Here is a 115,343-nt window from a genome sequence, read left to right as displayed (position 1 = left end):
GTACGCAACCCATTTCCATTAATTTGATATGAAGATCGTCTTTTTCAAAAGAAGTGATCACTGCACTTTTACCTATAGCCAGGGCTGATAACTTTATGGGAAGCTTACTCATTTCACTATCATCATTTATTCATGAATACGCAAAGGTACCTTGTGAAACGTTACCCGCAAAAAACAGGATCCGGCGAATCAGAAATTTCACCATATTTTTACATCTGCTTTTTTGAGAATTTACAACAGGAAATTATGGCTATACATTTTGACGCGCATGAAGTAAGCGTTGCTATCAAACAAAAAACAAAACTGAAAACTTTTCTCAAAAGTATTTTTGAAAGAGAGGGGCAAAAGTTGAAGGAGCTGCAGTATGTTTTTTGCAGTGATGCCTACCTGTTAGAAATGAACCAGCAATTTTTGCAGCATGATACCTATACCGATATTATCACTTTTGAGATGAGTGAAGTACCTGGTGAAACAGTGGGGGAGATCTACATTAGCATTGACCGGGTGCGGGATAATGCGGCAAAGTTTAAAGTAAGTGAAGAGCAGGAATTACACCGGGTAATTTTTCATGGTGCCTTACATTTATGTGGGTATAAGGATAAGACGAAAAAAGATGCGGCACTGATGAGAGAAAAGGAGGATGAATGTTTGCAACTGTATTTTGTAGGATGAGTGATTTTGAAATGGGGAGTTTAGGTAATAGAAGATAGCTGATTTTTGTTTGTTGCTGCAGGGTAGTTACTACAACCTGAAAATGTAAACCCCAAAAGTGAATGTTGTTAATCTCATTGTTTTGTTCCATAGAACCTGGAGTGTAAGATCTGGTTTTTGTTTTTTTGATTGATGTGTTTTCTTCATGAGTTTAATGCGTCGAACTCTCGCACAAGTTTGGAATAGAAACATTTGATTGCATAGGTACAGGGAACTTTATATCGTATCATTGCTCTTTCCAGATTTACTTATGGTGAAAGGTATTTTCTAAAGAGACTACCCTAAAATAGAACAGGTAGGTGAGACTTAGGTTGGTTCATTGCTAAATAATGAAGCCAGGCAGCCTACCGAAACCTGGATGAAGGAGCAATAAGTTCCATAATAAATTGGATAGAAAGTATGATTTTTTTATATGGTGTAGTGAGTGAGATCTGAAGTTTATCTCAGCTGACATGAATTACCCTTTCTATATTTTTCACTACTCTCTCAGATACCCATTACCTGTAATCTTTACTATTTATCTTTTGACCTGATCTTAAGGAGAGGAGGGAAGTACTTTTAAAATCTTACTCTTACGGTACCATAAGTGGAGATGTCTTTTAGGCAAAGGGTTGCATTAACATGGAACAATCTACTTCGTGAAATAGGAATGTTCCACGTGGAACACTTCATACGTTATTAGTTTTTCATTGACCTCAATATAAGAAGAAGGATATTTCATTGACCGTAGAGGTCAGTTGAGGAGTACATTGGTATCTGAAAGATTAGCAAGATCTATGAAATCTTAGACCACCTTGAAAGTATGAGTTTGGATTAATTTAAAGAAGAGTCTACTGAAAGGGGCCCCTTTTAGCATGTGACGAATAGGGTAAAGAGGAAGGATCTGGGCGGAAATTCTCTTCTAAAAAGCGCAGTTTAGGTGGATATTTGTGTACAGGATAATAAGGAATTACCCCTGATGCTGGGATAAAGAAGGAAGATTGTATACTATTTGAAGTATAAAAAGTAGTAAGGAGTCTAGAGATTTCTCCTTTTTGGATACTCTGTTTTTAATGGGAGGGGTAGATTTGAGACCCTGCTTATAGTTAAGTATGTTCATCCATTTACAGCCTCTGGCACTTTTTCCTTTTAATAAGGCTTATATAAATTCAATAACCCTTCATTATAATGCCCGGTAATGAAGCTGTTTTAATATCAAACCCAGATCACAACTCTTTAGATTAAGGTAATCACATAGGCTAGACCCAGGAGTATATGGCCCAACTGAAGGCAATACCTCTTGTTATAGAAAGCATATTGGACCAGTAGGCCTTTACTTATAAGCCTGCTTCAAAGGTCCTTCACTAAGAGGGGGACTCAGGTGCAGAATAGTCTTTTCCTCCTTGTACACACCTAAACTGTTGTTGATTATTCGTGTTAAAAGGATACTGTCGCTGGCATATTCATGGTTGAAATAGAGGCTACAGGTTCCATACTATGGGAGAGCATCCTTGCCAATACTGGAATGTTCATGGTGACTCATGACCCTTGAAAGGGAAGGTTAATCATAAATGAGGCAAGGCATATAGGCAAAGGGCCGATCTTTTACCCACATCTTTAATAGTCCCTACATCAATACCTGGTGGATTTGGATGGGTCAAGGTACCCTTATGAATACTATTCCCCCTGTAGTTGTTCCATTTAATACACCCTGCCCCCCAGATAACTAGAGATTCTTTTACCCTTTATGGATTCCTGTATAGTGTTTTGCTTCTTCATTGACCGGAAGGTATCGACCATTTATTGCAGCTCTAACCCTGGGAATGTTTAGTTAGGAGGGAGATTATTGGTATCCTGGAGAGCGTACTCTATGACTCTTACCCTGTCTTATGGGAATAAACTAATTCAATGCAGAGGGAAAATTCTTATAAGAAAAGTACAGGTAGGGTCAGAAGGGCAAGCATCTGATATGCCCTGAAGCCTTACTCTATTACTTCTTTTGCCCTAGATTTTATAACAATGGCTAGCAACAGATGGGACTGCAATATGTTATTATAGTCTTCAGCCAGTTAGATACTGCCTGGATAGAACCTTCCTCTGTGTACAAGGACTGAGAATCTTTGTATCACCTTCCTGTTCTGCATGGTTCATCACCGGGTATAGAGGATAATTGCTGTGATATTTGTAGGAATAGAGGAACCTTGTGTTACCCTCCTTGTTCCTTAATGGTTCCATCATCGGGTATTGGGGGACAATTACTGAGAGTATTTGCAGGAATAGATTGCCTTGAAACCTCCATTCTACCTCTGCAAACAGCAACATCTACGTGGGAGGGGGGGCTAATTCGGTGATAAACAGAAGACAGAGAGGGTAGAAAATGGCGTGAAAAGGAGGGGGTGTCCAGTCTGTACAGGAGATACCTATTAGAAGTTAAAGCAACCATGAACTGTGATTCCAATGGTAATATCAGGAACTCACATAATCATATATCAGAGCACAACATGTCAGATAGGTATAGGCGCCTTGTCATTAAGTTATTACTCTCCCCTTTGGATACTCTTCCCAACTACTTATTTACCCTTACAAGTAAACTCTCGCCGCCAATCAGTGTCTGAACTTATCACGGTTCAGATCCATTTGGCCGCTCACATTGTATAACGGAACAATAGGTATTAGTGCAAGTACCGCTTGGCTATTCAGCATTGTATAGTGGCACAATGAGGTATTAATGCAAGTACCGTTAATATAAGTAGTGTCTACAGTGGCGGAACCAATGATCACTGATATAGACACAGTGTTGTCGGCTACCAGTAACCCTTATGAAAACCATCCCTCATGTTCCACGTGGAACACCAAACAAAAACCTCACTTATCCCTGCTTATATGTAATTTTGCATCTTCTACAATATAAAACGAAGTATGTTTCCTTCTTATGATGTTATAGTGGTGGGCGCCGGACATGCCGGTTGTGAAGCTGCAGCTGCTGCAGCTAACATGGGATCCAGGGTATTACTGGTAACTATGAACATGCAAACTATTGCCCAAATGTGCTGCAACCCTGCCATGGGTGGTATAGCTAAAGGGCAAATAGTACGTGAAATAGATGCGCTGGGTGGATACTCCGGTATTGTTACAGATCAATCTATGATCCAGTTCCGGATGCTGAACCGTTCCAAGGGACCTGCCATGTGGAGCCCCCGTACCCAAAACGACCGGATGTTATTTGCCACTAAGTGGAGGGAAGCATTGGAGCAAACCCCGAACGTAGATTTTTACCAGGACATGGTAAAGGGTTTATTGGTAAAAGATGGTAAATGTTATGGTGTCATCACCGGGTTGGGACATGAAATAAAAGCCAAATCAGTAGTACTTACCAATGGTACTTTCCTGAATGGAGTAATGCATATTGGAGATAAACAGTTCGGTGGGGGACGGGTAGCAGAAAAAGCTGCCACCGGAATTACCGAACAACTGGTATCCCTGGGTTTTGAAAGCGACCGTTTGAAAACAGGTACCCCTCCCCGGATTGATGGCCGCAGCCTTGACTACTCCAAAATGGAAGAGCAAAAAGGTGATGAAGAGATCACCGGTTTCTCATACCTGGACGTAGAAAAAATAAAACCCGAACAGCAACGCAGTTGTTGGATCACCTATACAAGTGCTGAAGTACATGAAGCATTGAAGACCGGGTTCGATCGTTCACCCATGTTCCAGGGAAGGATCCAGGGTGTAGGCCCAAGGTATTGCCCAAGTATTGAAGACAAGATCAACCGTTTTGCAGAAAGAGAAAGACATCAGCTGTTCGTAGAACCGGAAGGTTGGAACACTGTAGAAATATATGTGAATGGTTTTTCTACCTCCCTGCCGGAAGATGTACAATATAAAGCCTTGCAAATGGTACCCGGTTTTGAGAACTGCAGAATGTTCCGCCCGGGGTATGCCATCGAGTACGATTATTTTCCACCTACCCAATTACAGTTTTCCCTGGAAACAAAACAAGTACAAAACCTTTTCTTTGCCGGACAAATTAATGGTACCACCGGGTATGAGGAAGCAGCTTGTCAGGGTTTAATAGCTGGTATGAATGCTCACCTGAAAGCAAGTGGTCAGCCGCCGTTTGTATTAAAAAGGAGTGAAGCATACATTGGGGTATTGATAGATGATCTTATAAACAAGGGTACCGAAGAACCTTACCGCATGTTTACCTCCCGGGCAGAGTTCAGAACATTACTCCGCCAGGATAATGCAGACCTCCGGTTAACAGAAAAAAGTTATCGCTTAGGTTTGGCTTCCCAGGAAAGAATGGAAAAAGTACAGCAGAAACAGGAAGGTGTTGCTAAAGTAAAATCCATTTTGAAAGAGCTGCCCTTGGATCCGGAGGATATTAATCATCACCTGGAAGAAAAAAATTCTGCACTGCTCACCCAACGGCAACGTGCCTGGCAAATTTTACTACGTCCGGAAATGGATATTTTGTCAATGAAAAACGGGGTACAGAAAATTGCAAATGCGCTGGAAAATTTTTCAACAGACATTTTGGAGCAGGCAGAGATACAGATCAAGTATGAAGTATATATTGAAAAGGAAAATGAGCTGGTGAAAAAAATGAGCCAATTGGAAGACCTGGTGATCCCGGAAGCTTTTGATTATGCCAAGCTGGTTTCACTCAGTTCAGAAGCCCGTCAGAAATTTAATAAAATTCGTCCGCGTACTTTAGGACAAGCCAGCCGGATCAGCGGCGTGAATCCAAGTGATGTACAAATTTTAATGGTGTACATGGGGCGGTAAAATAAATATGCTTAAAATATTGAAAGGGAAATGTTCCACGTGGATATTTCCCTTTTTTTTATCAGAAAAATCCCCATTTCTGATAACCAATTGATTATCAAATAATTAAGTAGTGAAACTATGACTTCATTATCTCCCCAAATTTTAACGATCGCTCTCTAACGCTGGTATTAGTATCAAAACAGGGGTATAAAGAAATTAGCGCCTTTAAAATGAATATTTTGAGAAACACACATTTTTTCATTAAAAATTGTGGATAAAAGCAACGCTTTGTACTTAACCGACGTAAATATTAAGGTGATTATTGTAAAACGAATATCTTTATACTCTCTGAAAAAAAGTTGTGTACTTTAAGGGGTAACTAAGAAAAAAGGTAACAGATATTTCGTGCACGAACTGAACGACATTATTGAAGGTTGTCGGAACTTAAACCGTAACAGCCAGGAATTATTGTATCGGCAATTCTATGGATATGCCATGAGTATTGCTTTGCGGTATGCACAGAATAAGGAAGAAGCAATTGAAATTTTAAATGATGGGTTTCTGAAAATATTTCAACACATCTCTGAATTTGATACGACACGTCCCTTCAAAAGCTGGCTGGCCAAAATAGTGGTAAATACAGCCATTGATCATCTGCGCAGTAAAAAACGAATTTCTTTCACAGAAGATATAACACAGGTGTATGACCTGGGTATGGATGATAAAGCAATGGACAAGCTCTCGTATGATGAGTTGTTGTTGCTGGTTCAGTCTTTACCACCTGCTTACCGCACTGTATTTAACCTGTATGTAATGGAGGGATACCAGCATCAGGAAATAGCAGAACAATTAGGCATTTCAGAGGGGACCTCCAAGTCTAATCTTTTTAAGGCAAAAAAAATATTGAAAGAAAAAATAGAGAAGGCTACATCCTATAACACCGTAAGATAAAATATAAAAACCCACGAGGGTTACGTAAAATGAGTGACGCGTTTGATAATAAGTTTCGTGAGAGGTTGAGCGAAGAAAATTTTCCATTTGATCCGGATGCCTGGAAAAAAATGGAAAAGAAACTGGATGCTCTCGACAACGACACCAACAGAAAACCTTTCTGGTGGTGGCTGGCGCCGCTTGTATTAATATTGTTAGGTACAGGCGCTTTCATTTGGTGGCGCAGCAGCACTACCACAACAACCAGCCCGGTTGTTGAAACAACAAAAACTACTGAGCGGGGATCTACTGTTTCACCTGCAGATTCCACCTTGACTTCCAACGGAAAAGTTGTTGCACCAAATGATAATAACAGTGCAGTTGTACCGCCTGTTGCAAAAACACCTTCAGCACCAGCTGATGCCACAACGTTAACACCTGCACGAAATAATAATTCAACAACAGCAGGCGCCTCCGCAAACAAGCCAGGGCAAAATAAGGATAATACTACAGGTAAAGGTTTTGCGGCTGACCGGCTGGCAAATAAACCGGTAACAAAAAATACCTCAGTGGTAGCTGATCCGTCAGAACAACCATTGTCAAAGTCAAATGATGTAACGGGAACGGATGTATCAAATGCTTCAAATCCGGTTAATAAAAATACTTCCGGCTTAGCAGAAGAAAATGAAGTGCTGCGTTTACTCAATACCCATTACTTTACTAATCCGGCAGTTTCTGATAAACTAAACCGCAGTGGTTATTTACCTATAAAAGAGATTGCGGAAAAAACAGAGGAAAAGAAAAATACCGTTCCTAAACGTAAAGGATTTTCTGTTGGGTTAATGCTGGGACCTGTGTTTAACGTAGCCCCTTCACTGGAATATGGAAAGTTTGGTTTGGATGGCGGAATACTGGTTAACTATCATATAAACAATCGTTGGTCATTCAGCTCCGGCGCAATATATAGCGACAAACCTTATGGCGGTACCCGGAAAGATTATGGTGTAGTAAAAACATGGTCCTACCCAATGAATACAGTAAAGCGTATAGATGCAAACTGTAAAGTGCTGGATGTGCCCATCAATATTAACTACACTTTTATGGACAGGCCTAAGTATAACTTAACAGCTACTGTTGGTTTGTCCAGCTATTTAATGCTTAAAGAAAATTATACTTATAAAAGGGATTATATGCCCGACTGGAATAAATCCCTGAGCAATGAAAATCAGCATTACCTGTCGGTGCTTAACTTAGCTTTCACTTACCAGTTGCCATTGAATAGCCATATGTCATTAGGTATACAGCCCTTTGCAAAAGTACCCCTGGGTGATATTGGATATGGGCAGGTAAAATTATATTCCACCGGGGTAGCCGTACAGCTGAATTTTAATCAATTCAGGCGCAGGCAATAGGCCGGTAGTTTCTTTTTGCTTATATTAGGTATAAGAAACGTTATGACCTATGCATGGTTTACTTCTTACTGCTGGCGCAATGATTTTCCCCTTGCTGCTAAATGCACAAACACCAGCTGACTACGACCAATATCTGCTGATTGGCACCTATACCAAAAAGCAAAGTGAAGGTATTTATGTATACTCCTTTAACTCACAAACAGGAGCGGTAAAACCGGTAAGTATTGCCACTGGTGTGGACAACCCCTCTTTCCTGGCTATTGCACCGGATAAAAAACATGTATACTCCGTAAACGAAGTTGGTGCGGAAAGAACAGGTAGTGTAAGCGCTTTTGCATTTGATAATGCCACCGGCCAGCTGCAGTTCCTGAATAAACAGCCTTCCGGTGGTGAAGGTCCCTGTTATATTAATACAGACAGCGCCGGCACGCATGTGCTGGTAGGTAATTATGCTGGTGGCAGCTTATCCGTACTACCCGTACAGGCAGACGGAAAGGTGGGCGCCCCATTGCAAACCGTGCAACACACCGGATCCAGCGTGGATAAGAACCGGCAGGAAAAACCGCATGTGCATTGCGTAGAGTTTTCGCGGGACAATCAATACCTGTATGTGCCAGACCTGGGGATTGATAAAATAGGTATTTACAAGTATGATCCTGATTCACCTTTACTGCTGCAGGAGGCCAACCCATCTTATGCACCGTTGCCACCAGGGTCCGGTCCGCGGCATATTACTTTTCATGCCAATGGCAAATGGGCTTACCTTATTCATGAGCTGGATGGAAAAGTAACAGTATTTAAATATGATGCAGGCAAGCTTACACCCATACAAACAATTTCTACTTTGCCGGCTGCCTATAAAGGAAAAATTTCGGGTGCAGATATTCACATTTCACCGGATGGAAAATTTTTGTACGCCTCTAACCGCTATGATCTGAATAACATTGTGTATTATTCCATTGATCAACGCAGTGGTAAGCTGGTGTGGAAAGGGCAACAGTCTGCCGGTGGCAAAGCGCCCCGCAATTTTATGATAGATCCTTCCGGCAACTTCCTGCTGGTGGCTAACCAGGATAGTGATAACATTGTTTTGTTTAAACGTAATCCCACTACCGGTGCTATAAAACCAACCGGTGAACAAATAAAAATATCTATGCCTGTATGTTTAAAAATGATAGCCGTGGAAAAGCAGTAATATTTATGGCATAGCATTTTCGGTACTTAGTAAAACTAAAAAGGTACTGCTATGAAAAATAATCAAAACAAACCTGAAAAGAAGGACCTGCCGCAACCGCCCAGCATGAAAGAGCAGGAGGAGAAAAGAGATCAGACATTTCCCGGTTACCCCACTTACCCCGCCAATGAGGATATTATGAACCAGGGTGAACAGGAAGACCTGGATGTGGAAAACGTTACCCGCAATGTTCAGCTGAATAATGAATTAGCAAAAAGCAAAGAGGATTTACCGGAAGAAGAAAGAAAGCTGGATATACCAGGCGCAGAGCTGGATAATGAGGGAGAAGATATTGGTGAGGAGGATGAAGAAAATAACTTTTATAGTTTAGGCGGCGACCGGCATGAGGATCTGGAAGATGATCAGTTAGTAGAGCGGGATGATGAAGAATAAACTATAACAGCGGTGTTAACAACCGGCATAGCGCATCTACAAACTTTTCGCCCATAGAGCGGTTCTTCCAGCTGCGGCGTGTAATAAGCACAGCGTTATCCAGGTCATCTTCAAAAGCAGCGTTTAATTCTTTTACAACAGCGCGGTCATACATTATAGCCGCAATTTCAAAGTTCAGGTAAAAGCTGCGGTTGTCCAGGTTTACGGTACCTACTATTGCCAGGTTATCATCAACGATCATGGATTTGGCGTGGATAAATCCTTTCTGATAAAAGTATACTTTCACTCCTGCATCCAGCATGGGTTTAATGAAGGATTGCGCGGCATGCTGCACAAAAAATGAATCGCCCTGCTGGGGTAACAATAACTCTACATCCTTACCGGCTTGTGCTGCCATTTGCAGGGCTGTTAATAATTGTTCATTCGGAATAAAGTATGGATTGCTGATACGTATGCGGCGGCGGGCTACATTAATGGCCATGATGATGGTTTGCATAGCCATGGGCCAGGGTGAATCCGGACCGCTGGCTACAATATCCGTAAAACATTCGCCGGTAAAAGTGGCCCGCTGGTAATAAGGTGATGCAAACGGAAAATCTTTTTTACTGCAATAGCGATAGCTCATCATGAACTGCAGCTGCAGCTGGTTTACCACATCACCTTCCAGCTGCAAGTGGGTATCCCGCCAAAACACTTCATTGTTGCCATTATTAAGGTAACGTTCATCCATATTTATACCACCGGTAAAACCGATTTTCCCATCTACCACAATGATCTTACGGTGATCACGGTAATTAGCATTGAGGTAAAAGTCCAACAGCACCGGTGAAAAGGCATATACCTCTGCACCATGCTCTTTCAGACGGCTGGTTATCCCACCCATGTTATCACATCCCAGGTCGTCATAAATAAAACGTACTTCCACCCCCGCCTGCAGGCGTTCTATTAAAATATCTATTACAGCATTTCCCACACTATCCACTGCAAAAATGTAATACTCCATATGAATATGGTGCTGCGCCCCGCGCAATGCTTCCATTACGGCAGGAAACTTTTGCTCCCCGTTCAGTAATATTTTTACGCGGTTATTGCGGGTAAGCAGGGAGTGCATAGTATTCAGCAGCATAGCTGCTATTTCCTGTTTGCTGGCTACCAGGTGGCGTAGCTCCAGCTGCATTTGTTCTATCTCAGGGCGTTTATTTTCCCAGTACCGCAGCATAAGGGATTCATCCCTGGAACCTTTGAAGGTAAAGCGTTTGCGCTTACGTAGATCGCGCCCCAGGTAATAGTATACCACCAAACCAACCAGGGGTAAAAATACCAGCAGCAGTATGTAGGCCATGGCCTTAATGGGGTTGCGGTTCTCCAGCAAAATAGTGCCTACCACCCCTACAAATGTGAGGAGCACCAATAGATAGCTGAATATTTTAACAGCCAGGTGCCAGTTGGTTTCTGATAATAAATGGAGGATGGTAAACACAATAGGAAGCGATTATTGTTGATAAAGATAAAAGTTTATGCATTACCCACGCGGATAACGGAATAGTTATCAACAAAAAGTTTTCCAATAAATTGGTTTACTGTTTGGCTACAGCCGGCAAGGGAGTAACGGTTGGTTTTATAAACAGGGCCCAATGTATAAAAGCGCCTACCAAAAGGTTAATTACAGCGAAAACCGTCATCCAGGTATTTTCTGTAGAGAAGCCGCCAATAAATAACCAGCAGAAAAAGTAGAGATGGAACCATACCGGCACCAGCCAGGTTACAGCAGGAAGCGTAGTATGATCAAGGGTTTTATTTTTTCGCTTAACATAGCCCCATACAGACATAATGCTGAACAGTACCAGCAAAGCCACCAGCCTGTGTGCGCTGGTAATGCCAAAAGTTAATCTTAAAAAATCTGCAATGGTAAAAAGGGATAACCACAGCGCCGCCTGCGAGATGAGGATGGACAGGATTGGGGTAAAAATGCGCCATATTTTAGCCGGCACCGCCTTTACCTTTTCCAGCAAACGTGCAAAAGAAGAATAAAAGAACACTACACACAGCCAGCCGTAAAAATTGCCATAAGGCACGCCAAACCACTGACTGGTAAGCACATTATACTCCGGCCCGCGGGATTCCCAATCCCAATGCCACATATGCAGACGGTAGGCTACCACATCCATGCTCAGGTCTATATTCACGGCCAGCAGGGCATCCAGCGCGGCTGCAGTCCATAGGCTCATACCCAATGCATCTGTTACCAGACGTGAGGTGTAAATAATAATAGCCCAGCCGGTACCAATACACACCGGGATGTTGTTGGGCGCTATACCCAGCATTACCCAGAACTGCCCATACTTATAACCCGCGTTGGTGGCTACATTCACATACTCCAGCAATAAGCCGAAGCCCAGGCCGCCCAGCAGGTACATAATATTGCCAATGCCTTTTTTATATGCGTGTATGCAACAAAGTATGAATAACAGGAACATACAACACTCTGTAAGCGGGTAACAAATACCAATAGGATACTCGTATGGCATAGCGGGGTAAGGCCTCATGTTGCAGGTTTTAGTAGCAATATGAAATTACATATTTTCCCGGTCAATGTATGAAGTGCGCCTGGTATCCCTTACAGCAACATATACAATAAGCGAAATAAAAATGCAGCCGGTAATATACCAGTAATACAACGACTCGTGCCCAATGTTTTTAAAGTATAATGCAATGTATTCTGCTGTTCCTCCAAAAAGTGCTACAGTTAAGGCATAGGGCAGGCCTACACCCAATGCCCTTACCTCTGCGGGGAAAAGTTCTGCTTTTACCACCGCATTAATAGCGGTATACCCGCTTACAATAATAAGTGCTGCCAGTATCAGGAAAAATGCAGCAACAGCAGATGTAGTATGGCTAAGCGTAGTTAAAATAGGTACGGTGAATAAAGTACCTAACACGCCAAACCCTATCAGTAAAGGCTTGCGGCCGTATTTATCAGAGATCCACCCGAACAGCGGTTGTATACCTGCATAAATGAGCATGAGTATAAAAACAATAAGGGTAGATTGCTCCTTGGATAAGTGCACCGTATTTACCAGGAACTTTTGCATGTAGGTGGTATAGGTATAAAAAGCCAGCGTACCGCCTAACGTTAACCCCACAACGGTGAGCACTGCCCGTGGATGTTTTTTAAGCAGCACAGCAACAGAACCACGTTCTGTTTTTTTATCATCCAGCTTTACGGATTCTTCCATGTTACGGCGCATATATAATACAACCAATGCCAGCAAAGCCCCTATGAAAAAGGGAATGCGCCATCCCCAACTATGCAGCTGCTCCGGCGTGAGGAAAACTTTTTGCAACAGCAGCTGAATGCCTAATGAAACCAGCTGCCCGCCAATGAGCGTTACATATTGAAAGCTGGAAAAGAAACCGCGTTTTTCCTTGGTAGCAATCTCGCTCAGGTAAGTGGCGGAAGTACCGTACTCCCCGCCTACGCTCAGGCCCTGCAGCAAACGGGCCAGCAGTAAAAATACCGGTGATAGCAGCCCAATGCTGCGGTAGGAGGGTATGAACGTGATCATCAACGATCCCAGCGACATTAACAGCACAGATAAGGTCATGGCCGCTTTACGGCCGGTGCGGTCTGCAATGCGGCCAAACAGCCATCCCCCAATAGGCCGCATCAGAAAGCCCACGGCAAAAATAGCCGCGGTGTTCAGCAGCTGTACGGTAGGGTTACCTTCCGGGAAAAAGGCCGGCGCAAAATACAGGGCAAAGGTGGAATAGGCGTACCAGTCGTACCACTCCACCAGGTTGCCGGCAGAACCGGTGATAATTGCTTTCAGACGCCAGGCGGTGTTGCGGGTAGGGTGTTGATCAATCATGGAATGTATTTGAACGCGGTCAAAAATAACAGCTTTTTATATAAGTTAAAGCTGTTCTTGTATCTTCGTAAACAACCACTCATAACTGAATAACATGCAAGATCCTATAACAAATGCTAAAAGAGCTGCCGGCGAGAAAGCGGCAGAGTTTATCCGTCCGGGTATGATAGTAGGACTGGGCACCGGATCTACCGCTTACTGGGCTATTCAGAAAATAGGCGCCCTGGTAAAAGATGGGCTGGATATACTGGCCATTGCTACCTCGGAAGCCTCTGCAGCATTGGCCCGCGAGCTAAAGATCCCGCTTACCACCTTTGCAGAAACTCAGCGTATAGATATTGATATTGACGGGGCTGACGAAGTAAGCGAAAACCTGGATGTGATCAAAGGTGGGGGTGGTGCGTTGCTGCGGGAAAAAATAGTGGCTTACCATAGTAAGCAGCTGATCATTATTGCGGATGAACATAAATATGTGCCCACATTGGGCCGCTTTCCATTAGCGGTAGAGGTGATCCCATTTGGCTGGGAAGCCACGGGCAGCAAGCTGCAAAGCCTGGGTTGCAGGCCATTGCTGCGTGCAAAAGGAGAGGAGATCTTTATTACAGACAACGGTAACTATATTATTGATTGCTCTTTTGGAAATATTAAAGAGCCGCAGCTGATCAATGATGCGCTGCATAATATTCCGGGTGTGGTGGAAACAGGTTTGTTTGTGCAAATGGCGCATAAGGTGGTATTGGGATATGAGGATGGGAGAACGGAGGTGCGGGAGCGGTAGGAAACAACGAGAAAGCATTTGAACTTTAAATGCCCTGATAATTAACCAGTTATTAGGGTTTTTAAGTTCATAGCCATCATATCTGTGCTATCTAACACTTAGTATCGGATATTCTAACGTGATCCTTAACATGGCATTCGCAAATTAAAAGACAAAATTCATTAATGGAAGAAAGAAAAGAGTGAGTATGTGAAAGTATCTCTATGGGGACTACAAAATGCGAATGGTGGATTTATTAGCGATTATTTAAGGTTTGAGTATAAAGTATGGAGATGTTATGATCTAAGAAGCGCTATGGAGTATGCAGTTAACAACAATACAAAGTAAGATCTTTGAGATCAGAGATTAAAAGGTAATGTTGGATGTTGATCTGGCAGAGATGTATGAAGTACCGACCAAAGCATTGAAACAGGCGGTAAAAAGGAATATTGACAGGTCCCCTGGAGATTTTATGTTTGAACTCAATGCGGATGAATTTGATAGTTTGAGGTCACAATTTGTGACCTCAAAAAGAGGAGGGACCCGTTATATGCCTTACGCTTTTACAGAGCAGGGCGTTGCAATGTTATCCACAGTACTTCCCAGCCCCAAAGCAATATCTGTAAATATCGCAATCATAAGAACGTTTGTACTACTAAGACAACATGCTTATAACTATAAAGAATTGGCCCGAAAGATTGAAGAGATAGAAACGAAATATGGTAAACACTTTGAGGATATTTATGAGGCATTAAATCTTTTGCTGGAAGAGCGTAAATCATATGGCCGGGAATGTGGAATATAGATGCTTATTATTCCATGGCAAATGATGGCATGATGCCAGGGTGATTTGGAATAGGAAAGAGATGTAGTAGTATTGTAGTAGTGGCATAAAAAAAGCGATCACAACTTTCGTTATAATCGCTTGATTTTTAGAGTGGTGTGGGGCGGGATCGAACCGCCGACACAAGGATTTTCAGTCCTTTGCTCTACCGACTGAGCTACCGCACCGCCTAATCCTTCTTGCGAAGGGAGTGCAAAGATAATAGTTTTCGATTTTAATTTCCAAATATTATTGGATCAAATTGTTACAGAAGCCGTTATTTCCTGATAAATACCATCCCATAACTGCCGGCGCTTTTCCAAAGCTGTTTTCACAGCCCCGGCTGCTTCTAGCCATTTCAGGGAATTGGTACCACATAGCTCCTCCACCATTTGCATGCCTAGCTGGCTGTGATGATCGCCATCTACTTCAATATGCCGTTCCAGGTAATATTTGAGAATACTGATCTGCCCGGGGAATTGTTTGTCCAGGTCCTGGATCATATTTAAAAACATATCGGGGATCAGGTCTTCACGGCCAAAAGTGAATACCGCGGCTTGTATATGTACCGGCGCCTGCTCAATCAGGTCAAAGGTGTATTGCATAAAAGAGCGGGCAGCTTCAGGTATAGAAGTATTTTGCAGTACTGCTTTTATGTTAACGCCGGCCTGTAATTGCTGCAGGCAAACCAATATAGGCTGCGTATCAGCGCCTGCCTGCTGCATGGCTTGAAGGTATAGCTCAAAATGGCTGGTACGGGCGCCATTCGGCGCCAGATCACTTTCCTCCCCGGTTACAATTTCGTTAATAAGAAAACGGGTGGCTGCATTGCCGGCAGGCATCCAGGGAATGGTGGTGCAGGTGAGCCGGTTTTGTAAAGATTTTAATAATGACATGAAATCCCAAACTGCAAATACATGGTATTGCATGAATAGCCGTATATCATCAATGTGTTGGATGCGGCGGTATAGGGGATGTTGGATAATGGTTTCTCTTAAGGGTGCTATCGCATCCTTGATCAGTGTATTCATTCCTGCTTTTAATTTCCGTATTCCACCAGGAACTTAATGCGCATGAGCTTTAATTGTTCAATGGTGTAGTCGCTTTCGATCAACTCCTCACGGGCCAACGCAAGGCTGGATGTTTCGCAGCCTTTAAAGTACTCTATGATCTCATCCTGGGCATAATCATCCAGCTCTTCGTCAATGCAGTAATCCAGGTTTAGTTTTGTACCGCTGGCTACAATGGTTTCCATTTCATCCAGCAGCTGGGCTATGCTTAACTCTTTATTTTTGGCAATGGTTTCAAGCGGCATTTTTTTGTCAATGTTCTGGATAATGAACACTTTTAAACCGCTTTTATTCACCACGCTTTTCATCACAAAATCGTCCGGTTTTACAATGTCATTCTCCTGCACATATTTGCCGATGATGTCAACAAACTGTTTACCATACCGGATGGCTTTACCCTTGCTAACACCCTGTATCTTTTCCAGCTCCTGTACGGTAGTAGGGTACTGGGTGGCCATATCTTCCAGGGAGGTTTCCAGGAATATTACAAAGGGAGGCAGATTCTTTTCCTTAGACACTTTTTTACGCAGGTCCTTCAGCATTTCAAACAGCACCGGATCTGCGGAGGCCTGGGCTTCTGCGGTCATTTCATCATCATCGCCGCCTCCTTCATCATCAAACTGGTGGTTAAGGGATACCATAATGGAGTAAGGCTTTTTCAGGAACTTGTTGCCTTTGTCCATTACCTTCAGTACGCCGTATTCCTCAATATCTTTTTCTATCAGCCCTTCCAGCATCATTTGCCGGATGAGGGAATTCCAGAAGTGGGAATCAAACTCTTTGCCTTCGCCAAATATCTCCAGCTGATCATGGCGGTAGGTGGTGATCTGCGGATTGCTTTTACCGGTAATAATATTTACTACGTACTCTGTACCAAAACGCCCATCCAGCGCCTTAATGGCTTTAAGCACTATCACCACGCGGTTCTTTACTTCTATTTTTTCCTTCGGGTTACGGCAGTTATCGCAGTTGCCGCAATTGTCTTTTTCAAGATGTTCTCCGAAGTAGTGCAAAATTACTTTACGGCGGCATACAGCGCTCTCTGCATATGCTACCGTTTCGTTAATTAACTGGGCGCCCATTTCGCGTTCGCTCAGCGGCTTGTCGCGCATAAGGTGCTCCAGCTTCTGCACATCTTTATGGCTGTAAAAGCAAAGGCAGATGCCTTCCAGTCCATCGCGGCCGGCACGGCCGGTTTCCTGGTAATAGTTCTCCAGGCTTTTGGGAATGTTGTAGTGGATCACAAAACGCACATCCGGCTTATCGATCCCCATTCCAAATGCAATGGTAGCTACGATCACCTCCACCTCTTCCAGCAGGAACATATCCTGGCGCTGGGCGCGGGTATTGGAATCCAGCCCGGCGTGGTAGGCTACGGCTTTTATATTATTAGCCATCAGCATATCGGCCAGCTCCTCCGTTGTTTTACGGTTCAGGGTATAAATAATACCGCTTTTGCCTTTATGTGAGTGGATGAACTTTACTATTTCGCGGATGGTCTGGTCTTTCTTGCGTTTGGGCCTTATTTCATAATACAGGTTAGGTCTGTTAAAGGATGAAATATAGATCTCCGGCTCGCGTAATACCAGGTTCTTTACAATATCGCTTTGCACCTTAGGGGTAGCAGTAGCGGTAAGGGCAATAATAGGCAGGTTCGGGTTGATCTGGTCTATCATCTCCTTCAGGCGGCGGTATTCCGGCCGGAAGTCATGGCCCCATTCAGAGATACAATGCGCCTCATCCACGCCAAAGAACGAGATCTCCAGGTCCCTGAAGAAATCCAGGTTTTCCTGTTTGGTAAGTGTTTCCGGCGCTACGTACAGCAATTTGGTTTTGCCGCTCAGCAGGTCGGTACGTACTTTTTTTATTTGTGCTTTAGATAAAGTAGAATTGAGGAAGTGTGCAACATTATCCTTGCTGCTGTAGGAACGAACCAGGTCTACCTGGTTTTTCATCAGCGCAATAAGAGGAGAAACAATGAGCGCGCATCCGGGACTGATCAGGGCGGGTAACTGGTAGCAAAGGGATTTCCCTCCTCCGGTTGGCATAATTACAAAAGTATCTTTCCCGGAAAGTATGCTCTTTATAATAATCTCCTGGTTCCCTTTAAAGGAATCGAACCCAAAGTGTTCGTGTAATGCATCTAACAAACTTACCTTTACAACAGCCATTGCATTCAAGATTTAACGATATACATTCAAAACTCTAAAGAACTAACGAATTACGTTTATTGGTTATATGATTTTTAGGGGACACGAAGTTACTTAAAAAACCCCTGAATTACAACAGAATTTATATAAACTGAGGTAAATTTGTGCCGCCAAGATGAAAAAAACAACAGCTATTAACATCCGTGAAACCGCATTGCGGACCCTTCAGTTAGAGGCCGCGGCAATAAGAGATCTGCAGCAATTTGTGGACGGGGACTTTGAAAGGGCTGTGGAGATAATTGCACAGTGTGCGGGACGATTGGTTGTAACCGGTATTGGCAAGAGCGCCATTATTGGGCAAAAGATTGTAGCCACGCTAAATTCCACCGGTACGCCTGCTTTATTTATGCATGCTGCAGACGCCATTCATGGCGACCTGGGTATGATACAGGAGCACGATGTGGTGATGTGCATTTCCAAAAGCGGTTCCTCCCCTGAGATAAAGGTATTACTGCCACTGGTAAAGAGTTTTGGCAATACCCTTATTGCCATGGTAGGCAATACCAGCTCTTACCTGGCGCAGGAAGCGGACCTGGTGCTTAACACCACGGTTACCCAGGAGGCCTGCCCTAATAACCTGGCGCCTACCACCAGCACCACCGCTCAAATGGTAATGGGCGATGCGCTGGCCGTATGCCTGATAGAATGGCACGGTTTTACTGCTGCAGATTTTGCTAAATTCCACCCCGGCGGCACTTTGGGCAAAAAATTGTACCTGAAAGTAGGGGACCTGAGCCGGCACCATCAAACACCCCGCGTGCACCTGGACAGCCCCCTGCAGGAAGTGATCCTGGAAATATCTTCCAAAATGCTGGGCGTAACCGCTGTATTGGATCCGGAAGAGCAATTGTGCGGCATTATTACCGACGGTGATCTGCGCCGGATGCTGGAGAAAAATATTAATACTGCAACGGTAATTGCCAGGGATATTATGTCGGCCCATCCCAAGCACATACAAAAGGATGAGCTGGCGATCAATGCCCTGGAAAAAATGCGCCAGCACGATATTACCCAGTTACTGGTTATGGAAGATAAGCGGTATATTGGCATCATTCATTTACATGACCTTATCAGGGAAGGGATTATTTGACAAGCGATGACGACACAAATGAACAGGCATTTTTATGTGGCCATTATGGCCGGAGGAATAGGTAGCCGTTTCTGGCCTTACAGCCGTACAGATTACCCCAAACAATTCCTGGATATACTGAATACCGGGAAAACCCTCCTCCAGTGGACCTATGAGCGCTTTGCAGCGTTTGTGCCAAAAGAGAACATATATGTGGTTACCCACCAGCATTATGAGAGTAAGGTAAAGGAGCAGCTTGGAGAGCTGCCGGTTGCCAACGTGGTGTGTGAACCTTCCCGCAAAAATACCGCACCTTGTGTAGCGTATATTTCCTACAAAATACACCAGCAGGACCCGCAGGCCTGTGTGGTTTGCGCACCTGCTGACCACCTGATATTAGATGGCCCGGCCTTTACCGCAGCCTGCCTGAACGCCCTTACATTTGTACAAAAGAACACCGCATTATTAACGTTGGGTATTAAACCTACCCGCCCGGATACCGGCTACGGTTACATTCAATATGAAACCCAGCAGGTGGCTGATAATGTGTACGAGGTAAAAACATTCACTGAAAAGCCTAACCTGGAGCTGGCCAAAACCTTTTTGCAAAGCGGCGATTTTCTCTGGAACGCCGGCATTTTTGTGTGGAATGTAAAAACTATTATTGCCGCGTTTAAAAAATACCTGCCTGAAATAGACGAGCTGTTTGTGCAGGGCCGCGATGCATTGAATACGCCTAAAGAGCGGGAGCTGGTGGACAGTATTTACCCCCAATGCACCAACATTTCCATTGACTATGGCATTATGGAAAAGGCGGATAATGTGTATGTGATCCCCGCCAACTTCGGCTGGAGCGACCTGGGTACCTGGGCATCAGCCTACGAGAACCTTGAAAAGGATTACCTGGGCAATGCCGTGCAGGGCAAGAATGTGGTGGTAATAGATGCCACCAAATGTATGGTAAAAGCCGCACCCGAAAAACTGGTAGTGCTGCAGGGTTTAGATGAATTTATAGTGATAGATACCAATGATGTGCTGCTTATCTGCAAAAAAGAAAATGAACAGCAGATCAAAGAATACGTGGCAGAGGTTAAACGGAATAAGGGAGATAAGTTTTTGTAGGAACGCGAAGCGTTCATAGCCTGCCCGCCCGGGGTAGGCCGTTTTTTAACAACAGTAATGGTTTAAATCACTTTGCACGGCTGTTAATTTGTAAAGTATGATCTCTAAGCTCCCTAACGTAGGCACCACTATATTCACCGTCATGTCTGCCCTGGCCGCAGAACACAAGGCCATTAATCTTTCACAGGGGTTTCCGGATTTTGATTGCGATGATACCTTAAAAGAGGTAGTGAATGCTGCCATGCAGCAGGGCCATAACCAGTATGCGCCCATGCCGGGTATTATGCCGCTGCGGGAAGCCATTGCAAAAAAGATATACAATTCCTACGCGCAAACCATTAACCCGGATACAGAGATCACTATTACACCCGGCGGCACCTATGCTATATTTACGGCCATTGCCACCTGCATACAACCCGGCGATGAAGTGATTATTTTTGAACCGGCTTACGATAGCTATATACCCAACGTACTGGTGAATGGCGGCGTACCGGTACTAATACCGCTTACCTTTCCGGAATACCGTATAAACTGGGAGCTGGTACGCAGCAAAATAACATCCCGCACCCGCATGATCATGCTGAACACCCCGCACAACCCTACCGGCAGCATACTAACGGAGGCGGATATACGGGAGCTGGAACAGCTGGTAGCAGCGCATAACCTGCTGGTGTTAAGTGATGAAGTATATGAGCACCTTATTTATGACGGCGGGCAGCATCACAGCATATTAAAATACCCCAACCTGTTTAAGAACAGCTTTGTTACTTTTTCTTTTGGCAAGGTATTTCATGTAACCGGCTGGAAAATGGGCTACTGCATAGCCCCGGCCCACCTGATGAAGGAGTACCGTAAGGTGCACCAGTACCTTTGCTTTTCTGTAAATACCCCCATGCAATACGGGCTGGCCAAATTCCTGGAAACCCCGGAGCACTACTTAGACCTGCCGGCCTTTTACCAGGAAAAAAGGGATTACTTTCTGCAGCTGATGGCGGATACTAAATTTACGCCGCTGCCCTGTTACGGCAGCTATTTTCAGCTGATGCGTTATGACAGGATCTCCGATGAAGGGGATAAAGATCTCACCATTCGTATCACCAAAGAATTTGGCGTAGCCAGCATACCCGTATCTGCCTTTTACCAGGATGGGCAGGATGATCACGTGATCCGGTTCTGTTTTGCCAAAAGGAAAACCACCCTGGAACAAGCGGCGGAAAGACTGAGAAAGGTTTAATCCATACTTAAAAAAAAGGCCATCTCTTAAAAAAGAGACGGCTGTCCTTTGTATTACGAGCAGTACGAAATGCTTATGAGTTAAATCCCGGTTAGCTTACCGCTACCAGCTCCTGTTCGTACAAACTGTTTGCACCCACTACCTGGGTATGATCCAGGAAGGTTACAATACCGGTTTCAACATCGTATAATGCGCCTATTATTCCTACCTCACCATTCAGGATCATTTCCCGCAGTATCATACTTTGCTCCAGCACAGCCTGTACAGAGCGTTCTGTATGCAATCTGGTAACAGCATCCACAAAAGCATGATTATGCGAGTTCCTGTTTTCGCGGATGGTTTTTTCCGCGTACACGGCAGGAGTGATCTTGTTAAGCAGCCCTGTAAGGTTGCCCATTTCTATTTTGTCGCAGGCGCCTTTTATAGCCCCGCATTTGGTATGGCCCAGCACTACAATAAACTTGGATCCTGCTACTTTACAGGCATATTCCAAACTACCCAGCACATTATCAGAAATAACTGCACCGGCTAAACGAATACTGAAAATATCGCCCAGTCCCTGGTCAAAGATCAGCTCTGCAGAGGTGCGTGAATCCATACAGCTTACAATAGCAGCCATGGGCCATTGGCCATCAGAGGTTTCATTTACCTGCTGTAAATGGTTACGGTCTATCTGCAGGTTATCTACAAAACGGCCATTGCCTTGTTTAAGCAATTGTAAAGTTTGTTCCGGTGTTAAGTTTGCCTGGGACATTTTATCTAAAGTTTTCATTTTAATTTTTTTAATGGTTTGTGAATAAAAGAATTGAAAAACGGAAGGCATGCTTCCCCGTTAATTCAGCTCCAGCTCTTTTAACAGCTGCTCATGATTACCGGAGGATATTACCTGTACATGCCCGGCCCGCGCGGCCGCATGATGGCCATCCAGCTCCTCGCTGGGCGTGTTGGAGATATTATATACCTCTTTAAAGCCGGTGAGCACCACACTTATATTTTTTTGTACGGCTTTTACATCCCTGAATTCACGGATGGTTTCCAGCACATCATGATCTATATACACCGTGTTGCTGGCGTCTATTACCACAGAACTGTTTTCCGGTAAATGATCCAGCGTAAGCAATATGCTGGCTTTATTTAGGAAGGATACTTCCTGCGCCAGCTCCAGGCGAATGGTATCGCCGGTATGGTATTGCTCTTTACGGAAATAATAAGGGCTTTTCATGTTGCCTCTTAAAATGGCAATCACGCTCACGGCCATACCCAGGGCTATGCCTATCAGCAGATCGGTGAACACAATGGCTACCAGTGTTACCACAAACGGTACCCATTGGTACTTGCCTTTGCTGAACATTTCCTTGAAAATGGAGATCTTACACAGCTTGTAACCGGTAACCAGCAGCACGGCTGCCAGGGTGGCCAGCGGTATTTTATTCAGCACCATGGGTATTAAAGCGGCACAGGTAAGCAGCAGCAGGCCGTGGGTAATGGCAGACATTCTGGTACGGGCGCCGGCATTAATGTTGGCGGAGGAACGCACAATTACGGAGGTAATAGGCAAGCCGCCAATTAAACCGCTTACCATATTACCAATGCCCTGTGCACGCAGCTCACGGTTAGGATTGGTATGGCGTTTCAGTGGATCCAGCTTATCGGTGGCTTCCACGTTCAGCAAGGTTTCTACAGAAGCTACTATGGCAATGGTAATACCCACAATCCACACTTCTTTATTGGCAATAGCGCCAAAATTGGGCAGGGTGAACTGGCCTACAAACTGCTGGAAGCTATCGGCTACCGGCAAATTTACCAGGTGGCTGGGCGTAAGGGCCAGGCTGCTGCCAGTGCTAAGGAAAAGCATATTCAGCAGCACACCGGTTATTACTGCTACCAGGGCAGATGGTATTACATTCAGCTTGGGTATTTTGCTCCAGTACAGGATGATCAATATAGACACGATGGTGATAAGGGTAGCGCCCAGGTGAATATGATTTATACCGGACAGCAGCGCGGTAAAGCTGTTATCCCCATCAACCTGTATAAAGGTGAAGTCGCCTTCAGAATCTTTATCATACCCAAAGGCATGCGGTATTTGTTTTAAGATAATGATAAGACCAATGGCGGTAAGCATACCCTTAATAACATTGGAGGGAAAGTAATTGGCCACGGTGCCGGCTTTTATTAAGCCCAGCCCTAACTGCAGGGCGCCGCCAATGAATACGGATAATAAGAATACATCAAAAGCTCCCAGCTTGGTAATAGCCGTTAATACCACGGCAGTAAGGCCGGCAGCCGGGCCGCTCACACTTAGCTGTGAACCGCTCAGGGAACCAACAATCAGGCCGCCAATAATACCGGATATTAAGCCGGAAAACAAAGGCGCACCTGAAGCCAGGGCTATACCCAGGCAAAGCGGCACAGCTATCAGAAATACTACCAGGCCTGATGAAAGGTCGCTTTTTACATTCGAGAAAAAAGAAGGTTGCTTGCTCATAATCGCAAAGGGGATTTAACTGTTAAGCTTTTATTCACACGACTGAGCTGCGACGGCGTTATGTGCGATCTAACACAGGTATATACCATGTTAAATCGTACCAGCGCAGTGGAACAGCATGTGAAAATGTAAATACAAGAGGACACGCATTACAGGATAGTAAGGCGTAAAAAAAACCATAGGTATGCTTAACAATTGGGTGGGGGAGCGTGAATTTCGCGGGCAGGACCAGAAGGAATATCTTCAAAGAGTTGGTACTGCACTATATTAAGGTATAACTCAGGAGCAAATTTCAGGGAATCATCAAAATGGTCGTAGTACTTAACCTCTTTGGCCAGCTTCACAATATCTGTGCAACCATCTACGGGGTGTTCCTCAACAATCTGGTTATTAAACAGCAGCTTGCCCATCTCCTTGATCGGGAGCAGTTGGGTACCCATAAGTACCAGGAGGCATATGCTGATAAATTTCTTCATGTTTTATAGATACACTTGGAACAAAAGTAATTAACCAAGTTTATACTTTGAAAATACGACAATTAAAAAAATGTTAAAAGCCCCTGGTCCCTTTTTCATCCCAATATATAACCATTCATCACATAAAATCCGCTACTGTTTTGAGTATAAATTTGAGCTGATGAGCCATAGTGGCTGATCTAACTGTTTTGATAGGTAATTGTCTAAACCAATTATTTTGCTTTCTATGGTATTGTGTATTGCATAGTAGTAAATATTCCCTATCTTTGAATTGTAAAGTTAAAAAGCTCACTTGCCATGAATATAGATAACACACAGTCGCAGATGCGGAAGGGAGTGCTGGAGTTCTGCATTCTTTCCGTTATCAAGCAAGGAGAAGCTTATCCTTCAGACATTATTGAAAAAATGAAAGAGGCGAAGCTAGACATCCTGGAGGGCACCCTGTATCCCTTACTGACCCGTTTGAAAAATGCAGAACTACTAACCTACCGTTGGGTAGAAAGCAGCTCAGGGCCCCCACGAAAATATTTTTCCATGACCGAAAAGGGAGAGGCCTTTTACCGGGAGCTGGAAACAACGTGGAATGAACTGGCCAATGCGGTCCATCAGCTCACGCAAAGCAATACCATCCTTTAAACATTATATCACCTAAAATCTGTTAAACAGTTCCCGCTGTTGAAAATCAAAACTGTAAAGATGAAAAAGATTATTAACATAAACCTCGCCAGCCGATTAATACCCATAGAGGATAGCGCCTATGAGATATTGAGGCGGTACCTGGATAGCCTGAAGCGCTATTTTGCCAGGGAGGAAGGGGCCGACGAGATTGTCAGCGACATTGAAAGCCGGATAGCGGAATTATTCCAGGATAAACTGAAAAAAGGCGCTCATTGCATCACCGATGAGGACGTGGAAGCCATCAAAACCTCCATGGGTACGCCGGAGCAGTTTGAGGAAGATGCTGCCAAAGAAAGCGCCCAAACCGGCGCTGCGGAACAGGCCATCCCCAACATCCGCCCGCGTAAACGCCTGTACCGCGACCCGGATAATAAAGTACTGGGTGGCGTATGTAGCGGCCTGGGGGCTTACCTGAATGTAGACCCCGTGATATTCCGCATCATATTTGCCCTGCTGGCGATTGGCGGTTTTGGCAGCGGTATACTGGTATACTTTATATTATGGATAGCCACCCCCGAAGCCAATACAGCGACTGAAAAGCTGGAAATGCGCGGTGAGCGGGTGGATGTGAACAACATCCGCGCTACAGTGCAGGATGAGATCAACGCCATGAAAAGCCAGTTCAAAAATGTTGGCGACGACATCAAAAATTTTTCGCAGGGCCGCGGAAGGCAGGTTGGTAACGATATTGAGCGGATCTTCCGCAGTTTCTTTACCGGTCTGGGGAAAGTGCTGTTGTTTGTAACCAAAGGGTTCTTTTACTTCCTGGCAGTGGTAATACTGTTTAGCCTTATAATAGCCGGTATTGCTATCGCTGCTTCCTCCGCGGCCCTCTTCCCACTTAAAAGCCTGTTACTTTCATCCGGCTTCCAGAATATGCTGTTCTGGCCGGCGGTGATCCTGCTGATAGGCATTCCCGTAGTAGGTCTTATTATATTCCTGACCCGTAAGCTTACCGGCGTAAAACAGACGAACCGGTACGTGGGTTATACCTTAAGCTTCCTGTGGGTGTTAGGCCTGCTGTGCGGCACCTGGCTGATAGTATCTATTGTAAAGGATTTCCGTACCAGCTTCCGGGAAAAGGAAACTTACCCCCTGGTACAGCCCAGCAAGGGAAAGCTGATCATTAAAAAGACAGATGACCTGGTGGAGATGGATGATGTGGACTTTTTTGAAGGCGGCCTGCGGGTAACCGATGATACCGCCATCATTGACAACATACGTGTAAAGATCGAAAAGAGTGTTACAGACAGCTTCCAGGTGGAAGTGCTCCGCAGCTCCCGCGGCAGAACCGTTTCCCAGGCCAAAGCCCTGGCCCGCGAAATACAGTTCCAGATGAACCAGCAGGATTCTATCCTGTACCTGCCTGCAGGCATCAGCATACCACGTAACTCCCACTTCCGGGAACAGCGTATTACCGTAGTGGTAAAAGTACCTATAGGTAAGGATATTGAAGTGGAGAAGGATGCCTACCATCACTACCACTTCATACACGGGTGGAATGATAATGACTGGTGGGATGACTGGGATGACTGGGACCGCGACCATGATGGCCCCGTGGAGCTGAAAATGACTATAGACGGCCTGGATAACATTCATATTGAGAAGAAACCCCGCCACCATGAAAAAAGGGATGGAGATGATTCCCTGCAGGATAACTACCGTTACCAGTCGCCGGAAGAAAAGCAGGATAAGCAGGAGAAGGATCAGAAAGAAGAAAAAACAAAGGAAAAGCCGGTTACCCCTACCGCTGCCAGCATAAATGCAGGCTTGGAGGTACCGGCGGTGGAAAGCGCTTCCCTGGTCATTTACAGCGTTTATAACATGCTGAAATAAGTTTTTCATTCATCACAATAAGTTCAATAGTTAACGAGAAGAAATGAAAACCACGGTATCCACCGTGGTTTCTTTCGTTCATATCTGTCTTTTTCATTTGCCTCAAGGAACCGGCATTGGTAGTGGATGCCCGGGAGGATATTACCCCCGGTTTCTTCTTTTTTTCCGGATTCGATCATTACCCTCGCTTTTAAATATTTAGCTTTGCATATTTGAAACTTTCGATGACAAGGATAAGGAATGCAGGCAACGAAAAACGCAGCAATCAATATTGCGCTGGTAGGAAATCCGAATAGCGGGAAAAGCTCACTCTTTAATGCATTAACGGGTTTAAATCAGAAGGTCAGTAATTTTCCAGGGGTTACGGTTGATAAGAAAACCGGCAGCAGCAGCATATCCAATGCCTTGCATGCCAACATCATTGACCTACCCGGTACCTACAGCCTGTATCCTAAAAGCGCCGATGAATTTGTGACCTATGATGTGCTGGTGAACCCTGCGGGGAAAGACCGGCCTGATATGATCCTTATTATTGCCGACGCCTCTAACCTGAAACGCAACCTGCTCTTTTGCTCCCAGATCATAGACCTGAAGATCCCTGTTATTATAGCCCTTACCATGATGGATATTGCCCGCAAAAAAGGCGTGGAAATAGATCTGAACGGGCTGGAACGTGAGCTGGGCGTGCCCGTGCTGGCCATTAACCCCCGCAAGAACAAAGGTATTCCTGAACTGAAGAAGAATATAGACCTGCTGGCCAGGGAGCACTTCCCCGTGCCGGTGCGCGATTTTGTGGACAGCCATATTATGGCGCCTGAAGTGGTGGACGAGGTGAAAAAATACGTACAGGTGCGCAGCGATTATGCCGCCCTGCATATAGCAGTGAACAGCGATGAGCTGCATTTCCTGAATGGCGGGCAAAAGCTGGCCATTAAAAATGCCCTGCAAACCCACAAGTTTAATAAAACCAAGGTACAGGCAGAGGAAATTATGCAGCGCTATGGCCGCATAAAACATATTATGAAAGCCTCCGTAGTGGAGGCCGATCCGTTGCAGAAACAGCTGCAAACCGAAAAGCTGGATGATATACTGCTGCACCGTTTCTGGGGGTATGTGATATTATTGGTAGTGCTGTTCTTCCTGTTCCAGAGCATATTCTGGCTGGCCTCTTACCCTATGGACGGTATAGAGGCCGCCTTTGGCTGGTTAGGCGGCAGCCTTTCCGGCATACTGCCGGACAACCAGTTCAGCGACCTGCTGATCAATGGTGTGGTAGCGGGTATTAGCGGCATAGCCGTTTTCATACCACAGATCATGATCCTGTTTGGGTTAATAACCCTGCTGGAAGATACGGGCTACATGGCCCGCATCAGCTTTTTAACCGACCGCCTGATGCGGCAGGTGGGGCTGAACGGTAAATCTGTAATGCCCCTGATCAGCGGTGTAGCCTGCGCGGTACCGGCTATTATGGCTACCCGTAGTATTGAGAACCGGAAAGAGCGTTTGATAACCATTATGGTAACCCCTTTAATGAGCTGCTCCGCACGCCTGCCCATTTATACAGTTATAATTGCGCTGGTGGTACCGGACCGTAAGGTGCTGGGCATTTTAAGCCTGCAGGGGTTAGTAATGATGGGGCTTTACCTGCTGGGCTTTTTTATGGCCCTGGTAATAGCTGCTATCATGAAATGGTTTGTGGCCATTAAGGAAAAGAGCTATTTTATTATGGAGCTGCCTGTGTACCGGGCGCCCCGCTGGAAGAACGTAGGTACCACCATGCTGGAAAAGGCCCGTATATTTATTACAGATGCAGGTAAAGTGATTATGGTGATATCTGTGATACTCTGGTTCCTGGCCTCTTATGGCCCTGGCAGCAAAATGCAGCCGGTACATGCCAAGTACGAGAAATTAATGGCCGCTAACCCCAATGATAAAGATGCGCTGGATAAAGCCTACCAATCAGAAAAGCTGGCCAATTCCTATGCCGGCATATTGGGCCATGCCATAGAACCCGCTATACGCCCCCTGGGTTTTGACTGGAAAATAGGCATTGCGCTTATTACCTCTTTTGCCGCCCGCGAAGTATTTGTAGGCACCATGGCTACCCTGTACAGCGTAGGTGAAAGCCCGGAAGATAATGATGCCACCCTCCGCGAAAAAATGCATGCCGCCGTACGGGCCGATGGCAGCCCGGTATACACCATGGCTACCGGTTTTTCCCTGATGCTGTTCTATGCCTTTGCCATGCAGTGTATGAGCACCCTGGCCATTGTAAAAAGGGAAACCAAGTCCTGGAAAATGCCGGCCATACAGCTGGTGTATATGACGGCGCTGGCGTACATCTGCAGTTTTATAGCTTACCAGATACTGAAGTAGGATTTAGGCTGAACGCAGCGTGCCTGTTGATGCATTAGCGTTAAGCATTCTGCATTCCGCGTTTAGCGTAATTAAGTATCTTGCACGTATGAAAAAGTTCCTGCTTGTTACCATTGCACTGTTGCCCGTATTAGGGGCGCTGGCACAACGGCCGGCTATTGATTCCCTCCAATTAATGAAAGACATACGCACCCTGAGCGCCGATAAGTTTGAGGGCCGTAAAACCGGCACCAAAGGGAACCGGCTGGCGCAGTTTTACATTATGGACCGCTTTAAACAGGCCGACCTGCAACCTTTTCATGGTACATACGAATACCCGTTTTACTTTACGCAGGGGGATAAGAAGATCATGGGTACTAACCTGTACGGCTATATTCCCGGTAAAACGGATAACGTGATCATTATAACAGCGCATTATGATCACCTGGGCATCAGCCACCAGGCTAACAGCGCAGACAGCATTTTTAACGGGGCCGATGATAATGCCTCCGGCAGCGCCGCACTACTATCGCTCATTAAATATTACCAGCAGCATCCGCCCCTGCATACCCTGGTATTTGCCGCGCTGGATGGGGAAGAGGAAGGCTTGCAAGGCGCCAAAGCCTTTGTGCAGCAGCTGCCGGTGCCTGCTGCCAGCGTGCATATGAACCTGAATATGGATATGGTAAGCCGGAATGAAAAACAGGAGCTGTACGCCTGCGGTACCTACCAGAATCCCGACCTGAAGAAGTTTGTAACCCGGGCAGCCGACAGCAGCGCCATTAAGCTGCTAACCGGCCATGACCGGCCGGAAGATGGCGCCCAGGACTGGACCAAACAAAGCGACCATTACGAGTTCCATAAAAAAGGTATTCCCTTCCTGTACTTCGGGGTAGAGGATCATGCGGACTACCACCGTGTGGGAGATGAGTTTGAGCATATTGATCCATCGTTCTATTACCGTGCAGTGCAAACCATAAGGATGGTGCTAAGCGCAGCGGATACTGAGCTAACGGGGAATAAAGCGCGGTCTAAAGTGATCTATTAAAAAAGATGTAGGGTTTTATGTAGGGGGGAGGGATGTCACTAGGGTTGCGCAGCAATTACGGAGCCTTTTTAGGAGGGAAGCATACCAATAGCACAGCAATCAAACCACAATAAAAATACAAGTGGCCAACCGATCCGGTTGGCCACTTGTGTATAGATAAGGTTTTCAAAATCTATTTGAACTTACGCCGGGTTTCAATCATACCCTTAAACTTATGCTCAGGCATGTGGATGTTTTCCCGGAACGTGCGCAGGCTTTCTGTAGACGGTTTGATGCGCCCCAGGGCACTTTCCGGCACACCCAGGGTAATAAGCGCCTTGCGCAGCAGCAGCTCGCTGGTGCTACCCCAGTCAATGGAGAAATCCTCATAGGTAGCAGTGCCACCATCCGGGAAAAATCCGTCGAAATAATCCCCCTGGTTCTGGGAGTTCTTTGACCAGATGGATACAGCATACATATCCTTGCCGCCAATGGTGATGCCTACAAAACCAACCGGTTTGCCGTAAGTAGTATCGCCCACCAGCTTCACATTCATATATGGTTTCAGCACATTCATGGTAAGCTCACTGGCCGATGCCGTGGAACCGGTACCAATAAACACCACATTAGGAACATTTACGCTTTTCTTTTTGGAGAAGAAGAAGGAGGGGTTGCTTACCCAATCGTCAAACACATCGCCCCAGGAATAATTGGCGCCAGGCACCTTTTTAGTTTTCAGGTAATTGCTGTATTGGTGGTTAGTAAGGTTAGTATTGTAGTACTCCTTGTACATCAGCGAGGTATTGCCGGTACCAACGGAAGTGGGCGCTATGAGGTTGGCCAGGTATTCTGCCGTTTCAACAGACCCGCCGCCATTGTAGCGGAGATCTATTACCAGGTCGGTTACATTGTTGGTAACAAAGTTATCGAACGCAGCATCCAGCTGGGTTTGGGTTTTATCCAGGGAAATGAACTGGTTAAATACCAGGTAACCTACACGTTTGCCGCCTACATTCAGCACGCTGCTATACAGCACCGGGTTAATATTGTAGTTAGCCACATTAAGGGTAACGGTAACAGAGGTAGCATCAGGCTTTTTAAGGGTAAGTGTTACACTGTTACTGTAGTAGATGGCGTTGCTGATCCGTGTGATGTTGGCATTGGTGGATTCCATATCGGTATTGCCATTAACCGCAGTTATTTGCCAGGTACGGCGGATGCCCGCCTGGTAGGCAGGAGAACCCTGGTACACATAAAGCACCCGAAGATCGCTCTCATCATTATAGCCTAAATCCAAACCAAAATCCCCGGCAATGCCTTCATTGATCTCACCGGCCACCGTTCCATTATCCAGAAAACCATACTTATCCATGTTTTTGCCGGCTGCATTCTTTTTATAGGAAATAAGGGCAGCGAACAAGTCATCCAGGCTGGAGTAACTATTGGGCTTAAAGGTGGCAGAATCCGGGATCACATCATTCCACAGGTATTCATCTTTGAAAATGAAGTACATAGAATCTTTCACTGTAGCAATATTACCACCGGTGCCGGTAGTATCTGTAATGGGCGTAACAGGAGTTCCGTGATCTTTTTTGCAGGCATTCAATAAGAATAGTAAAGCAACACAGCTCCCTACTAGGGCTCCCCAACGGTTAGATGACATAAGTTTATGGGTTTATTATTTACTTAAAGCTAATTAAATAAACGTTTCCTGCCTTTAAATGTTATCCGGTAAAGGGAATGCATCGGCCAGCAAGCTAAAATTATCTATAAAGCAATACGCCGGGCGCATTTTGGCAGACCAGACCGCAGTCATTTATCGGTATCAAACGCTTCCAGCTCACGCGCTACCCTGCCAGCCCATTCCCGCTGGGCTGTTGTGTTTATGCTATGGCGGGTTTCTTCATCATATTCATCCTGTACGCGGTTCATTTCCCGGAAAGATTCCAGGTATTCATACTGGATCATGCTGTCGTAATCATCCCTGGTAAGCTCCATGTGCAGGATCTTTTGTTTAAACCGCTGCACCACCAGCCAGGTAATATCAAAATGCAGCTGCTCATGGGCCAGGGAGTAGCTGTCCATAACACCGGCGCGTGCCCAGGATGCGCTGCGGATAAAGAACACCTGCAGGTTAAGGGTAATGCGCAGAGTATCTTTCTGCAAACGGCTGCTGCCTTCGTAAGAGAAGCTGGTAAAAGCTATAGCGCCACTATTGCCGGAAAGAGAAGGGATGCCCCGGAAATCGGACCAGCGCAGCGGGCGGGTAGGGTAAAAGAGGGTATCGCTATCGGGATCGTCCGCGCGGTTATCCATGGTGAACACCACTTTTATAACAGGTGTATCCTGCACGGCGGGCGGGCCTGCAGTGCTACCGGCAATGGGTATCAAAGCGTTTAATATGCTCCAGAAGGGCAGTAACATTTCGGTTAGCAGCTCATAAAACGGCCTGCTGTAATTTAAAGGATTTTCCGGCGGAATGTATAAAAATCGTAATTTACAATTGACCAAAACAATCGTCCCATGTACGGCGGAGGATACATCTTTGATGAGCCCAACAAAAAACAGTTGCGCGAGGAGCAGCAGCACGATGACCCTGAAAAGCTGGCCATTTTTGAGGCTCGTATTTCCAAAGGAGAAAAGATAGAACCGGGCGACTGGATGCCGGCAGAATACCGGCGGCAGCTAACCCGCCTGATAGAACAGCATGCCCATTCTGAAATAATAGGCGCTTTGCCGGAAGGAACCTGGATAACCCGTGCGCCGGGCTTTAAGCGCAAGCTGGCGCTGATAGCTAAAGTACAGGATGAAATAGGCCATGGGCAGCTGCTGTATAATGCGGCAGAAACCCTGGGCAAAAGCCGGGAGGCTATGATCAATGACCTGCTGAGCGGTAAATCCAAATATTCCAATGTATTTAATTACCCGGCCAAAACCTGGGCGGATGTGACCGTGATAGGTTTCCTGATAGATGCGGCAGCCATTGTGAACCAGGTGGCTAACGCCAAAGGCTCCTACGGCCCCTACTGCCGTGCGCTGGAGCGTATTTGTTATGAGGAAAGCTTTCACCTGAAACAGGGGCATGATGCACTGATATCGCTGGCTACGGGCACGCCTATGCAAAAAGCTATGCTGCAGGATGCGCTGAACCGCTGGTGGCAGCCTATTATGCATTTCTTTGGCCCCCCGGATAAAGTATCACAGCATTCTGAAAAGCTGATGCAGTGGCGGGTGAAAATGGCCAGTAATGATGAAATGCGGAACCAGTTCCTGGATACTTATGTACCTAAGCTATGGGAGCTGGGGCTTACCCTGCCGGATCCCCTGCTGCATAAAAATATCGAGACCGGCCGCTGGGAGTATACTGACCCTGACTGGGACCTGTTCTTTAAAGTGATCAACGGCGGCGGCCCATGTAACCAGGAGCGGCTGCAGGTACGCAGATGGGCGGAGGAAGAAGGGCGCTGGGTACGTAAGGCATTAATGAACCCGAAAGAAAGAAGGGCCCTGCCGGTAGCATAGCGGGGGTGGCTGTTCCACGTACTACTTTCAGCAACAAAAAATGAAAATGCATGTCCAACCAATCATATGATCCACGTGTGAACCGCTTAAAGCTGGGGAATGCGGATGATCCCATTAAGGTCGAAGAGGGGGAGAACTGGAATGTGTACGAAGTATTTCACCAGGAAAAAAGAGGCGCCCATCATGAGCACGTAGGCTGTGTACATGCCCCGGACCCGCAGCTGGCGCTGGTATTTGCAAAGGAACAATTTGGCCGCCGAAAAAAATGCGTGAACCTGTGGGTGGTGCGCAGCGCGGATATACTGGCCTTTGACCTGGAGGACGAGGATATGTTTGCCAACAACCTGGAAAAAACGTATAGGGATGCCAGTGGTTTCAAAGTAATGGATAAGATCAACAAATTTAAAGGGGAGGCCGTAAAGCCGCCCAAAGCATAATATTATGAATGCAGCCTTGCAAAAAGCTATTACCACACTTATTACCAGTATGGCGGATGATGCGCTGATCTTAGGCCACCGCAACTCTGAATGGACAGGGCTGGGACCAATTATGGAAGAAGACATTGCCTTTTCCTCCATGGCGCAGGATAAAATAGGCCATGCCTGGGCTTTATACCGCATACTGCAGGAACACCTGGGTGGGGAAGACCCTGACCAGTTTGCCTTTATACGCGCTGCAAAGGATTTTACCTGCTGCCACCTGGCAGAGCTGCCTATTAGCAGCTACGATTTTAGCCTGATGCGGCATTTCCTGTTTGACCATGCGGAGGCAGTGCGCTATGAAAGCCTGCAGCAATGCAGCTTTGAACCATTGCAGCAGCTGAGCAAAAAAGTAAAAGGGGAATTAAAATATCATACCCTGCATGCAGATGCCTGGGTATTACAGCTGTGCAGGGGAGGAGAAGAAAGCCAGCAGCGTATGCAGGCTGCTTTGGACCGCTGTTTTCCGCTGGCTGCCGGCATTTTTGAACCCGGCCCGCAGGATGCCTTATTGGCAGATGCCGGTATTTATCCCGGTGAGCAGACGCTGTATGATAAATGGCTGAACACTATTTATCCCCTGCTGGTAAATGCTTCCCTGAACTTGCCGGACCCCGCTGCCATACCACCACAATATGGCGGGCGCTATGGAAACCATACCCCACATTTGCAGGCGCTGTTACAGGAAATGGGAGAAGTATTCAGGCTGGACCCAACGGCCGGCTGGTAAAATCAAAACATATGACAACCGCAACCACCACCATCGCTGATATATACACTGCCCTGGAACAGGTAATGGACCCGGAGATACCGGTATTGAACGTACTGGAGCTGGGCATGATCACCGGGGTAACGCTGTATGAGGGTACAGCCCATATAAAAATGATCCCTACGTTTGCGGCCTGCCCTGCGGTAAGCTACATTCAGCAAAATATACGGGCCACTGTAAATAAATTAACCGGCCTGCCCGTGCAGGTAACGGTAGATAAGGAAGTGCACTGGCAAAGCAACCGCCTTACCGACACTGCTAAAGAAAAGCTGCAGCATTTTGGAATAGCCGCCCCGCAGGTGCATGAGGGTGAGCTGCGTGCGGAAATTATGCTGAATACACCCTGCCCCCATTGCCATAGTGAAAACACGTACCTGCGCTCCCCCTTTGGCTCCACGCTTTGCCGCGCCATTCATTACTGTAAAGATTGCGGGATGGTGTTTGAGCAGTTTAAACCCGTGGAGTAAATGCAGCACATGTGGGTGGGAATTTATATATTACAGCCCAAATAAAAGCTGCGCATGAAGATTGGCTTGTATTTCGGGTCCTTTAATCCTATACATACCGGGCACCTTATTATTGCTAACTATATAGCCTATAACACAGATCTGGATAAAGTTTGGCTGGTAGTATCCCCGCAGAACCCGTTAAAACCTTCCTCTTCCTTATTGAATGAGCATCACCGCTTTCACCTGGCAGAGCTGGCGGTACAGGGCGAGCCCCGCTTGCGCGCCAGCAACATAGAGTTTTCCTTACCACGCCCTTCCTATACCATTGATACGCTTACCTACCTGGCAGAAAAATTCCCTACGCAGGAATTTACCGTGATCATGGGCAGCGATAGTTTTCAGAACATTCGCCGCTGGAAGAATTATGAGCAGCTGATAAAGCATTACCCCATTTACGTTTATAAACGCCCGGGACATGAAGTAACTGAAACCTTTGGCGCTAATGTGCAGGTGCTGGAAGCGCCTATGCTGGACATATCATCTACCCACATCCGGCAATGGATACAGCAGGGAAAATCCATCCGTTACCTGGTGCCGGATAATGTGGTAGCGTACATAGCGGAGAATAATTATTACAAATAGCAGCCGGCTAAGGCTTTACCTTGGCAGCACCTGTTTTTATCACCTTTACCTCGCGCTTTTTTACCAGGTACTCATTAGAATAGATCTTCAGCAATAGTATAAACATAGAGATCAGCAGCGGCCCAAAGATCAGCCCAATGAATCCGAACAGGTTTACGCCAACGATCACCCCAAAAACCGTTATCAGCGGGTGCACATCTCCTATTCTTTTAGCCAGCATCATACGGAATATATTATCTGAGGCACCCACTACTACAAACCCGTAGATGAGTATTGCAATGCCCTGCCAGGTATGCCCTGCTGCAATCAGGTATATGCCCATGGGCACATATACGGCGGCGGCTCCTATAATGGGCAACATGGCGCAAAAGCAGGTTACTGCAAACCAGAAAACGGGCTGCGGCACGCCAAAAATAAAGTAGCCCAGCAGCGCTACCACCCCTTGTATAACAGCTATTAAGGGAATGCCAACTGCATTTGCAAAGATCATGGTGTGCAGCTCTTTCCCCAGGCGTATCACATTTTCATCTTTCAGGGGAATATATTCATACAGCCCTTCCTCCATTTCCCTGGAGTATACCAGCATAAAATACAATACAAAGTACAGGATGGCAATGGCGGTTACGGTGTTAAAGGTAGCGCCTAATAACATGGGGAGCAGGCCGGTTACCGCTTCCTGCACCTTTTGCAGGCGCTCCGGTGTTAGCAGGCTAAAGCCCATGCTTTGCTGCAGCCGGCCATCTATCACCTTAATACCCTGTATAAGCTCAGATGAATGGTTGATGGCATAGCTTATTTTATCGGTAAGCATATTGATCATCAAACCAATGGGCAGCAGTATAATAATAAATGAAAGGAACATGAGCGTGGTGGCGGCCAGGCTTTTACGCCACTTGCGCGTTTCTACCAAATGCCGCATCCAGCGGCGGCATAGTATATACATGGATAAGGCGCCCAGCAAACCGGGGAATAACCCATACAGTTCGGAAAACAGGAGCACGCCCCATAAAATAATGATCAGCAGGAAAAAGATCTGTTTGAGGCGGTCATTGTCAATATAGCTCATAGTAAAAGATACAATAGTTGAATGAATGGACAAGAGATGCCATTCAAAGATTGAACCATTTAACCCGTGTTTTGTTCATACTTTGTATGTGCAATTATATAAATACAAAAACCATTAACATTTAAATGATACTTAACGCCCGGTTTGTGGCAGTGCTAAAATGTTGGAATAATGTTTGTATCCCGTTCTTTACCCAAGTTTAAAACTCAATGTTTCATCAAAAAAATAATCACTATGAGTAACAGTTCAAAAGCCGTTGTATCTTTCATTGTTGGCGCCGCTGTAGGCGTAGCTGTTGGTTACTTCCTGAACTCTGATAAAAAAGATGAGTTGGTGGATAAGCTGAAATATCAGACAGATAAGCTGAAAGACCGCTTTAAGAAAAAAAGGGAGCAATTTGAGGATGCCATAGAAAATGAGCTGGCATAATCCCCTAAACTAATTTGCATGGAAGATAACTTTAGCAATTATTTTAACCAAACAGGCAAGGTTGCCAAAGACTATTTGGAAACCCGTTTGGACCTCATTAAGCTCCAGGCAGCAGGAAAGCTATCGAAAGCATTAGGGTTATTTTTTTCCCTGACTATGGCTTTCCTGCTGTTCTTTTTTGTGGTGGTGTTCCTGGGAATGGTAGTAGGTTTCTGGATTGGCGAGCTAGCCGGTAGTTATACGATCGGTTTTTCCTGTGCGGCGGGTTTATTTGTAGTGCTGCTGATTATATTACTGGTTTTCCGTAAAGCCCTGATACAGCGCCCCCTGTCTAATATGCTGATTGCCGAACTGGTAAATGAGATGGTGGATGATGACCGGCAATCTGAAAAAGAACCTGCTGAATTTGAATCTGAGGAAGAGGAACCTGTAGCGTAAATCCACACCAGCCAAAAAAGGAATCCCCGTTAAAATCAATAAACGCGTTTACACATGCCTAAGGCAAAAATCGCAAAAATCACGAACGCAGATCACCTGGAGAGAGAGATTTCCCGTCTTAAAAAACGTACCCGCAAACTGGAGCTGGATCTGGGTGAACGGGCTGATTTTTTTAAGGAGAACTACAAAACAATGGCCATTAACTCCGTAATACCGGGAGTGGGCAAACATACAGGCTTTATAAGTATGGCTGCGCGGTTAGCCGGTATAGCTATGGGTAGCGGCAAGTTCAAGAACTTTGCTACCAGTGCCATTATGACGGCTGTAGAATTTATTGGCGTGCGCTTAGGTATAAACCTGTTCAGCAAGTACCAGCAAAACAGGAGAAAGAAAAGATCCAGGAAAAAAGCCACTGCCCGCGAGCGGGAAACGGAGCATGATGATGAATAAGCTCCGGCGTGCGCTTAGCCCCAAACCTTAGTGCCTTCACTGCAGTTAGCACAAATATCAATATTCTTACGACCTTCCATGATCTGGGTACGGAACCGCACATATTGTTCATTGAACCACAGCTCCCGGAAGGACTGCTGTTTCAGATCGCCCAGCTTGTGCTGCGCATCTTTATCAAAACAGCAGGGAGCTACCAGCCCGTCCCAGGTAATAACGGGGGAGTGCCATAAGCGCCAGCACTGGTTACCCAGCTTGTTCTTGATGGCATAGGTACCATCTTCCTTACGGCGGTAGCGGCTGTATTTATCAATAGTAGGTATCAGGCGGTTACCTTCTTCATAATCATATACCTGGGCCGTTTTAAAACGCACCTCATCAACCCCTATCTCCTTTGCCAGCTGTTTAATATCCTCTATCTGGTGCTCATTGGGTTTTACTACCAGGAACTGGAAGAATACGAAGGGCTTTTTGGAATTAAGCTCTTTTTTCCATTTTACAATGTTCCTGGCGCCCTGGATCACTTTATCAAGCTGGCCGCCTACCCGGTATTGCGTGTATACGTCCTGGGTAGTACCGTCTATAGAAATAATAAGCCTGTCCAACCCGCTTTCCACTGTTTTTTTGGCATTGGCCTCTGTAAGGTAATGCGCATTGGTAGAAGTGGCGGTGTATAAACCTTTATCGCCTGCATACTTTACCATATCCAGGAAACCGGGATTCAGGTAAGGCTCTCCCTGGAAATAAAAGATGAGGTATAAGAGGTCTTTGGAAATTTCGTCGATAGTTTTCCTGAAAAAGTCCTGCTGCAGCATGCCGGTAGGCCGGGTAAAGGCCCGCAGGCCGCTGGGGCATTCCGGGCAGCGCAGGTTACAGGAAGGGGTAGGCTCAAAAGAGATGGATACGGGGTATCCCCACTGTACGGGCTTGCCGGTCCACTTACTCACGAAGAAGCTGCTCAGCACCTTACCTGCGTTCCATGCCCGGCGAAGGGTGAACTTGGAAACCAGGTTTAAGGAATCATTCAGATTAAATTCAGGCATAGATCCGGGTACTTTGTATGTAAAAATAACACAACTATACATGTAACAGTAATAAAATATTGCGCTATACTTGTAGCTGCATAATAAGTTCTCAGGGGGCTTGTTGCTAACCACTTATTATTTGTAAAAAGGCTACATGCGGATCAACAAAGCGGGACGTTTATTAATAGTTTGCGTAATAACAGCAGCCATTGCCGTGGCAGCATGGTGGTGGTGGCAGCGGCAGGAAGCGCTGAACTTTGTACGTTACGAGGAGTTTGGGATAGATATGCCGGTGAATTATGCCATACATGGCATAGATGTTTCCAAATTCCAGAAAGAGATCAACTGGGATGCCGTGCAGCAGATGCAGGTTGATAAAATACGTATATCCTTTGCGTTTATCAAAGCAACAGAAGGTATTACCCGCCAGGATGCTGCATTTAAGCGCAACTGGCAAAAGGCCGGGGAGGCCGGCCTGGTAAGGGGCGCCTACCATTTTTTTTATTCTACCCGCGATCCGCTGAAACAGGCGGTGAACTTTAAGAACGTGGTGCAGCTTACTTCCGGCGACCTGCCGCCGGTACTGGATATTGAAACGCATAATAACCAGCCGCCGGCCGTGATACGCAGCACCGCTAAAATATGGCTGGAGGAGCTGGAAAAGGCATATGGCATAAAGCCCATAATTTATACGAACCTGAAATTCTACAATACCTACCTGGGCGATGAATTTAATGATTACCCGCTGTGGATAGCGCACTACTACCAGAAAGAACGGCCCCGGGTAGACCGGGAATGGGTGTTCTGGCAGCACAGCGATATTGGCAGGGTAAATGGAATAAAAACAATTGTAGACTTTAATGTATTCCGGGGCGATAGTGCGGCGTTAATGAAAATGTGCCTGCCCTGATAAGTGGTTCAATAGCTCACCTAAATACCTGCACCAATGGAACCCACCGGACCAGAAGAACAGAGAGATCCCTTTAAGTCGGAGATAGTGCTGTATTTTATAAAGATCACACGCACCTTGTTCCTGGGTTTTTTCTGGATGATGATAAATGTTTTCCTGGGGCTGTTCCTGGGTTTTGCCGTACCGGAGGAATCCACACCGGGCCGCATGATATTTTTTTATGCCTTTGCCGTGATCACACTAGGCGCTTATTTGTATATGGTGTGGAAGTGGTGGCGGAAAAAAATAAACGTTTAGCCCGCAGCTATTTCCTGTTCCCCAGCTCCATAGTCCAGTAAATATCAAACTTACCTACGGCCAGCTCCTTAAAGTTTGCGTCCATCATATTATGGCAATGTTTAGGACTGTTAAGCCAGCCCAGTACCACAGCCTGTTCATCCATCCGGCCTTTGGCAATATTTTCACCATAGTATAACCAGGGATAGCCGGCTGCATCCAGGCGCTGGCCGGGATTGGTGCCATTCGGCGAGTTATGGTCAAAGTAATTTTGTGTGTACATATCCTTGCTATGCAGCCAGGCCGCTTTTTCCAGTGTTATGTTCCAGGTAAGGGCGGGCACGGGCGGCATTTTATCGGTACCGCAATTACAGCCACGGCTGCGCAGGCCATTTACCAGGCGTAGTAAAGCGGTTCTGTTCACCACATTTTCCGGGAAGCTGTCGGTTACCGGTGCAGAGCTATCCGGTGTAATGGAAGTAACGGGCGGGTTCACATTATTTTCTTTTCCGCAATCAATAAATAATAGCGCAACAAATACGGGGGCTATAAATCGTAAAAAGCCGGTCATTATTACCAGTTAAAAAAGTTAGGAATAATCAGTTACCGGTTTGAGATAGAATTGGGTTAAAATTAAATACCGGTTTTGTTCAGAGGAAAGGGTTAAAACAGACTCTTGGGTATCAAAGATAAGTGGCTGATTTGAAACTAAAATGGACGAAAACAGATTTATTTGCACGGCATATATAAAAAACAAAACCAGTTGTTCCCTTGGGACCGGGAGCAACTGGCTGTCAAAGGGTTAACTCAGATGCTAAAATTATTTAATTGCTTTATTAAGATCACGGTGTTTTTTAATCCTGTCGTGCGACAGTTTTAATTCGCCATACTGGCGGGTGATCACATCCAGCACATGCTGCGGTATCTCAATTTCATTGGTCAGCGCCATGTTATACACCCGCAACGTAACATCCTCCCCATATTCACAGGAGGCCAGGATACTGGTATCACTATTTGCAGTGAAGTCGGCCTTCAGATCCATCCAGGTGCGGTATAGATCGCCACCCAGGCTGGTGTCCGCTTCTTCTTCACCGCCCATGCCCTTCAGCAGCCGGTTCAGCTCAAAAGCGTATTCCCGGCTTTGGTCGGCCATGGATTGAAAAATGTGCTGTAATCCCGGTTCATCTGTTTGCCCTGCCGCTGTAGCATAACCTGCCGATCGGTCGTTGTTCACCCGTACAAGGTCGTTCAGCGTACTAACAAGATCTGTGTACATTATCATAACTCACATTTTAAAAGGTGCATAAATGTTGTCACGATCTACAATAGCTCATGCTGCAAATATGCTACCTGAAAACTTTTGATGATGCGCACCATATCGTCATGCGAGGTGCCGGTTTTTTTCTGCAGGCGTACAATCAGTTCCTGTTCTTTGCCATACTCATAAGTGAGGTCTTCTTCTGAAAGGTGGGAGTAACGTTTTTGCAATCTCTTCTTCAGCTCCCACCAGTTGTGCAACTGGATCTTCATAAACAACAGCTTTAAATTTTTAAAAAATAAATAGGGGAATGAGAAAAAAGACTTTTCAATTTCTGTGCCTGCTCATTAAGAGCTGGTTATCAAGGGCAAAAGTGGCTACTGCAATCGAGTGACAGCATACGGCCAACGATTTTGAACCCACTACTTGGGGAACGCTGCCGCACAGGTTGTGGAATCCATTCATCATATTAAGGGTTATAAGTGCCTGTGGCTGCGGGGTTACATGAATGGAATAAACTTTGTTACTTACTCCTTTACCTGACATAAAACAGTAGAGCCTATGTCGCAACAGAAAAACACATCGGACAAAAAGAATACGGATACGAAAGTAGACCATTCTAAAAAGCCGGCAGAGATATTAAAAACCAGCAAGGCTGATACGCGCACTAATCCGCTGCGGGCAGAATTGTCGGAAAAACCTACTAAAGAGAATAAGGCGGTGAGAGATAGTGAGGAGAGAAGAAAAGATAACACTTGACTCACCATATCGATCAATAAAATTGGAAACTCCCGTCAACATTTTTAACTATTTAGGGAACAGTGTTTAGTCATAGTTCTTCTTTAATGTTGTGGTGTATAGCAGGCCGTCCCATTCCTGGGATGGTTTTCTTTTTTAGGGAAGTTCTTAACTACTATGATCTGCAATGATCTTCCAGGCGCCATTCATTTTCCGGATCAGCAGAGTAAAATGCCCCTGTAGGTTACTTACACTGCGTTGCAGGTGCCACTGACCTACCAGGAAGTAAAGCTCCGGCGTTAATTGTTTAAATTCCAGTAAATTAAAGTGCAGCTGGCCCATTGCGGCCGTATCGGGGTACGATTTTTTATAACGGTCCAGGGTAGCCTGCCAGCCTTTGGTAATGCCATTTTTGCCAATGAACAGCAAAGAATCTGACTGCCAGTAGGTTTGCATAAAAACCGGGATGTTGCCCTTGTTCCAGGCATCGGTTTGCTGCTGCATCAGCTGCCGGATAGCGGCTTCCGGTGTTTGAGCGTTAATAGGAGAGCAAGGCAGCAGGGCCCACACCGTCAAAAGGGTAGCATACAGGAGGAAACGCATGTTGAATTTTTAATAAAAGATAAACAGTTTTTAGCTAGGAGGCAAGTATGATTATGCTACCTTTGCAAGCACGATCAACAAAAATAGCTTTATCAACACGTTAAAATCAATAGCTTATGCCAGGATTTGAATTATTTGGCGCCGAGGAGAGGAAAGAGGTAAACGATGTTTTGGAAACCGGCATTTTTATGCGTTACGGGTTTGATGGTCCCCGTAAAGGCATCTGGAAAGCGAAAGAACTGGAACAGGCAATCAGCAGCAAGCTGAATGTACCTTATACGCAGCTTACCTCCAGCGGTACCACTGCCCTTACTACTGCGCTGGCAGCATTGGGAGTAGGCGCCGGTGATGAGGTGATTATGCCTACTTTCACCTTTGTAGCCAGCTTTGAAAGTATCTTTTCTGTAGGGGCTACCCCGGTGCTGGTGGATGTGGATGATACCCTTACCCTGGATCCCCGTGCAGTAGAAGCCGCCATTACACCGCGCACCAAAGTAATTATGCCCGTGCACATGTGCGGCGCCATGGCCGACCTGGATGCGCTCAAAGCCATTTGCGAAAAGAATAACCTGATACTGCTGGAAGATGCCGCCCAAAGCTTTGGCGCCAGCTATAAAGGCAAAGCCCTGGGATCTATAGGGCATGCCGGCATTTTTTCTTTCGACTTTGTAAAAACCGTTACCTGTGCCGAAGGCGGCGCCGTGGTAACCAATGATAAAGATCTGTACCTGAAATGCGATGCCTACTCCGACCATGGGCATGACCACCTGGGTGCGGACCGCGGAGCAGACCTGCATCCGTATATGGGGCAGAACTTCCGTATCTCCGAGCTGCATGCAGCCGTAGGGCTGGCGCAGGTGCGCAAGCTGGATAAATTCCTGGCCATACAACGCAGCACCAAGAAAATATTTAAAGACGCTTTGGCAAGCATACCGGAGGTAAGCTTCCGCCGCCTGCCGGATGAAGCGGGTGACAGCGCTACTTTCCTGGGCTTTTTCCTGCCGGAAGAAAACCAGGCCCGCGCTGCTGCCGCTGCCATGAAAGCCGCTGGCCTGGCTGCTTTTTACTGGTTTGATAATAACTGGCACTACATCCGCAACTGGGAACATTTTAAGCAAAGCGCTACCTTAAATCACTTTGCACCGGGCCTGCAACAGGCGCTGGAATTATATAAGATCAAACAGTTCCCGGTATCTGACGCTATTATCAGCCGCTGCATCTGCACCCCCATTAACCTGGGCTGGAGCGAAAGCGAAATAAAAGAAAGAGCAGATAAGCTGGTGAAAGCTGTAAGGAGCGCATTATAATTCAACTATGAAAAGTATTGCTTTAATACCTGCGCGTTACGGGGCCACCCGTTTTCCCGGTAAGCTAATGGCAAAGCTGGGAGAGAAGTCTGTAATACTGCGCACCTATGAATCTACCGTGAATACCGGTGTGTTTGACGAGGTAATGGTGGTAACGGACAGCGATGTGATATACCGGGAAATTACCGGCAATGGCGGCAAAGCTGTAATGAGTAAAAAAGAGCATGAATGCGGTACAGACCGTATAGCCGAAGCCGTAACCGGCATGGACGTGGATATTGTAGTGAATGTACAGGGCGATGAACCCTTTACCCAAAAGGCGCCGCTGGAAAAACTATTAAAGGTTTTTGAAGGTGAAGCCGGCAAACAGGTACAGGTAGCATCCCTGATGCAGGAGCTGAAAGACTGGAGCTCCATTGAAGATCCTAACTATGTGAAAGTGGCGGTGGACAAGCAATTCAATGCACTGTTCTTTTCCCGCTCTGTAATACCCTACCCGCGCGATAAACAGGTGAAAAGCATTTATTACGAGCATATTGGCATTTACGCTTTCCGTAAACAAACCCTGCTGGAATTTACCCAGCTGCCGGTAAGCCCGCTGGAAGCAGCAGAAAAAATAGAATGCCTGCGCTACCTGGAAAACGGTATTCCCATGAAAATGGTGGTAACGGAGTATATGGGTGTGGAAATAGATACACCGGAGGACCTGGAGAAAGCGGCGAAGCTGTTGTAATTAATAATGAAGAATGAATAATTAATAGTGATTGGTGGAGTTGGGGTTTGTACGTAATAATAAGTAAGGTATGAAATTCAGAAATTTTAAGCTGGTAGGTTATGTAATATTCGGCCGGGGTGCGTTTAACCAGTTAGATGAAATACTGGCGCCGCAGCGCAAGGGTGATGCTCCTATGATCTTTTTCGTGGATCAGTTCTTTAAGGATAAACCGGCGTTTACCGGCCGTATACCTTTGCAGGGCAAGGATAAGATAGTATTCATAGATGTAACGCATGAGCCTAAGACGAAGTATGTGGACCAGCTGCGCGATGAGCTGAAAGCAGCATTCGGGCAGGTATCCGGTATTATTGGTATTGGCGGCGGCTCCACCATGGACATGGCCAAAGCAGTAAGCCTGATGATGACCAACCCCGGCTCCTCTGCCGACTACCAGGGTTGGGACCTGGTAAAACAGCCCGGTGTGTACAAAGCCGGCATACCCACGCTTTCCGGCACCGGTGCAGAAGTAAGCCGTACTACGGTGCTCACCGGCCCTACCCGCAAGCTGGGCATGAACTCTGACTATACGCCATTTGACCAGATTGTACTGGACCCCGAGCTAATAAAAGATGCACCCATTAACCAGCGGTTCTATACTGCTATGGATTGTTATATACATTGCGTAGAATCACTGGAAGGTACTTACCTGAACGCCTTTAGCCGCTCCTATGGCGAAAAGGCGCTGGAGCTGTGCCGGGAAATATTCCTGAAAAAACCACACTGGGATGATGATGCAGATGAAAAGCTGATGATGGCCTCTTATGCCGGCGGTATGAGCATTGCCTACTCACAGGTAGGTGTGGCGCATGCGGTAAGCTACGGCCTTAGCTACGTGCTGGGTACCCACCATGGTGTTGGTAACTGTATTGTGTTTGATAAGCTGGAAGAGTTTTACCCGCAGGGGGTAAAAGAGTTTAAGGAGATGGTGCAGCGCCATAACGTAACTATTCCTCAAAACATTACCAAAGGCATGAGCGCTGCTGATGTGGATAAGATGATAGATGTATCCTTAGGCCTGGCGCCTTTGTGGGAAAATGCGCTGGGTAAGGATTGGCAGCAGCAGATGACGAGGGAAAGGCTAAGGGCTTTGTATGCGCGATTGTAAGAGCATAAAGCGCAAAGCATAAAGCAGAAAGCAAAGTGGAGGATTGTTGTACGCGATAAGATAAACATAACATAAGCAAAACGCCTGACGAACATTCGTCAGGCGTTTTACTTTATAGCAGATAATGTAGTTTGCTTTATGCTTTCCGCTCTCAAAGCCATCTCCTGAAAGGTGCTTTCATATGCACCAGTCTCCACATAACTTTCAGGCGGCGGTTGTCGTAGATCAGCATCATGTACACAAGCGCTACCAGGCAGCCCACGCCCATTATACCAAAGGCCAGGGGAAAATAGGACGCGTTGTTATGATAGATATAGGCAGATAAATAAGCGCCCAAACCAATACCGGCTTCCATGGCAATGTACATGGTAGCCAGCGCGCGGCCTCGGTAGGCGGGATCGCCCAGGTCAACCGTCCAGGCAGTAACGGCGGGAGAGTTTAACCCTACGGAAACACCGTATATGATTGCCGCCACCATCATCAAATACGGCGTGGTGGCCATGGACAGCATAAACAGCGCTATGGCCATGGTAGCCGTAGATATTTTAAGCACGGGTAAGCGGCCGTATTTATCCGATACCTTACCGGCCAGCAAACGGATACCGATAGATGCGCCGGTAAAAAAGGTAAAGAACAAGCCTTTGTTATGAATACCCAGGTATTGACTAAAATCAGGAATAATTGTGAGTAAAGCACCGTAACTTAGGAAACAGAAAAAGGTAACGATCACCGGCGCCAGCACCAGCGGCTCAAATATTTCGTTACGGGATATTTTCAGCAGTGAAGGGCTGAAACGTTGCCGGCTGGCTTTAGGCAGGGTTTCTTTAAGACCGCCGATCAGTATTACGACAGACAGTAACGCAAATACGGCAGACACCTGGAACATTACATAAATATTCCAGCGGGCAGCAATAAAACCGCCAATGGCAGGGCCTAAAGCCAGGCCAATGGTGCTAAACAGCCCTACCATACCCATTGCCTCTGCACGCCGGTTATTAGGCACCAGGTCGGAGATGTAAGCGGAGGTACCGGTAGGTTTAAAACCCGTGGAGAAACCATGAAAGAAACGTAACAGCAGGAACGCACCTACAGAACTTATCAGCGGATATAACAGGCTGCAAATTACACATACAACAGAGCCGAAGATCATTACAGGAACGCGGCCTATCTTATCTGTCAATTTGCCGCTAAAAGGACGGGAAAGACCTGCCATTAAGGTAAATAATGCCAGGATATAACCTTTGTAATCCGCGCCGCCCATACTGGTAAGATAGGCCGGCAGCTCAGGGATCAACATATTGTAACTAGCGGAGAATACTGCATTACTGAGGCAAAGTAGAACGAAATGCAAAGTGTACATTCTCCCCGACGACTGTTCCATACCACAAAATTAGGAAGTATGGCACAAAAATAGCGAAGTAACCGACACCACTGCCTACTATTTTAGTAGGATTTTTCAGGGCACGTCTTGTTTAACCACCTAAAATATTAACTATGACAACAATGACCGCAAAAGCAACAACAGAAAAACACAAAGAGATGAAAGCAAACATCGGCATTTCAGAAAAGAACTTACAGGCAATAGCCCTGGAGTTAAATAAATGCCTGGCAGACCTGATGGTGTTATACACCAAAACCCGCAACTACCATTGGAACATTGAAGGTTCCAACTTTATGGAGATGCATAAGTTTTACGAGAACCAGTATGAAGAGCTGGCAGAGGCGATCGATGAAATGGCAGAACGCATACGCGCCCTGGGCCATTACGCAGAAGGCCGCCTGAGCGACTTCCTGAAGCTTACCAGCCTGGTAGAACAGGAGTACACCAATGATCAGCAGGTACAGCTGGGCAACCTGCTGGACGATCATGAAACCATTATCCGTAACCTGCGCCGTTTAATAGACGAGCTGGACGAAAAATACAAAGACAAAGGCACCAGCGATTTCCTGACCGGCCTGCTGACCAGTCATGAAAAAACCGCATGGATGATCCGCTCTTACCTGAAATAATGCACTACTATAAAATAACGGCAGGCCGCAGATCTTTTGTAATATTACGCAACTAAACCCCCAGGCTTATGGATAGTAATACAGAGCTGCGGCTTGCCGTATTAATAGACGCTGACAACATTCCCCATTCCAACATAAAAGCCATGCTGGAGGAAATAGCCAAATACGGCAATCCTACCTTCAAAAGAATTTATGGCGACTGGACCAAACCTCACCTTACGGGCTGGAAAACCGTACTGCTGGAAAATGCCATTAACCCTGTACAGCAATACAGCTATACGGTAGGGAAAAATGCAACGGATTCCGCCATGATCATTGATGCCATGGACATCCTGTACACCGGGCGTGTGGATGGGTTTTGCCTGGTAAGCAGCGACAGCGACTTTACGCGGCTGGCCACCCGCCTGCGGGAAGCCGGTATGCGCGTATTTGGCCTGGGCGAAATGAAAACCCCAACGGCCTTCCGGGCCGCCTGTGATAAATTCATTTACCTGGAAATATTACGGCAAAACCAGGAGGCCGAGGCAGAAACCGAAACCGAAACGGAGACCGCGGCAGCCAAAAGCAATACGCGCAAAACAAAACCAAAGGCAAAAGCCATTAACAAGGCTGGCCGGGAAGTGATCAAGCTGCTTTCATCCAGCATTAATGATATTGCGGATGAAGATGGCTGGGCTTACCTGGGAGAGCTGGGCAACCTGCTGTTGAAAAAACAGCCGGACTTTGATGCCCGTAACTATGGCTTTAACAAGCTGGTGCAGCTTATTAAAAGCATTGACCGGTTTGAGATAGACATCCGCGACAGCGGTAAGAAAATGGGTAAGCTGGTATACGTAAAAGTGAAATAATATGGCAAAGATCATTGCCATACAGGGCGATATTACCAAAGTGGAAGCCGATGCCATTGTGAATGCTGCCAATACCTCCCTGATGGGCGGCGGCGGGGTGGATGGGGCCATACACCGGGCCGGAGGCCCGGCCATACTGGAGGATTGCCGTAAGATAGTAGCCCGGCAGGGAGGCTGCCCCACCGGCGAAGCCGTGATCACCACTGCCGGCCGCTTACCGGCCAGGTACGTGATACATACCGTAGGCCCGGTATGGAATGGCGGTCATAAAAAGGAGGCAGAAAAGCTGGCCAGCTGTTACCGCAGCTCCCTGCAGCTGGCCGTGGACAATAGCGTAAAGACCATTGCTTTCCCAAACATCAGCACCGGCATTTATCATTTTCCCAAAGCACAGGCGGCAAAGATTGCGGTGAAAACCATCCGGGACTTTTTAGCACAGGAGGATAACATTGAGCAGGTGATACTGGTTTGTTTTGACGGGGAGAACTTGCAGTACGCTCAGGCAGCGCTGCAGGAGGAGTAATAAAAAAAGCCCCGGGAATACCGGGGCCGTATATAAAAAGATTAATATTATCTAAGTAAGCAATTAGCGCTTTACATACTTTATAGTAGCATACAGCACCATCAGGGCAAACACGCCAATAACAACGTAGATCATAGTACCACCCACTTTATCAAAGGTTCTATAAAACTCAGAGGTTTGTACTGTTAAGAATGTCTGTAACATGATTAAAGTATTTAAATGTGCCTGCAAGTTAGGGCATTCCCTTTAAAAATCCCATAGCAGCCGCTGTTTAATATGCGGCCAGCTGTTGAATACATTGATCCAGCCGGGATTTTGCCAGAAAATTTTTTTCCAGCTCCAGGGCAAAAGGTACGGGGGTATCCAGGCTGGCGCAGCGCATAATAGGCGCATCCAGCTGCTGAAAGCAGTGTTCCGCTATCCAGGCGCTGATCTCTCCCCCCAGGCCGCCGGTAAGCGTATCCTCATGCAGTATTAATACTTTACCGGTTTGGGTTACTGCCTGGCTGATGGCGTCGTAGTCCAGCGGCAGCAATGTGCGCAGGTCCAGGATGTGGAGGGACAGCTCCGGATGTTGCCGTGCATAGTCCAGCGCCCAGTGCACGCCGCTGCCGTAGGTGATAATGCTTATGTCTGTGCCTTCCTGCACCAGGTGGGCCTTACCGATTTCTATGGGAAACCAGCCTTCCGGCACCGGGCCGCTAATGCTGCGGTACAGGGCTTTGTGCTCAAAATATAAGACCGGGTTAGGATCTGCCAGGGCCGCCAGCAGCAAGCCATAGGCATCTGCCGGGGAAGAGGGGTATACCACTTTTAACCCGGGTGTATGGGTAAACCAGGCTTCATTACTCTGGGAATGGAAGGGCCCTGCGCCCACACCGCCGCCGGCCGGCAGGCGGATAACCACATCGGCATGCTGCCCCCAGCGGTAATGGATCTTAGCCAGGTTATTTACGATCTGGTTAAAACCGCAGCTCACAAAATCAGCGAACTGCATTTCTATCATGCTTTTATAGCCCATAATGGAAAGGCCCAGGCCAGCGCCAATGATGGCGCTTTCACACAGGGGGGTATTGCGCACGCGCGTTTTGCCAAACTGCGCCAGCAGGCCATCTGTGATCTTGAAAGCGCCGCCATATTCGGCAATATCCTGCCCCATGAGCACCAGGTTGGGAAACTGCTCCATGGCGGTTTTTAACCCAGCGGCAATAGCGTCTATGAAGCGCAGCTCGCGGGTGGCGGCGGCGTATGTGTGGTGAATAGCCGGAGCCGGAGCGTAAATGTCTGCCAGCTCCTGTGCTGTATCAGCTATAAGGACGGTATCTGTTAAGGCGTCGTGTACCGCGGCATCAATATATTGTTTCTGTTGCTGGTGAATAGCGCTGATCTTCTCATCATCCAGCAGGCCTATGAAACGAAGAAAGGCTTCATAGTGATGGATAGGATCTTTCTGCGCCCATTCTTCCAGCAGGGCAGGGGGTACATATTTGGTACCACTGGCTTCCTCATGACCGCGCATGCGGAAGGTAAGCGCCTCTATGAGCACCGGTTTTTGCTCCCGCAGGGCATAGGCTTTGGCTTCTGTTACCGTGTTATACACTTCCAGCAGGTTATTACCATCCATACGCACGCTGTGCATGCCGTAACCAATGGCCTTGTCTGTTAGCTGCTGGCAGCGGTATTGCTCTGCAACGGGGGTGCTTAAACCGTAGCCGTTGTTTTCTATGAGGAAGATGACCGGCAGGTCCCACACGGCAGCTACATTCAGCGCTTCATGAAACTCACCTTCGCTGGTGCCGCCTTCGCCGGTGAATACCAGGGTAACTTTTTGCTGCCCGGCCAGGGTATGGGCCAGGGCTATACCATCTGCAACAGAAAGCTGTGGGCCCAGGTGGGAGATCATACTGCAGATATGGTGCTCACGGCTGCCAAAATGAAAGCTGCGTTCCCGTCCCTGGCTGTAGCCCTGCCGGCTGCCCTGCCATTGCAGGAAGAGTTTGTGCAGCGGCATATTGCGGGTAGTAAAGACGCCCAGGTTGCGGTGCAGGGGCAGGATCCACTCATCCGCTGCCAGGGCCAGGGTAGCGCCTACGGCATTGGCTTCCTGGCCTATACCGGAGAACCATTTACTGATCTTGCCCTGCCGCAGCAGGAGCAGCATTTTCTCCTCTACCAATCTGGGGTATAGTATAGCGTGGTAAAAATCCAGCAACTGCTCATCGCTGATCAATGTCCTGTTAAAGTACATGCCGGGCTGGTTTAATTACGAATTATCAATTACTAATTACGAATGTGATTGAAGCGGTTGTCAATTGCGGGTGTGTTAATGTACGTGTTTATTAGTACTAACAATTACAAACTGAGTGTCAGTAATGGTTGCCGTATTGACGATTATACTTCTTAATTCGTATTGCCAATTTACAAATTGTGATCGAAGCGAATGTTAATTGCGGGTTTAATGATTACAGGTATCTAAATCGATTGACGATCATAAATTATGAACTGTGGTCGAAGTAATGCCCGGTACGGTTTGCCTTACAAACTACCATCTTTTTAATTCTTATTATCAATTACCAATCACGGATTGCTTATCCAATCGCGCTTCCTAATTCGTAATTAAAATCAATCCCGGTCATTATCCCCGCTTGCCAGGCTGTGCATAATGCTGTTGACCACGGTCATAACAATACTGAACAGCAAAGCCCACCAGAAACCTTCTACCCGGAAACCGGATACCAGGCGTGCGGCCAGTAAAATAATAACAGCATTAATAACCAGCAGGAACAGGCCCAGGGTAACTACCGTGGCCGGCAGGGTAAGGATCACCAGCACGGGGCGTACCAGCAGGTTCAGGATAGCCAGCACAAAGGCCAGTATGAGCGCCGTTAAGAAATTATCTATCTTAACCCCGGGCAGCAGGTAAGCGGTGACCATGGCGGCTAGTGCACTTACCAGCAGGCGGATCAAAAAGTTCATAAACAGATATTTATACAGAAAGTTAAGAAAATAGCGTTATAAAACATGACGTAAACGTAACAGCCGGAAAGGCGAACTTCCAGGCAAACATATTATTTTTGTATTTAATAAACCATATGTGTATGCGAAAACCATTTACCTGGTTACTGGCAATGGCCGGTACAATCACAATTGCTTTTGCGGCCTGTAGTAAAGATGATGATAAAGAGGGGCCGGATAACTCCGTAATTGCGGGTACCTGGCGATTTGAGGTAGGCATTGATTCCCTGTTTAACAAGCAAAACCAGCTGATATCTGTAGACACCCTGGATGTGGAAAATCCAGCTAACACTTATATTACTTTTCAGCAGGAGGGGAAATTCTCTTCCAACCTGAATGATACTACGGTTACCGGCACCTATATGCTGGTGAATGCCCAAACGCTGGAGCTGAGCAACAATGGCAGCGTGCCGCAGCAGGTGAATATTGTGACCTTAAACAGTACGCAGCTGGTACTTTCCTCTACGGATACGGATTTTGGGAATGGTAACTACAGTAAGGAATACTTCTATTTAAAAAAGTAAACTGCCAAGTTTTCTATAGTAAAAATGAAAAAAGGATGGAGCGCAAGCCCATCCTTTTCTATTTTAGATTTACGATTTCAGATTTGCCCGGAGCGGAGTGTTCCTCCAAATCTAAGATCAGAGAAAGTTATCGCTATCGCGGTAGGCTTTTATTACAGCCAGCTCTCCTTCCTTACCCTGCCCGGAATTACCGTGCTCCATACCCAGCACGCCTTTGTAGCCCTTTTCGTGCAGGTGTTTAAAAATGTTCTTATAGTTGATCTCACCGGTGCCGGGCTCTTTACGGCCGGGGTTATCGCCGATCTGTATGTAGGCAATTTCGTCCCAGCACATATCCATCATGGGTATCAGGTGGCCGGTATTGCGCTGCATATGGTAAATATCATAGAGTATTTTGCAGGAGGGGCTGTTCACCGCCCGGCAGATCTCGTAGGTTTGATCGGCGGTGCGCAGGAACAGCTCCGGCGTATCGCTCAGCGGTTCCAGCACCATTACCAGGCCCTGTGGCTCCAGTATTTCTGCACCGCGGCGCAGGGCATCTATCACGTGGCCGGTTTGCACGCCAATAGGCAGCTTGCGTTCAAAAAAGCCGGGTACTACGGTAGCCCATTTGGCATTACAGCGTTTGGCCGTATCCAGGGAGGCTTTGCAGGTTTTTAAAAAGGTATCCACAAATTCCTGCTTGCCGGTGGTGAGGGATATTTTCCAGTTATCGCCACTGTCAATTACAAATACGCCCATCTGCATACCCAGCTTAGCCAGCAGGTTGCCGATCTTTTCCTGCATGGCAGGCTCTCTTTTCAACATGCCATTATCTTCAATGGAACGGAAACCCTGGTCATGCATGAACCGGATCTGGTCCAGGAAATCGTCGCCGGCGCTGTTCTTGAACATACCATCATGCGGCGCATAGTTCATGTTAAAAGTTTTTTCTGCTGCCGGCGCTGTTATGCCATTAGCGGTTTTACCGGCTGCCTGTGCGCCGCCAAAAGCCAGGGCCGATATACCGGCCAGGGTACCTTGTTGCAGGAAGGTTCTTCTTTCCATAACGTTTAGGAGGGTTAAGGGTGATGCTTTTATGAGGTATTAAATTTAATAGGTTTTAGATGGAAATACTAACCTGCTGAAAAATTAGTATTGGATTCCACTAACGGATTTAATAAATTCACCCAACCACGCTAAAATTCCATGGAAAAAAAATTGACCGCACTGGCTCTGATAGCATTGTTAGCACAACCTGTACTGGCGCAAACGCCCGGCGATGCTAATTTTAAAACGTACGAAGAAAAGCTTCCCGGCACTGATGTTTCCTTTAAAATGGTACCCATACCCGGTGGCACCGTTACACTGGGCAGCCCGGCTGCAGAAAAAGGCCGTGCAGCAGATGAGGGCCCGCAAAAGAAAGTAACCATTGCCCCGTTCTGGATGGGCGCGCATGAGGTTACCTTTGATGAATATGATGTATATGCCGATGCGGAGAAAGATAAAACGCCCATACCTGATGGAATGACACGTCCCAGCCCGCCCTACATTGATCTTACCCTGGGCATGGGCAAAGGCGGCGGTTTTCCGGCCAACAGTATGAGCCAGTATGGCGCCTTGATGTACTGCCGCTGGCTGTATATAAAAACCGGGGTATTTTACCGCCTGCCTACAGAAGCAGAATGGGAATATGCCTGCCGCGCCGGCGCAGCCACAGCCTATCCCTTTGGGGATGATGCCGGAGAGCTGAAAAGATTTGCCTGGTATGCAGATAACAGCGAAGGAAAATATCATAAAGTAGGAGAGCTGCAGCCTAATGGTTTTGGCCTGTATGATATGCTGGGCAATGTGGCTGAATGGACACTGGACCAATATGATCCGCAGTACCTGGAACATGCCGCCGCTACAGACCCCTGGACCAAGCCCACTGCCAAAACACCGCGCACTATTAAAGGCGGCAACTACCAGGATGATGCAGCGCATGTACGCAGCGCAGCACGCCTGAAGTCCGACCCGGACTGGAACCGCCGTGACCCGCAGATCCCTAAAAGCAAATGGTGGAATGCAGATGCGCCGTTTATTGGTTTTCGTATAGTGCGCCCCGTTAAGCAGCCTACCAAAGAAGAAGCAGCGCAATTTTTTGCAGAGGTATTAGATAAATATATTGGAGCGAGATAAGTAAATGAAGCACCTCTGACTTCCTATTTCTTACTCCCAACTAAAAAACCGTCAAAGATTTATGGAAAACGAAAAAAAACAAACATTCCACGCACAGAACCGCCGGGATTTTATGAAACAATCCACCCTATTGGCTGGCGGCCTGCTGGCTATGCCCATGCTCTCTCACGCCAATTATTTTTCCGGCGCTAAAGACACCATCAAAATAGTGCTGATAGGCTGTGGTGGCCGTGGTACCGGTGCCGCCACCCAGGCGCTGAGCACCAAAGAAAATGTAGAGCTGATAGCCATGGCGGATGCTTTCCCCGACCGCCTGAACGACAGCTACAATAATATTAAGGAAGCCCTGGAAGAAAAAGGGAAGGGTGACCGCCTGAAAGTGCCGGACGCAAATAAATTCACCGGGTTTGATGCCTACAAAAAAGCCATTCCCCTGGCCGATGTAGTGATACTGGCTACGCCGCCGGGTTTCCGCCCCATACATTTTGAAGAAGCGGTGAACCAGGGCAAACATATTTTTATGGAAAAACCGGTAGCTACCGACCCTGCTGGCATACAGCGGGTGCTGGCAGCTGCGGAAAAGGCAAAAGCAAAAAAGCTGAACGTAGTAGTAGGCCTGCAACGCCGGTACCAGAACTCTTACCGGGAGCTGTACAAACGCGTGCAGGACGGCATGATAGGCGATATTCTTTCCATGCAGGTATGGTGGAACCAGGGTGCTTTATGGATACGCCCCCGCAAACCGGAATACACGGAAATGGAGTACCAGATGCGCAACTGGTATTACTTTAACTGGCTGTGCGGCGATCATATTGTGGAGCAGCATATTCACAACATTGACGTAGGCAACTGGTTTAAAGGCGCTACCCCCGCCACAGCGGTGGGTATGGGCGGCCGGGCCGTACGTACGGGTAAGGATACCGGTGAGATCTATGACCACCATTATGTGGAATACCGCTATGATGATGGTATTGTAATGAACAGCCAGTGCCGACACTGGAAAGACAGTGCCAGCCGGGTAGATGAAGAGATCATTGGCACCAAGGGCCGTATTATTTGCGATAAAGGCCTGATACAGGATTACAAAGGCAAAACATTGTACCAGTTTGATAAAAAACAGGAAAACAACCCCTATCAAACAGAGCACGATGAGCTGTTTGCAGCCGTAGCCAAAGGAGAGTATAAATTCTGGGATGCAGAACGCGGTGCGCAAACCACCTTAACTGCCATTATAGGCCGCCTGGCCACTTACTCCGGGCAAATTATTCCCTGGGATAAAGCGCTGCATTCTAATTTAAACCTGCAGCCGGAAACCTATGCGTTTGATGCCAAGCCGCCGGTAATGCCGGATGCTGAAGGATTTTACGCGTATGCCAAACCGGGGCAAACGAAGTATTTTAGTTAAAGAGGTTCATAGTCCATGGCTGATGGTCCATTGCTTTCATTGCTGTTAAAGGAAAACGGGTGAAGGCGGTGGACCATTGGTTTTTGGGGAAGTACAGACGATGGGCTACCGTCCGCCATCTTTTTTTTGCGCTAACCCTCACGAACTATTATTTTACCGTTATGAAGATCAAGCATCCGCTAAAATGTACCGCTCTCCTGTGCCTTACCCTCTTTTGCGCACAACCCCTGTGGGCGCAGCACAGCAACCTCCGTAAAGGGGCGCAGGAATTACTAAGCAGCCAGCCGCTGAACCAGGCACATGTAGGTATTTGCATTTACGACCCTGCCAAACAGGAGTACTGGTACCGGTACCAGGATAATAAATATTTTACCCCTGCCTCCAACACCAAAATATTCACCTTATTTACCGGCCTGCAAATGCTGGGCGATAGCCTGCCTGCGCTAAAGTACCTGGAAACAGACAGTGTGCTGTATGTAAAAGGTATGGGCGATCCCTCTTTTTTGCACCCGGACTATATTTCACAACCGGCTATGGACCTGCTTACCCGCACGGATAAACGCATTGTGCTGGTACCAGGCGTGATTGTCAATAAACGTTTTGGGCCGGGCTGGAGCTGGAGCGACTATGCGGATTATTACCAGCCGGAGCTGAATGAGTGGCCCGTGTATGGCAACGTGGCCCGTATTAAACACCACCGGGATACCATTAGCATTACGCCACCAGCCTTTTCCTATGGCGGGCATTTTTCCTGGCGGGTAAATGATACGCTCAGCGAAGCCCTAACGGAGAGGGACGAACGCAGCAACACCTTTTCCCTGCAATATGCAAAACGGGATACGGCCCTGCTGCTGGCAGAAGTGCCCTATATTACCGGCACGCTGCAGGACCTGGCCCAGCGCCTGCAGGATACCCTGCACAAGCCCGTAACCGTGGCGGAACAAATGCCTGCAGTAAATGCCAAAGCATTTACTACGCTGTACAGCCGCCCCGTAGATTCCCTTTTTACGCCCATGATGCACCGCAGCGATAACTTTTTTGCAGAACAAACGCTGATGATGAGCAGCGCCAGAAAATGGGATACCATCAGCACCCCAAAAGTAATTGACTATGTAAAGCAGCAATACCTGCAAAACCTGCCGGATAAGCCGGAATGGGTAGATGGTTCCGGGCTTTCCCGCTACAACCTGTTTAGCCCGCGGGATTTTGTGAGCGTATTGACCATTATGCACAAACAATACCCGGAAGAAAGGCTGTGGGCCATTTTCCCAACCGGGGGCAAAGGCACGCTGCGTAATTATTATAAAGAGCAGTTTGTGCATGCCAAAACCGGTACCCTTAGCGGGTGTGTAGCTTTAAGCGGATACCTGGTAACAAAGAAAGGGAAAACACTGGTATTCAGCGTGCTGGTAAATAACCATAACGGCACCAGCACGGCTGTGCGGCGTGCAGTTGAGCGCTTTTTAACGGAAGTAAGGAATAATAATTAACGGTTAATGTTGTATTTAAGCAGGCGGGTAGTATCATCCTGCTGGTCTATTTCTATGAGGCCAATACCCTCCGCATAATAGTTGGTAGCTACCGTACCTAATGGAATGGTAGTGCCCAGGAACTTAACAGAAGCGCTGAGCGTTACGGTGATCACGTTTGTAAAATCCAGGCCGGCAACGGTTTTTTGCACACCTTTTTGAGTAACGGTGTAGGTAAGCATCACCTTTTGTTCATCTGTTCCTTTTTTAACGGTAGCCGTATCATTCCAGCTGGCGCCGGCATTCACATTATCTTTCAGGTAAAGCGTTACCACGCTGTCTGCGCTATAGCCTTCAAAGGAAATACCCTTTACCATCTGGTAGTAATTACCATTCCCATCGCAGCGGTCGTAGGTGGTGGCGGTATCGGAGCTGAGCTTTCTGAAAGTTAGCCCGTTAATGGTGCTATCCCCGGTAACGGTTACGGTAAAGAAGTTGCTATCCAGCACGTTGCGGCTATTCGTATTAACAAAATCGTAAGTGGAGCCTGCGGTGTAAGGCGCATAACTACAGGTGCTTGCTACGGGCGGGGGAGCTGCGCTCTCGCGGCTCACTTCCTTTTTACAGGCCCATAAAAGTAAAGCGCCTGACACGGCTAATAACCAAAAGTATTTTTGCGCCATAGAATGCTAGGATATGGATTGATAGTATAAAAATAGCTAACCTACGGTACTTAAACGAAAACTCTGGTACTATTATTTTAATATGACAGGCGAAGGCGGGGTAAAGGTTGGGCATAAATAAAAGAAAATGTGCGGATTATACAGGGAAAGCCCTTGTACATCCGCACATTTATATAAATGTAAACTCCGGACTTAAACGCCCAGGCTCCAGTTGCCGCGGTAAGTACGCTTCACAAACTGGTTGGCATCGTCAAAGTTGGTGACCTTCATGTTCTGACCGTCCCACAGCAGCTTAATGTAGCGGCCCGGGAAGGTGGTTTTGCCTTCAATTTCCTTCTTCAGGTCATAGCTGCGGATGGCCAGGTTGCTCATCAGCACGGTTTCTGTTAAGGGACCTGCTATGGAGAAGGGGGAGCTGAGGGCTTTTGCCTTAGGGCTGTTATAACCGGCAATAGCCGCATTTACCCACTGCTGGTAGTGACCTTCCGGTACGCGGGCAATGGTTTGCGGAATATTTACCTGGGTATTTTTGGAGGTGGGCAGCAGGCTTGGGAACATGCCATAGGTGCCGCACATCATTTTACCCTTGGTGCCTATGAACAGGGCGCCGTTACCACCGTCGCCCATTCTTTCGTTAGGGCCCAGCTCTTCCGGACGTTCCGGCTGTATGCCGCCGTCCATCCAGTGCATAGTAACTTCTTTACCGTTCTTACCGGCAAACTTGAGCGTTACGTGGGAAGAGGGCGGGCAGCTTTCCGGGAAATAGCCGCGTTTGAACTCATCTACATACACGCTGCCTACGCTACACTCTACTGCGGTAGGGTAGCCCAGGTCCAGCACGCGGAAAGGCGGTTCAATAATATGGCAACCCATATCGCCGATAGCGCCGGTACCATAATCCCACCAGCCGCGCCAGTTAAAGGGCACCAGCTTATCTATATAATCTTTAGCGGGGGCGGTACCTAACCACAGGTCCCAATCCAGCTCCTTAGGCACTTCTGCTTTGGCAGCAGGCCAGGGAATACCCTGGGGCCATACGGGGCGGTCTGTCCAGCAATATACGGTATGCACATCGCCTACCAGGCCGGCCTGGTGCCATTCCATCAGCTGGCGTACACCATCGCCGGAGGAACCCTGGTTACCCATTTGCGTTACCACTTTATAGCGGTTGGCTGCCTGGGTAAGCATACGGGCTTCATAAATATCATGCGTAAGCGGTTTTTGCACATATACGTGCTTGCCCAGCTGCATGGCGGCCATAGCGGCTACGGCATGCGTGTGATCCGGGGTGGATACGGATACGGCATCAATATTCTTGTGCTCTTTTTCCAGCATTTTCCGGAAATCCTTATAGAATTTGGCTTTCGGGAAACGTTTAACGGAATTGGCAGCACGGCGCTCATCCACATCGCAAAGGAAGGCAATGTCAGCAGGGCCTTTGGAGAATTCATTGATATCGCTTTCTCCTTTACCACCTACACCTATACCGGCTATACGCAGGCGATCACTGGGGGCGGTATATCCTTTACCGCCGAGTACATGACGTGGAACGATCATAAAACCGGCGGCGGTAAGCGCCCCGTTCTTCAGAAAAGATCTGCGGGAAACACTGTCTCCCTGGTTATTTTTTTCCTGGACCATGAGTAAGAAAAGTTTTAAAACAAGATAAAAGAAATATAGTCAAATGTCAATGACGTGCATGGCGTGTGAGGAGGCTCACTTGTATTGGATAATATTAATCTTCCCAGGTCATAAGTTTGCCCCGGTCTTCAATTTTCAGATAAACGGGTAACATTTTTTCTTCGTATGCCAGCCCGTATTGTTTCAATACATCTTCCGGCACGCCATCCCATTCATTGGGGCGGTTGCCTACATACCCCAGGTCTTTAACACCCAGCTCACTGGTATAAAAACCGGTGGCGGTAAGGTTGCGCATCAGGGTAAAGAACGCTACGCCCTGGCTAAATTCCGGCGTGGCTTTTTCGGGATAGGCAATATGATCCAGCAAAGCGGTTTGCTGTTCTTTACTGCAATCCACAAAGGATTTGTTATAGTGTTTCAGACAATATACATCCAGCCAGCGCAGGCCGCCGCGTAAGGGCAGCTGGTGGCGGGGCTGATCTTTTACCGTAAATTCTATGAAGGCGGGTACGCCGGCATCAGCAGCGCTGCCGGAATGTTCATCCGCCGGGATAATGAGGGCCGTGAGCACGGTAATGGTTTTCATTTCCGCATCGGTGAAATATTTGTCTGCCTTCAGTTTTTTATCGCGTTCTTTTTCTTCCGGCGTGCGGCCATACACGTCCGCATCCTCGCCGCCCGGCTTCTTATTATCTTCCTTTACCTTTTTATCATCACAGCCGGTAAGAATGGCGCCTACAGATAAGGACCCAACGGCTAATGCTTTCAGGGACTCTCTTCTATCCATACGTTTGAATTTTATTTGTGAAACGTGCAACGCTTTGTGATCAACGTTGGTACTTCACCGTTAAATGTTTTGTTTCTTTAATTCAGATACAATGTATTCAGAGGCACGCAGTGACAGGGCCAGGATGGTCCAGGTAGGATTTTTATCTGCCTGTGACACAAAAGGTCCGCCATCTACCACAAACAGGTTCTTTACCTCGTGCGCCTGGTTGAACTTGTTCACCACAGAGCGTTTAGGATCATCGCCCATGCGGGTGGTACCTACTTCGTGAATAATACGGCCTGGTGTTTCCAGCCCGTACATAGTATCTGCACCGGCTTTCTGGCCCAGGGCTATACCTCCCATTTCATGGATCAGCTGTTCAAAAGTATCCTGCATGTGTTTGGCCTGGTTGATCTCATGCTCGCTCCAGGTGTAATTGAAGCGCAGCACAGGAATACCAAATTTATCCACTACGCTGGGATCTATTTCACAGTAGTTATCTTCACGGGCAATACATTCGCCACGGCCGGCAAAACCAATGGTAGCACCAAAGAAGCGGCGGTAGTCATTTTTAAGCCCGGCGCCGTAACCACCGGCATCCTTCATTTTACCATCAGCGCCGCCGTACTTGCCATTGAGGCGTTCCATACCAAAACCAAAACCATACATAGGCATGTGCATACCACCGCCTAATTCCACATGGTAACCGCGGGCAAAATCCAGCTTTTTATTATCGAGCCACCAGGGTATATACACGTGCATGCCGCCTACGCCATCTTCATTATAGCGTTTGCGGTCCATCAGCTTGGGTATAAAACCGCCGCGGGAGGCGCCGGTGCTGTCATGTAAATATTTACCTACCACGCCGCTGCCATTGGCCAGGCCATTGGAGAAACGGGCAGATTTAGAGTTGAGCAGCAAACGGGCTGATTCGCAGGCGCTGGCTGCCAGCACTACTACGCGGGCCTTTACTTCATATTCCTGCAGATCCGATTTATCAACATAAGAAACGCCGGTAGCTTTACCGCTATCGTCTGTAAGCACTTCACGCACCATGGCGCCGGTGTACAGGTCTACATGCCCGGATTTCATGGCTGGTTTTACCAGACAGGATGAGGAAGAAAAATCCCCATACACGGTACAACCGCGGTTACACTGGCTGCAGAAAAAACAAGGGGCGCGATCCTTATTTACAGAGCGTGTTAATATGGATAAGCGTGCAGGTATTACGGGAATGTTTAAACGATCGCCGGCCTGTTTGATCATGAGCTCATGCAGGCGTGGTTTTGGCGGAGGCAGAAAGTAGCCATCCGGCTCATTAAGAATGCCCTCTTTAGAGCCAAACACACCGATCATTTTATCTACCCTGTCATAAAAGGGTTTTACATCATCGTAAGAGATGGGCCAGTCGTCGCCGTGGCCATCCACACTTTTGTGTTTGAAATCGCGCGGGCCAAAGCGCAGTGAAATGCGGCCCCAGTGATTGGTACGTCCGCCCACCATACGGGAGCGGAACCAGTCAAATGAAGTACCGTCTTTAGTAGTATACGGCTCACCATCTATTTCCCATCCGCCATAGGCTGCATCAAAATCGCCGAAGGGACGGGTAGTAGAGGCGCCCCTGCGGGGGGACTGCCAGGGCCATTTGAGCTGAGTGGCCTGCTCCGGGTCTGCCGGATCATATTTAGGCCCGGCTTCCAGCAGCGCTACCTTGAGGCCAGCCTCTGATAGTACTTTAGCGGCCATGCCGCCCCCGGCTCCGGAACCTACGATACATACGTCATAGACCTTTCCTTTTTGCTTGATCTCCAATGCCATATACGTGGTGTGATTTAACTTTTAAAGGCTTTAAATCTATAAATTAAAGCTAGGAAATGAAAGGTGTTTTTTATTTTGAGAACCATTTACGGTATGAATAGCGGATTAAAATACATGATCGGTGTGGATATTGGCACCAGTAGCACCAAAGTAATAGCTTTGCTGCCAGATGGCCGTGTGCAGGCCCTTTACCAGCAAGCATATACAACACAACAACCGGAACCAGGGCATAGTGAGCAACACCCGGATGATATTTTACGGGCGGTAACCCAGGGTATACGCCAGGTAACACAGCAAATGAAACAACCGCCATCAGGAATTTGTTTCAGCAGCGCTATGCACAGCATAATGGCGCTGGATGCGGATGGCAGCTCTTTAACGCCTTTGATCATATGGGCCGATAACAGAAGTCAATCGGTTGCAGATGTGCTGGCGCCTACTACACAAGGTAAAGCATTATATCATCAAACCGGCGTACCGGTGCATCCCATGACGCCCCTGTGCAAAATAACCTGGCTGCGCCAGCATGCACCAGACTTATTTGCACAAACAAAGTGGTGGGTAGGTATTAAGGAGTATGTACTATACCATTTGTTTGGTGTGTATGTAGTGGATCATTCCATTGCATCTGCTACGGGGCTGTTTGATATACATGCCCTGCAATGGAGTCCGCAGGCCTTAGAGATAGCGGGTATTACAGCGGCGCAGCTACCGCAGCCCGTGCCTGCCCATTATATATTACGCGGCTTAAAACAAGAATTGGGTATACCGGCTGATACACCTTTTGTTATTGGCGCCAGCGATGGCTGCCTGGCACAGCTGGGCAGCGGGGCCTTAGCGCCGGGCCACGCTACGCTTACCATAGCTACCAGCGGTGCGTTCCGCATTGCTACAGCAAAACCGGTAAGGGATGAGCAGCAGCGGATCTTTAATTATGTGCTGGATGCAGATCATTATATCACCGGCGGACCATTGAATAATGGCGGTAATGTATTGCAATGGTTTACCCGCGATTTTTTGCAGCAGCCGCAGGCTGACCTGGATACTTATATAACGCAGGCATTGCAGCTGGAACCTGGCGTGGGCGGATTAATTTGTTTGCCTTATTTGTTAGGCGAACGTGCGCCGGTGTGGGACGGGCATGCACGCGGCGCTTTTATTGGCGTGCAGCCGCAGCATACGGCCATGCATTTTATGCGTGCGGCCATGGAAGGTGTTGCATTTGGGTTGTTAAGTATTTTCAACGCGCTGCAGGAAGCTGCGGGACCTATACAGCAGATAGCAGTGAGCGGCGGGTTTACAGCTTCACCGGGATGGATACAATTGATAGCAGATATTTTTCAGCAGCCTATGCACCTGGGGCAGCAGAATGATGCATCGGCTATTGGTGCAGGTATGATGGGGTATGAGGCTTTAGATATACCCTTTAAAGGATTGCCGGAAACAGAAGCACAGGTGTTTATGCCGCGGACGGAAGGTGCTGATATTTATAAAAAACATTACCAGCTATATGGGCTGGTGTATGAGCGGTTAAAAGATATAATGCACCAGCTGTAGTTCAATGTGTGCCAACCCTTTAAGGTCTGGCACACATAGTTAATTCCCTCTCTCAAACATTCTCACCAGGTCGGCCAGCTTAAATGATACATAAGTGTATTTACCACCCGGTGATATATTGGGCATGCTGCATGCAAACAGTTCATCAATAATATTCTGCATTTCGCGGGCGCCCAGGCTTTTGCCGGCGGGTATAGCGCTGTTGCGGGCCATGGAGCGCACCAGCTGCTCTCGTTTGTTCACCTTCAGCTCAGCGCTGAAATGTTTGAACTGTTCCAGCAGCCCTTCAATGCTGGCCTGCTCATTACCGCTTTGTATATCTGCCGGTGTGCCACGTACCACAAAGGTATGGTTGCCAAAAGGTTCCATATCATACCCCAATACCTGCAGGTCAGGCAGCATTTCTGCGATCAGCGCAGCATCGGCCGGTAGCAGCTGCAGTGTTTGCGGGAAAAGGCTTTGCTGGGTGGGCATTGGTTTATCCTGCAGGGCGCGCAGGTAGCGTTCATATAAGATACGCTCATGTGCGGCATGCTGGTCTATAAGAATAAACCCGGATTTTATTTGTGAAAGAATGTATTGCTGGTGCACCTGTACCGGTACTTTCTGATCAATAGTAGTATCCTGCCAGCGGTCATCTATCATGGTGGCCGTGGAGGGGCGGTTCACAAAAGCAGGCGTGTCCGGTATGGGCGCCAGGCCGGTATTTTGGGCCGGCATATCTGTTTTGCCTATCTCGTACAGGTCTTTCCAGTGTTTAAGATTACTGTTGCTGCTTTTATCAATTACATGGGCCTGGTGGGCCTGGGTAAAAGTTTTGTACAGGGAGCTGCCGGTGGAACGTTCCTGCTGCTGTTCTGTGAATGGTTTGTTCACCGCATCCAGCTGCTGAATACCCGGGTCCAGGTCAAAATCCAGGGTGGGGGTAACGTTAAACTGGGCCAGCGCATGTTTTACGGCAGATTGTACAAAGGCGTACAGGATCTTTTCGTCGTCGAACTTTATTTCCTGTTTGGTTGGGTGCACGTTAATATCCACATGAGCCGGGTCCAGGTCTATGTACAGCACATACAGCGGAAAGCTGTCGGCCGGCAGCATTTCAGAGAATGCATTCATAATGGCATGGTGCAGGTAGGGGCTTTTAATAAAGCGGTTGTTTACGAAAAAGAACTGATCGCCCCGGGTTTTTTTAGCCGTTTCCGGCTTACCTACAAAACCGTGTATGTTCACATAATCCGTAGTTTCTTTTACTGTTACCAGCTTTGCGTTATAATGCTGCCCTAAAATGGCAATAATGCGTTGTTTAAGCGAGCCTTTTTCCAGGTAAAATACCTGCTGGTTATTGCTGGTAAAGGTGAACTGCAGCTGTGGGTAGGCCATGGCCACGCGGATGAACTCATCTACTATGTGGCGCATTTCTGCGGCATTGCTTTTCAGGAAGTTGCGGCGGGCGGGCACGTTAAAGAACAGGTTCTTCATGCAAATGGAAGTACCTGCGGCTGTTTGGCAGGGCTCCTGTTTGCGCACCACGCTGTTATCTATTTCTATACAGGTGCCAATGGGCGAATCGGGCTGGCGGGTTTTCATCTCCACCTGCGCTACGGCGGCAATGGAAGCGAGGGCTTCGCCCCGGAAACCCATGGTGCGGATCTCGAACAGATCGTTAATAGTTTTTATTTTGGAGGTGGCATGACGCTCAAAACACATGCGGGCATCTGTTTCGCTCATGCCTTTACCATTGTCAATTACCTGCACCAGCTCTTTACCTGCATCACGCACAATGAGCTGTATTTCAGTTGCACCGGCATCCACCGCATTTTCCAGCAGCTCCTTTACGGCAGAGGCAGGGCGTTGTATCACTTCCCCGGCGGCTATCTGATTGGCTATATTGTCTGGTAGTAAGTTAATGATATCGGCCACGCGTAAATCCCTTTTGCCGTAAAGTTAGGAATTATAATGCCAAGCCCCAGCGGGCATTTTATAACAGGATTATAACATAAAATGTGTGTAACTTCAGTGTCCAAAAAAATATATCTAAACCAACATAATAATGAGCGTACGAAGTTTGATGATATTGGGTTTAGCCATTCTGTTCAGCCATTGTTCCTACTCACAGCAACCCGAAAAAAAATCAGCTATGGAAGATAAAAAGAATGAAGTGTACTCCCGTACAGATTCGTCGAAGGTGAACATCAGCAACGACGAGTGGAAAAAGATGCTACCCTCTGAGGTATATAATATTGCGCGTGAAAAAGGCACGGAATGGGCTTTTTCCGGTAAGTACTGGAACAGCAAGGAAAAGGGCACCTATTACTGCGCGGCCTGCGGTAATCCGCTGTTTGTATCAGACGCCAAGTTTGAAAGCAGCTGCGGATGGCCCAGCTTTTTTCAGCCGCTTACAAAAACCAGTGTGATCTATGCGCCGGACAATACCCACGGCATGCAGCGCACAGAGGTAATGTGCGGCCGCTGTAAAGCCCACCTGGGGCATGTGTTTGATGATGGCCCGCCGCCTACCGGCCTGCGGTACTGCATAAACTCCGTGATACTGGATTTTGACAAAGCGCAGGAAGCGGATAAAAATTATAAGGACAAAAAAGAATAACCGGCAGCGCTGAGGCATCAGCACCGGAATAAATAAATGGGAAGCTGGTCTTAAAAGGCCGGCTTTCTTTTTTTACAACGATCATTAATAACCATTGGTTTAGCAGCTGAGCTACCGGTGCATACCGCTCTGCCGCTGCCAGTTGCATTACTGCTGTGCATAAGCTAAACCTCCGTAAGCGGCTTTACTGCCATCGCCATGTTATTTACCCTCATTTTTGCTACCTGCCCCAACGGAAATACTATTTTTGCTGCATAGCAGCCGCCCATGTTTAAATTTTTACAACAGCCGTACCCGTTAGCCACTGCCGGGAGCAAAATAATTACCCCACTGGTTTATGGGGTATTTATAGCTCTGTTCCTGTACATTTTCCGCCCATTTGGGCTGGGGGAGCTGGAGCAGGGCCGTATGTTGCGGGCAGCCGGCGGTTTTGGGCTGGTAACCTTTGGGGTTATATTCCTGGAAATATGGATCAGCCCATTGCTGATGCCGGCTTATTTCCGGGAAGCTTCCTGGACGGTAGGGCGGGAAATATTTGTAATAATTACGGATGTTTTCCTGATCGGCCTGGGCAACCTGGTATTTTCCGCCTGGTACCTGCATACTTCTTTTACCGTATCCTCCGTGATCTGGTTCCAGGTAGTGACCCTGGTAGTAGGCGTGCTGCCCGTGTCCCTGTGGACCATGTACACCCAGCTAAAGCTGCAAAAGAAATATGCCGCAGAAGCCAGCACCCTGGACGCGCAGGTGCAAGAAAGAAAACATCCTGAAACACCCGCGCCCGCGCCGGGCACGCCTATGGAAGCTACCGTGCAGCTAATGGCAGAACAGGGTGGCGATGGTTTGCAGCTGAACCCTGAGCAGTTATTATACATAGCTGCTGCGGATAATTATATAAAAGTGTACCATCTTGAAAAAGGTATTGTAAAACAAACCATGCTGCGCAGCTCTCTGAAAAGGGCTGCCACCGGGTTGGAGGGGTATCCGCAATTCTTCCGCTGCCACCGCACCTTTCTGGTAAACCTGGATCATGTAACAGAAGTAAGTGGCAATGCCCAGGGGTATAAATTGCAGCTGGCCCATACGGGCGATTGGGTACCGGTATCCCGCAGCCTGCACCAGGAAATACGGGAGCGGTTGTAAGCCCCTGCGCGCTTTCCCATCTGCCCATTTACCCTTCCCATTCACCCCACCCGCTCCCATTGGCCCCATTTACCTTCCCATTGACCCCTTGCATTTTATGGCCGTAAGGCTTTGTTACAACTTTGCATCAAAGCATACGATCATGGAAAAAATCTTCACTGTTACACTGGTATTACACATTATTGGCGGCACCCTTTCCCTTATTACCGGCCTGGCAGCCATACTGGCAGCCAAGGGAAAAAGCAGGCACCGGGCAGGCGGCAAAGCCTTTTTTGCAGCCATGACATTGGTATTTATTACGGCCCTGGTTATGTCGCTCATGAAAGGGCTTACCTTTTTGCTGATGGTAGCCTTTTTCAGCTATCACCTGCTGCTGCGCGGTTACCGGGCCCTGTATCTGAAGGAGTTATATAAAGGGCGGCGCATGGCCTGGCCGGATTATTTGATTAACGGGGTAGGTGTAATTTTTAATACCGGCCTGCTTACCTGGGGCGCCAGCCATTTAGTTACCCACAGTACTTACATCCACACGGTAGCTGTATTTTTTGGCCTGCTGGGTATCTGGATAGCCGGGGGTGATATAAAGCATTTTATTATTCCGCCTAAAGACAAACAGCAATGGCTGTACACGCATATTGGCGGTATGTGCGGGGCCTATGTGGCAGCGGTAACAGCCTTTATGGTGGTGAATGTACATTTTTTGCCGGGCCTTATGGTGTGGACAGTGCCCGTGATCATAGGCGTTACGCTGATCACGCTTACTATAAACAAGTACAAACGTAAATTCAATAAGCAAATTGCTGCAACGGAAACACCTGTGCCGGCGGCAGTAAGGTAGCAAGGGAAAAAGTGTATCTTACCGGCATCACCAAACCCTTGCCGTAATGAAAGTTATTAAAGTACTGTTAGGGATCGCCGGTGTGGCGCTGCTGGCGGCCGTCATCATTTTATTTGCAGCGCCTACCCACCTGCATATGGAACGTACCATTACCATTCATGCCCCGCAAGCCACTGTATGGCAGCACATTGTGCTGTTCAAAAACTTTAACCAATGGAATGCCTGGGGTAAGCTGGATAGCGCTGCGCAGTATACTATTACCGGGCAGGATGGTACTGTGGGTGCGGTGGATAGCTGGCAGGGTGAAAAAGTAGGTGAAGGAAAGCTGGAACACCTGCAGCTGGAACCCTATAAAAAGGTGCGGCAAAAACTGAGCTTTGCCGGCCCTTCCAAATCTACTGCAGATGTGTTCTTTCACCTGAAGGAAGATAAAGGCCAGACCGTTGTTATCTGGGGGGTGGACAGTGAATTTCCCCGTCCGCTGAATGTAATCAGTTTGTTACTAAGAGGTTCCCTGGAAAGGGATTACGATGCCGGGCTGGCCGCCCTTAAAAAACAGGCGGAGGCAGATACAATGCAGTATTGACAATTAGCGGATGCTTTTAATACTGCAAATTATGCGCATACCATTTTAACCGCAGCTCTGCTGCCTTGGCAGAGAAGCTTACATTCACCAGCAGGTAACCTGCATTCTCAAAACTTTCCTGCGCATTTTTTACATCCACAATAGTAGCCTGTTTCAGCTGAAAACGCTGCAGCACCAGGGCCAGTAATTTGCCGGACAGGTCGTAATTATCCTTGGCTGTTTCCAGCTGCTGCAGGTTATTATTATATGCCTGCCAGTTCTTAATGGTATTGGAAGTATAGTTAAGCGTAAGCGTATCTTTTTGCAGGCGGGCATTTTTTATGTTAATGTCTGCCACCTGCTGCTGCTTTTTGTAAATGCTGCCATTAAAAATAGGAATGCTTACCCCAACACCTGCAAAGGGGCCATAGCTCTGGTTCAGCAGGGAAAAGCCTGCGGCATTTTTGGTATGGCTGAAGTTATAACCTGCATTTGCGCTGAGGGAGGGGTAACGTTGCGCAGCTGTTTCCTTTTCCAGGTATTCATTAATAGCCACCTGCTCATCGGCCGCCGTAATATCCGGGTTAGATGAAATGGCATTGAGCACTGTACCCAGCTCCATATTTTTATCCACCAGGATAGTATCCTGTATGGTAACGGTGGAATCAGGTTTTAAAGTGAGTAAGGTTAGCAGGTCTGTTTTAGCCTGGTCTATTACCAGCTGCTGCGCCTGTAAGTTTTGTATTTGTGTGTTCAGGTCTACCTGGGCCTGGAAAAGATCTGCATTATTTGCTACGCCTGCGCTTTGCTGCGCCTTTACAATATCCAGCTTCTGCCGGCTTACGGTAATGGAGGTGGCCAGCGTGCCGGCATAACTTTGCTGACGGATAATATCATAATACCGCAACATTACATTATAGGCTACCATCAACCCGCGGGAGCTAAGTACCTGCTGGTTCTGCGCTTCTATGGTACCTAACCTTTTACGCGCGTTCTGTACCCGGCTACCATTGTACAATAACATGGAGGCGTTTAATGAGGCCGACAGGCTGTTGGAAGAGGCATTGCTGCTGCTTTTATTATTAGCCGGGTTGGCATACTCCTGTTTAATGCTGGTGCTTTGCTCCTGGTCCGATCCGCTGGCGGTTACCAGCGGCAGGCCGCCGGCTATACCATAGCTGTTATAAATGTCTGCGGCGGCTACATTGTTCTTTGCTATCTGTATGCCTAAGCTGTTCTGCAGCGCTATAGCCACAGCATCGTGCAGGGTGAGGGTTTGCGCCTGTAATAAACCCGGGAGCAATACCATACAGCCGTATAAAAAAAACTGCTTCATGCTTAATACATTAATCATTGATAACTGTTACATGCGCTTTGTGCTTGCCGGATACAAAGGTGTATACGGCTGGTATCACAAACAGCGTAAGTATCAGTGAAAATAAAATACCGCCCACCACTACTATACCCAGCGGAATGCGGCTGGTAGAGGCGGCGCCCAGGCTCATGGCAATGGGCAGCGCACCTAAGGAGGTAGCAAGGCTGGTCATTAAAATGGGACGTAAACGCTGGGAGGCTGCTTCTATTACCGCATCCATCTTAGACATGCCCAGCTCCCGTTTCTGGTTGGTGAACTCTACGATCAATATACCATTCTTGGTTACCAGCCCTATGAGCATGATCATCCCTATTTCAGAAAATATATTGAGGGTTTGATGGAACACCCACAGGCTCAGTAATGCACCGGCTAAGGCCAGCGGCACGGTAAGCATAATGGTGAGCGGATCTATAAAACTTTCAAACTGCGCGGACAGCACCAGGTATATGAGCACCAGCGCCAGTGAAAAAGCAAATACGATGTTGGAAGAGCTTTCCGCATAGTCGCGGGAGGAGCCTGCCAGCGAGGTATGGAAGCTGGGATCCAGCAGCTTATTGGCAATGCCCTGCATGGCCTTGATACCATCTCCAATAGTACGGCCCGGGGCCAGGGATGCGGAAATAGTAGCATCCTTATAGCGGTTAAAGTGATACAGGGTAGAGGGGCTGGTGTTGGGCACTACATGCACTACCGATTCCAGCGGAATATTATCGCCATACTTATTACGCACATAAATATTGCTGATATCCAGCGGCGTATTACGCTGGCCCCTTTCCATTTGCGCTATTACATAATACTGGTAGCCGTTCATAATGAAGTAGGCCATACGGCCGCCACTAAAGGCGGCCTGCATGGCAGATACCACATCATTGGTGGAAAGGCCCAGGTCTTTTATTTTCATACGGTCAAAGCTGATCTCCACACCCGGTTTATTAAACTTCAGGTCCACATCCACATTGGAGAATGTTTTATCCTTACGGGCCGCTTCCAAAAATTCCGGGATCACTGTTTTCAGCTTGTTCAGGTCCTGGTTCTGCAGCACAAACTGTATGGGCAGGCTGGTTTTGGAGCCGGAGCCTACGGCAATGGTTTGTTCCTGGATGGCAAAAATGCGGGCATCATTAAAGCGGCGGAGCTTTTGCTGAAGGTCCATAGTAATATCGTTCTGGCTGCGGCTTCTTTCATGCGGGGGTACCAGGCCAATACGGGGCTGGGAGGTGTTCATAACCGTGCCGTTGCCACCCGGTGTGCGGGCAAAAACAAAATCACGTTCCGGAATAGAGTCCAGCAGGTAGTTAGCAATCTTATCCGTTACATCCTGTGTATAGTTAAAGCTGGCGCCCTCCGGCAGGGTTACGCTAAAACGGATGCTGCTACGGTCTTCCAGCGGCGCTATCTCACTTTGTATGCTGCGTAATATTAACCAGATAATAATGCCGCATACCCCGATCATAACCCAGGCAAGCCAGCGTACCTGCATAAAACCTTTTAACAGTTTGTGATAACCGTTTTCCATGCCCTGGAAAAAGGGTTCTGTTTTATCGTATAACCAGCCATGGCCGGCTTTTTTACGCGTGAGGTACACATTCAGCACCGGCGTAATGGTAAGGGATACAAAGGCGGAGATCAGCACGGCTGCTGCCAGCACCACGCCAAACTCGCGGAACAGGCGGCCTACAAACCCCTGCAGGAAAAGCACGGGCATAAATACAACTGCCAGTGTAATGGAGGTGGAGATAACGGCAAAGAATATTTCCTTACTGCCTTCCAGCGCGGCTTTGCGGATGCTGAGACCCTGCTCCATTTTGCGGAAAATGTTTTCCGTTACCACAATACCGTCATCCACCACCAAACCCGTGGCCAGCACAATACCCAGCAGGGTAAGTATGTTGATGGTGAACCCGGCTACATACACCACAAAAAAGGTAGCTATCAGCGAGATGGGAATATCTATTAAGGGGCGCAGTGCGATGAGCCAGTTACGGAAAAAGAAAAAGATCACCAGCACCACCAGCGCAAAAGCAATGATGAGGGTTTCCTGCACCTCTGCCAGCGACTGGCGGATGATGCGGGTATTATCTACCAGCACACTAAATTCAATATCCGCCTTGTTGGCTTTTTTAATGGCTGCCAGGCGTTTATCAAATTCATCGGCAATGGCAATATTGTTGGCGCCAGGTTGAGGAATAATGGCCAGGCCAATTGCATTTACGCCGTTGTATTTCCAGCTTTGCTCCTCCACCTGCGGGCCCAGCTCCACACGGGCTATATCGCTGAGGCGTACTATGCCGGTGCTGTCTTCCTTTAAAATAAGATCACGGAAATCTTTTTCAGTAGTAAGGCGGCCCAGGGTATTAATGGTAAGCTCTGTATTGTTGCCATACACTTTACCGGCGGGCAGCTGCACATTCTCATTATTCAGCGAAGTACTTATATCATTATAGGCAATGCCGTAGGCGTTCATTTTATCACGGTCCAGCCAAATACGCATGGCGTAGTTTTTGGAACCGAACACGTTTACGGCGCTTACCTGGTCAATGGTTTGGAGCTGTTGCTGCAGCACATTCTCCGTATAGTCGCTCAGCTCCATAAGGCTTTTGGTGCGGCTTTGCACGGCCAGTATCAGTATTGGATCACTGTTGGCATCGGCCTTGGTTACTACGGGCGGGGCATCAATATCCAGGGGCAGGCTGCGGGTGGCCTGGCTTACTTTGTCGCGCACATCACTGGCCGCAGCTTCCAGGTCGATCCCTAAATTAAACTCCACGGTAATGGAGCTGCTGCCTAATGAGCTGGTAGAGCTGATAGTGCGGATACCGGGAATACCGTTGATCTGTTTTTCCAGCGGTTCGGAGATCTGGCTTTCTATTACATCCGGGTTAGCGCCGGTATAGGCGGTGGTAACGGTGATCACCGGCGGATCAATGGCCGGGTAATCACGTACGGCCAGGAAGGTATACCCGATCACGCCGAATAAAATGATCAACAGGTTCATCACTGTTGCCAGCACGGGCCGCTTCAGTGACAGTTCAGAAATGTTCATGTGTACTGTCTTATCTTATGTTTCCGTTCAAATCTTTTACTGCTGCGCAACTGCCGGTGCGGTTGTTTTTACGCCCCGTACTTTCAATGGCGCATCCGGCCGTGCAAACAGCACCCCGGTTACTACTACGGTATCGCCAGGGTTAATGCCGCTGGTGATCTCTATATTACTGGCTTCACGTAAGCCGGTTACAACATCTGCAAAAGAGGCTTTGCCATTTTTTACCAGGATAACCTGGTTATTTTTATCGTTGGGGATGATGGCGTTGGTGGGTACCAGGATGGCTTTTTTATCGGCCGCTGCATTCAGGTACACTTTTACAAAAGCGCCGGGATGGCCTTTACCTTCCTCCAGCACAGCGCGCACCCGTATGTTACGGCTGGTAGGCGTTATCTGCGGCTCATAGGCAATCACTACTGCTTTGCGCTGCGCATTGGTGCTGGCATCTACCGTTACGTCTACTACTGCGCCTTTTTTAATCACTGCGCCGTATTGTTCCGGTAAAGTGAAATCCACTTTTATTTTATCCAGCTGCTGAATGGTGGCAATTACATTGGTGGGCGCTACATATGCGCCAATGCTTACCTGGCGCAAACCTACAATGCCGGTAAAGGGGGCGCGGATCACGGTTTTATCTATCAGCGCCTGGGTGTAGGCAATATCTGCCTTTGTACTGTTCACATTGTTAAGGGCCAGGTCATAGTCGGCCTGGTTAATACCGTTAATGTCCAGCAGCTTGAGGTCGCGCTCTTCAGTTTTCTGATACAGGTCCAGCAGCACTTTTGATTTCTGCAGCTGCGCCTGCAGGTCTGCATCGTTAATGCGGGCAATGAGGGTGCCTTGCTGTACCATTGCGCCTTCCGGCACATCCAGGTAGGTAATGCGCCCGCTTATTTCCGGGTGCAGCTCTGCATATTCATTGGCTACCACCGTACCATTGGCTTCAATAGTGTTGTTAATGGTGCTGGTGCCGGCTATCATTACATCTACAATAGTAGCCTGGTTGTTGCCCTTTTCACGGGCACTGGGTGTAGCTGCTTTTCCTTTACACCCGGCTATGAGCACAGTGATGCCCAATATTCCGGTAATCAATTTTGCCATTTGACAAAACTAGAGATAAGGTAAGGGTGGTTTGGGGGGTGTCGGTCAACGGGCGTTTACTATCGGCGGCTGCGGCGGATTGCGGGTTGAATAGGGTTAACAGTAATTAACAGTCAGGCGGAACCTGACTGTTAATTATGAATTACGAATTGTCAATTACGAATTACGAATGGGGAACTCCGTAGTGATAGGTTTCCAATAAAAAACCGCCCATAATGTAGAAACATTACGGGCGTTTGCTTTTATCTATTCGTATTCATAAAACTTCTTAAATCATTTTCTTTAACTGTACTTACACTTCACTATTGCACTACCCAATTCGTAATTAACCCTAGTAGCCATCATTCTGCTTCAGGGTAGCCGTTCCACTTATGGAGCTATTCACAATCTCCTGCAGCGGAATAGGATAATAAATATTAGTAGCCTTGAACGTAGCATTATTCAGATAAGTGCGTTTGCCTTTTTCCTGGGTTATATAAGTGTTCAGCACATCCGGTGCAATGCCCCAGCGTACCAGGTCAAAAAAGCGTTGGCCTCCCACAGCAAACTCCATGCGTTCCTCAAAACGAACGGCTTTACGGGCCAGCACCTTATCCGTCCACGTAGTATTGTACAGGCCTACTTTGTAGTTGGCAGCATTAGTGCCATCCGGCAGTTTCACAAAACCTACAGGGTTGGCGGCGCGGGTGCGTATCATGTTCACCAGCTCACGGGCACGTTCCAGGGAGCCTATTTCAATTTCACATTCCGCTAACCACAGCAGCACATGTGAGTAACGCAGTATGCGGTAGTTATTGGCATTCTGCCGCGGGTTATTGGCAAAGGTGGCGCTGCCAATATCCACTTTATAGAACATATTCTTTTTAGGTGAGTACGGACCTGCATACGCCTGGTCACGCACCCAGGCTTTGCCGGGATGCAGGCCATGATCCAGATAGGGAATGCCGCGGCGGCCTACGGTCCAGTCCAGGCGGGAATCCAGGGTGCCTGCATAGGGAGTGAAGGGGTCTTTGGATTCTATGCCCTGATCATTGGTTACATCATCTGCATTAAAATTATCCAGCAGGGGCAGGCCATTGGCATCTGTTTTAAATGCATTTACCAGGTTTTGCGAAGGCTGAAAAAAGCCGCAGCAGGTAGTAGGCCCGCCATAGGGATAGTTCAGCGTAGCGCCCTGGTTACCATTTTCGCCGCCGGGTGCACCATCATTTACAGAGTGCTCTACTTCAAAAACAGATTCAGCGTTGTTGTTGGCCTGGGCACGGAAGTTATCGGCATAACGGTCTACCAGCACATAACCGCCCTGGCTTACAATAAGATCCAGCAGGGTTTTAGCATCCGCATACTTTTGCTGGAACAGTTTGGCTTTGGCCAGCATGGCGGCAGCGGCCCATTTGGAGGCGCGGCCGGGCTGGGTTTGGCGGTGGGGCAGGTTTTCGTAGGCAAACTGGAAGTCGGCCTCAATGTTGGGCCATATGTCTTTATCATTGGGCACTTTGGTGCTGTTGGCATCTTCCGGGTTGTATATGTTCTCATCAATATAAGGCACATGGTTCCACATCTTTTTTGCCTCAAAATGATAGTGGCCGCGCAGGAAACGGGCTTCTGCCGTAATGCGGGTGCGCTCTGCATCATCAATTTCCGTGGCAGGTGTTTTGGCCAGGGCCTGTATCACGTCGTTACTGCGGGCAATACCATCGTATACGGCGCGCCACTTACCGCGGAAGTAATCATTATCTGCCAGGATCTGGTAAGTCTCGATCAGGCTAATGGCCGGCTGGTCACCGGAAGTAGTGCCTTTATACGCATCGTCAGCGGCTACGCTGCCGTATACCCAGTTATCGCCGGAGCTTTGGTAGGTGGTGTTGCCTGCGCCTACGCCGTCCAGCAATGAGTAAGCGCCTATCAATACTGCGTTCACACCGCTATTGGTATACAATTGTTCCGGCAGCAGCACGCCTTTGGGTTTCAGGTCCAGGAAACTGTTGCTGCAAGCCGTGCATAACAGCACTAAAATGGCGGTATATATGGTTTTACGTGTGATCATGGTAATCATTTTATGGTTGTTAGAAGCTTATGTTTGCGCCCACGAGATACACTTTTGCCATGGGGTAAGAGCCTTCGTCCACACCCATATGGCGGTCATTATTAGGATCGTAGTTACGCAGGTTAATTTCCGGATCAAGCCCGGTGTAGGGGGTAATGGTCCAAAGGTTCTGCCCTTGTATATAAATGCGGAATGTGCTGATGCCAAAGCGTTTTAACAGGCTTTCCGGCAGGTTGTAGGAAAGCTGTATGTTCTTAAAGCGCAGGTAAGAACCATTTTCTACGTAGTAGGTGGATGGGTTGCTGCTGATCACATCATTGGAGCGGAGCTGCGGCAGCTTGGCATCTGTTTTTCCCGGGCGCCAGGAGTCTTCCAGCATTTCCCGGCTGCGGTTACCGCCAAAGGTGGGAAAGTCTGTCCAGTAGCGCACATAGTTAAAGATCTGGTTACCCTGCACGCCTTGCGCAAACACGGTAAGGCCAAAGTTCTTATAGTTTACCTGTGCATTAAAGCCGTAGGTAAAGTCCGGGTGCGGGTTACCGATAACGGTACGGTCGTTGGCATCTATCTTATTATCACCATTTACATCATGGAAGTGGAACTGGCCGGCTTTGTTATTAGCGCCGCCGCCAAATTGAGGGGGTGCTTTCAGCGCCTCATCATCCGACTGGAAAATACCATCGATCACATAACCAAAGAAAGAGGAAATGGGCTGCCCGGCCTGGGTTACCGTCATGGCCGGCAGGCGGGTAGTAAAGCCAAAGTAACGGGTATTGGCATTACCGTCTGTTTTCTGCACTTCATTTTTATAGGTGCTGAAGTTAATGCCCAGGTCATAGGTAAGATCGCCTTTCATAACATCATTACTGAAGTTGATGCCCAGCTCAATACCGCGGTTCATCATGGTAGCAATGTTGCGGAAAGGGTTGGTGGCCTGGCCCTGGGTATACTGGATCTCTACCGGGAACAGCATGTCGCTGGTTTTACGCTGGTACACATCTATACCTACACTCAGCTTGCCTTTAAACATGGTGGCATCCAAACCAATATTGGTGCTGGTAGTGGTTTCCCACTTGGCATCCGGGTTACCGAACTGGCTCAGCTCATAACCCTGCAGAGAAGAGGACCGGGAGCCGTTCAGGTCATAAAAGGAGTTGGTAGGGTTGGTACCAAACGTGGTAAAACGGTTGTAGTTACCAATTTCCTGGTTACCGGTCTGGCCCCAGCCTACGCGCAGCTTCAGGTCGTTAATAGCGCTGATGCTTTTCATAAAAGGCTCTTCAGATACACGCCAGCCGGCACTTACCGCGGGGAAGTAGGCTACGTTATGCTGCTGGGAAAAGCGGGAGGAGCGGTCCCTTCTCAGGGTAAAGTCCACCAGGTATTTATCATTATACCCATAGTTGATCTTACCAAATTCTGATGCCAGGCGCCAGTCTGAGTACACACCGGTGTTGTTGGCAGTGCTGCCGTTGCCGGCATCTATATAACGGTTGTCCAGGTCATCTAAAAAGAAGCGGGAGCGGCCGGTGGTCAGCGGGTCGTTCATGCTGCTGATGGCCTCTGTACCTAACAGGAAGTTAAAGTGGTGCATGGAGCTGAGGTCCAGCCGGTAGGTGAGCGTGTTGTACCAGGTCCAGGTATTGCCATAGGCAGTGGAAATAGCCAGGCTGTTCACGCTGGCAGATTCACTGGATTCTATATCACGGAGGGTGTAGTTCCTGTAATTATTCCAGTTATAATCTATCCCAATGCTGGTGCGGGCGGTGAGGTTCTTTAAGATATCCACCTCTGCCCAGCCATTACCAAACAGGCGCAGCTCTTTGCTGATGTTGTCTTTATTGCGGTACAGCGCAGCTACAGGATTTTTGGCGTTATCCAGGTCGCCGCCTTTGGTACCGGCAAAGTTGCCCATAATATCATACACCGGTATAATGGGCTGCATGCGGTAGGCAAAGGAAACCGGGTTGCCCTCATTCTGGTTACCTGCGGGCTGGCCTATACGCTCGCCGTAGGCTACCTGGAAATTCTCACCTACGCGGATGGCTTTACTCACGTTAAATTCCGTATTGGCACGTACGGAGTAACGTTTGTAACCGGTGTGGATCATAATGCCCTGCTGGTTAAAGTAGTTTACAGACATGGCATAACGCCCGGTTTCGCTGCCGCCGGATACTTTCAGCTGGTGGTTCTGGATAGGTGCAGGATCAAAGATCTCATCCATCCAGTTGGTGCCTTGTTTATTGGCTTTGGTAATAAGCCATTTGGTTTTGCGGAAATCCGGGCTTTCAATATTGGAAGTGTAGTTAGCGGGGTCCACCCGCGGATCGCCTTCCATAGCGCCTTCCGGGAAAATGTAATCCGGTATTACGGGTTTGGGCCCGTTACCGAACTGCGCATGTTTGGGGTTGCCGTTGGATACGTTGCCTGCATTAATGCGCGATTCCCATAACAGGTCGGCATACTCCTGGGTGTTCAGCAGGTCCAGGAACTTACCGGGACGCTGGGTGCCATAATAAAAGTCGTAGCTCAGCTTAGGCTTGCCGGGCTTGCCTTTGAGGGTGGTAATGATCACCACCCCGTTCCCTGCGCGGGAGCCGTAAATGGAGGAGGCAGAGGCATCTTTCAGCACCTGGGTAGATTCAATATCGCCCAGGTTCAGCGTGTTCAGGTTGCCTTTGGTGGGCACCCCGTCAATTACATACAGGGGCGAGTTGTCGTTAATGGTACCAAACCCGCGTATGCGCACCATTACATTACCACCGGGGCTGTTATCCGTGCCAATGGTAACGCCTGCTACGCGGCCCTGCAGGGCCTGGCCTACGTTGGCGGCAGGGGTGGACAGCAGCTTCTTCACATCTACTGTGGCTACGGCGCCGGTAATATCTTTCTTGGACTGGCTGCCGTAACCGGTTACCACCACCTCATTCAGGTTACCGATGTTTTCTGCGAGGGTCACATTCAGGTCGGTACTGCCGCCTACGGTTACTTCTTTTGTGTTATAACCAATAAAAGAAAATAACAGCACCTCTCCGGACTTAGCCTCAATAGCAAAGGTGCCGGAAGGGCTGGTGGCGGTACCCCGGTTGGTACCTTTTACTACTACCGTAACTCCGGGTAGTGCGGTTTTACTTTTTTCATCGGCCACTTTACCGGTGATCTTTTGCTGGGCAGCAGCAGGTGCTGCGCCCAGTAACAGGAACAGCCACAGAAGGCTGCTGCAACGGGTGAGACGTAGTTTAACGTTAACGGGAACATTCATACGATGCTGATTTTAGGTTGTGGAATGGAAATTATAGGCATCTATGTCAGGCTCCCGGCAGGCAATGCGGCGGCTTATGGCATAGTAAAGGCAATACCTCTCCCGGCCCCAAAGCGTACGTGGAAGACATCCATATTTGTTTTTGTTACTGCTACAGTTAACTAGTGGAATTAACGGAACTATCTACATTGGCTGACGTACTACAGAATACCATCACAAGGCATCATAGTTAACTTGTTTTATAACGTGAAATATGCCCGGTTTTACCCGGATAAAAATTAAGTTACAACCTTTTCCAAACGATTGCAATAGCACTACTTAAAAAAGACAAAAGAAATTCCTGGCTCCCGGGAGGGAACTAATTTTTGCAGGTTAATAAATCAGCGGGGGAAACGTGCTCGGAGGTATAAGGCTACATAGTGCTCATGCTGCTGGCTGCTCAGTTAAAATAGGTCTGCAGCTCATTTACATAGGTAGTAGGCTCAAATTCAATGATCTCATACAGAGCCAGCTGAAACTTATCAAAAGGATCTTCTGCAATGATCTGCTCCACTTCCTTGCGGCTGGAGGCTTTACACAGGATCAGCCCGCCGGACCTGGGCTTTCTGCGGCCGGAAAGGATAAACTTTCCGCTTTGGTAATACTTATCCAGAAAGGCTTTGTGGGCGTCCAGATAGTGCTCTATGGCCGTTAGCGGCCGGATGTATTGTAATAAAATCAAGTACATGTTGGCGCTGGTTCTAATGAATAGGAATAGTTACAACAAAAAGTAGTGAAAAACCGTGCCATAAAGGTATGAAACAATTGGAGGATTTACTTTATATAAAAAGTGCGGAAGGGTTGATTTTTGTGTAATTTCACAGGTATTATTATTTTTTAAATCTTTGAACACTTCTTATGCACTTATCGCTAAGTAACATGTACCGGGTTTTGTTAACCGCTATCACCACAGCGGTCTTGCTGAGCGCTTGCTCCAAGATACCCGAAGAAAGCAAGCATATCCCCAAAAATGCAGGGGTTGTAATTGGGATCAACAGTAAACAAATTGTACAAAAACTGGTAACCAACGGGATTACCGTAGACAAACTTTTTGCGGCGCTGCAGAATAAAGACACTTCCAGCGAAGCGGCCAAAGCCGTACGGGATGTGGAAAATTCCGGGGTAGATCTGAACAGCAACTTTTTTGCCTCTATGGTTTTTGGCAATGACAAGAACTCCTACCTGTCACTGACAGGCAGCTTAAAAGACGCCGCCAAGTTTGAGGATTTCCTGAAAAAGAACGCTCCCAACTTTGCCTCCAAAACAAAAGGCGACTTTACCTATGCCTGGCTGCAGGATGATAATTCCCTGGTAGGCTGGAACAAAAGCGTGGTGATCTATGTGCGCCCCTTTGACCTGAATGATATTAAGAAACATGGCGGAGTACCGGGTATGCCCGGCGCCGGCGAGCCGGACAGCTCTGAGGAAGACGAATCAGCTGTTATAGATTCTGCCGCTGCGCTGCCCACCGTGCTTACCACACCGGATGATGCGGAAAGCACCTGGCTGCCTGTGCTGGATAACCTGTTTCACCTGAAAGATGCAGAAACCGCCGGTTCCCTGGAACCTTTCAAAAACCTGCTGAAAGAAAGCGGCGACATGAGCTTTTTTGTGCACCCGGAAGTGATCTCCACCAGCCAGATGACCATGCTGCCTGCTAACTTCAAAAAACTGCTGGAAGGTTGTTATTATGCAGCTACCGTAAGCTTTGATGAAGGTAAGGTGGTAATGAACGGCCACTCTTATGTGGGCAAGGAAATGGCTGATATTTATAAGAAATACGGCAACAATACACTGGATCTGGAGATGCTGGAAAAATATCCTTCTGATAATATTACCGGCTTTTTCGCCTATGGCTTTGACATGCGCATTATAGGCGACATTGTAAAAAGCACCGGTACGGATGGTATTGTGAATATGATGATGGGACAGAGCGGGCTTACACTGGATGATGTGCTGAACGCATTTAAGGGACAGCTGGTATTTGTTTCTTCTGACTTTTCCATGAAGAAAAAACCGCTGCCTTATTTCCCGGAAGACAGCACTGTGAGCGCTGACAGCAAATGGGTATTTGCCATGAAAGTGGGCGATAAAGCCGCTTTTGAAAAGCTGATGAACTCACCCATGGTTAAAAACTTTTTCGTTAAACAAGGCGATCATTATGTAATGGCGCAGCAGCTACCTAATATGCCGGCTGTTGATATTACAGATAAGCTGGTAACAGCAGCCTCTGACAGCGTATTGCTGGAGGCTTACCTGGCCGGTAAGGGTAAAGCCAAGCTGGATAATGACATTGTAAACAAAATAAAAGGCAACCCAATGGGCGCCTATGTAAATTTTGAAAAGCTGGCGCAGAATATACCGGATAGTGAAATTCCGGCAGAAGGCCGTACGGTAGCCCTGCAGGCAAAAGACCTGTTAAAGGACCTGCGCGCAGTAAGCCAGCCGTTTAACGGTAAGGTGCAGGAATCACAGGTGGTGGTTACTTTTAAAAATGAGAAAGAGAACAGCCTGGTACAGCTGGTGAACCTGGGTACCGCTGCTGCCAAGTATTACAAAGAGCAGCAGGCGAAAGAGAAAGCTGAAGCAGTGGAAGTAGATACTGCTGCCGCTCCTGGTAATTGATTGTAACAGATTGTTATAAAGAAAAGGCCTGCCCATAAGGGTAGGCTTTTTCATTTTCACCAAACAGATCTGCAGGCAGCACGCCGGAGACGGGGTACTGCAAAAAAATGGCCGCCCGTTAAGGCGGCCGTGCATCTGAGTCAATAAGGCATCTGAAGCCTGCTATTGAGTATGTTAGTAACTTATGATTTTACATTACCCATTACGTACAGCTGGTCTAAATGCGGGGCAGGGCTGCCACCGGTATTTTCCAGTGTAATGGCAAAGGCCTGTGCTTTCAGCACTGGTTTCAGCTGGCAAAGATCTGTACAATCACCTAACATACCCGCATCAACGGGTTTGCCATCTACCAGGGCCCATAGCTGGTATTGCTTACCGGCAGGGGCTTTGGGCAGCTTGTTAGCCAGCACATATACATCTTTGGTATTGGTATCCCAGAACAGGGTTACCAGGTTGCCTTCTTTACCCGGTGTACCAGGCATGGATACTTTTAACATACCAGGGGCTGCCATCAGCTGCATACGGTCCTGCATTTGCCGTAGTTTGGTTTGGTACAGGCCATTATCTGCCACCACGGTATTGCGTTCATTCATGAGCGCTATATAATCTTTATTAGCCTGGTGGTATTTCTGGTAAAGATATACGTTGATGGTAGCGCTGGCCACCAGCAATATGATGGAAGCGGCTGCAAAATACCGCACCCGGTTCATACGCTTTAACAGCGATGTTTGACTGGTGGCAGTGGTACCGGCAGCTGGCGCAAATTCATTTTGTAAGGTATGCTGTAATTGTTCCTTCACATTATCTGATACAGGTACAGCGCCGGCATTGGCTGTTTCAGCCAGCCATGCTTCGCATGCAGCTATAGCGGCTTCCACCTCAGGATACTCAAAGCGCAGCCTTTGCAGCTCTGCTACATCCTGTGCGTCCGCTACGCCTAATACGTAACTTTCAATCACACCGCTTTGTATGTATGCCTGTATATCCACTTTATAATTTAACCTGTTGCCTTAATAGTAATAAAGCTGCTCTAAGCCTTGTTTTTACGGTACCTAACGGGATGTTCAGCATTTGTGCTATTTCATCCTGCTTATACCCCTGGAAATAAGATAGTTCTACTAACACCTTATGTTCTTCTTTTAAGCTGTGCACCATTTTACGCAACCCTATATCATCAATGGGATTGGGCTGAGTGGAGCCCGCCAGCGGTATAAGGTCGTCGGTTAATGAATTATTCTTCTGACTGTTCCGCCAGTCCTTACCGCGTACCGTATCTATGGAAGTGGTACGGGCAATATTAAACATCCAGGTGAACAGCCGTCCCCTAACAGGATCATACTGCTCTATTTGCCGCCAGATCTTCACAAAAACCTCCTGTAACACATCCACAGATACATCCGGATCCGGCACAATTTGCTGGATCACGCCATGTAAGGCGGACGAGTAGTGATCGTACAGATAGCTGAATGCAGCTTGCTCCCGCAATTTCAGCGATCTAACCAATTCTTGCTCCGTGTATGTTGGTACGGCTTTCAAAAGCAGACAAATAAATTCAGATGCGCCTTTATATACGGATTATTGTTAAATTAAGTTTGCTGCTATAAAAATAGTTTGTACATTCTGCATTTATAGATTTTTTATGCAGATCCAACTGAGCCACCTGGTACCATTGCCCCTGCGCGACAAGCTATTGCAGCGGGCATCTGATATCTGGAACAAGGACGTGACCTTTAGCCCGGGCAGTTTTGTAAAGATAAAAGCGCCTTCCGGCACCGGTAAAACTACCCTGGTGCACTACCTGTACCATATAAGATATGATTATGCCGGTAAGGTAATGGTGAACGGGAAACCCTGGCAGGATTATAATAAGTCCGCGCTGGCCGCCATACGCCAGCAGCAGGTGAGCATTATTTTCCAGGACCTGCGCCTGTTTGATCAGCTGACCGCCTGGGAAAATATAGAGCTGAAAAGAGTGATGGGCCCTGCGCCGGCCTGCACAGCAGAGCAGGTGCAGGAAATGGCCGCCCGCCTGCAGGTAACACATGTGCTGCAGCAAAGCGCCCGCACCCTCTCTTACGGGGAGCGGCAGCGTATAGCCATTATACGTGCGTTAGTGCAGCCTTTTAAATGGCTGTTAATGGATGAGCCCTTCAGCCACCTGGATGAGGAGAATACCCGCCGCGCCGCTGCGCTGATAGCGGAAACCTGTAAAACGCAGCAGGCCGGTTTTGTGCTTACTGACCTGGATGATGATGTGCATTTTAATTACGATGTGCAATACCAATTATAAACAGCTCTTAGCCATTGGCTTTTAGCGTTTAGCTAAAGGTTAATAGCTAAAGCTAAAAGCTACTCAAACATGCACCCGTTCTTTCAACTCCTAAAAAAGATCATACAAACCGGTATTGGCAAAAGCCGCCTGCTAATGGCTACCGCAGGCCTGGGCATTGCCATGGTATTGCTGCTGATAGCTATACAGGCCCATACCAACTTTTACCAGCTGTTATACGGGCGGCAGAACCAGAATGAGAGTGCGGATTTCCTGGTAGTGAATAAAAAGATCACTAATGCTATGATGGGGCAGTCAGATAAAAGCATGTTCACCGCAGAAGAGCTGCAAACCATCAAACAGCAAAGTTTTGTAGAAGCAGCGGGATACATAACCTCCAGCCAGTTTAAGGTAACGGCGGCTGCCCCCGGCGAGCTGCAATTCTATACCGATATGTTCTTTGAATCCGTACCGGATTCTTTTATTGATGTAAAGAATGAGGAATGGAAATGGCAGGAGGGGGATGGTGTTATACCCATTATATTACCCAATGATTTTTTAAACCTGTATAATTTTGGATTTGCCCTCAGCCAGGATCTGCCGCAGGTTTCACAGGAAACAGTAAAGAACCTGCCGGTAAAGATCACGGTATCCAGGGGACTGCTCTCTTCCCAGTTCACCGGGCATATCGTAGGGTTTTCAGACCGCATCTCTTCGTTTTTAGTGCCGGCCGCTTTTATGGATTGGGCCAATAACCGCTATGGCAATGGTAAAGCGGCAGCGCCATCCCGCATAGTTATTAAAACCAGCGACCCTGCCAATCCCACACTGGTAAAGTTTCTGGACGATCATGGTTATACCACCAACCAGGATAAGATCAAGTACAGCAAAACAAAACTGATTGTACAAACTATTGTATCTGTGATCGGTTTCTTTGGTATAGTGCTGTTGCTGTTTGCCCTGCTGGTGTTCAGCATGTTCATACAGCTGATCATTGCATCCTGTAAAAAAGAGATCCAGTTACTGGTAATGCTGGGTACTGCGCCGGCACAGCTGCGGCGTTACTTGCTGCGGCAGTTTGTGCCGCTGTATGTAGTAACCGGCATAGTGGCTGTATTGCTGGTAGCGGTGCTGCAATGGGTGGCTGCCCGTGCGCTGGCAGCGCATGAAATGGTGGTAAGCCCCTGGCCGGGTATAGGCATGTGGATAGCCGCCGCAGTGGTATTGCTGCTGGTGTATTTTGTTAACAACCGTACTATCAGGAAATACCTGGATTGATTTTAGATTTACGATTTTGGGGAAGTAGTATAGTGAAAATCGTAAATCTAAAATCCAGGATGGTAAATCCCAGGTTCAACCAAATCTAAAATCATAAATCTACAATCCCATGAGATCCCATGTACTGACAGCCCTCTTATTGTTATGCATGAGCGCTGCTTATGCCCAAAGCACTATTTTACATTGCGGTACCCTTATTGACGGTATTGCCAATAGCTCCCGTAAAAATGTATCGGTAATTATTACCGGCAACCAGATCTCCGCTATAAAAGAAGGATTTGTAGAAGGCGCCCCGCAGGACAAGATCATAGACCTCAGCAAACAAACCGTTACCCCGGGCTGGATGGATATGCATGTTCACCTGGACGGGGAGCTTACAAAGGAATCATTCATGGAAGAATTTACCATGAACCCGGCGGATTATGCCTTTCAGAGTGTTGCCTTCTCAGAACGTACGCTGATGGCTGGTTTTACCACCGTGCGTGACCTGGGTGGCGGCTATGGCGTGAATATTTCCCTGCGTAATGCCATTAACAAAGGCCTGGTAAAAGGCCCGCGTGTGTTTACGGCCGGCAAGGCCATTTCCACTACCGGCGGCCATGCAGACCCTACCAATGGTTACCGCCGCGACCTGATGGGCGATCCTGGTCCGGATGTAGGAGTAGTGAACGGCCCGGATGAATGCCGTAAAGCAATACGTCAGGCGTATAAGAACGGATCGGACCTGATAAAGATCATGGCCACCGGCGGCGTGCTGGACTTAGCTAAGGATGGCAGCGGCGCCCAGTTTACGGAAGAAGAGCTTAAAGCCATTGTGGAAACCGCCAAAGACTACGGTATGCGCGTAGCTGCCCATGCACATGGCGCTGAAGGTATTAAACGCGCTATACGCGCCGGCGTTACCTCAATAGAGCATGGCACTTTTATGGACGATGAAGGCATGGGGCTGGCCAAAAAATACGGCACCTGGTATGTGCCTACTATTATAGCCGGCCGTTCTGTAGCAGATTCCGCTAAAATTCCTGGTTTTTATCCGGCCGTTATAACTCCCAAAGCCTTATCCATTGGGCCTAAATTGCAGGCCACCTTTGCAAAGGCTTATAAAACCGGGGTTAAAATAGCTTTTGGTACAGATGCCGGCGTGTATGCGCACGGGAAAAACTGGCTGGAATTTACTTATATGGTAGAAAGCGGCATGCCTGCCATGGAAGCCATTAAAGCCGCTACCATACAGGCGGCTGACCTGCTGGGCATGAAAGATAAGCTGGGCAGCATTACTGTTGGCAAGCTGGCGGATATTGTTGCGGTGGACGGGGATCCCCTGCAGGACATACAAACCATGGGCAAAGTAAGTTTTGTAATGAAAGATGGGTTGGTTTTTAAAAACACAACGGCTAACTTGCCAACCGTTAAAAACGACTGATATGTTAAAAGCAACTGATAAAAAGTTTGTACACGTAGTGAACTTTTACCTGAAACCAGGCCTTTCTGCCGCGGATGTTAAAAAGTTTGAAGATGGGGTGAGCGAGCTGGGAAAAATAGAAGCCGTACAGGTATTTAACCTGGGCAAACCCGCCAGCACAGACCGCCCGGTAATAGACCGCAGCTACAGCTATTGCGAGCTAACGGTGTTTAACAGCCAGGCCGATCATGATATTTACCAGGAACATCCCATTCACGTGAAGTTTGTAGAAGAATGCAAACACCTGTGGGAGAAGGTGGTGATCTTTGATTCTGAGACGATAGATTATTAGGGAGAATGTAAAATTTTAAATGATAAATGTAAAAGTGGAATGCAGCGATCTGTAGCATTCCACTTTTACATTTAAGATTTTACATTTCATCACCAATTCCGCTGCACTGCAGACGGATGCGGCACTACAAAGGTTTTACGCACCCTTTCCGACCGCAGTAAATAAGGGATCCAGATGGCGGCTCCTATAATGCCCCTGGTTATACTGCTGATCTGGTCCTTGCTCCATGCATAATTGTTATTTAAAGCGCTTACCGCTACATAATCCAGCACCTGTACACTTAATACGGCCGCAAAAAAAACAATACAGGCTGCAGGGAAAGTATCCCGCTTTCTGAAAAACAGCAGCACTAACAATATAGCATATACGCACAGGAATACATTACAGGCCAGCTCCGCTATAAACACCAGCAGCCTTACCTGCGCATCCTGCGCATGCACTACCGCCTCCCAGGTGGCATTGCTGAAAAAGCCGCTCCGTACTATATCCACTAATATGCCCAGCGGGGAAAATGTAATGCTAAAACCCAGCAGTAACAGCCAGCCGCCAATAGCCCAGGACTCCGGGTTGTACTGCAGCGGGAATACAGAGCGATGATAAAAACGTATGGCCATGTAGCTGAAGATGCCTGCAAACAGCAGGCATAAAACCAGCATTACCCAGCTAATACCTTTATGCCCGTCAGGGGAGGTGCTGCTGCCGGCAGTGGGATCCCAGTACAGGTAAAAGCCGCCTATTTCAGCCAGCTGGTTACGGTCGTCCACGTAATTGGTCAGGTAGTCAACCGGCACATGATCCTGGTAGGAGTTATACTGGTAATGCAGCGTAACGGTGCGGCCATTCACGGCAGAGGTGAAATCAATACGGTAGTATTTATTCTTTACGTGCATGCTGGCATTATCCATGGCCCAGTCATTAGGCATTTGCAGCGTAATGGTATAGTCCAGCGAGTAAGGATATTTCAGCGCCAGTGGCTGTGTATGATTATCGTCCGGTACCCGGGGCAGCATATCTGTTAATATGCGGGCCTGCACATGGAACTGCTGGTGGTTAGCCGCTGTGGTATCGGCTTTCCAGGGATTGTGAATGGTATAATACTCGCCTACTTCAAAGCGGTCTTCGGGTTCTGCATCTTCAATCTGCAGGCCGCTGTCTGCCCGCACATCACCATACAATCCTTTATAATAATCCAGGAAGGCGCGCTCCTGGTCTTTCATACTGTTCTCTGCAAAATTCTCCCGCTGATCATCTGCAAACTGCAGGCTGTAGTTGGAAAGCACCTGCAGGTGGGCGGGCTTTTTATTGCTTTCCGGCAGCACAAAGGTTTCTGAAATGCGTACTGTACCATTATAGCGCTGGTCTATACTGCTTAATGCATTGGTGCCCTTTTTTATGATCAGCGCTAGTTGATAGTCGGGCACCGTAAGGTTATCAATGGTGCCGCGCTGGTAATTAATGGTAGGATCTATCCAGTAATGATTGCCGCTTAAGTTGGCAGATACAATTACGTGATTGAACAGTACCGGCGAGGGCAGCGATTCCCGCAGCGAGGCTTTTGCAAATGTATTTACATAAGCCATGCTGGCATCAATACCATTGGCCTGTAACAGGGTGCAAAGCAGCAGGGATTTATCTTTACAATCGCCAAAGCGCTGGTTTAATATTTTCCCGGGCTGGCTGGGGCGGTGGGAGTATTCGCCCATTTCAATGCCCATATAACGGATATCGTCCTGCACAAAACGGATGGCCTTTTGCATGTACAGCGCCTTGTTATCGCCGGTTTCTTTTTGCCAGGCTGCTATTTTCTGCTGTAAAGCGGGGCTTAGGTCATGCGTGGCATTTACCTGCAGGGCCCAGTTCACAATGGGTTCCCAGCCGCTGTATTCACTGGCCTCTACATAAGCATAATTATCGTACCAGGAGGGCGTTCTGTAATCCACCCTTTCCGGTTCTGCAATATGTTTGGGTTGCCACTCATACAGGTTCATGCCCTGCCAGGTTCTCTTTACCGGCATAGGTGCATCGTTAAATGACCTGAACTGTATGTTACGGGCGGTGGAGGCTATCAGGCATTTGTAATAATTTAAAATAGGCTCAGAGGCTGCAAAGTAAAAGGTGCGGAAGTATTTGTCCTCAAAAATGGGATTGCGGCCGGTAATGGTATAGGCATATTCTATCTGGTCGCCTTTGCGCACATCTTCAATAATACAATAGGCGGTGTACACGCCGCTGTATATAAAACGCGAAAGCTCTTTTTCCTGCTGCAGAATGCGGAACTGGCCTGCACTCAGCTTGTTCAGTATTTTACCATCGCGGCGTATAATAAGCTGGTGAAATTGCAGCTGCTCATAAGCGGGATCATAGTCTACAGATACCTCTGCGCCATTTTGTACCCCGGCTTCTGAAACTATCTGGCGTATGATGTGCTGGTAAACGCTTTTCTTTTCTGCATGGTGCTGCTCTTCCAGCAGCAGCAGGCAGTACCCGCTGCTGATATCGTGCAGGTTGGGCTTTTTATTAAGGTCCGGCGTATAGGGGGCCAGCCATTTAGGGCCGGGTGTAATGGTAAAATTGTTACGCTGTGCATGCAGCAGTAAGGGCAGGCACAGTAACATCAACAGCCACGGGATTGTATAAGGATAGGAGGATCGGTACATGAATGAATTTTAAATAAACAAGCAAATCTCAGCGGTCATTATTCTCTATCGTTAAACTATATACAGCAAAAGATCCCAGCCAGTGCTCGCCTGCATAGTCGCCGCTGGCCACATGGGGCAGCGCGGCTTCCAGGTGGTGGTGCGCCAGCTGTTTAATAACATCCTGGTTCTGATCCACATGTCGGGCAATACCATACAGGCACCAGGCGCGGCTCAGGTTCAGGCCATCCAGGTGCACCAGCTTACCATCTGTACGGTCTTTTACCTGTGCGGTGCTTAATATGGTAATGGGCGTGGCGAACAGGCCCGGTAAAAATTCCTTTACCCAGGTTTTATATTGATCTGCCGGCATAATGCGCCACATCAGGTCTGCCTCTTCCAGGCAGGGCGACAGGAAATCGTACCCGCCGGGCTCCCAGCTAATGGGGCAGCCTTTGTCCTGTGCATAAAAACGCATGGCTGCTTTGCGGATGGCCGTTTGCAGGGCCGTATCCTGTGCGGTTACCGCGTAATCCCAGGCCAGGCGCAGGCCAAAGGCCAGGTTGGTATGCTCGCCCACCCGTATGGGATACACCAGCTTATCCAGGAAAGCAATGTAGGCGCTGGAAAACTGCTGTGCCAGCGGTTGTACGTTATGGCTCAGGGTTTGGCCCAAAGGATCTTTCCAGGTAAGCAGCTCCCGCTGTAACTGCAGCAGCCAGCTCCAGCCATAGATACGTTCAAAACCTTTATTTTCTTTATTGAAATAAATACGTTGTTCAACATGAATATTGCTGGCTGTAAGGTTCTCTGCCAGCTTGGTGCGGATGGTGGTGGCTTCCGGCAGGCCGGGAAATGATTTTAACAACCGTACCAGCATCCAGTGCCCGTGCACGCTGCTATGCCAGTCGTAACAGCCGTAAAAGGCAGGGTGGTATACTTTAGGATCTGTAACCAGCGAGCTATCGGAAAAGGTAACGCCTGTTTTATAGGGAAACTCTTTTTGCATGCAGCGCAGCGGTAACCCGGCCAGGTGGGAAGCGCCGGCGGGCGTAAGCTGTAAATGGCCGGCAGCGTTTTGGTTGTACAATGTTTCTTGTGCGTAACCGGTTAACATGCTGATGTTACACAGCGTTGCCAATAAGATTTTTTTCACAGGTCAGATTATTTGTTTAACAACAATCGTACGTAAAAAGAGGGTTTAGCCAGCTTTTTACGGAGGTCCACTTCATAGAACATACAGGATATTAACTCTTTCAGCTGTTTGTTGCGCGTCCCCATTTTCATTAATAAGTTAAAGAGCCTTGGATATTTTACCAGCTTTTGCAGGCGGTGGCTTAGCTGCAGCTCCGGCCCCAGTACCTGGTACACCCGCTCATCATAAGCGGCCAGCCGGCTTTCCGAAAAATCACCTGCTGCCAGCGCGGCGGCAGCCTGCTGTGCGGCTATACGGCCGGCATACAGGGCATTGCCAATACCTTCCCCGGTGAACGGATCTACCAGGTAAGCAGCATCGCCTACCAACATATAACGGTTCCCGGACAATTTTCTTTTCTTACTGCCCAGCGGAAGTCCATAACCTTCTATGGGACTGTCTATTTCAGCCTCCCGGAAACGCTCTTTGAACACAGGATCCTGTTCCAGGGTATCTGTTAATAATTTTTTGAGGTTTATTTTTTTACTGCGCACGGCTTCGCTGATCATATCCATACCTACATTGGCATCCCCGTTAGGCAGGGGGAAGATCCATAAATAACCCGGCAGCAGGGGTTTTAAAAAGTGCAGCTCAATAAAGCTATCGGCATGCATGCCTTTTACATTCTTATAATAGGCCCGTACGCCGGCAGCATAATAGGCGGGCTCCATACGGATGTTAGCTACATCTTTTGTGAACGAGGAATGGGCGCCGTTGGCAATAATGAGCAGGGGGGCTTTTACGGAAAAGTTGCCGGTAGTATCGGTTACCAGGTAACCATCATCCTGCAGCACATATTTATCAATGGTTACGCCTTCAAAAAGCCGGATCTCCGGGCGGCGTTTTACCTCATCCACCATAAAATTATCAAAGTGAATGCGTTTGCATACAAAACCCGCTGGTTCATCTGTTTGCAGGTTGTAATTGGGTTTATAGGCTACCTCCATGCTGGTGCGTCCGGGGGATACGAATGTAACGCCCCAGCTATCCTGTTTGGGGGCAAATTCCTGCAGGCGCCGGGCAATAGCAGGGTCAATCTGTTCCAGCGCTGTTAGTACCTTACCGCTTAAACCATCGCCGCATACCTTGTCGCGGGGAAATACAGCCTTATCCACCACCACACATTCAATACCCAATTGCGCCAGCTGCAGGGCGGCTGTAGCGCCACCCGGCCCCGCACCGATGATACAAACTTTGGTTTCGATCATTTTTCCTCTTATAAATTTGGCCTGAAAGATAAGGAATTGGGGCATAAACCTTGTAACACGCCATATGCTATCTTTGTAACCTTAAATAGTAGTTTATGTTTGGAGATCTCTTTGGCAAGCTGCAGGAAGCCCAGCAAAAAATGGAAGAAGGCAAGGAAAGACTGGCCCATGTAACAGTGGACGGGGAAGCCGGCGACGGCGCTGTTAAGGTAGCTGTAACCGGTAACCGCGAGGTAAAGAATATTACTATTGCCGACCATTTGCTGACCCCTGGTAACAAGGAGGAGCTGGAAGACCTGCTGATAACCGCCCTGAACCGGGCCCTGAAAAATGCGGAAAACCTCTGGGAAAGCGAGATGAAAGGTTTGGCCGGTGGTATGCTGGGCGGGCTGGGGATGTAAGGAAATGATGAGGGAAAAGGTAGGATGATGGCCATTGTGTGGCAGGAGGCCCGGAGTATGAAATGGCCCGGTAATTCGGGTGATATTCGGGTGCAACCCGTGCGCAATTCGGGTCAGGGTTTTGGGTTAAACCTTACAGGAATAAACCGGGTGGTAAAACGGGTAGGGTTTTATGTAGGGGGGAGGGATGTCACTAGGGTTGCATAGCAATAAAAGGGCTGTTTTAGGAGGGAAGGATACCAATTGGACTGCAATAGCGCAGCCATTAAATTCCCGATCACGTAAATCAAATTCCCGTTTTCGAAAGCCGTTCACCTGTAAAAAGCATTGTTTTGCAGCAGCAGTTACCAATTGGCAACTGAAGGGTACGGCCTTTCATCCATATTTTTACTTGCAGCTACCAAACATTTATAAAGGAATTACCTCACAATTTATCCCGTTCTTCCGCCAGCATGGTTTTAAGTGTACGCGCATTCTCTATGGCGTGCATATGCACATCATTGTTAAAAAAGATCCATAGGGTGTGTTTTTCCTGCAGCCATTTGGCGCATTTACGTGCGTAGGCCCGCAGCGTAAGGCCCGCATAACCAGAGGCATATAATTCCGCGGGGCCATGAAAGCGCAGGTAAATATGCCGGGCAGTGACGGCCTCTTTATAAGGGAACCGTTTACCGGAATTAGCTATTACCAATCCCACTCCATAATGCTCCATTAAATCCAGGCTTTGCTTGCTGAACCAGCTTTTGTCCCGCACTTCAATGGAAAAATCATATTGTTTATAGGTGGTGGACAGCAGCTGGTAAAACTCTTCTGTTACACCTGCATTAAAGCTTGCCTGGGCCGGCAGCTGGATTAAAACAGGTCCCAGCCGTTCTGCAACCGGATCAAAAACCTTAAAGAATACTTCCATTCCTTCTGCGGGGTCATGCAGTTTTTTAAAGTGGGTAATGTAGCGGCTTAGCTTGGGACAGAATAAAAAGCCGGGCGGCACTTTAGCCGCCCAGTTCAGCACGGTTTGTTCTTTGGGCAGATGGTAAAAGCTGGTATTAATTTCTGTACAATCAAACTCCTGGCTATAAAAGTGCAGGTAATCCACGGGTTTCAGCTTCTCCGGGTAATACACCCCCTTCCAGTGTTTATAGCTCCAGCCGGAGGTACCAATGTGGCAGGCGGGGATGCGCGACTTTCTCATAACAATCTTTTTAAAACCCATACAACATGGATGCCTGTTTTCAGAAATGGAAAACTGTTTGCAGAAACGGAAGGGTCAGGAGCAGGCAGGGCTTATACGCTGTTTACGGCAGAGCGGCTGTAATGATGTGCTGTAGAAGGTTTGGGGTCATATTGGTGCAGCCGCGTTACAAATTGGAACAAGGTTGGCATACCAGGGGGAAACACTTTATATGCATCCGCAAAAAAAAGTTCCTGTAGCAGCCCCCAAAACCATGTATTATCTATTGGTGTGTGCGGTAGCCGTTAGTTTACTGGCACAGTTACTGGTGCAGATCCTGAAGCATTAAAAAGTATGTTATGATCAATCAATATGAAGTACCTGCATTGATAGAAGATACCGTACCGGTACTACGCAAAGCGCTGCACCAGTTCCCGGCTGTTTTTCATATATACGAAACAGTTACCTGCCTTAGCAATTATACCCTGCAGCAATTACAGGAGCGGCATTACAGCCGGGCCATACCTTGTTTGCAGCTGGCTGGCCGCCTGTATGAGCGGGGTAATGCAGTGGTGAAAAGCGCTATTGAAGCGCATTTTTTACCGGCATTATCTGCCATACCTGTTACAGATGCGGTGAACCGCATAAGATTATATTCACTGATACCCGCTTCCCTGTATAACCAGTTTATACAACAGCAGCTAAGCGGGCATACACAGATCAATCCTCAATAAATGGCTAAGGAAAATAAGCACTGCCTGTGTACGGCTATGTTATTGATCCCCTGCCTGCAATAATTATAAATTTCCGGACTGCTGTTATTAATCCGCAAGTGTTCACTAAATTTGTAGCCAGCTGCCAACCTAGCTCAGCTGGTAGAGCAACAGTTTCGTAAATTGTAGGTCGTGGGTTCGAATCCCATGGTTGGCTCAGTGAAAAGCGGATGGTAATTCAAACTGCCATCCGCTTTTTTATATCCCCCACATATTAAACAAATTCTATTTATATTTATACCCTAATCATTTCCGGTTATGCGTTATTTATCCCTATTGTTGCTGAGCGCAGTTTTTACTGCATGCCACCAAACTGCCATCCATACTGCTGCAAACAACAGCGCTATTCATTTACAGCTTTCATCCCTCTATAACCGGGATACGGTGAAGCTGGTATTAAAAGAAAGCGCCGTTAAACATAAGGAGGCCGACAAGATCTTTCTGCAAGCCATTGATACTTACCGCAATAAAAAGAACCCGGCCGCCAGCATTACGCTGTTTAAAAACTCCATTCTGCTGCAGCCGCAGGCCAAAGCCTATTATGAATTAGGCAATGCCCTGCTGGATAGCAATGAGCCGCTGGAAGCCACCAATGCCTATACCATCGCGGAGCTGCTGGACTATACCCCTCTGCACAAAGTGTTATACAACCAGGCCTGCGCGTACTCCCGGTTAGGACATAACGAAAAAGCCAAATACTACCTGGTATCTGCTATTGAATTTGGGTATAGCAATCTGAAAAATATATTCAATGATCCGGATCTGAAGAACATAAGAGACCATGAAGGATGGGATTTCCGGCACATTATTATTAACGCATTTGGTGGCGCTACGGACCCGGAAAAGCTACAGTGGAACCTCTTTTGCAGAGAATTTGAGGTGCTGGATCTGCCTGTAGTGCTGGATAAGGAATATGCACACAACCTGAAAGACCGCTACATTGCGTACGACTTTGAACGTTATATACCTGAAATGCGCGATGAAAAATTTTCACGCGAGGTAGGGAATGAATTTTATTACGTTGGATTAGTAAAAAGTACGGATAGCGTGCGTACCCTCATTTATGCATCGCGGGAAGAGCTGGGCGATTCAGAGGCCGATCCCCTGTACTACATATGCAGCTATACCACTACGGGTAATCTGATACAAAAAATGTTAATAGGCGGACGCGAAAAACTGGAGGAGCCTTACCGGATACCCACCATACAACCCAATGGCGATGTGCAGGTAACCCAGTTTAAGATGCAATATGAAAAAGATCCGTACCGGGCAGGATTTGAAGATAACAAGATCATAGAAATGAAAGAGCTGGATAAGGAATACTATGTGCTGGAAGCGGGCGGCCATTTTGCCAAACAGCCGGCCTTACTGGGTATGCGTTAACAGCAGGGCAATTCTCTTTTTAAGAAAAAAACGGATCCTGGCTTCCATGAACAACAGGTTCAGCGTCCAGCTTAACCAGGAAATAAGGATATATGCATCTTTAGGATGCAGGGGAATATTGAACACATCTATCAGGTAAGCATACAGCCTTAATGTAAGTGCTGAAAGCGTTAAGGCATAACTACGCAGCAGCATATGGCCATGTAGCTGCCAGCGCCTTTGCAGGGCATAACGCCATCCCATATACGTACTGCCCAGCCATAAGCAGGATAACAGCACGAAACTAATACGGGCTGCTATTCCGCCATTTGCATAAAAAGACATGATGAGCCCACTGGGCCCGCTCAGGCAAAGCACTGTTAACACATATATTTTACCGGAAGTACGGTGCAGGCGGGGATATTTTTTCAGCAAGTACCAGCTGCACTGCAACAGCCCGGTGATCAATACCACACTGCTAATGAACACATGTGTATAAAAGCTTAGCCGCCAGTGGCGGATATGGTATACCCATTGTTTGGTCATCAGAAAATCCGTGTACCGGTTAAGGGATGTATAGGGCCAGCTAAGGCGCAGCATTAACCAGGTACCGTAAAGTATAAGCGCAGTAAATACAAAAAGGAAACCGCGTTTTATGTATTGCAGCATCATCCGGCTATCATCTTATTGAATGTAATATTTTCTCCTTCTAAGCCGGTGGAATATGTTTTGTCCTCGTTAAATTGTAAGATAAAAATGCTGTTACGTTTAGGGAATTGTTCATTGGGCTGCCAGTTCACATGCACGGTGTCCCCTTTCTGCTCCCAGGTGCCTTTCAATGTAATGGATTGTTCGGCATAAGAGCTGTCAGTTACTTTTGAATAATAGTCGAACAGGCAGCTGCCATCTTCATTAAAGTACATCTCGCCCTGCTCACTGGTAAAGGGATAGTTCAGTACACTGGCATCCCTATTTTCATCAGCTAATTTCACCCGGCTCAGCGTAAAGCTTTTTTCCTGCAACGTTTTCTTATCCAACGGCTCCCAATGCCCCTTAGCAGTAGTGAACTCTTTATCAAACACCAGTTTAAAATGCCCGTCAAAAGGATGATCGCCAGGTTCATTCAGGGTAACCACCCAGCTATCCCCTTCCTGTTTCAGCGCTCCGCTAAGGTTGCGCCGCAAACCCTTATGTACATTATAACCTGCCAGGTGATTCTGGCTGGTATAGTTGATGGTGATGAAAATGGGCGCTCCGCCAAAATCGCCTTTATAAATGCCTTCGGCATTTTCTTCCGGTGGTTTGGTTGCAACAGCAGTACTGTCTGTAGCAATAGCGGGTGCAGAAGCCGGTGCGGAACATGCGCCCAGGATTACGGCGCACACAAGGGTAGCGGTGATGTATTTCACAGGTATTCAGGATTTGACGTAAAATAAAGTAATTCTATGGTAATTTATTTACATCAAAGTGTATTAATCTCTTATTATAATCCGGATATGTATTAATTTTATAAATGAACCATATCTTAACAGTACGTTACCATATGATTTAAATCATTGGATAAAACAAACTATCATCCTACTTTTGAATAATGAACATCACAAAACAACACAGGGAGCGGCCTAAATGGCTGCATGAGATGGACTTCATGGGCATGCACCTGATACCTTTACTGGCTTTCTTTACACACGTAACGGCGTTTGACTGGATCTTGTGTGCGGCGCTGTATGTAGTACGCATGTTTTTTGTAACCGGCGGTTATCACCGGTATTTCTCTCACCGCGCTTTTAAAACATCACGTTTTTTCCAGTTTATACTGGCAGGCGGCGCGCAAAGCAGCTTTCAGAAAGGGGTATTGTGGTGGGCTGCTAATCACCGTGTTCACCATAAACACAGCGATACACCGGATGATCCGCACTCTGCAAACCTGTATGGTTTCTGGTATGCGCATATTGGCTGGATCATGGGGCCGGAATACAAACCTACCCGTTATGAGCTCATCAAGGATATGAAACATAAAGAGCTGTATTGGCTCAACAAATATCATTTTGTACCACCGGTAGTTTTAGCCCTGGCAGTATACCTGGTAGGCAACAAAGTGAACGGTACCGGCTTCTTTGACTGGGGTGCAGGTGTTTCTACCCTGCTGATCGGGTTTTTCCTGAGCACCATCATACTGTTTCACGGGACCTTTACCATTAACTCCCTGATGCATAAGATCGGTAAGCAGCGTTATAAAACCGGCGATCAATCCCGCAACAGCCTGGTGCTGGCGCTGGTTACGCTGGGTGAAGGCTGGCACAACAACCACCACTATTATCAAAGCGCTGCACAGCAGGGTTTTTACTGGTGGGAAATTGATATCACTTACTATATCATCCGCACCTTAGGCGCGCTGGGTATTGTATGGGATATACGCGGCGTACCGGTGAAAGTGAAGGAGAGTAACAAGCTGAACCAACCTGCAGGAAATAAAGTGCCTATACCGGCGCCGGAATATCAATCGGAAAACTAGGGAAACCTATCCGGTATAAGTACAACTAATACCGGGGTTTGGTACATACCTCTCAAATACACGTTGTGTACTTTTGTGAAGTATAACCAAGACCCGGGCAGTATGACCAAGAGCAAATATTTTTTCCTCATCATCATATTAGGCGCCTTGACAGCATTGGCGCCTTTTTCTATTGATATGTACCTGCCGGGTTTCCCGGCAATTGCCAAAGATCTGCATAGCGATATTGCAGCAGTAGCACTTTCTTTATCCAGCTTTTTTATTGGCGTGTCTGCAGGGCAGCTGCTGTATGGCCCGCTGCTGGACCGTTTTGGCAGAAAACGTCCTTTACATATAGGCTTGCTGGTATACCTGCTGGCATCATTGGGCTGCGTGCTGGCCACGTCTGTAGAGGCATTGATCATACTGCGCTTTTTGCAGGCATTAGGCTGCTGTGCAGCAACGGTAGCTTCTACCGCTATGGTGCGCGACCTGTTCCCGGTAGAGGATAATGCTAAAGTATTTTCCATGCTGCTGCTGGTAGTGGGCGCATCGCCTATGCTGGCGCCGGCCATTGGCGGGTATGTAAGTGAGTTCCTGGGCTGGCATTACATTTTTATAATTCTTACAGCGCTGGCCGCAGTAATACTGGCCGCCGCTTTCTGGGGCTTGCCGGAAAGCAGCGCACCGGATCCCAACTATTCTTTAAAGCCCGGACCTATTACACGCAGCTTTCTTTCCGTAGTACGGGAGCCGCGGTTTACCACCTACGCTTTAACCGGCGCTATTTCCTTTGCGGGATTGCTGACGTATGTAGCAGGGTCGCCCAATGTGTTCCTGGAGATCTTTAAAGTGTCCGGCACGCAATACAGTCTCATATTTGCTTTGCTGGCAGCGGGTTTGATAGGTGCGGGGCAGGTGAATAGTGTAATGCTCAGAAAGTATAAGAGTGAGCAGCTGATCGTAACCGCATTGATCACTCAAACTATTATAGCCCTGGTATTGGTAACTGCCAGTACAAATGGCTGGATAGGATTTAGCGGTACGCTGGTGCTTATTTTCATGTACCTGTCATGCGCAGGGTTTATTTTCCCCAATGCATCGGCCCTTTCCATGGCGCCATTCTCTAAAAATGCAGGGAGTGCATCTGCGCTCATGGGCGCTTTACAAATGGGGTTAGGTGCGCTGGCCTCTGTAGCAGTGAGCCTGTTAAGCAAAATAGATCATACTACTTTTCCTATGACGGGGGTAATGGCTGGCTGTTCCCTGCTGGCAATGGGCATTTTACTAGCCGGCACCCGGGTGATCCGGATTAGAGATGCCCGTAAAACGGTGCTCTGCGATCTTTCCGCCTGAGCTTAATTCAGCCTTGCAGGATCAGGATTGTCCTTTAACCGGTCTTTGGCAAAAGTAATGGCGGTTTTACCGTGTGGGGCGGGCTTTCCGCTTTCATCCACATTTACAAACACCATCTTTTCAATAGCCAGTACCGGTTCCTGGGTGATCTTGTTCCTGACCTCACATTTCAGCGTAATAGAAGTAGTACCAAAGTGGGTAGCTACTATGCCCAGCTCAATAATATCGCCTAAGCGGGGTGCGCTTATGAAATTGATCTCTGAAATAAATTTGGTAACCACATGCGGGTTGTTAAGCTGCAGAATGGCGTAGATCACAGCTTCTTCGTCTATCCATTTCAGTAAGCTGCCGCCAAATAAGGTGTGGTTGGGGTTCAGATCTTCCGGTTTCACCCACCTGCGGGTGCGGAATTTTAATTCGGGTCCTTGTGTTTGCATAAAAAATCCTTTTTTAAGAGAAGTATTGGAATAGGGAGGGGCTGCTCGCATTGAATGACAGTGCAAAGGTCCACAATAAACCAGAATTTTTTAAGTGATATTATTTATGCAGGTATAGGCGCCGTCTATTAATTATTTAATGCCTTCCACAAAAGATCCTTCAGCTCATTCAACCCCTGTTGGGTAACGGAGGATATGAACACATGCGGTACATCTGCCGGCAGCTCCGCAGCTATGGCGGCTTTCAGCTCCTCGTCCAGCATATCGCTTTTACTGATGGCCAGCAGAAATTGTTTATCCAGCAGCTCAGGATTGTATTGTTCCAGCTCATTTAACAGAATGTCAAACTCCTCGCGGTGGTCTTTACTATCCGCCGGTATCAGGAATAACAGTACGGCGTTACGTTCTATATGGCGCAGGAAACGGTGCCCCAGGCCACGGCCTTCGTGGGCGCCTTCAATAATACCCGGCAGGACGGCAATGCAGAATGATTGGTTATTGTGGTAAGCTACCATGCCCAGGTTAGGGGTAAGGGTAGTAAATGCGTAATCGGCAATTTTAGGTTTGGCAGCGGTGATGGTAGAAAGCAGGGTAGACTTGCCGGCGTTGGGAAAACCTACCAGCCCTACATCCGCCAGTACTTTCAGCTCCAGCACCTTCCAGCCTTCTCGGCCGGACTCACCAGGTTGGGAATATTCCGGCGTTTGGTTAGTGGATGTTTTAAAATAGGCATTACCCCGGCCGCCAATGCCGCCTGGCATTAAGATCACTTCCTGCCCGTCGTTCAGGATCTCTGCTTCCAGCTCCCCGGTTTCTTCATCCCGCACCTGGGTGCCGGGTGGCACCTCAATAATAATATCTTCCCCATCGGCTCCCGTACAGTTATTGCGGCTGCCATTGCCGCCATCCTTTGCTACTACGTTCTTGTACCAGCGCAGGTGCAGCAGGGTCCATAACTGGGAATTCCCTTTCAGGATAATGTGCCCGCCGCGGCCACCATCGCCCCCGTCAGGCCCGGCCTGCGGGTTAAACTTGGTGCGCATAAAATGGGCGCTGCCGGCGCCGCCTTTGCCGGATTTACAAAAAACACGTATATAGTCTACAAAATTTTCCAAAACCTTCAATTTACGGGTGGCAGGGGCCGCCCTGCCTTAAATAAAAACGCAAAGATCGGGAAGTTTGCGTGAAAAGAAACAATCACGCTACTTACGATCTTTGCGTTATGATATTTTTACGCAGGCAGGGCCTGCAAACTGCTTGTATATTCCGCTCTGTAACCGCTAACTGCTAAGAGCCAACTGCTAACTACACCTTCTCGCTCACCAGCTCATCGATCTCTTTACTCAGCAGGCTGAATATTTCCTCAATGCTGCCGTTGCCTTTGATCTTTTTAAACTTGCCATATTTGGCATAGTGATCAGCCACCGGGGCAGTTTTATTATGATATTCCACAATACGTGCCTTCACAATTTCCTCGCTGGCATCATCGCTGCGGCCGGAGGTAAGGCCCCGGTTCAGCAGGCGTTTGATCAGCTCATCTTCCGGTACTTCCAGGCTCAGTACAGCGGCTATGCTGGTTTTCTTTAAAGCCAGCAGCTTGTCCAGCGCTTCTGCCTGGGCAGAGGTGCGGGGAAAACCATCAAATATAAAACCTCTGGCTTCCGGGTTGGCATCCAGTTTGGAACTGATCATGCCTATTACTACTTCATCCGGAACCAGCTGGCCCTGGTCCATCACTTTTTTAGCTTCCATTCCCAGAGGGGTCTGGGCGCCTATTTCGCTCCGCAGCAGATCGCCGGTGCTCAGGTGAATGAGGCCATATTTCTGGATCAGGTTAGCACTTTGTGTACCCTTGCCGCTACCGGGAGGGCCAAATAAAATAATATTGACCATGTTCTTTAAAAAACTTAATTAAGCAAGATTGCAAATATAACAAACTATTGAATGTTCTGGTAACTAAAATTACCGTTGCTTAAATAATATAAAACAATTTATCGGAATAATTAACAACATTTAAAAAATTAGCTAAAAAGATAAAAATTTTTGAAATATGATTTTAGTATAAAGCATTTATTTTATGCACGTTAAACAGATACATAATTTATTTTATTAATCCGTTGAACCTCATATAAATATTTGTATGTTTATAGGCATGATGAGGAAGCAATTTATGGTACTGGGCCTCACAGGGTTTTTCATGACAGGACAGGCGGTTCAGCAGGGGCCCACATTGCAGGACAAGACATTTTCACAGGAGGTAGCACTTTCACCGGCGCCCCTGCAGCAACAAAAGGATACGCTCGGACAGGATGATCCGGCAGCCCAATGGGCCGACAGCGTTTTTAACACGCTTACGCCGGAGGAGCGTATAGCCCAGCTTATTATGATCCGCGCACATTCCAACCTGGGGCAGGATCATATTGATAAAGTGGTGAATGACATCCGCAGCAATAAAGTAGGCGGCGTTATCTTTTTCCAGGGCGGCCCGGTGCGGCAGGCCCGGCTAACGAACTATTATCAATCCATTTCCAAAGTGCCCCTGCTGGTATCTATTGATGGCGAGTGGGGCCTGGGCATGCGGCTGGACAGTGTTATAAGCCTGCCCCGCAACCTGATGCTGGGCGCCCTGCAGGACAGCACGCTGGCCTGGCAATACGGGCACCTGCTGGGAGAACAGTGCCGCCGCATGGGTATTCATATTGATTTTGCGCCGGACATGGATGTGAACAACAATCCCAACAACCCGGTAATTAACGACCGCTCCTTCGGGGAAAATAAATACCAGGTAGCCCGCATGGGTGTGGCTACCATACAGGGTATGCAGGCCGCAGGCATTATGGCCTGCTCCAAACATTTTCCCGGCCACGGGGATACGGATGTAGACTCTCACCTGGACCTGCCGGTGATAGGCAAAAGCCGCGCGGAGCTGGATTCACTGGAGCTATACCCTTTCCGGCAGGCTATTGCAGCCGGCGTAGGTTCCATTATGGTGGCGCACCTGTATGTACCAGCTATTGATAAGCGGCCTAATACACCTACCTCTATCTCTTATAATGCTACCACCAGGCTGCTTAAAAATGAGCTGAACTTTAAAGGGCTGGTAGTAACCGATGCGCTGGAAATGAAGGGCATTGCCAAGTTTTACTCCAAAGGGGAAGAAGCATTCCAATCCCTGCTGGCCGGTAACGACCTGCTGGTGCTGCCCTCCACGGCAGAAGGCAGTGTGACCGCCATTATGCGCGGTATAAAACGCGGGCAGATCAGCTGGGCGGAGGTGAACAAACGTGTAAAAAAAGTGCTCGTAGCCAAATATAACCTGGGGCTTAATCAGCCGCAGGTTATAGATACGGATCACCTTACCGATGACCTGAATGCTAAAACAGATACTTTAAAGAAACAGATTGCAGAACAGGCCATTACATTGGTAAAGAATGATAACCGCCTGGTGCCTTTCAAGATATTTCCTGTTAAGAAAGAAAAGATGGCCGTGGTAGCCGTAGGTGCAGATGGGCCCAATACCTTTTTGGAAACGGTTAAAAGCTACCGCCCGGATGCGGATGTGTTTGTATTTACCAACCGCCAGAGCTTACAGGAAGTAGCGGTGCTGATGAACAAGCTGCAGCGGGATTATAAGCAGGTGATCATTAGCCTGCATAATTATAACCGCCGCCCGGCTAATAGCTTTGGTATTACCGTAGCAGAAAAAGTGCTGGTACGGCAGCTGCAGCAGGAAATGCCTTCTGTACTGGTAGCCTTTGGCAACCCCTATGCGTTGCAATATTTTTGCGAAGCGCCTACCATTATGGCTGCTTATGAAGATGATGATATTACGCAGAAAGCAGCTGCCAACATCCTGTTTGGCAAAATAGCACCTAAGGGAAAATTGCCGGTGACCGTGTGCAACATTCCCTCCGGCAGTGGCATCACCTATGAGCTGCCTAAATTTATTACCCTGCCTAAAATTACGCCGGAAGAAGTGGGCATGAGATCAGCCGTGCTAAACGAAATAGACGGTATTGCCAAAAACATGATAGACCAGGGGGCAGCCCCGGGCTGCCAGGTGCTGGCGCTGAAAGATGGGCGTGTAGTGTACGATAAATGTTTTGGCTTTTATGAATACAACCGCTGGGAAGAGGTAACGCCGTCCTCTATTTATGACCTGGCATCCGTAACAAAGATCTGCGCTACCACCATTTCCATTATGCGCCTGTATGATGAAGGCAAGGTAAAGCTGGATGCTAAGCTGGGCGATTATTTACCTATTGTAAAAGGTACGGATAAAGCCAACATGCGCATCCGCGATATTCTGCTGCACCAGGCCGGCCTGGCGGCGTATATTCCTTTTTATAAGGCAACATTGTATAATAATGGCATACCGGATTCTGTGCTGTACCATAAAGATGCGGATTCACTGCATACCGTACGGGTAGCAGATCATATGTATATGGACAGCAATTACGTGGGAGTGATGTATAAGACCATGCTGGATAGCAAGCTGAATCCGCGCCAGGGTTATGTGTACAGCGATATGGATTTTATTTTCCTGGGCAAGATCGTAGAGCAGCTTACCGGTAAAAAGCTGAATGAATATGTAAAAGAAACCTTTTACGATCCCCTGGGGCTGGAAACCACTGGTTTCCGCCCAAGAGAACGTTTTCCACTACAACGTATAGCGCCCACGGAATTTGAACATACATTCCGCATGCAGCTGATACGTGGTGATGTACACGACCCTGGTGCAGCCATGTTTGGCGGCGTTGCCGGTCATGCAGGATTGTTTTCTAACGCGAATGATCTCGGGGTGTTGTTACAAATGTTACTGAACGGGGGCCGGTATAATGATGTGCAGTTTATTAAACCGGAAACAATTCAAATGTTCAGTGCCTATGGTACGCCGCAAAGCAGGCGTGGCCTGGGTTTCGACAAACCGGAAAGAGATAATGCACATCGCAAAGATCCTTATCCGGCGGCTAGCGCCTCCCCCCTTACTTTCGGGCATACCGGGTTCACAGGAACCTGTATATGGGTAGACCCACAGTATAAACTGGTGTTTGTATTCCTTAGTAACCGGGTATGCCCTTTGGGCGGCGCCAATCTCAAACTAAGCACATTGCACGTTCGAGAACAAATTTTAGAAACATTATACAAAGCAATGAAGTAGGGTGAATAATGAAGTGCAGGCACTGCACCATTCACAGCATACTATTTGCTTTCTACAGATACCAACCTGTTTACAGACAGCTGGGTTTTGATCTCTACTGAACGTTGGATCACACCATTTTTACCATTCCTTACTTCAAAGGTATAGTTACCGTCTTCTAAGCCCTGCAGGTTGTAACGGCCCATGAATACAGGCGTAGCGGGGATAATTTCGCGGTGTAATACGTTGTGGTTCTGATCTTTTATCAGCAGTATTACTTTGTCGGCACCGGGATTTTCAACGCTTACACGAAATACCAGGGAATCTTTCCTGGGCTGGGAAATGTTCACTTTAAAATTGCTAGGCACATCAGATGAAAAATGCGTAGCAGTAGCGCGGGCTGTGTTCAGAGCAAAAGTATGTTCCTGAGCAGCAACACCGGTTGCAGTTAATAGCATGGCAGCAATAGCCATAGTAGCGGTTTTGGACATGTGTTTCATGACATTAAGTTGTTTAAATGTTTAAATTTTTCGGGGGCAGTATTAGCTAATACTTAATGCCTTTTTTGTTTTTTTGTTTTTGTCGCCGCAAAGATAGTACATCATATGTTAACAGAACGTTATGCACCCATTAAAAATTTATGATGGATTGTTTGTACATAAATGTCCGCAAACCATACAACCGGCGCATGAACGACTGAAAATCAAACGTTCATATAGCTGTTGCCGTTATAGAAATTTTTTAGGGCCTTTAAATTTCTTGACGTAACTCTGACACTTCTCCGGCGGGCAGGTTAAAATTGTAACGGATCCATCTGATGAGCGAATCCAGTCGCGGATAACGATATAAACGGTCATTCATCTTTTGTATGGTCGTATCAGATATGGCCCAGTTCATAGCATAGGTATTGCTGTCACTTTTTTCATAAAGGGAGATGGGAAAGTAAGTGGTATCCTTATTGATCTCACGCAAATAATTAATGAGGCGCAGGTTATTTACAATGGTTTGTGTGCCGTAAGAACCAATGAGTGTTTGCACCGGCGCCAGCAGATCATTTACCAGGGGATGTACTTTGTGCAGCTGCACAGGCTCCCGGCTGGAGTTGGTGATGTGTATTACATACCAGCGCAGCTTTTTAGGCAGCTGCAGGTTTTTCAGCTGCGGGTAATAGCTGCTGCTGTCATGCACCCACTGGTTCAGCTTTAATATCATCTCATGCACTACACCGGCGCCTGAATTATCAAAATAACCGCCATCTACAAAATAGCTGTCGTGTATGCGGCCGGCAGGGCTTATGTATGGAAAGCGCGCACCTAATACTACCGCAGTGCTCAGGCGCATATCTTCCCCGGGTTTTAACAGGCTTAGCACATCTATCCGTTTACCAAAGATGGTAGAATCAATATTAATGTTGCTTACTACACCGGGCGCGCCATCCTGCATGCGCGTAGTGTTAATACATAATATGGGTAAGGTGTAAGCGCTATCCTGCTGCCGGGTTACAAGCGCCGACATTCTTTGCTCAAATGCCTTGCGCATGATCACAGAATCCGGTGCAGCGTTTTCAATAGCATATTCCAGCGCTGCTGCACGGTCATACACAAAAGGAAAGGGAAACACAGGACGGAACAGGTCAGGCCCCATCATACGCGCAAGGGTATACGTTAAGAAGTCGGATTTCAGGTAATCCTGCGCTTCCCGTAACAGAGTATGATGCCTGCGGTAAATGCTGTCGCGTTTTTGTAATAAAGTAAAGAAGGTGCTGTTACCAACACTGCCGCCGGATGCACCGGAGAGGCAAAGCAGGTGTTTTGAGAACTGGCTGTTGGAGCCTTCTTCCAGTCGGCTGAGCACTGCGGCCGTCCAGTAACCGGAGCGGGAGGCGCCCCCATCTGCCAGCACAAAAAATACCGGGTAAATACTATCACGTTGTATAACGGCCTGCCGCTGCTGCACCCAGTGAATAAAATATTCTTCCAGGTGCTGCCGGTTATCAAACAGCTGGGTGTTGTTTTCACGGTCTTTTATAATACGTGCGTAGTGCGGCTCAAATATAAAACCAAGGATCACCAGCAGCACAATATATACCACTGTTACATTAATGCCCGATAGCATAGAGGACAGCGAGATGATATTGAAAAAACCCAGCAGCACGCCCAAAGCCAGCAATGCAAAGGGAAAGCTGCCAATATGATTGGCAAAGGGCAGGTAAAAAATAGCGGTAAGGTAACAGATGGTGGCCAGTACGGAAATAACATTGAAGATTACGAACAGCAGCGCTTCCTCTGCTGTTCTGGACCTGTTGTTGTTTTTTTTATGGTTGTTCCACACGGTTTTAAGCACGCGCACAAACAGGGGGTTCGTCCACCGGTTGCTGCGCAGCACCAGCTTGCTGCGGTTATTTACCAGGAACAGGGCGGCATATTGCATCCAGGTAATGCCTGCCACCAGGGAAGTTACCGTATTGAGCCACCCGCATAATACAATGGCCACAAAAATAGATACCAGCAGCACGGTGCAAACAAGCATTAATTTTTTGCGTTTGCGCAGTGCATTACCCCAGCGGATCATCCAATAGCTAATGCCAATATATAGTAACAAATGCAGGCCCAGCAGTGCCCATAACCAGCTTCCCAGCGGGCCTATGCCCACGGGGCATTGCAAAATAGCCAGCGCAGTAACAGCAAAGCATAAATAACCCAGTATACGCGGCAGGTGTGAAATAAGCTGCCGCGACAGCCAGCCTGTAAAACAGCCATACTGCAGATCTTTACGGTAAGCAACTATACGGCCGGAGTACCAGTTCACATAAGCCCAGAAGAACAGCATGAGTAAAACCACTATGCCGCTCCACTTTGTTTCTGTAGCCTTTACAATAATATCTATGCCCTGCGGAAGCCACCAGAAGCACCAGGCCGCCAGCATCAGCAATATAATAGCAGCTGCAAACACAGAGAACAGGCGCAGGTAAACGGTGAACTGGCGTAGGCAATGTATGGCTGTTCTGTAAAGTGATAGTAACATACCTGAAGGCTTTGGATATGACAATCAGTTATTCGATCTGCTCAAATTAGGGAACAAATTTTAAAAACGGGAGTGGTTGTTTTTCAGAACAGCCGCACACAGTTATTCACTTCCAATTGCAAATTGACCTAATTTTGCAGCGTTTATGGAAAAAAGCACATTGCAGCAGCACCGTCCTGTAGCCATCTGGTTATATACAGGCGTAGGCATGATCATTATCCAGGTATTACTGGGCGGCATTACCCGCCTTACCGGTTCCGGCTTGTCTATTACAGAGTGGAAGCCCCTCCTGGGCGCCCTGCCCCCGATGAATGAACAAGCCTGGCAGGCTGCTTTTGATAAATACAAGGAGATTGCGCAGTTCACCTATGTGAACAGCCATTTCACCTTATCTGACTTTAAGGCCATTTACTTCTGGGAATGGCTGCACCGCGACTGGGCCCGGCTAATGGGCCTTGTGTTTGCAGTGCCGTTCATTTATTTCCTTATAAAAAAGAAGATAGACAGGAGCATGGTAAATCCCATGATCATCCTGTTCCTGCTGGGGGCCCTGCAGGGCGCCATTGGCTGGATTATGGTAAAGAGCGGTTTGAATGAGGAAAATTTGTACGTGAGCCACATCCGCCTGGCCGTACATTTCATTGCAGCGCTGCTGCTGTTATGTTATGTGCTGTGGTTTGCGCTGAAGATCAGCACACCGGCAACGGCTATACTTTATTCCCCTTCCCTGCGCCGGTTAAATAGCTGGCTGCTCGTGTTATTAACCCTGCAGCTGATATATGGTGCATTTATGGCAGGCCTGCACGCTGCACTTGCTGCCAGCACCTGGCCGGATATTAACGGTATGTGGTGGCCCGCAGGTATGCAGCAGGGCGGTTTCCTGGAAAGTATAACACAGAACCATATTACCGTGCAATTTATTCACCGGGGCCTGGCTTACCTCATAGCCATTGGCGTAGCCGTTTGGTGGTGGAATGCAGCTAAAACACCGGTTTACAGCCGTTTGCACCGCATCCGTTACCTGCCTTTGCTGCTGGTATTGTTACAGGTATTATTAGGGGTATTAACGGTTATGGGCAGCGTGGTAAAAATACCGCTGCTGCTGGCCGTGCTGCACCAGTTCACCGGCATGTTATTATTACTGGCATTGGTATGGACGCTGTTCTTAAGTAATGGAAAACCGGCGCTTACAGGTAAGCCCGTTTCCTAATAACATACCACTATTTTTTCGTAAGTTTATCTGCAATTGGTTTGGGGAAGAAACGGACCCGCTAAATACCAAAACGGACGTTTCACTTGACCATGAGGACATCAAACTACTTCAAGTGAAATTGAAACTACTGCTGGTTAAAACTTACTACTCCTTCCCTATACAGCTGCTGTTGCTGCACTTTCGCAAGTACCAGGTGTTGCTTATTTTCTGGGCAATTTTTTTCAGTACCATTAACGGTGGTTTTGCCAAGGTTTTTGGAGGCGATGCATTGTACCTGGCGCCGGAATACCTGGGTAATGTAAATTTTTACAGTACTACCCTTTTGGGCCTGGCTACCGGCTTTTTTATTATGAGCTGGAACATTACCACCTTTATACTGCATACCAGCCGTTTTAAATTCCTGGCCACTACTTCCCAGCCATTTTTCCGCTATTGCTTAAATAATTCCATTATCCCGCTTACGTTCCTCATATGCCTGCTGGTACGGGGCTGGCAATACCAGCGCTACCAGCAGCTCAGCACCGTGCCGGAAATATTGCTGCTGGCAGAGGGTTTTATTTGCGGGGTATTATTCGTGATCTTTTTCTCCTTCTTTTACTTTTTTAATGCAGATAAGAACATTAGCCGCCGCCTGGAGCGCCGCTTTGGCAACCCCCGTAATTTTTTAAGGACCGTGCTGAAACCCGGGCAGGAGCATGATGAAAATGCGCTGCCCGTACACAACTACTTTTCTTCCCCTTTCAGGATACGCCGCGCCCGTAATGTGGATCACTATAACAAACATTACCTGGACAGCATTTTAAAACAGCACCACTTTGCCGCCATGATCACTGTAGGCTGCGCCCTGGTATTCCTGGTGATACTGGCTTTTTTAATGGATTACAATGTTTGCCGGATCCCTGCCGGCGCCAGTGTAATGGTGTTTTTTGCTTTTTTGATAGGGATAGCCGGCGCTTACGCCTACCTGCTGCAAACCTGGGCCATACCGGTTTTGCTGGTAATGATGTTTGTGCTGAACTGGATGACAGTGAACAACCTGCTGGACAACCGCAATAAAGCCTATGGCTTAAACTACCGGCAGCCTAAAGAACGGCCGGCATACGATGTAAACAGCCTGCAGCAGTTCTTTTCAGAAGAGCGGGCCAAACGGGATAAGGACAGCACCCTTAAAATACTGGAACAGTGGAAGGCTAAATTTCCGCCCGGTACAAAGCCCCGGCTGGTTGTAATGAACTTCAGCGGCGGTGGCATACGGGCGGCCGCCTGGTCTATGAATGTGCTGCAGCGCCTGGATACGCTTACCCACGGCGCGCTTATGGACCATACCATGCTGTTCACCGGCGCATCTGGTGGCATGATGGGCGCCTCTTACTACCGGGAGCTCTACCACCTGAAACAATTGGGCAAACCCATGAATATACAGGACACTGCCTATACGGAACGCATCTCCCGCGATCTGCTGAACTCTGTTTTTTCAGCGCTGGCTGTAAATGATTTTATTACGCCTTTCCGCTCTTTTAAAATAGGCGCCAACCGCTACGCCAAAGACCGTGGTTATGCTTTTGAAATGCAGCTGAATGATAATACGGATCATGTGCTGGAAAAAACCATACGGGATTACCAGCTGCCGGAGCAGCGGGCCATTATACCCATGCTGATCTGGAATGCCACTATAAATGCAGATGGCCGCCGCCTGTTAATTTCCCCGCAACCCATTAGCTATTTATGCGCGCCGGAATATAAATATCCTACCCGCGCAGTACGGGATGTGGATGGGGTGGACTTTACCCAGTATTTTGCCGCCCAGCATGCCATGGACCTGCGTGTTACCAGCGCCATACGCATGTGCGCTACTTTCCCTTATGTGCTGCCCAATGTATTCCTGCCCAGTGACCCCATTGTGGATGTAATGGATGCCGGTATCCGCGACAATTTTGGACAGGAAACCAACCTGCGTTTTTTATATACTTTCCGGGAGTGGATAAATGAAAACACCAGCGGGGTAGTGTACATACAGGTACGCGATACCCGTAAGAACGATATACGCCCTATAGAAAAAACAAAAACGCTGAGCAACCTCATTTTTGATCCGTTGTTCACCATGCAGCAGCACTGGAGCGCCATGCAGGATTTTGAACAGGATAACCAGGTGAATTATATGGAAGGATATTTTCCCGAAAAATTCCACCGCATCATTTTCCAGTATGTGCCGCAGAAGGAAGATAAAGCAGCGGCTCTTAGCTGGCACCTTACCTCCCGAGAAAAGATAGATATTGCCGGCGCCCTGGATAATACTGCCAACCAGGCCTCGTTTGATTATGTGCTGAAGCTGATGAAATGATGTGTTAATATGCTGGTGTTTACTGTTTCAGGAACGCCAGCAACGCGCTTATAAACTGCTCATAGGCCTCCACATGCGGCAAATGGCCAACACCTTCAATGGGTACCAATTGGGCATGCGGTATTCTTTGAGCGGCGCTTTTACCCAGCTCGGGGTAATTACCTAAAGTTTTACGAACCTCCTCCGGCGCGCTGGCTTTACCCAGGGCAGTACGGTCGCGTTGGCCAATGATCAGCAGGGTAGGAGCCTGGATGTGCTCAAATTCATAATACACCGGTTGGGTAAAGATCATATCATAGGTGAGCGCTGCATTCCAGGCTACACGCGGGTAATCGGGTCCTTTGGTCCAGCTGGCTTGCAGCCGCGCCCATTTTTCATATGCAGGTTTCCACTGCCCGGCATAGTAATTATCCAGCTGGTATTGTTTGATCTTTTCATAATCCTGTTTTAATTCAGACTGGTACCACTTATCCACGGACTGGTAGGGTACTTTTACTTTCCAGTCTTCCAGCCCAATGGGGTTTTCCAGGATCAGCTTTTCCGTTACTTCCGGGAACATCAATGCAAAACGTACGGCTACCATGCCACCCATGGAATGCCCCAGCACCGCGGTTTTGGCAATGTGCAGGGTATCCAGCAGGGCTTTGGTATTTTGTGCCAGCAGCTGAAAGCTATATTGCAGGTGCGCTGGTTTGGCAGATTTGCCGAAACCTATTTGATCAGGGATAATAACGCGGTAGCCGTTTTTACGCAGGTCGGCAGCGGTACTGCCCCAATAGGCGCCGCAAAAGTTCTTGCCATGCAGCAGCATTACCACCTTGCCGTTAGGCTGGGCAGGCTGCACATCCATATAGGCCATTTTCAGGTGCTGGCCCTGGATGTTTAAGGTAATATAATGAACCGGGTAGGGGTAGTTGTAGCCGGAGAGGGTAGCATCCTGCGGGGGAATGGTTTGGGCTTGCATGATACCGGTAAAGTAACATAATAAGTATACCAGCAGGTAGTATTTTTTAAAGTGCATGGGAATATTTTTTAACCGTTGGCTGATTAGTACAAATGTAATGCCCGCGCAAAGATCAAATTTATTACCGGCCGCTGCCCTGCAACCCCTTCAGAATCATAGTATTCAATTATTATATGAACATTAACATCTTGATCACATTTATTTAAAACACTTTCCCCCATTCTTTCCACATATTTTAGTACCTTTGCGCCTTCATTTACACAGATGGGCCTAATGCCCCTGTAAAATTCTATAGTACAAGACTTATATGAACATCCGTAACATAGCTATTATTGCGCACGTAGACCACGGTAAAACCACCCTGGTAGACAAGATCCTCCATCAGACCAACGTTTTCCGGGCTAACCAGGAAACCGGTGACCTGATCATGGACAGTAACGACCTGGAAAGGGAACGTGGGATCACCATCTTCAGTAAAAACGCATCTGTGGTGTACAAAGATGTAAAGATCAATGTAATTGATACACCGGGCCACGCCGACTTTGGCGGTGAGGTAGAGGGCGTACTGAAAATGGCCGACG

General features: G+C 47.6%; 102 protein-coding genes and 2 tRNA genes (1 of these 104 running past the window's edge). 56 read left to right on the top strand and 48 right to left on the bottom strand.

What is annotated here, in order from left to right:
* Positions 1-112, bottom strand: partial view of a FeoA family protein gene (locus KVT36_RS20715; RefSeq protein ID WP_089906950.1) — the 5' end (the start) only. Its footprint begins 128 nt before the window's first position; the window shows 112 of its 240 coding nt (coding positions 1-112); the start codon lies at positions 110-112; its stop codon lies off the left edge, out of view.
* A 134-nt stretch (positions 113-246) separates the two neighbouring features.
* Here KVT36_RS20715 and ybeY point away from each other — a divergent pair, with 134 nt between their 5' ends.
* The 6 genes from ybeY (at position 247) to KVT36_RS20685 (ending at position 9,429) form a co-directional block, all read left to right on the top strand.
* Positions 247-672: an rRNA maturation RNase YbeY gene (gene ybeY / locus KVT36_RS20710; protein ID WP_217605353.1), complete on the top strand. Its 426-nt coding sequence runs from the start codon at positions 247-249 to the stop codon at positions 670-672.
* Between the two features lie 2,937 nt (positions 673-3,609).
* The gene (gene mnmG / locus KVT36_RS20705; RefSeq protein WP_217605352.1) at positions 3,610-5,478 is read left to right on the top strand and encodes a tRNA uridine-5-carboxymethylaminomethyl(34) synthesis enzyme MnmG; all 1,869 of its coding nucleotides are present in this window, start codon (positions 3,610-3,612) and stop codon (positions 5,476-5,478) included.
* A gap of 387 nt (positions 5,479-5,865) precedes the next feature.
* Positions 5,866-6,411, top strand: a complete 546-nt coding sequence (locus KVT36_RS20700; RefSeq protein ID WP_089906954.1) for an RNA polymerase sigma factor — start codon at positions 5,866-5,868, stop codon at positions 6,409-6,411.
* Between the two features lie 110 nt (positions 6,412-6,521).
* Complete coding sequence (locus KVT36_RS20695) at positions 6,522-7,802, top strand: hypothetical protein (RefSeq protein ID WP_217605351.1); 1,281 nt, start codon at positions 6,522-6,524, stop codon at positions 7,800-7,802.
* Positions 7,803-7,851: 49 nt separating this feature from the next.
* Positions 7,852-8,997: a lactonase family protein gene (locus KVT36_RS20690; protein WP_217605350.1), complete on the top strand. Its 1,146-nt coding sequence runs from the start codon at positions 7,852-7,854 to the stop codon at positions 8,995-8,997.
* 51 nt (positions 8,998-9,048) lie between these two features.
* Entirely contained in the window at positions 9,049-9,429 is a 381-nt protein-coding gene (locus KVT36_RS20685; protein WP_217605349.1) for a hypothetical protein, read from the top strand.
* Between the two features lies 1 nt (position 9,430).
* Here KVT36_RS20685 and cls read toward each other — a convergent pair whose 3' ends face one another.
* The 3 genes from cls to KVT36_RS20670 form a co-directional block, all read right to left on the bottom strand.
* Positions 9,431-10,909 carry a cardiolipin synthase gene (cls, locus tag KVT36_RS20680; RefSeq protein WP_217605348.1) on the bottom strand — a complete coding sequence of 493 codons (1,479 nt, stop codon included), beginning with the start codon at positions 10,907-10,909 and terminating at the stop codon, positions 9,431-9,433.
* Between the two features lie 97 nt (positions 10,910-11,006).
* A complete protein-coding gene (locus KVT36_RS20675; protein WP_217605347.1) occupies positions 11,007-11,975 on the bottom strand; it encodes a carotenoid biosynthesis protein in 969 nt (322 codons plus the stop codon).
* Positions 11,976-12,002: 27 nt separating this feature from the next.
* Positions 12,003-13,298 (bottom strand): MFS transporter, encoded by a 1,296-nt coding sequence (locus KVT36_RS20670; protein ID WP_217605346.1) that lies wholly within the window; start codon positions 13,296-13,298, stop codon positions 12,003-12,005.
* A 94-nt stretch (positions 13,299-13,392) separates the two neighbouring features.
* Between KVT36_RS20670 and rpiA the strand changes: the two genes are divergently transcribed.
* Positions 13,393-14,076 (top strand): ribose-5-phosphate isomerase RpiA, encoded by a 684-nt coding sequence (rpiA, locus tag KVT36_RS20665; protein ID WP_217605345.1) that lies wholly within the window; start codon positions 13,393-13,395, stop codon positions 14,074-14,076.
* Between the two features lie 355 nt (positions 14,077-14,431).
* Positions 14,432-14,860: an ORF6N domain-containing protein gene (locus KVT36_RS20660; protein ID WP_217605344.1), complete on the top strand. Its 429-nt coding sequence runs from the start codon at positions 14,432-14,434 to the stop codon at positions 14,858-14,860.
* A gap of 133 nt (positions 14,861-14,993) precedes the next feature.
* Here KVT36_RS20660 and KVT36_RS20655 read toward each other — a convergent pair.
* The 3 genes from KVT36_RS20655 to recQ form a co-directional block, all read right to left on the bottom strand.
* A tRNA-Phe gene (locus tag KVT36_RS20655) sits at positions 14,994-15,066 on the bottom strand.
* A 69-nt stretch (positions 15,067-15,135) separates the two neighbouring features.
* Complete coding sequence (locus KVT36_RS20650; RefSeq protein ID WP_217605343.1) at positions 15,136-15,909, bottom strand: DUF3050 domain-containing protein; 774 nt, start codon at positions 15,907-15,909, stop codon at positions 15,136-15,138.
* 8 nt (positions 15,910-15,917) lie between these two features.
* Positions 15,918-18,119: a DNA helicase RecQ gene (gene recQ / locus KVT36_RS20645; RefSeq protein ID WP_217605342.1), complete on the bottom strand. Its 2,202-nt coding sequence runs from the start codon at positions 18,117-18,119 to the stop codon at positions 15,918-15,920.
* 154 nt (positions 18,120-18,273) lie between these two features.
* On the opposite strand from recQ, the gene KVT36_RS20640 reads away from it, so the two are divergent.
* The 3 genes from KVT36_RS20640 (at position 18,274) to KVT36_RS20630 (ending at position 21,583) form a co-directional block, all read left to right on the top strand.
* Positions 18,274-19,248: an SIS domain-containing protein gene (locus tag KVT36_RS20640; protein ID WP_217605341.1), complete on the top strand. Its 975-nt coding sequence runs from the start codon at positions 18,274-18,276 to the stop codon at positions 19,246-19,248.
* A gap of 6 nt (positions 19,249-19,254) precedes the next feature.
* Positions 19,255-20,349 carry a mannose-1-phosphate guanylyltransferase gene (locus KVT36_RS20635; protein WP_254640112.1) on the top strand — a complete coding sequence of 365 codons (1,095 nt, stop codon included), beginning with the start codon at positions 19,255-19,257 and terminating at the stop codon, positions 20,347-20,349.
* Positions 20,350-20,446: 97 nt separating this feature from the next.
* The gene (locus tag KVT36_RS20630) at positions 20,447-21,583 is read left to right on the top strand and encodes a methionine aminotransferase (protein ID WP_217605340.1); all 1,137 of its coding nucleotides are present in this window, start codon (positions 20,447-20,449) and stop codon (positions 21,581-21,583) included.
* Positions 21,584-21,674: 91 nt separating this feature from the next.
* Here KVT36_RS20630 and KVT36_RS20625 read toward each other — a convergent pair whose 3' ends face one another.
* The 3 genes from KVT36_RS20625 to KVT36_RS20615 all read right to left on the bottom strand — a co-directional run bounded on the left by KVT36_RS20625 (position 21,675) and on the right by KVT36_RS20615 (position 24,547).
* Entirely contained in the window at positions 21,675-22,355 is a 681-nt protein-coding gene (locus tag KVT36_RS20625; RefSeq protein WP_217605339.1) for a carbonic anhydrase family protein, read from the bottom strand.
* 60 nt (positions 22,356-22,415) lie between these two features.
* Positions 22,416-24,071, bottom strand: coding sequence for a SulP family inorganic anion transporter (locus KVT36_RS20620; RefSeq protein WP_217605338.1), 1,656 nt, complete (start codon positions 24,069-24,071; stop codon positions 22,416-22,418).
* Between the two features lie 188 nt (positions 24,072-24,259).
* Complete coding sequence (locus tag KVT36_RS20615) at positions 24,260-24,547, bottom strand: hypothetical protein (RefSeq protein WP_217605337.1); 288 nt, start codon at positions 24,545-24,547, stop codon at positions 24,260-24,262.
* 297 nt (positions 24,548-24,844) lie between these two features.
* Between KVT36_RS20615 and KVT36_RS20610 the strand changes: the two genes are divergently transcribed.
* From KVT36_RS20610 to KVT36_RS20595, 4 genes are all read left to right on the top strand, one after another.
* Positions 24,845-25,183, top strand: coding sequence for a PadR family transcriptional regulator (locus KVT36_RS20610; protein ID WP_217605336.1), 339 nt, complete (start codon positions 24,845-24,847; stop codon positions 25,181-25,183).
* A gap of 60 nt (positions 25,184-25,243) precedes the next feature.
* The gene (locus KVT36_RS20605) at positions 25,244-27,061 is read left to right on the top strand and encodes a PspC domain-containing protein (RefSeq protein WP_217605335.1); all 1,818 of its coding nucleotides are present in this window, start codon (positions 25,244-25,246) and stop codon (positions 27,059-27,061) included.
* A gap of 240 nt (positions 27,062-27,301) precedes the next feature.
* The gene (gene feoB / locus KVT36_RS20600) at positions 27,302-29,437 is read left to right on the top strand and encodes a ferrous iron transport protein B (protein ID WP_217605334.1); all 2,136 of its coding nucleotides are present in this window, start codon (positions 27,302-27,304) and stop codon (positions 29,435-29,437) included.
* 88 nt (positions 29,438-29,525) lie between these two features.
* Positions 29,526-30,464, top strand: a complete 939-nt coding sequence (locus tag KVT36_RS20595) for a M28 family peptidase (protein ID WP_217605333.1) — start codon at positions 29,526-29,528, stop codon at positions 30,462-30,464.
* A 172-nt stretch (positions 30,465-30,636) separates the two neighbouring features.
* Here KVT36_RS20595 and KVT36_RS20590 read toward each other — a convergent pair whose 3' ends face one another.
* A complete protein-coding gene (locus KVT36_RS20590) occupies positions 30,637-32,106 on the bottom strand; it encodes a S41 family peptidase (RefSeq protein WP_217605332.1) in 1,470 nt (489 codons plus the stop codon).
* Between the two features lie 149 nt (positions 32,107-32,255).
* The gene (locus KVT36_RS20585) at positions 32,256-32,867 is read right to left on the bottom strand and encodes a hypothetical protein (protein ID WP_217605331.1); all 612 of its coding nucleotides are present in this window, start codon (positions 32,865-32,867) and stop codon (positions 32,256-32,258) included.
* Positions 32,868-32,966: 99 nt separating this feature from the next.
* On the opposite strand from KVT36_RS20585, the gene paaA reads away from it, so the two are divergent.
* Genes paaA through nadD form a run of 5 tightly spaced genes read left to right on the top strand, consistent with a single transcriptional unit; the run spans position 32,967 to position 36,304 of the window.
* Positions 32,967-33,965: a 1,2-phenylacetyl-CoA epoxidase subunit PaaA gene (gene paaA, locus KVT36_RS20580; protein WP_217605330.1), complete on the top strand. Its 999-nt coding sequence runs from the start codon at positions 32,967-32,969 to the stop codon at positions 33,963-33,965.
* A gap of 50 nt (positions 33,966-34,015) precedes the next feature.
* On the top strand, positions 34,016-34,402 hold the full coding sequence (locus KVT36_RS20575) for a 1,2-phenylacetyl-CoA epoxidase subunit B (protein ID WP_089906974.1): 387 nt from the start codon (positions 34,016-34,018) through the stop codon (positions 34,400-34,402).
* Positions 34,403-34,406: 4 nt separating this feature from the next.
* Positions 34,407-35,174 carry a 1,2-phenylacetyl-CoA epoxidase subunit PaaC gene (paaC, locus tag KVT36_RS20570; protein WP_217605329.1) on the top strand — a complete coding sequence of 256 codons (768 nt, stop codon included), beginning with the start codon at positions 34,407-34,409 and terminating at the stop codon, positions 35,172-35,174.
* Positions 35,175-35,185: 11 nt separating this feature from the next.
* Complete coding sequence (gene paaD, locus KVT36_RS20565) at positions 35,186-35,680, top strand: 1,2-phenylacetyl-CoA epoxidase subunit PaaD (RefSeq protein WP_217605328.1); 495 nt, start codon at positions 35,186-35,188, stop codon at positions 35,678-35,680.
* A 54-nt stretch (positions 35,681-35,734) separates the two neighbouring features.
* Positions 35,735-36,304 (top strand): nicotinate (nicotinamide) nucleotide adenylyltransferase, encoded by a 570-nt coding sequence (nadD, locus tag KVT36_RS20560; protein ID WP_089906977.1) that lies wholly within the window; start codon positions 35,735-35,737, stop codon positions 36,302-36,304.
* 7 nt (positions 36,305-36,311) lie between these two features.
* On the opposite strand, the gene KVT36_RS20555 is transcribed toward nadD, so the two are convergent.
* A complete protein-coding gene (locus KVT36_RS20555) occupies positions 36,312-37,370 on the bottom strand; it encodes an AI-2E family transporter (protein ID WP_217605327.1) in 1,059 nt (352 codons plus the stop codon).
* 234 nt (positions 37,371-37,604) lie between these two features.
* On the opposite strand from KVT36_RS20555, the gene KVT36_RS20550 reads away from it, so the two are divergent.
* Genes KVT36_RS20550 through KVT36_RS20540 form a run of 3 tightly spaced genes read left to right on the top strand, consistent with a single transcriptional unit; the run spans position 37,605 to position 38,687 of the window.
* Complete coding sequence (locus tag KVT36_RS20550; RefSeq protein ID WP_089906981.1) at positions 37,605-37,799, top strand: YtxH domain-containing protein; 195 nt, start codon at positions 37,605-37,607, stop codon at positions 37,797-37,799.
* 18 nt (positions 37,800-37,817) lie between these two features.
* Positions 37,818-38,237, top strand: coding sequence for a hypothetical protein (locus KVT36_RS20545; protein WP_217605326.1), 420 nt, complete (start codon positions 37,818-37,820; stop codon positions 38,235-38,237).
* A gap of 54 nt (positions 38,238-38,291) precedes the next feature.
* On the top strand, positions 38,292-38,687 hold the full coding sequence (locus KVT36_RS20540; RefSeq protein ID WP_217605325.1) for a hypothetical protein: 396 nt from the start codon (positions 38,292-38,294) through the stop codon (positions 38,685-38,687).
* A 14-nt stretch (positions 38,688-38,701) separates the two neighbouring features.
* Here KVT36_RS20540 and KVT36_RS20535 read toward each other — a convergent pair whose 3' ends face one another.
* A complete protein-coding gene (locus tag KVT36_RS20535) occupies positions 38,702-39,727 on the bottom strand; it encodes a radical SAM/SPASM domain-containing protein (protein WP_217605324.1) in 1,026 nt (341 codons plus the stop codon).
* A gap of 136 nt (positions 39,728-39,863) precedes the next feature.
* Between KVT36_RS20535 and KVT36_RS20530 the strand changes: the two genes are divergently transcribed.
* Both KVT36_RS20530 and KVT36_RS20525 read left to right on the top strand, forming a co-directional pair.
* Positions 39,864-40,619 (top strand): glycoside hydrolase family 25 protein, encoded by a 756-nt coding sequence (locus KVT36_RS20530; RefSeq protein ID WP_217605323.1) that lies wholly within the window; start codon positions 39,864-39,866, stop codon positions 40,617-40,619.
* 36 nt (positions 40,620-40,655) lie between these two features.
* Positions 40,656-40,916 carry a hypothetical protein gene (locus KVT36_RS20525; protein ID WP_217605322.1) on the top strand — a complete coding sequence of 87 codons (261 nt, stop codon included), beginning with the start codon at positions 40,656-40,658 and terminating at the stop codon, positions 40,914-40,916.
* A gap of 7 nt (positions 40,917-40,923) precedes the next feature.
* Here KVT36_RS20525 and KVT36_RS20520 read toward each other — a convergent pair whose 3' ends face one another.
* The 3 genes from KVT36_RS20520 to KVT36_RS20510 form a co-directional block, all read right to left on the bottom strand.
* Entirely contained in the window at positions 40,924-41,466 is a 543-nt protein-coding gene (locus KVT36_RS20520) for a CAP domain-containing protein (protein WP_217605321.1), read from the bottom strand.
* A 249-nt stretch (positions 41,467-41,715) separates the two neighbouring features.
* Complete coding sequence (locus KVT36_RS20515) at positions 41,716-42,177, bottom strand: PA2169 family four-helix-bundle protein (RefSeq protein ID WP_217605320.1); 462 nt, start codon at positions 42,175-42,177, stop codon at positions 41,716-41,718.
* A gap of 38 nt (positions 42,178-42,215) precedes the next feature.
* Positions 42,216-42,425 (bottom strand): hypothetical protein, encoded by a 210-nt coding sequence (locus tag KVT36_RS20510; protein ID WP_089906996.1) that lies wholly within the window; start codon positions 42,423-42,425, stop codon positions 42,216-42,218.
* 289 nt (positions 42,426-42,714) lie between these two features.
* Here KVT36_RS20510 and KVT36_RS20505 point away from each other — a divergent pair, with 289 nt between their 5' ends.
* Complete coding sequence (locus KVT36_RS20505) at positions 42,715-42,912, top strand: hypothetical protein (protein WP_089906998.1); 198 nt, start codon at positions 42,715-42,717, stop codon at positions 42,910-42,912.
* A 147-nt stretch (positions 42,913-43,059) separates the two neighbouring features.
* Here the strand turns inward: KVT36_RS20505 and KVT36_RS20500 are convergent, their stop codons facing one another.
* Positions 43,060-43,494, bottom strand: coding sequence for a DUF4440 domain-containing protein (locus KVT36_RS20500; protein ID WP_217605319.1), 435 nt, complete (start codon positions 43,492-43,494; stop codon positions 43,060-43,062).
* A 116-nt stretch (positions 43,495-43,610) separates the two neighbouring features.
* On the opposite strand from KVT36_RS20500, the gene KVT36_RS20495 reads away from it, so the two are divergent.
* From KVT36_RS20495 to KVT36_RS20485, 3 genes are all read left to right on the top strand, one after another.
* Positions 43,611-44,801: a DegT/DnrJ/EryC1/StrS aminotransferase family protein gene (locus KVT36_RS20495; protein ID WP_217605318.1), complete on the top strand. Its 1,191-nt coding sequence runs from the start codon at positions 43,611-43,613 to the stop codon at positions 44,799-44,801.
* Positions 44,802-44,808: 7 nt separating this feature from the next.
* Positions 44,809-45,534, top strand: coding sequence for a 3-deoxy-manno-octulosonate cytidylyltransferase (gene kdsB, locus KVT36_RS20490; protein ID WP_217605317.1), 726 nt, complete (start codon positions 44,809-44,811; stop codon positions 45,532-45,534).
* 70 nt (positions 45,535-45,604) lie between these two features.
* Positions 45,605-46,681, top strand: coding sequence for an iron-containing alcohol dehydrogenase family protein (locus KVT36_RS20485; RefSeq protein ID WP_217605316.1), 1,077 nt, complete (start codon positions 45,605-45,607; stop codon positions 46,679-46,681).
* A gap of 151 nt (positions 46,682-46,832) precedes the next feature.
* Here the strand turns inward: KVT36_RS20485 and KVT36_RS20480 are convergent, their stop codons facing one another.
* Complete coding sequence (locus KVT36_RS20480; RefSeq protein ID WP_256449974.1) at positions 46,833-48,041, bottom strand: MFS transporter; 1,209 nt, start codon at positions 48,039-48,041, stop codon at positions 46,833-46,835.
* 179 nt (positions 48,042-48,220) lie between these two features.
* Here KVT36_RS20480 and KVT36_RS20475 point away from each other — a divergent pair, with 179 nt between their 5' ends.
* From KVT36_RS20475 to KVT36_RS20465, 3 genes are all read left to right on the top strand, one after another.
* Positions 48,221-48,691, top strand: coding sequence for a Dps family protein (locus KVT36_RS20475; protein ID WP_217605314.1), 471 nt, complete (start codon positions 48,221-48,223; stop codon positions 48,689-48,691).
* A gap of 68 nt (positions 48,692-48,759) precedes the next feature.
* Positions 48,760-49,539: an NYN domain-containing protein gene (locus KVT36_RS20470; RefSeq protein ID WP_217605313.1), complete on the top strand. Its 780-nt coding sequence runs from the start codon at positions 48,760-48,762 to the stop codon at positions 49,537-49,539.
* A gap of 1 nt (position 49,540) precedes the next feature.
* Positions 49,541-50,062 carry an O-acetyl-ADP-ribose deacetylase gene (locus KVT36_RS20465; protein ID WP_217605312.1) on the top strand — a complete coding sequence of 174 codons (522 nt, stop codon included), beginning with the start codon at positions 49,541-49,543 and terminating at the stop codon, positions 50,060-50,062.
* 63 nt (positions 50,063-50,125) lie between these two features.
* Here the strand turns inward: KVT36_RS20465 and KVT36_RS20460 are convergent, their stop codons facing one another.
* The 3 genes from KVT36_RS20460 to KVT36_RS20450 form a co-directional block, all read right to left on the bottom strand.
* On the bottom strand, positions 50,126-50,266 hold the full coding sequence (locus tag KVT36_RS20460) for a hypothetical protein (protein ID WP_217605311.1): 141 nt from the start codon (positions 50,264-50,266) through the stop codon (positions 50,126-50,128).
* A gap of 67 nt (positions 50,267-50,333) precedes the next feature.
* Entirely contained in the window at positions 50,334-52,310 is a 1,977-nt protein-coding gene (locus tag KVT36_RS20455) for a thiamine pyrophosphate-dependent enzyme (RefSeq protein WP_217605310.1), read from the bottom strand.
* A 374-nt stretch (positions 52,311-52,684) separates the two neighbouring features.
* Positions 52,685-53,038 carry a phage holin family protein gene (locus KVT36_RS20450; protein WP_217605309.1) on the bottom strand — a complete coding sequence of 118 codons (354 nt, stop codon included), beginning with the start codon at positions 53,036-53,038 and terminating at the stop codon, positions 52,685-52,687.
* A 122-nt stretch (positions 53,039-53,160) separates the two neighbouring features.
* Here KVT36_RS20450 and KVT36_RS20445 point away from each other — a divergent pair, with 122 nt between their 5' ends.
* The gene (locus tag KVT36_RS20445) at positions 53,161-53,601 is read left to right on the top strand and encodes a lipocalin family protein (protein ID WP_217605308.1); all 441 of its coding nucleotides are present in this window, start codon (positions 53,161-53,163) and stop codon (positions 53,599-53,601) included.
* A gap of 117 nt (positions 53,602-53,718) precedes the next feature.
* Here KVT36_RS20445 and KVT36_RS20440 read toward each other — a convergent pair whose 3' ends face one another.
* Positions 53,719-54,648, bottom strand: coding sequence for a hydroxypyruvate isomerase family protein (locus tag KVT36_RS20440; protein WP_217605307.1), 930 nt, complete (start codon positions 54,646-54,648; stop codon positions 53,719-53,721).
* 141 nt (positions 54,649-54,789) lie between these two features.
* Here KVT36_RS20440 and KVT36_RS20435 point away from each other — a divergent pair, with 141 nt between their 5' ends.
* The 3 genes from KVT36_RS20435 to KVT36_RS20425 all read left to right on the top strand — a co-directional run bounded on the left by KVT36_RS20435 (position 54,790) and on the right by KVT36_RS20425 (position 58,656).
* The gene (locus KVT36_RS20435; protein ID WP_217605306.1) at positions 54,790-55,761 is read left to right on the top strand and encodes an SUMF1/EgtB/PvdO family nonheme iron enzyme; all 972 of its coding nucleotides are present in this window, start codon (positions 54,790-54,792) and stop codon (positions 55,759-55,761) included.
* Positions 55,762-55,822: 61 nt separating this feature from the next.
* On the top strand, positions 55,823-57,166 hold the full coding sequence (locus KVT36_RS20430) for a Gfo/Idh/MocA family protein (protein ID WP_217605305.1): 1,344 nt from the start codon (positions 55,823-55,825) through the stop codon (positions 57,164-57,166).
* 161 nt (positions 57,167-57,327) lie between these two features.
* Positions 57,328-58,656, top strand: coding sequence for a D-alanyl-D-alanine carboxypeptidase/D-alanyl-D-alanine-endopeptidase (locus tag KVT36_RS20425; RefSeq protein WP_217605304.1), 1,329 nt, complete (start codon positions 57,328-57,330; stop codon positions 58,654-58,656).
* Here KVT36_RS20425 and KVT36_RS20420 read toward each other — a convergent pair.
* The 4 genes from KVT36_RS20420 to KVT36_RS20405 all read right to left on the bottom strand — a co-directional run bounded on the left by KVT36_RS20420 (position 58,653) and on the right by KVT36_RS20405 (position 63,546).
* The gene (locus tag KVT36_RS20420; protein WP_217605303.1) at positions 58,653-59,318 is read right to left on the bottom strand and encodes a hypothetical protein; all 666 of its coding nucleotides are present in this window, start codon (positions 59,316-59,318) and stop codon (positions 58,653-58,655) included. The two genes, KVT36_RS20425 and KVT36_RS20420, sit on opposite strands and share 4 nt — an antisense overlap.
* Before the next feature lie 192 nt (positions 59,319-59,510).
* The gene (locus KVT36_RS20415; RefSeq protein WP_217605302.1) at positions 59,511-60,959 is read right to left on the bottom strand and encodes a Gfo/Idh/MocA family protein; all 1,449 of its coding nucleotides are present in this window, start codon (positions 60,957-60,959) and stop codon (positions 59,511-59,513) included.
* Between the two features lie 94 nt (positions 60,960-61,053).
* Positions 61,054-61,746: a gluconate 2-dehydrogenase subunit 3 family protein gene (locus tag KVT36_RS20410; protein ID WP_217605301.1), complete on the bottom strand. Its 693-nt coding sequence runs from the start codon at positions 61,744-61,746 to the stop codon at positions 61,054-61,056.
* A gap of 60 nt (positions 61,747-61,806) precedes the next feature.
* Positions 61,807-63,546, bottom strand: coding sequence for a GMC family oxidoreductase (locus KVT36_RS20405; RefSeq protein ID WP_217605300.1), 1,740 nt, complete (start codon positions 63,544-63,546; stop codon positions 61,807-61,809).
* A 93-nt stretch (positions 63,547-63,639) separates the two neighbouring features.
* Between KVT36_RS20405 and KVT36_RS20400 the strand changes: the two genes are divergently transcribed.
* Positions 63,640-65,103 (top strand): gluconokinase, encoded by a 1,464-nt coding sequence (locus KVT36_RS20400; protein WP_217605299.1) that lies wholly within the window; start codon positions 63,640-63,642, stop codon positions 65,101-65,103.
* Positions 65,104-65,142: 39 nt separating this feature from the next.
* On the opposite strand, the gene mutL is transcribed toward KVT36_RS20400, so the two are convergent.
* Entirely contained in the window at positions 65,143-67,023 is a 1,881-nt protein-coding gene (gene mutL, locus KVT36_RS20395) for a DNA mismatch repair endonuclease MutL (protein ID WP_217605298.1), read from the bottom strand.
* 130 nt (positions 67,024-67,153) lie between these two features.
* On the opposite strand from mutL, the gene msrB reads away from it, so the two are divergent.
* From msrB to KVT36_RS20375, 4 genes are all read left to right on the top strand, one after another.
* Positions 67,154-67,708: a peptide-methionine (R)-S-oxide reductase MsrB gene (msrB, locus tag KVT36_RS20390; protein WP_217605297.1), complete on the top strand. Its 555-nt coding sequence runs from the start codon at positions 67,154-67,156 to the stop codon at positions 67,706-67,708.
* Positions 67,709-67,975: 267 nt separating this feature from the next.
* Positions 67,976-68,851 (top strand): LytTR family DNA-binding domain-containing protein, encoded by an 876-nt coding sequence (locus tag KVT36_RS20385; protein WP_217605296.1) that lies wholly within the window; start codon positions 67,976-67,978, stop codon positions 68,849-68,851.
* A gap of 142 nt (positions 68,852-68,993) precedes the next feature.
* Positions 68,994-69,689 carry a hypothetical protein gene (locus tag KVT36_RS20380; protein WP_217605295.1) on the top strand — a complete coding sequence of 232 codons (696 nt, stop codon included), beginning with the start codon at positions 68,994-68,996 and terminating at the stop codon, positions 69,687-69,689.
* Positions 69,690-69,735: 46 nt separating this feature from the next.
* A complete protein-coding gene (locus KVT36_RS20375) occupies positions 69,736-70,275 on the top strand; it encodes an SRPBCC family protein (protein WP_217605294.1) in 540 nt (179 codons plus the stop codon).
* A 16-nt stretch (positions 70,276-70,291) separates the two neighbouring features.
* Here the strand turns inward: KVT36_RS20375 and KVT36_RS20370 are convergent, their stop codons facing one another.
* The 6 genes from KVT36_RS20370 to KVT36_RS20345 all read right to left on the bottom strand — a co-directional run bounded on the left by KVT36_RS20370 (position 70,292) and on the right by KVT36_RS20345 (position 81,809).
* Positions 70,292-71,590: a TolC family protein gene (locus KVT36_RS20370; protein ID WP_217605293.1), complete on the bottom strand. Its 1,299-nt coding sequence runs from the start codon at positions 71,588-71,590 to the stop codon at positions 70,292-70,294.
* A 10-nt stretch (positions 71,591-71,600) separates the two neighbouring features.
* A complete protein-coding gene (locus tag KVT36_RS20365; RefSeq protein WP_217605292.1) occupies positions 71,601-74,672 on the bottom strand; it encodes an efflux RND transporter permease subunit in 3,072 nt (1,023 codons plus the stop codon).
* 36 nt (positions 74,673-74,708) lie between these two features.
* On the bottom strand, positions 74,709-75,773 hold the full coding sequence (locus tag KVT36_RS20360) for an efflux RND transporter periplasmic adaptor subunit (protein ID WP_217605291.1): 1,065 nt from the start codon (positions 75,771-75,773) through the stop codon (positions 74,709-74,711).
* 331 nt (positions 75,774-76,104) lie between these two features.
* Positions 76,105-77,820, bottom strand: a complete 1,716-nt coding sequence (locus KVT36_RS20355) for a RagB/SusD family nutrient uptake outer membrane protein (RefSeq protein ID WP_217605290.1) — start codon at positions 77,818-77,820, stop codon at positions 76,105-76,107.
* A gap of 19 nt (positions 77,821-77,839) precedes the next feature.
* Complete coding sequence (locus tag KVT36_RS20350) at positions 77,840-81,082, bottom strand: TonB-dependent receptor (protein WP_217605289.1); 3,243 nt, start codon at positions 81,080-81,082, stop codon at positions 77,840-77,842.
* A 439-nt stretch (positions 81,083-81,521) separates the two neighbouring features.
* Entirely contained in the window at positions 81,522-81,809 is a 288-nt protein-coding gene (locus tag KVT36_RS20345) for a YciI family protein (RefSeq protein WP_217605288.1), read from the bottom strand.
* Between the two features lie 170 nt (positions 81,810-81,979).
* On the opposite strand from KVT36_RS20345, the gene KVT36_RS20340 reads away from it, so the two are divergent.
* Complete coding sequence (locus KVT36_RS20340; protein WP_217605287.1) at positions 81,980-83,746, top strand: DUF4836 family protein; 1,767 nt, start codon at positions 81,980-81,982, stop codon at positions 83,744-83,746.
* 182 nt (positions 83,747-83,928) lie between these two features.
* Here the strand turns inward: KVT36_RS20340 and KVT36_RS20335 are convergent, their stop codons facing one another.
* Positions 83,929-84,735 carry an anti-sigma factor gene (locus KVT36_RS20335; protein WP_217605286.1) on the bottom strand — a complete coding sequence of 269 codons (807 nt, stop codon included), beginning with the start codon at positions 84,733-84,735 and terminating at the stop codon, positions 83,929-83,931.
* Position 84,736: 1 nt separating this feature from the next.
* Complete coding sequence (locus KVT36_RS20330; RefSeq protein WP_254640110.1) at positions 84,737-85,231, bottom strand: RNA polymerase sigma factor; 495 nt, start codon at positions 85,229-85,231, stop codon at positions 84,737-84,739.
* Positions 85,232-85,385: 154 nt separating this feature from the next.
* Here KVT36_RS20330 and KVT36_RS20325 point away from each other — a divergent pair, with 154 nt between their 5' ends.
* The 4 genes from KVT36_RS20325 to KVT36_RS20310 all read left to right on the top strand — a co-directional run bounded on the left by KVT36_RS20325 (position 85,386) and on the right by KVT36_RS20310 (position 89,047).
* Complete coding sequence (locus tag KVT36_RS20325) at positions 85,386-86,036, top strand: ATP-binding cassette domain-containing protein (RefSeq protein WP_217605284.1); 651 nt, start codon at positions 85,386-85,388, stop codon at positions 86,034-86,036.
* A gap of 69 nt (positions 86,037-86,105) precedes the next feature.
* On the top strand, positions 86,106-87,293 hold the full coding sequence (locus tag KVT36_RS20320; protein ID WP_217605283.1) for an FtsX-like permease family protein: 1,188 nt from the start codon (positions 86,106-86,108) through the stop codon (positions 87,291-87,293).
* A gap of 109 nt (positions 87,294-87,402) precedes the next feature.
* Entirely contained in the window at positions 87,403-88,716 is a 1,314-nt protein-coding gene (locus KVT36_RS20315) for an amidohydrolase family protein (RefSeq protein WP_254640109.1), read from the top strand.
* A 1-nt stretch (position 88,717) separates the two neighbouring features.
* Positions 88,718-89,047: a Dabb family protein gene (locus tag KVT36_RS20310; protein WP_217605282.1), complete on the top strand. Its 330-nt coding sequence runs from the start codon at positions 88,718-88,720 to the stop codon at positions 89,045-89,047.
* 89 nt (positions 89,048-89,136) lie between these two features.
* Here the strand turns inward: KVT36_RS20310 and KVT36_RS20305 are convergent, their stop codons facing one another.
* Genes KVT36_RS20305 through KVT36_RS20295 form a run of 3 tightly spaced genes read right to left on the bottom strand, consistent with a single transcriptional unit; the run spans position 89,137 to position 94,086 of the window.
* Positions 89,137-91,704, bottom strand: coding sequence for a DUF3857 domain-containing protein (locus KVT36_RS20305; protein ID WP_217605281.1), 2,568 nt, complete (start codon positions 91,702-91,704; stop codon positions 89,137-89,139).
* 28 nt (positions 91,705-91,732) lie between these two features.
* Complete coding sequence (locus KVT36_RS20300; RefSeq protein ID WP_368670036.1) at positions 91,733-92,839, bottom strand: DUF2891 domain-containing protein; 1,107 nt, start codon at positions 92,837-92,839, stop codon at positions 91,733-91,735.
* Between the two features lie 8 nt (positions 92,840-92,847).
* A complete protein-coding gene (locus tag KVT36_RS20295; RefSeq protein WP_217605280.1) occupies positions 92,848-94,086 on the bottom strand; it encodes an NAD(P)/FAD-dependent oxidoreductase in 1,239 nt (412 codons plus the stop codon).
* A gap of 95 nt (positions 94,087-94,181) precedes the next feature.
* Here KVT36_RS20295 and KVT36_RS20290 point away from each other — a divergent pair, with 95 nt between their 5' ends.
* Complete coding sequence (locus KVT36_RS20290) at positions 94,182-94,487, top strand: YbaB/EbfC family nucleoid-associated protein (RefSeq protein ID WP_217605279.1); 306 nt, start codon at positions 94,182-94,184, stop codon at positions 94,485-94,487.
* A 424-nt stretch (positions 94,488-94,911) separates the two neighbouring features.
* Here KVT36_RS20290 and KVT36_RS20285 read toward each other — a convergent pair whose 3' ends face one another.
* Positions 94,912-95,679, bottom strand: a complete 768-nt coding sequence (locus KVT36_RS20285) for a DUF72 domain-containing protein (protein ID WP_217605278.1) — start codon at positions 95,677-95,679, stop codon at positions 94,912-94,914.
* A gap of 338 nt (positions 95,680-96,017) precedes the next feature.
* Here KVT36_RS20285 and KVT36_RS20280 point away from each other — a divergent pair, with 338 nt between their 5' ends.
* From KVT36_RS20280 to KVT36_RS20270, 3 genes are all read left to right on the top strand, one after another.
* A complete protein-coding gene (locus KVT36_RS20280) occupies positions 96,018-96,392 on the top strand; it encodes a hypothetical protein (protein ID WP_217605277.1) in 375 nt (124 codons plus the stop codon).
* A gap of 123 nt (positions 96,393-96,515) precedes the next feature.
* Positions 96,516-96,588: transfer RNA gene (locus KVT36_RS20275), tRNA-Thr, on the top strand.
* Between the two features lie 101 nt (positions 96,589-96,689).
* Complete coding sequence (locus KVT36_RS20270) at positions 96,690-97,814, top strand: hypothetical protein (protein ID WP_217605276.1); 1,125 nt, start codon at positions 96,690-96,692, stop codon at positions 97,812-97,814.
* On the opposite strand, the gene KVT36_RS20265 is transcribed toward KVT36_RS20270, so the two are convergent.
* Together KVT36_RS20265 and KVT36_RS20260 are read right to left on the bottom strand one after the other, a co-directional pair.
* Positions 97,797-98,465, bottom strand: a complete 669-nt coding sequence (locus tag KVT36_RS20265) for a DUF2306 domain-containing protein (RefSeq protein WP_254640108.1) — start codon at positions 98,463-98,465, stop codon at positions 97,797-97,799. The two genes, KVT36_RS20270 and KVT36_RS20265, sit on opposite strands and share 18 nt — an antisense overlap.
* Entirely contained in the window at positions 98,462-99,202 is a 741-nt protein-coding gene (locus KVT36_RS20260) for a hypothetical protein (protein ID WP_217605275.1), read from the bottom strand. Before KVT36_RS20260 ends, KVT36_RS20265 begins: the two co-directional genes overlap by 4 nt.
* 182 nt (positions 99,203-99,384) lie before the next feature.
* On the opposite strand from KVT36_RS20260, the gene KVT36_RS20255 reads away from it, so the two are divergent.
* Entirely contained in the window at positions 99,385-100,308 is a 924-nt protein-coding gene (locus KVT36_RS20255) for an acyl-CoA desaturase (RefSeq protein WP_217605274.1), read from the top strand.
* Between the two features lie 102 nt (positions 100,309-100,410).
* On the top strand, positions 100,411-101,643 hold the full coding sequence (locus KVT36_RS20250) for a multidrug effflux MFS transporter (protein ID WP_217605273.1): 1,233 nt from the start codon (positions 100,411-100,413) through the stop codon (positions 101,641-101,643).
* A 2-nt stretch (positions 101,644-101,645) separates the two neighbouring features.
* Here KVT36_RS20250 and KVT36_RS20245 read toward each other — a convergent pair whose 3' ends face one another.
* The 3 genes from KVT36_RS20245 to KVT36_RS20235 all read right to left on the bottom strand — a co-directional run bounded on the left by KVT36_RS20245 (position 101,646) and on the right by KVT36_RS20235 (position 103,973).
* Positions 101,646-102,080, bottom strand: a complete 435-nt coding sequence (locus KVT36_RS20245; RefSeq protein WP_089907089.1) for an acyl-CoA thioesterase — start codon at positions 102,078-102,080, stop codon at positions 101,646-101,648.
* 128 nt (positions 102,081-102,208) lie between these two features.
* Positions 102,209-103,195, bottom strand: coding sequence for a GTPase ObgE (gene obgE / locus KVT36_RS20240; protein ID WP_217605272.1), 987 nt, complete (start codon positions 103,193-103,195; stop codon positions 102,209-102,211).
* A 190-nt stretch (positions 103,196-103,385) separates the two neighbouring features.
* Positions 103,386-103,973 (bottom strand): adenylate kinase, encoded by a 588-nt coding sequence (locus KVT36_RS20235; protein WP_217605271.1) that lies wholly within the window; start codon positions 103,971-103,973, stop codon positions 103,386-103,388.
* A 259-nt stretch (positions 103,974-104,232) separates the two neighbouring features.
* Here KVT36_RS20235 and KVT36_RS20230 point away from each other — a divergent pair, with 259 nt between their 5' ends.
* Complete coding sequence (locus KVT36_RS20230; RefSeq protein ID WP_254640107.1) at positions 104,233-107,241, top strand: glycoside hydrolase family 3 N-terminal domain-containing protein; 3,009 nt, start codon at positions 104,233-104,235, stop codon at positions 107,239-107,241.
* A 41-nt stretch (positions 107,242-107,282) separates the two neighbouring features.
* On the opposite strand, the gene KVT36_RS20225 is transcribed toward KVT36_RS20230, so the two are convergent.
* Both KVT36_RS20225 and KVT36_RS20220 read right to left on the bottom strand, forming a co-directional pair.
* The gene (locus KVT36_RS20225) at positions 107,283-107,720 is read right to left on the bottom strand and encodes a hypothetical protein (protein ID WP_143080912.1); all 438 of its coding nucleotides are present in this window, start codon (positions 107,718-107,720) and stop codon (positions 107,283-107,285) included.
* Between the two features lie 250 nt (positions 107,721-107,970).
* Positions 107,971-110,244, bottom strand: a complete 2,274-nt coding sequence (locus KVT36_RS20220) for a patatin-like phospholipase family protein (protein ID WP_217605270.1) — start codon at positions 110,242-110,244, stop codon at positions 107,971-107,973.
* Between the two features lie 145 nt (positions 110,245-110,389).
* Here KVT36_RS20220 and KVT36_RS20215 point away from each other — a divergent pair, with 145 nt between their 5' ends.
* Positions 110,390-111,454: a COX15/CtaA family protein gene (locus KVT36_RS20215; protein WP_217605269.1), complete on the top strand. Its 1,065-nt coding sequence runs from the start codon at positions 110,390-110,392 to the stop codon at positions 111,452-111,454.
* A gap of 115 nt (positions 111,455-111,569) precedes the next feature.
* On the top strand, positions 111,570-113,798 hold the full coding sequence (locus KVT36_RS20210; RefSeq protein ID WP_217605268.1) for a patatin-like phospholipase family protein: 2,229 nt from the start codon (positions 111,570-111,572) through the stop codon (positions 113,796-113,798).
* 19 nt (positions 113,799-113,817) lie between these two features.
* On the opposite strand, the gene KVT36_RS20205 is transcribed toward KVT36_RS20210, so the two are convergent.
* A complete protein-coding gene (locus KVT36_RS20205) occupies positions 113,818-114,819 on the bottom strand; it encodes an alpha/beta fold hydrolase (RefSeq protein WP_217605267.1) in 1,002 nt (333 codons plus the stop codon).
* A gap of 250 nt (positions 114,820-115,069) precedes the next feature.
* On the opposite strand from KVT36_RS20205, the gene KVT36_RS20200 reads away from it, so the two are divergent.
* Positions 115,070-115,343 (top strand): GTP-binding protein (locus tag KVT36_RS20200; RefSeq protein WP_217605266.1); only part of this gene is annotated, 274 nt, incomplete at its 3' end.

The sequence above is a fragment of the Chitinophaga sp. GbtcB8 genome (assembly GCF_019091455.1).
Taxonomy (GTDB): Bacteria; Bacteroidota; Bacteroidia; order Chitinophagales; family Chitinophagaceae; genus Chitinophaga.
Note: the sequence above shows the minus strand (reverse complement) of the source record. Positions and strands in the feature narration are given on the sequence as shown.

Excerpts from the sequence above, each read along its gene's own strand:
- KVT36_RS20295 (WP_217605280.1), bottom strand. The coding sequence starts at position 94,086 with ATGATCGAAACCAAAGTTTGTATCATCGGTGCGGGGCCGGGTGGCGCT.
- KVT36_RS20415 (WP_217605302.1), bottom strand. The coding sequence starts at position 60,959 with ATGGTCCAGGAAAAAAATAACCAGGGAGACAGTGTTTCCCGCAGATCT.
- KVT36_RS20280 (WP_217605277.1), top strand. The coding sequence starts at position 96,018 with ATGATCAATCAATATGAAGTACCTGCATTGATAGAAGATACCGTACCG.
- KVT36_RS20355 (WP_217605290.1), bottom strand. The coding sequence starts at position 77,820 with ATGATCACACGTAAAACCATATATACCGCCATTTTAGTGCTGTTATGC.
- recQ (WP_217605342.1), bottom strand. The coding sequence starts at position 18,119 with ATGGCTGTTGTAAAGGTAAGTTTGTTAGATGCATTACACGAACACTTT.
- KVT36_RS20585 (WP_217605331.1), bottom strand. The coding sequence starts at position 32,867 with ATGTTACTGCCCTTCTGGAGCATATTAAACGCTTTGATACCCATTGCC.
- KVT36_RS20340 (WP_217605287.1), top strand. The coding sequence starts at position 81,980 with ATGCACTTATCGCTAAGTAACATGTACCGGGTTTTGTTAACCGCTATC.
- KVT36_RS20595 (WP_217605333.1), top strand. The coding sequence starts at position 29,526 with ATGAAAAAGTTCCTGCTTGTTACCATTGCACTGTTGCCCGTATTAGGG.
- KVT36_RS20605 (WP_217605335.1), top strand. The coding sequence starts at position 25,244 with ATGAAAAAGATTATTAACATAAACCTCGCCAGCCGATTAATACCCATA.
- paaD (WP_217605328.1), top strand. The coding sequence starts at position 35,186 with ATGACAACCGCAACCACCACCATCGCTGATATATACACTGCCCTGGAA.
- KVT36_RS20460 (WP_217605311.1), bottom strand. The coding sequence starts at position 50,266 with ATGTTACAGACATTCTTAACAGTACAAACCTCTGAGTTTTATAGAACC.
- KVT36_RS20405 (WP_217605300.1), bottom strand. The coding sequence starts at position 63,546 with ATGGCATTGGAGATCAAGCAAAAAGGAAAGGTCTATGACGTATGTATC.
- KVT36_RS20270 (WP_217605276.1), top strand. The coding sequence starts at position 96,690 with ATGCGTTATTTATCCCTATTGTTGCTGAGCGCAGTTTTTACTGCATGC.
- KVT36_RS20615 (WP_217605337.1), bottom strand. The coding sequence starts at position 24,547 with ATGAAGAAATTTATCAGCATATGCCTCCTGGTACTTATGGGTACCCAA.
- paaC (WP_217605329.1), top strand. The coding sequence starts at position 34,407 with ATGAATGCAGCCTTGCAAAAAGCTATTACCACACTTATTACCAGTATG.
- KVT36_RS20370 (WP_217605293.1), bottom strand. The coding sequence starts at position 71,590 with ATGAAGCAGTTTTTTTTATACGGCTGTATGGTATTGCTCCCGGGTTTA.
- KVT36_RS20450 (WP_217605309.1), bottom strand. The coding sequence starts at position 53,038 with ATGAACTTTTTGATCCGCCTGCTGGTAAGTGCACTAGCCGCCATGGTC.
- KVT36_RS20290 (WP_217605279.1), top strand. The coding sequence starts at position 94,182 with ATGTTTGGAGATCTCTTTGGCAAGCTGCAGGAAGCCCAGCAAAAAATG.
- KVT36_RS20265 (WP_254640108.1), bottom strand. The coding sequence starts at position 98,465 with ATGATGCTGCAATACATAAAACGCGGTTTCCTTTTTGTATTTACTGCG.
- KVT36_RS20495 (WP_217605318.1), top strand. The coding sequence starts at position 43,611 with ATGCCAGGATTTGAATTATTTGGCGCCGAGGAGAGGAAAGAGGTAAAC.
- KVT36_RS20315 (WP_254640109.1), top strand. The coding sequence starts at position 87,403 with ATGAGATCCCATGTACTGACAGCCCTCTTATTGTTATGCATGAGCGCT.
- KVT36_RS20635 (WP_254640112.1), top strand. The coding sequence starts at position 19,255 with ATGACGACACAAATGAACAGGCATTTTTATGTGGCCATTATGGCCGGA.
- KVT36_RS20505 (WP_089906998.1), top strand. The coding sequence starts at position 42,715 with ATGTCGCAACAGAAAAACACATCGGACAAAAAGAATACGGATACGAAA.
- KVT36_RS20215 (WP_217605269.1), top strand. The coding sequence starts at position 110,390 with ATGGAAAAAAGCACATTGCAGCAGCACCGTCCTGTAGCCATCTGGTTA.
- KVT36_RS20695 (WP_217605351.1), top strand. The coding sequence starts at position 6,522 with ATGGAAAAGAAACTGGATGCTCTCGACAACGACACCAACAGAAAACCT.
- KVT36_RS20310 (WP_217605282.1), top strand. The coding sequence starts at position 88,718 with ATGTTAAAAGCAACTGATAAAAAGTTTGTACACGTAGTGAACTTTTAC.
- KVT36_RS20430 (WP_217605305.1), top strand. The coding sequence starts at position 55,823 with ATGGAAAACGAAAAAAAACAAACATTCCACGCACAGAACCGCCGGGAT.
- KVT36_RS20640 (WP_217605341.1), top strand. The coding sequence starts at position 18,274 with ATGAAAAAAACAACAGCTATTAACATCCGTGAAACCGCATTGCGGACC.
- KVT36_RS20305 (WP_217605281.1), bottom strand. The coding sequence starts at position 91,704 with ATGTACCGATCCTCCTATCCTTATACAATCCCGTGGCTGTTGATGTTA.
- KVT36_RS20230 (WP_254640107.1), top strand. The coding sequence starts at position 104,233 with ATGATGAGGAAGCAATTTATGGTACTGGGCCTCACAGGGTTTTTCATG.
- feoB (WP_217605334.1), top strand. The coding sequence starts at position 27,302 with ATGCAGGCAACGAAAAACGCAGCAATCAATATTGCGCTGGTAGGAAAT.
- KVT36_RS20360 (WP_217605291.1), bottom strand. The coding sequence starts at position 75,773 with ATGGCAAAATTGATTACCGGAATATTGGGCATCACTGTGCTCATAGCC.
- KVT36_RS20510 (WP_089906996.1), bottom strand. The coding sequence starts at position 42,425 with ATGAAGATCCAGTTGCACAACTGGTGGGAGCTGAAGAAGAGATTGCAA.
- KVT36_RS20530 (WP_217605323.1), top strand. The coding sequence starts at position 39,864 with ATGCGGATCAACAAAGCGGGACGTTTATTAATAGTTTGCGTAATAACA.
- KVT36_RS20425 (WP_217605304.1), top strand. The coding sequence starts at position 57,328 with ATGAAGATCAAGCATCCGCTAAAATGTACCGCTCTCCTGTGCCTTACC.
- KVT36_RS20350 (WP_217605289.1), bottom strand. The coding sequence starts at position 81,082 with ATGAATGTTCCCGTTAACGTTAAACTACGTCTCACCCGTTGCAGCAGC.
- KVT36_RS20515 (WP_217605320.1), bottom strand. The coding sequence starts at position 42,177 with ATGATAATGTACACAGATCTTGTTAGTACGCTGAACGACCTTGTACGG.
- KVT36_RS20365 (WP_217605292.1), bottom strand. The coding sequence starts at position 74,672 with ATGAACATTTCTGAACTGTCACTGAAGCGGCCCGTGCTGGCAACAGTG.
- KVT36_RS20670 (WP_217605346.1), bottom strand. The coding sequence starts at position 13,298 with ATGATTGATCAACACCCTACCCGCAACACCGCCTGGCGTCTGAAAGCA.
- KVT36_RS20475 (WP_217605314.1), top strand. The coding sequence starts at position 48,221 with ATGAAAGCAAACATCGGCATTTCAGAAAAGAACTTACAGGCAATAGCC.
- KVT36_RS20690 (WP_217605350.1), top strand. The coding sequence starts at position 7,852 with ATGCATGGTTTACTTCTTACTGCTGGCGCAATGATTTTCCCCTTGCTG.
- msrB (WP_217605297.1), top strand. The coding sequence starts at position 67,154 with ATGAGCGTACGAAGTTTGATGATATTGGGTTTAGCCATTCTGTTCAGC.
- KVT36_RS20620 (WP_217605338.1), bottom strand. The coding sequence starts at position 24,071 with ATGAGCAAGCAACCTTCTTTTTTCTCGAATGTAAAAAGCGACCTTTCA.
- KVT36_RS20675 (WP_217605347.1), bottom strand. The coding sequence starts at position 11,975 with ATGAGGCCTTACCCCGCTATGCCATACGAGTATCCTATTGGTATTTGT.
- KVT36_RS20255 (WP_217605274.1), top strand. The coding sequence starts at position 99,385 with ATGAACATCACAAAACAACACAGGGAGCGGCCTAAATGGCTGCATGAG.
- KVT36_RS20545 (WP_217605326.1), top strand. The coding sequence starts at position 37,818 with ATGGAAGATAACTTTAGCAATTATTTTAACCAAACAGGCAAGGTTGCC.
- KVT36_RS20630 (WP_217605340.1), top strand. The coding sequence starts at position 20,447 with ATGATCTCTAAGCTCCCTAACGTAGGCACCACTATATTCACCGTCATG.
- KVT36_RS20555 (WP_217605327.1), bottom strand. The coding sequence starts at position 37,370 with ATGAGCTATATTGACAATGACCGCCTCAAACAGATCTTTTTCCTGCTG.
- KVT36_RS20540 (WP_217605325.1), top strand. The coding sequence starts at position 38,292 with ATGCCTAAGGCAAAAATCGCAAAAATCACGAACGCAGATCACCTGGAG.
- KVT36_RS20285 (WP_217605278.1), bottom strand. The coding sequence starts at position 95,679 with ATGAGAAAGTCGCGCATCCCCGCCTGCCACATTGGTACCTCCGGCTGG.
- KVT36_RS20465 (WP_217605312.1), top strand. The coding sequence starts at position 49,541 with ATGGCAAAGATCATTGCCATACAGGGCGATATTACCAAAGTGGAAGCC.
- KVT36_RS20420 (WP_217605303.1), bottom strand. The coding sequence starts at position 59,318 with ATGGCGCAAAAATACTTTTGGTTATTAGCCGTGTCAGGCGCTTTACTT.
- KVT36_RS20590 (WP_217605332.1), bottom strand. The coding sequence starts at position 32,106 with ATGTCATCTAACCGTTGGGGAGCCCTAGTAGGGAGCTGTGTTGCTTTA.
- KVT36_RS20470 (WP_217605313.1), top strand. The coding sequence starts at position 48,760 with ATGGATAGTAATACAGAGCTGCGGCTTGCCGTATTAATAGACGCTGAC.
- KVT36_RS20525 (WP_217605322.1), top strand. The coding sequence starts at position 40,656 with ATGGAACCCACCGGACCAGAAGAACAGAGAGATCCCTTTAAGTCGGAG.
- KVT36_RS20610 (WP_217605336.1), top strand. The coding sequence starts at position 24,845 with ATGAATATAGATAACACACAGTCGCAGATGCGGAAGGGAGTGCTGGAG.
- KVT36_RS20220 (WP_217605270.1), bottom strand. The coding sequence starts at position 110,244 with ATGTTACTATCACTTTACAGAACAGCCATACATTGCCTACGCCAGTTC.
- kdsB (WP_217605317.1), top strand. The coding sequence starts at position 44,809 with ATGAAAAGTATTGCTTTAATACCTGCGCGTTACGGGGCCACCCGTTTT.
- KVT36_RS20345 (WP_217605288.1), bottom strand. The coding sequence starts at position 81,809 with ATGTACTTGATTTTATTACAATACATCCGGCCGCTAACGGCCATAGAG.
- KVT36_RS20650 (WP_217605343.1), bottom strand. The coding sequence starts at position 15,909 with ATGAATACACTGATCAAGGATGCGATAGCACCCTTAAGAGAAACCATT.
- KVT36_RS20245 (WP_089907089.1), bottom strand. The coding sequence starts at position 102,080 with ATGCAAACACAAGGACCCGAATTAAAATTCCGCACCCGCAGGTGGGTG.
- KVT36_RS20225 (WP_143080912.1), bottom strand. The coding sequence starts at position 107,720 with ATGAAACACATGTCCAAAACCGCTACTATGGCTATTGCTGCCATGCTA.
- KVT36_RS20535 (WP_217605324.1), bottom strand. The coding sequence starts at position 39,727 with ATGCCTGAATTTAATCTGAATGATTCCTTAAACCTGGTTTCCAAGTTC.
- KVT36_RS20320 (WP_217605283.1), top strand. The coding sequence starts at position 86,106 with ATGCACCCGTTCTTTCAACTCCTAAAAAAGATCATACAAACCGGTATT.
- KVT36_RS20250 (WP_217605273.1), top strand. The coding sequence starts at position 100,411 with ATGACCAAGAGCAAATATTTTTTCCTCATCATCATATTAGGCGCCTTG.
- KVT36_RS20410 (WP_217605301.1), bottom strand. The coding sequence starts at position 61,746 with ATGGATAGAAGAGAGTCCCTGAAAGCATTAGCCGTTGGGTCCTTATCT.
- rpiA (WP_217605345.1), top strand. The coding sequence starts at position 13,393 with ATGCAAGATCCTATAACAAATGCTAAAAGAGCTGCCGGCGAGAAAGCG.
- KVT36_RS20550 (WP_089906981.1), top strand. The coding sequence starts at position 37,605 with ATGAGTAACAGTTCAAAAGCCGTTGTATCTTTCATTGTTGGCGCCGCT.
- KVT36_RS20325 (WP_217605284.1), top strand. The coding sequence starts at position 85,386 with ATGCAGATCCAACTGAGCCACCTGGTACCATTGCCCCTGCGCGACAAG.
- paaA (WP_217605330.1), top strand. The coding sequence starts at position 32,967 with ATGTACGGCGGAGGATACATCTTTGATGAGCCCAACAAAAAACAGTTG.
- KVT36_RS20435 (WP_217605306.1), top strand. The coding sequence starts at position 54,790 with ATGGAAAAAAAATTGACCGCACTGGCTCTGATAGCATTGTTAGCACAA.
- ybeY (WP_217605353.1), top strand. The coding sequence starts at position 247 with ATGGCTATACATTTTGACGCGCATGAAGTAAGCGTTGCTATCAAACAA.
- KVT36_RS20500 (WP_217605319.1), bottom strand. The coding sequence starts at position 43,494 with ATGCGTTTCCTCCTGTATGCTACCCTTTTGACGGTGTGGGCCCTGCTG.
- KVT36_RS20380 (WP_217605295.1), top strand. The coding sequence starts at position 68,994 with ATGGAAAAAATCTTCACTGTTACACTGGTATTACACATTATTGGCGGC.
- KVT36_RS20480 (WP_256449974.1), bottom strand. The coding sequence starts at position 48,041 with ATGTACACTTTGCATTTCGTTCTACTTTGCCTCAGTAATGCAGTATTC.
- KVT36_RS20625 (WP_217605339.1), bottom strand. The coding sequence starts at position 22,355 with ATGAAAACTTTAGATAAAATGTCCCAGGCAAACTTAACACCGGAACAA.
- KVT36_RS20575 (WP_089906974.1), top strand. The coding sequence starts at position 34,016 with ATGTCCAACCAATCATATGATCCACGTGTGAACCGCTTAAAGCTGGGG.
- KVT36_RS20455 (WP_217605310.1), bottom strand. The coding sequence starts at position 52,310 with ATGTACTTTAACAGGACATTGATCAGCGATGAGCAGTTGCTGGATTTT.
- KVT36_RS20375 (WP_217605294.1), top strand. The coding sequence starts at position 69,736 with ATGAAAGTTATTAAAGTACTGTTAGGGATCGCCGGTGTGGCGCTGCTG.
- KVT36_RS20235 (WP_217605271.1), bottom strand. The coding sequence starts at position 103,973 with ATGGTCAATATTATTTTATTTGGCCCTCCCGGTAGCGGCAAGGGTACA.
- mnmG (WP_217605352.1), top strand. The coding sequence starts at position 3,610 with ATGTTTCCTTCTTATGATGTTATAGTGGTGGGCGCCGGACATGCCGGT.
- KVT36_RS20400 (WP_217605299.1), top strand. The coding sequence starts at position 63,640 with ATGAATAGCGGATTAAAATACATGATCGGTGTGGATATTGGCACCAGT.
- KVT36_RS20385 (WP_217605296.1), top strand. The coding sequence starts at position 67,976 with ATGTTTAAATTTTTACAACAGCCGTACCCGTTAGCCACTGCCGGGAGC.
- KVT36_RS20205 (WP_217605267.1), bottom strand. The coding sequence starts at position 114,819 with ATGCACTTTAAAAAATACTACCTGCTGGTATACTTATTATGTTACTTT.
- KVT36_RS20440 (WP_217605307.1), bottom strand. The coding sequence starts at position 54,648 with ATGGAAAGAAGAACCTTCCTGCAACAAGGTACCCTGGCCGGTATATCG.
- nadD (WP_089906977.1), top strand. The coding sequence starts at position 35,735 with ATGAAGATTGGCTTGTATTTCGGGTCCTTTAATCCTATACATACCGGG.
- KVT36_RS20660 (WP_217605344.1), top strand. The coding sequence starts at position 14,432 with ATGTTGGATGTTGATCTGGCAGAGATGTATGAAGTACCGACCAAAGCA.
- KVT36_RS20445 (WP_217605308.1), top strand. The coding sequence starts at position 53,161 with ATGCGAAAACCATTTACCTGGTTACTGGCAATGGCCGGTACAATCACA.
- KVT36_RS20685 (WP_217605349.1), top strand. The coding sequence starts at position 9,049 with ATGAAAAATAATCAAAACAAACCTGAAAAGAAGGACCTGCCGCAACCG.
- KVT36_RS20485 (WP_217605316.1), top strand. The coding sequence starts at position 45,605 with ATGAAATTCAGAAATTTTAAGCTGGTAGGTTATGTAATATTCGGCCGG.
- KVT36_RS20520 (WP_217605321.1), bottom strand. The coding sequence starts at position 41,466 with ATGACCGGCTTTTTACGATTTATAGCCCCCGTATTTGTTGCGCTATTA.